89 protein-coding genes (1 of these 89 only partly in view) are annotated in these 104468 nt (G+C 73.7%); 43 read left to right on the top strand and 46 right to left on the bottom strand.

Annotated features, from left to right (window positions below; all coding sequences use genetic code 11):
• Positions 1–208: 208 nt before the first annotated feature.
• Both BMY88_RS17985 and BMY88_RS17980 read right to left on the bottom strand, forming a co-directional pair.
• Positions 209–2506: a SpoIIE family protein phosphatase gene (locus BMY88_RS17985; RefSeq protein ID WP_244524775.1), complete on the bottom strand. Its 2298-nt coding sequence runs from the start codon at positions 2504–2506 to the stop codon at positions 209–211.
• Complete coding sequence (locus BMY88_RS17980) at positions 2476–3288, bottom strand: alpha/beta fold hydrolase (protein WP_244524774.1); 813 nt, start codon at positions 3286–3288, stop codon at positions 2476–2478. Before BMY88_RS17980 ends, BMY88_RS17985 begins: the two co-directional genes overlap by 31 nt.
• A 155-nt stretch (positions 3289–3443) precedes the next feature.
• On the opposite strand from BMY88_RS17980, the gene BMY88_RS17975 reads away from it, so the two are divergent.
• A complete protein-coding gene (locus BMY88_RS17975; protein WP_091946700.1) occupies positions 3444–4208 on the top strand; it encodes a hemerythrin domain-containing protein in 765 nt (254 codons plus the stop codon).
• Between the two features lie 12 nt (positions 4209–4220).
• On the opposite strand, the gene BMY88_RS24500 is transcribed toward BMY88_RS17975, so the two are convergent.
• A complete protein-coding gene (locus BMY88_RS24500; RefSeq protein WP_244524773.1) occupies positions 4221–4331 on the bottom strand; it encodes a DUF2089 domain-containing protein in 111 nt (36 codons plus the stop codon).
• 211 nt (positions 4332–4542) lie between these two features.
• Here BMY88_RS24500 and BMY88_RS17970 point away from each other — a divergent pair, with 211 nt between their 5' ends.
• On the top strand, positions 4543–5241 hold the full coding sequence (locus BMY88_RS17970; protein ID WP_091946696.1) for a hypothetical protein: 699 nt from the start codon (positions 4543–4545) through the stop codon (positions 5239–5241).
• A 16-nt stretch (positions 5242–5257) separates the two neighbouring features.
• Here BMY88_RS17970 and BMY88_RS17965 read toward each other — a convergent pair whose 3' ends face one another.
• Positions 5258–6655, bottom strand: a complete 1398-nt coding sequence (locus BMY88_RS17965; RefSeq protein WP_170861165.1) for an AfsR/SARP family transcriptional regulator — start codon at positions 6653–6655, stop codon at positions 5258–5260.
• A 68-nt stretch (positions 6656–6723) separates the two neighbouring features.
• On the opposite strand from BMY88_RS17965, the gene BMY88_RS17960 reads away from it, so the two are divergent.
• Both BMY88_RS17960 and BMY88_RS17955 read left to right on the top strand, forming a co-directional pair.
• Positions 6724–7356 carry an alpha/beta fold hydrolase gene (locus BMY88_RS17960; RefSeq protein WP_211435705.1) on the top strand — a complete coding sequence of 211 codons (633 nt, stop codon included), beginning with the start codon at positions 6724–6726 and terminating at the stop codon, positions 7354–7356.
• Positions 7357–7428: 72 nt separating this feature from the next.
• Positions 7429–9747 (top strand): HelD family protein, encoded by a 2319-nt coding sequence (locus BMY88_RS17955; protein ID WP_244524772.1) that lies wholly within the window; start codon positions 7429–7431, stop codon positions 9745–9747.
• Between the two features lie 76 nt (positions 9748–9823).
• Here the strand turns inward: BMY88_RS17955 and BMY88_RS17950 are convergent, their stop codons facing one another.
• Both BMY88_RS17950 and BMY88_RS17945 read right to left on the bottom strand, forming a co-directional pair.
• Entirely contained in the window at positions 9824–10543 is a 720-nt protein-coding gene (locus BMY88_RS17950; protein WP_091946686.1) for a hypothetical protein, read from the bottom strand.
• Between the two features lie 35 nt (positions 10544–10578).
• Positions 10579–11250 (bottom strand): hypothetical protein, encoded by a 672-nt coding sequence (locus tag BMY88_RS17945; protein WP_091946684.1) that lies wholly within the window; start codon positions 11248–11250, stop codon positions 10579–10581.
• 205 nt (positions 11251–11455) lie between these two features.
• Between BMY88_RS17945 and BMY88_RS17940 the strand changes: the two genes are divergently transcribed.
• Together BMY88_RS17940 and BMY88_RS17935 are read left to right on the top strand one after the other, a co-directional pair.
• Positions 11456–13561: a sensor histidine kinase gene (locus tag BMY88_RS17940; RefSeq protein ID WP_091946681.1), complete on the top strand. Its 2106-nt coding sequence runs from the start codon at positions 11456–11458 to the stop codon at positions 13559–13561.
• On the top strand, positions 13558–14247 hold the full coding sequence (locus tag BMY88_RS17935; protein ID WP_091946678.1) for a response regulator: 690 nt from the start codon (positions 13558–13560) through the stop codon (positions 14245–14247). Before BMY88_RS17940 ends, BMY88_RS17935 begins: the two co-directional genes overlap by 4 nt.
• A 104-nt stretch (positions 14248–14351) precedes the next feature.
• Here BMY88_RS17935 and BMY88_RS17930 read toward each other — a convergent pair whose 3' ends face one another.
• Positions 14352–14603, bottom strand: a complete 252-nt coding sequence (locus BMY88_RS17930; protein ID WP_091946675.1) for a hypothetical protein — start codon at positions 14601–14603, stop codon at positions 14352–14354.
• Positions 14604–14894: 291 nt separating this feature from the next.
• Here BMY88_RS17930 and BMY88_RS17925 point away from each other — a divergent pair, with 291 nt between their 5' ends.
• The 3 genes from BMY88_RS17925 (at position 14895) to BMY88_RS17910 (ending at position 18528) form a co-directional block, all read left to right on the top strand.
• A complete protein-coding gene (locus BMY88_RS17925; protein WP_091946672.1) occupies positions 14895–16115 on the top strand; it encodes an HNH endonuclease signature motif containing protein in 1221 nt (406 codons plus the stop codon).
• 86 nt (positions 16116–16201) lie between these two features.
• Positions 16202–17422, top strand: a complete 1221-nt coding sequence (locus BMY88_RS17915; protein WP_139220511.1) for a hypothetical protein — start codon at positions 16202–16204, stop codon at positions 17420–17422.
• Positions 17422–18528, top strand: coding sequence for a hypothetical protein (locus tag BMY88_RS17910; RefSeq protein ID WP_091946664.1), 1107 nt, complete (start codon positions 17422–17424; stop codon positions 18526–18528). The genes BMY88_RS17915 and BMY88_RS17910 overlap by 1 nt, the downstream gene beginning before the upstream one ends.
• Before the next feature lie 201 nt (positions 18529–18729).
• On the opposite strand, the gene BMY88_RS17905 is transcribed toward BMY88_RS17910, so the two are convergent.
• Entirely contained in the window at positions 18730–19374 is a 645-nt protein-coding gene (locus tag BMY88_RS17905) for a hypothetical protein (RefSeq protein ID WP_091946661.1), read from the bottom strand.
• 106 nt (positions 19375–19480) lie between these two features.
• Between BMY88_RS17905 and BMY88_RS17900 the strand changes: the two genes are divergently transcribed.
• Entirely contained in the window at positions 19481–20323 is an 843-nt protein-coding gene (locus tag BMY88_RS17900) for a DUF1206 domain-containing protein (protein WP_091946658.1), read from the top strand.
• A 6-nt stretch (positions 20324–20329) separates the two neighbouring features.
• Positions 20330–21196, top strand: a complete 867-nt coding sequence (locus BMY88_RS17895; protein WP_091946655.1) for a DUF1206 domain-containing protein — start codon at positions 20330–20332, stop codon at positions 21194–21196.
• On the opposite strand, the gene BMY88_RS17890 is transcribed toward BMY88_RS17895, so the two are convergent.
• The 3 genes from BMY88_RS17890 to BMY88_RS17880 form a co-directional block, all read right to left on the bottom strand.
• Positions 21193–21951 carry an SDR family oxidoreductase gene (locus BMY88_RS17890; protein ID WP_244524771.1) on the bottom strand — a complete coding sequence of 253 codons (759 nt, stop codon included), beginning with the start codon at positions 21949–21951 and terminating at the stop codon, positions 21193–21195. The two genes, BMY88_RS17895 and BMY88_RS17890, sit on opposite strands and share 4 nt — an antisense overlap.
• Before the next feature lie 115 nt (positions 21952–22066).
• Entirely contained in the window at positions 22067–23278 is a 1212-nt protein-coding gene (locus tag BMY88_RS17885) for an acetyl-CoA C-acetyltransferase (RefSeq protein WP_091946650.1), read from the bottom strand.
• Between the two features lie 125 nt (positions 23279–23403).
• Positions 23404–23730 carry an STAS domain-containing protein gene (locus BMY88_RS17880; protein ID WP_244524770.1) on the bottom strand — a complete coding sequence of 109 codons (327 nt, stop codon included), beginning with the start codon at positions 23728–23730 and terminating at the stop codon, positions 23404–23406.
• Positions 23731–23978: 248 nt separating this feature from the next.
• On the opposite strand from BMY88_RS17880, the gene BMY88_RS17875 reads away from it, so the two are divergent.
• The gene (locus BMY88_RS17875) at positions 23979–24287 is read left to right on the top strand and encodes a hypothetical protein (protein WP_139220510.1); all 309 of its coding nucleotides are present in this window, start codon (positions 23979–23981) and stop codon (positions 24285–24287) included.
• A 211-nt stretch (positions 24288–24498) separates the two neighbouring features.
• A complete protein-coding gene (locus BMY88_RS17870; RefSeq protein WP_091946644.1) occupies positions 24499–24864 on the top strand; it encodes a hypothetical protein in 366 nt (121 codons plus the stop codon).
• A 15-nt stretch (positions 24865–24879) separates the two neighbouring features.
• On the opposite strand, the gene BMY88_RS17865 is transcribed toward BMY88_RS17870, so the two are convergent.
• A complete protein-coding gene (locus BMY88_RS17865) occupies positions 24880–27945 on the bottom strand; it encodes a sacsin N-terminal ATP-binding-like domain-containing protein (RefSeq protein ID WP_244524769.1) in 3066 nt (1021 codons plus the stop codon).
• Positions 27946–28063: 118 nt separating this feature from the next.
• Between BMY88_RS17865 and ppk2 the strand changes: the two genes are divergently transcribed.
• On the top strand, positions 28064–29032 hold the full coding sequence (gene ppk2, locus BMY88_RS17860; protein WP_244524768.1) for a polyphosphate kinase 2: 969 nt from the start codon (positions 28064–28066) through the stop codon (positions 29030–29032).
• Here the strand turns inward: ppk2 and BMY88_RS17855 are convergent, their stop codons facing one another.
• Positions 29033–29893 carry a mycofactocin-coupled SDR family oxidoreductase gene (locus BMY88_RS17855; RefSeq protein ID WP_091946642.1) on the bottom strand — a complete coding sequence of 287 codons (861 nt, stop codon included), beginning with the start codon at positions 29891–29893 and terminating at the stop codon, positions 29033–29035.
• 119 nt (positions 29894–30012) lie between these two features.
• On the opposite strand from BMY88_RS17855, the gene BMY88_RS17850 reads away from it, so the two are divergent.
• From BMY88_RS17850 to BMY88_RS17835, 4 genes are all read left to right on the top strand, one after another.
• Positions 30013–31551, top strand: a complete 1539-nt coding sequence (locus BMY88_RS17850) for an aldehyde dehydrogenase family protein (protein WP_091946640.1) — start codon at positions 30013–30015, stop codon at positions 31549–31551.
• A complete protein-coding gene (locus tag BMY88_RS17845; RefSeq protein WP_091946638.1) occupies positions 31551–33176 on the top strand; it encodes a GMC family oxidoreductase in 1626 nt (541 codons plus the stop codon). The genes BMY88_RS17850 and BMY88_RS17845 overlap by 1 nt, the downstream gene beginning before the upstream one ends.
• Positions 33177–33280: 104 nt before the next feature.
• Complete coding sequence (locus BMY88_RS17840; RefSeq protein ID WP_091946636.1) at positions 33281–34264, top strand: ATP-binding cassette domain-containing protein; 984 nt, start codon at positions 33281–33283, stop codon at positions 34262–34264.
• A complete protein-coding gene (locus BMY88_RS17835) occupies positions 34261–35106 on the top strand; it encodes an ABC transporter permease (protein WP_091946634.1) in 846 nt (281 codons plus the stop codon). The genes BMY88_RS17840 and BMY88_RS17835 overlap by 4 nt, the downstream gene beginning before the upstream one ends.
• Before the next feature lie 6 nt (positions 35107–35112).
• Here the strand turns inward: BMY88_RS17835 and BMY88_RS17830 are convergent, their stop codons facing one another.
• On the bottom strand, positions 35113–36420 hold the full coding sequence (locus BMY88_RS17830) for an MFS transporter (RefSeq protein WP_170861164.1): 1308 nt from the start codon (positions 36418–36420) through the stop codon (positions 35113–35115).
• A gap of 71 nt (positions 36421–36491) precedes the next feature.
• On the opposite strand from BMY88_RS17830, the gene BMY88_RS17825 reads away from it, so the two are divergent.
• The 8 genes from BMY88_RS17825 (at position 36492) to BMY88_RS17790 (ending at position 44815) form a co-directional block, all read left to right on the top strand.
• The gene (locus BMY88_RS17825) at positions 36492–37562 is read left to right on the top strand and encodes a GlxA family transcriptional regulator (protein ID WP_091946630.1); all 1071 of its coding nucleotides are present in this window, start codon (positions 36492–36494) and stop codon (positions 37560–37562) included.
• Positions 37563–37668: 106 nt separating this feature from the next.
• On the top strand, positions 37669–39366 hold the full coding sequence (locus tag BMY88_RS17820) for a DEAD/DEAH box helicase (protein ID WP_244524767.1): 1698 nt from the start codon (positions 37669–37671) through the stop codon (positions 39364–39366).
• 116 nt (positions 39367–39482) lie between these two features.
• Entirely contained in the window at positions 39483–39995 is a 513-nt protein-coding gene (locus BMY88_RS17815; protein WP_091946628.1) for a hypothetical protein, read from the top strand.
• Positions 39996–40129: 134 nt separating this feature from the next.
• Positions 40130–40633 carry a cupredoxin domain-containing protein gene (locus BMY88_RS17810; protein ID WP_170861162.1) on the top strand — a complete coding sequence of 168 codons (504 nt, stop codon included), beginning with the start codon at positions 40130–40132 and terminating at the stop codon, positions 40631–40633.
• A complete protein-coding gene (locus tag BMY88_RS17805; RefSeq protein ID WP_091946626.1) occupies positions 40630–41064 on the top strand; it encodes a hypothetical protein in 435 nt (144 codons plus the stop codon). The genes BMY88_RS17810 and BMY88_RS17805 overlap by 4 nt, the downstream gene beginning before the upstream one ends.
• Positions 41065–41294: 230 nt before the next feature.
• Positions 41295–42737, top strand: coding sequence for an NAD(P)/FAD-dependent oxidoreductase (locus tag BMY88_RS17800; protein ID WP_091946623.1), 1443 nt, complete (start codon positions 41295–41297; stop codon positions 42735–42737).
• A 111-nt stretch (positions 42738–42848) separates the two neighbouring features.
• On the top strand, positions 42849–43784 hold the full coding sequence (locus tag BMY88_RS17795) for a S1C family serine protease (protein ID WP_244524766.1): 936 nt from the start codon (positions 42849–42851) through the stop codon (positions 43782–43784).
• A 104-nt stretch (positions 43785–43888) separates the two neighbouring features.
• Positions 43889–44815 (top strand): GGDEF domain-containing protein, encoded by a 927-nt coding sequence (locus tag BMY88_RS17790; protein WP_091946618.1) that lies wholly within the window; start codon positions 43889–43891, stop codon positions 44813–44815.
• A 1348-nt stretch (positions 44816–46163) separates the two neighbouring features.
• Here the strand turns inward: BMY88_RS17790 and BMY88_RS17775 are convergent.
• On the bottom strand, positions 46164–47285 hold the full coding sequence (locus tag BMY88_RS17775) for a helix-turn-helix transcriptional regulator (protein WP_091946609.1): 1122 nt from the start codon (positions 47283–47285) through the stop codon (positions 46164–46166).
• Positions 47286–47375: 90 nt separating this feature from the next.
• On the opposite strand from BMY88_RS17775, the gene BMY88_RS17770 reads away from it, so the two are divergent.
• Positions 47376–47897, top strand: coding sequence for a DinB family protein (locus BMY88_RS17770; protein ID WP_091946605.1), 522 nt, complete (start codon positions 47376–47378; stop codon positions 47895–47897).
• Between the two features lie 79 nt (positions 47898–47976).
• On the opposite strand, the gene BMY88_RS17765 is transcribed toward BMY88_RS17770, so the two are convergent.
• Entirely contained in the window at positions 47977–48942 is a 966-nt protein-coding gene (locus tag BMY88_RS17765; protein ID WP_244524765.1) for a hypothetical protein, read from the bottom strand.
• A gap of 79 nt (positions 48943–49021) precedes the next feature.
• On the opposite strand from BMY88_RS17765, the gene BMY88_RS17760 reads away from it, so the two are divergent.
• Complete coding sequence (locus BMY88_RS17760) at positions 49022–49240, top strand: hypothetical protein (RefSeq protein WP_091946602.1); 219 nt, start codon at positions 49022–49024, stop codon at positions 49238–49240.
• Between the two features lie 133 nt (positions 49241–49373).
• Here BMY88_RS17760 and BMY88_RS17755 read toward each other — a convergent pair whose 3' ends face one another.
• Complete coding sequence (locus BMY88_RS17755; RefSeq protein WP_091946599.1) at positions 49374–51047, bottom strand: hypothetical protein; 1674 nt, start codon at positions 51045–51047, stop codon at positions 49374–49376.
• 258 nt (positions 51048–51305) lie between these two features.
• On the opposite strand from BMY88_RS17755, the gene BMY88_RS17750 reads away from it, so the two are divergent.
• On the top strand, positions 51306–52640 hold the full coding sequence (locus tag BMY88_RS17750) for an MFS transporter (protein ID WP_170861161.1): 1335 nt from the start codon (positions 51306–51308) through the stop codon (positions 52638–52640).
• A 15-nt stretch (positions 52641–52655) separates the two neighbouring features.
• Here the strand turns inward: BMY88_RS17750 and BMY88_RS17745 are convergent, their stop codons facing one another.
• Positions 52656–54359, bottom strand: a complete 1704-nt coding sequence (locus tag BMY88_RS17745; RefSeq protein ID WP_091946592.1) for a PucR family transcriptional regulator — start codon at positions 54357–54359, stop codon at positions 52656–52658.
• A 161-nt stretch (positions 54360–54520) separates the two neighbouring features.
• Between BMY88_RS17745 and BMY88_RS17740 the strand changes: the two genes are divergently transcribed.
• Positions 54521–54982, top strand: coding sequence for a GlcG/HbpS family heme-binding protein (locus BMY88_RS17740; RefSeq protein ID WP_091946590.1), 462 nt, complete (start codon positions 54521–54523; stop codon positions 54980–54982).
• A gap of 111 nt (positions 54983–55093) precedes the next feature.
• On the opposite strand, the gene BMY88_RS17735 is transcribed toward BMY88_RS17740, so the two are convergent.
• From BMY88_RS17735 to BMY88_RS17705, 7 genes are all read right to left on the bottom strand, one after another.
• Positions 55094–55531, bottom strand: coding sequence for a RidA family protein (locus BMY88_RS17735; RefSeq protein ID WP_091946732.1), 438 nt, complete (start codon positions 55529–55531; stop codon positions 55094–55096).
• Positions 55524–57152, bottom strand: coding sequence for a gamma-glutamyltransferase family protein (locus tag BMY88_RS17730; protein ID WP_211435704.1), 1629 nt, complete (start codon positions 57150–57152; stop codon positions 55524–55526). Before BMY88_RS17730 ends, BMY88_RS17735 begins: the two co-directional genes overlap by 8 nt.
• Positions 57152–57595: a Rieske (2Fe-2S) protein gene (locus tag BMY88_RS17725; protein ID WP_091946587.1), complete on the bottom strand. Its 444-nt coding sequence runs from the start codon at positions 57593–57595 to the stop codon at positions 57152–57154. Before BMY88_RS17725 ends, BMY88_RS17730 begins: the two co-directional genes overlap by 1 nt.
• The gene (locus tag BMY88_RS17720; RefSeq protein WP_091946584.1) at positions 57592–59058 is read right to left on the bottom strand and encodes an aldehyde dehydrogenase family protein; all 1467 of its coding nucleotides are present in this window, start codon (positions 59056–59058) and stop codon (positions 57592–57594) included. The genes BMY88_RS17725 and BMY88_RS17720 overlap by 4 nt, the downstream gene beginning before the upstream one ends.
• The gene (locus tag BMY88_RS17715; protein WP_091946579.1) at positions 59058–60290 is read right to left on the bottom strand and encodes an NAD(P)/FAD-dependent oxidoreductase; all 1233 of its coding nucleotides are present in this window, start codon (positions 60288–60290) and stop codon (positions 59058–59060) included. Before BMY88_RS17715 ends, BMY88_RS17720 begins: the two co-directional genes overlap by 1 nt.
• Positions 60287–60667 (bottom strand): Rieske (2Fe-2S) protein, encoded by a 381-nt coding sequence (locus tag BMY88_RS17710; RefSeq protein WP_091946577.1) that lies wholly within the window; start codon positions 60665–60667, stop codon positions 60287–60289. Before BMY88_RS17710 ends, BMY88_RS17715 begins: the two co-directional genes overlap by 4 nt.
• A 110-nt stretch (positions 60668–60777) precedes the next feature.
• Positions 60778–61518, bottom strand: a complete 741-nt coding sequence (locus BMY88_RS17705) for an iron-containing redox enzyme family protein (protein WP_091946574.1) — start codon at positions 61516–61518, stop codon at positions 60778–60780.
• 161 nt (positions 61519–61679) lie between these two features.
• Between BMY88_RS17705 and BMY88_RS17700 the strand changes: the two genes are divergently transcribed.
• Positions 61680–62414: a YoaK family protein gene (locus BMY88_RS17700; RefSeq protein ID WP_170861160.1), complete on the top strand. Its 735-nt coding sequence runs from the start codon at positions 61680–61682 to the stop codon at positions 62412–62414.
• 12 nt (positions 62415–62426) lie between these two features.
• Here the strand turns inward: BMY88_RS17700 and BMY88_RS17695 are convergent, their stop codons facing one another.
• The 4 genes from BMY88_RS17695 to BMY88_RS17680 all read right to left on the bottom strand — a co-directional run bounded on the left by BMY88_RS17695 (position 62427) and on the right by BMY88_RS17680 (position 67631).
• Positions 62427–64025 (bottom strand): hypothetical protein, encoded by a 1599-nt coding sequence (locus tag BMY88_RS17695; RefSeq protein WP_211435703.1) that lies wholly within the window; start codon positions 64023–64025, stop codon positions 62427–62429.
• Complete coding sequence (locus tag BMY88_RS17690) at positions 64022–64867, bottom strand: phosphatase PAP2 family protein (protein WP_170861159.1); 846 nt, start codon at positions 64865–64867, stop codon at positions 64022–64024. The genes BMY88_RS17695 and BMY88_RS17690 overlap by 4 nt, the downstream gene beginning before the upstream one ends.
• A gap of 308 nt (positions 64868–65175) precedes the next feature.
• Positions 65176–66777 (bottom strand): hypothetical protein, encoded by a 1602-nt coding sequence (locus tag BMY88_RS17685; protein ID WP_091946564.1) that lies wholly within the window; start codon positions 66775–66777, stop codon positions 65176–65178.
• Positions 66774–67631, bottom strand: a complete 858-nt coding sequence (locus BMY88_RS17680; RefSeq protein ID WP_211435702.1) for a phosphatase PAP2 family protein — start codon at positions 67629–67631, stop codon at positions 66774–66776. The genes BMY88_RS17685 and BMY88_RS17680 overlap by 4 nt, the downstream gene beginning before the upstream one ends.
• 160 nt (positions 67632–67791) lie before the next feature.
• Between BMY88_RS17680 and BMY88_RS23920 the strand changes: the two genes are divergently transcribed.
• Complete coding sequence (locus BMY88_RS23920; protein WP_170861155.1) at positions 67792–67953, top strand: hypothetical protein; 162 nt, start codon at positions 67792–67794, stop codon at positions 67951–67953.
• A 535-nt stretch (positions 67954–68488) separates the two neighbouring features.
• Here the strand turns inward: BMY88_RS23920 and BMY88_RS17675 are convergent.
• Both BMY88_RS17675 and BMY88_RS17670 read right to left on the bottom strand, forming a co-directional pair.
• Positions 68489–69385, bottom strand: a complete 897-nt coding sequence (locus BMY88_RS17675; protein ID WP_091946729.1) for an NAD(P)H-hydrate dehydratase — start codon at positions 69383–69385, stop codon at positions 68489–68491.
• Complete coding sequence (locus BMY88_RS17670) at positions 69378–70136, bottom strand: histidine phosphatase family protein (RefSeq protein WP_091946556.1); 759 nt, start codon at positions 70134–70136, stop codon at positions 69378–69380. Before BMY88_RS17670 ends, BMY88_RS17675 begins: the two co-directional genes overlap by 8 nt.
• Positions 70137–70382: 246 nt before the next feature.
• Here BMY88_RS17670 and BMY88_RS17665 point away from each other — a divergent pair, with 246 nt between their 5' ends.
• Positions 70383–70670, top strand: a complete 288-nt coding sequence (locus BMY88_RS17665) for a hypothetical protein (protein WP_139220509.1) — start codon at positions 70383–70385, stop codon at positions 70668–70670.
• A gap of 22 nt (positions 70671–70692) precedes the next feature.
• Here the strand turns inward: BMY88_RS17665 and BMY88_RS17660 are convergent, their stop codons facing one another.
• On the bottom strand, positions 70693–71754 hold the full coding sequence (locus BMY88_RS17660; protein WP_091946549.1) for an alpha/beta fold hydrolase: 1062 nt from the start codon (positions 71752–71754) through the stop codon (positions 70693–70695).
• A gap of 145 nt (positions 71755–71899) precedes the next feature.
• On the opposite strand from BMY88_RS17660, the gene BMY88_RS17655 reads away from it, so the two are divergent.
• The 3 genes from BMY88_RS17655 to BMY88_RS17645 all read left to right on the top strand — a co-directional run bounded on the left by BMY88_RS17655 (position 71900) and on the right by BMY88_RS17645 (position 75790).
• Positions 71900–73681 carry a sigma-54-dependent Fis family transcriptional regulator gene (locus tag BMY88_RS17655; protein WP_091946544.1) on the top strand — a complete coding sequence of 594 codons (1782 nt, stop codon included), beginning with the start codon at positions 71900–71902 and terminating at the stop codon, positions 73679–73681.
• Positions 73682–73801: 120 nt separating this feature from the next.
• Positions 73802–75445, top strand: a complete 1644-nt coding sequence (locus tag BMY88_RS17650) for a flavin-containing monooxygenase (protein WP_091946541.1) — start codon at positions 73802–73804, stop codon at positions 75443–75445.
• A 33-nt stretch (positions 75446–75478) separates the two neighbouring features.
• Positions 75479–75790 carry an EthD family reductase gene (locus tag BMY88_RS17645; RefSeq protein WP_091946537.1) on the top strand — a complete coding sequence of 104 codons (312 nt, stop codon included), beginning with the start codon at positions 75479–75481 and terminating at the stop codon, positions 75788–75790.
• Positions 75791–75802: 12 nt separating this feature from the next.
• On the opposite strand, the gene BMY88_RS17640 is transcribed toward BMY88_RS17645, so the two are convergent.
• The 4 genes from BMY88_RS17640 to hppD are packed head-to-tail and all read right to left on the bottom strand — an operon-like array spanning position 75803 to position 80355.
• Positions 75803–76696, bottom strand: a complete 894-nt coding sequence (locus tag BMY88_RS17640; protein ID WP_091946532.1) for a phenylalanine 4-monooxygenase — start codon at positions 76694–76696, stop codon at positions 75803–75805.
• Between the two features lie 59 nt (positions 76697–76755).
• Complete coding sequence (gene fahA / locus BMY88_RS17635; RefSeq protein ID WP_091946727.1) at positions 76756–77952, bottom strand: fumarylacetoacetase; 1197 nt, start codon at positions 77950–77952, stop codon at positions 76756–76758.
• Positions 77949–79148 carry a homogentisate 1,2-dioxygenase gene (locus tag BMY88_RS17630; RefSeq protein ID WP_091946529.1) on the bottom strand — a complete coding sequence of 400 codons (1200 nt, stop codon included), beginning with the start codon at positions 79146–79148 and terminating at the stop codon, positions 77949–77951. The genes fahA and BMY88_RS17630 overlap by 4 nt, the downstream gene beginning before the upstream one ends.
• 10 nt (positions 79149–79158) lie before the next feature.
• Entirely contained in the window at positions 79159–80355 is a 1197-nt protein-coding gene (hppD, locus tag BMY88_RS17625) for a 4-hydroxyphenylpyruvate dioxygenase (protein ID WP_091946526.1), read from the bottom strand.
• A 168-nt stretch (positions 80356–80523) separates the two neighbouring features.
• On the opposite strand from hppD, the gene BMY88_RS17620 reads away from it, so the two are divergent.
• Positions 80524–81051 (top strand): Lrp/AsnC family transcriptional regulator, encoded by a 528-nt coding sequence (locus BMY88_RS17620; protein WP_244524764.1) that lies wholly within the window; start codon positions 80524–80526, stop codon positions 81049–81051.
• A gap of 56 nt (positions 81052–81107) precedes the next feature.
• Positions 81108–82136 carry a hypothetical protein gene (locus tag BMY88_RS17615; RefSeq protein ID WP_091946523.1) on the top strand — a complete coding sequence of 343 codons (1029 nt, stop codon included), beginning with the start codon at positions 81108–81110 and terminating at the stop codon, positions 82134–82136.
• Positions 82137–82552: 416 nt separating this feature from the next.
• Here the strand turns inward: BMY88_RS17615 and BMY88_RS17610 are convergent, their stop codons facing one another.
• The 8 genes from BMY88_RS17610 to BMY88_RS23480 all read right to left on the bottom strand — a co-directional run bounded on the left by BMY88_RS17610 (position 82553) and on the right by BMY88_RS23480 (position 95133).
• Positions 82553–84298 (bottom strand): ThiF family adenylyltransferase, encoded by a 1746-nt coding sequence (locus BMY88_RS17610; protein ID WP_091946520.1) that lies wholly within the window; start codon positions 84296–84298, stop codon positions 82553–82555.
• 27 nt (positions 84299–84325) lie between these two features.
• Complete coding sequence (locus tag BMY88_RS17605) at positions 84326–85354, bottom strand: SMODS domain-containing nucleotidyltransferase (RefSeq protein ID WP_170861158.1); 1029 nt, start codon at positions 85352–85354, stop codon at positions 84326–84328.
• An 88-nt stretch (positions 85355–85442) separates the two neighbouring features.
• Positions 85443–86609, bottom strand: a complete 1167-nt coding sequence (locus BMY88_RS17600; protein WP_091946518.1) for an SAVED domain-containing protein — start codon at positions 86607–86609, stop codon at positions 85443–85445.
• A gap of 55 nt (positions 86610–86664) precedes the next feature.
• Positions 86665–88032, bottom strand: a complete 1368-nt coding sequence (locus BMY88_RS17595) for a hypothetical protein (protein WP_091946515.1) — start codon at positions 88030–88032, stop codon at positions 86665–86667.
• Complete coding sequence (locus BMY88_RS17590) at positions 88029–91229, bottom strand: type I restriction endonuclease subunit R (protein ID WP_091946510.1); 3201 nt, start codon at positions 91227–91229, stop codon at positions 88029–88031. The genes BMY88_RS17595 and BMY88_RS17590 overlap by 4 nt, the downstream gene beginning before the upstream one ends.
• Positions 91229–92488, bottom strand: coding sequence for a restriction endonuclease subunit S (locus tag BMY88_RS17585; RefSeq protein WP_091946505.1), 1260 nt, complete (start codon positions 92486–92488; stop codon positions 91229–91231). The genes BMY88_RS17590 and BMY88_RS17585 overlap by 1 nt, the downstream gene beginning before the upstream one ends.
• Positions 92485–94230 (bottom strand): type I restriction-modification system subunit M, encoded by a 1746-nt coding sequence (locus BMY88_RS17580; protein WP_091946502.1) that lies wholly within the window; start codon positions 94228–94230, stop codon positions 92485–92487. The genes BMY88_RS17585 and BMY88_RS17580 overlap by 4 nt, the downstream gene beginning before the upstream one ends.
• 285 nt (positions 94231–94515) lie before the next feature.
• The gene (locus BMY88_RS23480) at positions 94516–95133 is read right to left on the bottom strand and encodes a hypothetical protein (RefSeq protein WP_139220508.1); all 618 of its coding nucleotides are present in this window, start codon (positions 95131–95133) and stop codon (positions 94516–94518) included.
• 829 nt (positions 95134–95962) lie between these two features.
• On the opposite strand from BMY88_RS23480, the gene BMY88_RS17570 reads away from it, so the two are divergent.
• The 5 genes from BMY88_RS17570 (at position 95963) to BMY88_RS17550 (ending at position 100868) form a co-directional block, all read left to right on the top strand.
• Positions 95963–96496: a PD-(D/E)XK nuclease family protein gene (locus BMY88_RS17570; RefSeq protein ID WP_091946497.1), complete on the top strand. Its 534-nt coding sequence runs from the start codon at positions 95963–95965 to the stop codon at positions 96494–96496.
• On the top strand, positions 96493–98226 hold the full coding sequence (locus BMY88_RS17565; protein WP_091946493.1) for a Mu transposase C-terminal domain-containing protein: 1734 nt from the start codon (positions 96493–96495) through the stop codon (positions 98224–98226). Before BMY88_RS17570 ends, BMY88_RS17565 begins: the two co-directional genes overlap by 4 nt.
• 136 nt (positions 98227–98362) lie before the next feature.
• Entirely contained in the window at positions 98363–99016 is a 654-nt protein-coding gene (locus tag BMY88_RS17560) for an AAA family ATPase (protein WP_170861157.1), read from the top strand.
• Entirely contained in the window at positions 99013–100179 is a 1167-nt protein-coding gene (locus BMY88_RS17555) for a hypothetical protein (RefSeq protein WP_091946487.1), read from the top strand. Before BMY88_RS17560 ends, BMY88_RS17555 begins: the two co-directional genes overlap by 4 nt.
• The gene (locus BMY88_RS17550; protein ID WP_091946484.1) at positions 100176–100868 is read left to right on the top strand and encodes a hypothetical protein; all 693 of its coding nucleotides are present in this window, start codon (positions 100176–100178) and stop codon (positions 100866–100868) included. Before BMY88_RS17555 ends, BMY88_RS17550 begins: the two co-directional genes overlap by 4 nt.
• A 161-nt stretch (positions 100869–101029) precedes the next feature.
• On the opposite strand, the gene BMY88_RS17545 is transcribed toward BMY88_RS17550, so the two are convergent.
• Both BMY88_RS17545 and nrdR read right to left on the bottom strand, forming a co-directional pair.
• Positions 101030–103900: a vitamin B12-dependent ribonucleotide reductase gene (locus BMY88_RS17545; protein ID WP_091946479.1), complete on the bottom strand. Its 2871-nt coding sequence runs from the start codon at positions 103898–103900 to the stop codon at positions 101030–101032.
• A 107-nt stretch (positions 103901–104007) separates the two neighbouring features.
• Positions 104008–104468, bottom strand: the 3' portion of a protein-coding gene (gene nrdR / locus BMY88_RS17540; protein ID WP_091946476.1) for a transcriptional regulator NrdR. The gene runs 94 nt beyond the window's last position; 461 of the gene's 555 nt are visible here — the last part of the coding sequence; its start codon lies off the right edge, out of view; its stop codon occupies positions 104008–104010.

Genomic DNA, 104468 nt, shown 5'->3' with positions numbered 1-104468 from the left:
TGCGGCACGAACGACCCCGCCGCCACCTCCGCCGCCAGGAACTCCCGCACCTCCACCCGCACCCGCTCGGCCGCCTCCGACCGCGGCGCCGGCGCCAGGGTCAGTGCTTCGCTGCTCATCGTCGCCGGGTCTCCCCACGTCGGTGTGGTGTCCGTCCGCCACCGGTTGTACCTGGCTCCGGCCACCCGCACCCGCCGGGAGCCCGACCTCACACGCGGGCGATGGCCAGCAGCGCGACGTCGTCGGCCCGGTGGTCGCCGATCAGCTCGGCCAGCAGCCGGTCGCAGAGCTGATCGGGGCCGTCCCCGTGGGCCGCCTCCGCGGCGCGCAGCAGGAGCGCCAGCCCCTCGTCGATGTCGGCGGTCCGGCTCTCGACCAGGCCGTCGGTGAACAGCACCAGCGTCGCCCCGACCGGCAGCACGCCCGCCCACTCCACCGCCGGCGACGCGGAGGGCGGGGCGCCGAGCATCCGGCTGGGCCGGACCTCGAGGAACTCCGCGCCCGACGCGCTGACGATCAACGGGCTCAGGTGCCCGGCCGAGGCCAGCCGCAGCTGCCCGGTCGCCGGGTCCAGCGAGCCGAACATCGCCGTCGCCATCCGCTGGAGCCCCAGCAGCCCCCAGCCGGCCTGGAACCGGTCGATGATCGCGCTCGGGCCGGGCCGGTCGGCCAGGAGCACCCGGTGGACGCTGCGGAGCTGGCCCATGACCGCCGCCGCCGTGATGTCGTGCCCGACCACGTCGCCCACAGCGAGCGCCACGCCCCCGCCGGCGGGGAGGGGCACCACGTCGTAGAAGTCGCCGCCGACGTCCGCACCGCGGCTCGCCGCCACGTAGCGGACGGCGACCTCGAGTCCCGGCACCGGCGGCGGCGCGGGCGGCAGCAGGTTGGCCTGCAGCGTGTGCGAGGTCTGCGTCTCCAGCTCCAGCCGCTGCGCCTTGTCCACCACCTGCGACACCTGCAGCGCCAGCTGCTCGGCCACCTCGACGTCGGCCGCGGTCAGCGCGGCCCGCCGGCGGTCCACGCCCAGCGTCAGGACCCCGAGCGCCCGCCCGTCGGCCATCAGCGGCACCGCGACGATGCCGGTGAGCTCCAGCCCGCGGACCAGCTCCAGGTGCCGCTCGTCCTGGGTCATCTCGCCCAGGACGGCGTCGGTGATCTCGCTGATCCACACCGTCCGGCCCGACTCGACGGCCTGCGCCCCCGGGTGCGCGCCGCCGCGCGAGGGCAGGTGCAGGTCGCGGAGCCGGTCGACCAGGGGCTGGCGTGACCGGTCGGCGTGCCGCGCGGCAGGCCGGACCGGGCCGTGCTCGGTGAGCAGGTCGATCACGCAGACGTCGGCCAGCCGCGGCACCGCCAGCTCCGCCAGCCGCTCCACGGTCTCGGTCACCCCGGCCGCCGCCGACATCAGGCGCGCGGCGTCGAGCAGGAAGGCCGAGCGCGCCGCCTGCCGCGCCGTCTCCTCGTACAGCCAGACCCGTTCCAGCGCCTGTCCCGCCTGCCGGCCCATGGTCGCCAGCAGGTCCGCGTCGGCCGGGGACAGGTCACCGCCGTTTCCCGGTTCGGTGAGGCTGATCAGCTCGCCCTTCCCGGAGGCGCCGAGGACGAGCACCAGCCCGCCCCGGTGCCGGCCGTCGGCCGTGACCGGGACGAGGACCAGCGCGTCGATCCGCTCGTCGTGCATCGCGGCCGCCAGGCCGGGCCAGGAGCGCTCCACCTCCGCACCCGAGGAGACGACGCGGACCCCGCCGGGGCGCAGCAGCCGGGAACCACCGGCCGCCTCCAACTCGTCCCGCAGCCGGGTGGAGATCCCCGCCGCCGCCACGAGGCGCAGGTCCGGCCGGCCGCGCTGCGGATCCCCCGGGGCAGCCGCCGGAAGCAGCCACAGCGCCCCGCCACCGGCGTCGACGGCCGCGCGGCCGCGCTCGACCAGCGCCTCCGCCACGTCGTGCACCGAGACTGCCGCGGCCAGCTGCGACACCATCTGGTGCAGCGTCCGCGACCGGTTCTCGGACTCCGCGGCCGTGCGCTGGGCGGCCAGCAGCGCCCGCTCGTAGCGGCGCCGGGAGGAGACCTCGAACAGGGTCACCCGGATCAGCGCCGGGGCGCCGACGGCGTCGCGGACCTCGACGGCGTTCAGCAGGCAGGGCAGGACCGCGCCGTCGCCGAGCGCGAGGTCCAGGGCCACCTCGCGGGCCGCGCCCTGCATGCGCAGCAGCGGCGCCAGGTGGGTCTCGTTGTAGACGCGCCCGCCCACGGTGAGCAGGTCGGCGAAGTGGGTTCCGACCAGTTCGCCGGCGTCGCGGCCGAGCCACGTCGTGAGCGTGCGGTTGACCTTGACGATCTCGCCGCCCGGCAGCATCGAGAGATAGCCGCAGGGCGCGTTCTCGTAGAGGTCGGCGGGATCGTCCTCCAGCAGCCGAGCCAGCTCGGCGCCGGCGATCGAGGGGGTCGAGTCGTCCACGGCTGCCGCGGTCACGCCCTCCGGGTCGGCGCGGGCAGCCACGCGCGGATCGCCGCGACGGTCTCCTCGGGCGCGCTCAGATTGGGGCAGTGTCCCGTCGCAGCCAGCTGGATGAACGAGCTGTCAGGGACGTGGGCGTGCACGTACCGGCCCACCGCCTCGGGGGCGATCGCGTCGTCCGAGCACTGCAGCACGAGCGTGGGCACCGCGACGGCGGGCAGGTCGGCCCGGTTGTCGGACAGGAACGTGACCCGCGCGAACCGGCGGGCGATGTCGGGGTCGGTGCGGCAGAAACTGTTCGTCAGCTCCGCGGACAGCTCCGGCCGGTCGGGGTTGCCCATGATCACCGGGGCCATCGCCTCGGACCAGCCCAGGTGGTTGCTGTCCAGGGAGTCGAGCAGGCCGGCGATGTCGGCCCGGCTGAAGCCGCCGGAGTAGTCGCCGTCGTCGACGTAGCGCGGGTTCGGGCCGATCATCACCAGCGCCCCGAACAGCTCCGGCGCCGCCCGCACCGCGAGGACGCCGATCATCGAGCTGACCGAGTGCCCGACCAGGACCGCGTCGCGGAGCCCCAGCTCGCGGCAGACCTCCACGACGTCCTCCGCGTAACCGCGCAGCGAGCCGTACCGGTCGGGGTCGTAGGCGGACAGGTCCGACCCCCCGCAGCCGACGTGGTCGAACAGCACCACGCGGTGGTCACGCTCGAAGTCGGGCGCGACGAAGCGCCACATCTCCTGGTCGCAGCCGAAGCCGTGGGCGAACACGATCGGCCGCCCGTCGGGGACACCGCTCACCCGGACCCGGTTGCGGGAGATCACCGACACGGCTCGAAACCTACGTGACGCAGAGCCGATGGTGCCCGTGCGACCCCCCTCCTGCCGCCCGGTCGGGAGGGGACGGAGAGCCCTGGCGCCCGGGACACCGGCGGTCCTACCGTCCCGGCGTACCGAGCAGTTCCCCGACCGCATCGAGGTGCGCCATGACCGGCCCCGCGGTCCTTCCCCGCTCCGACTCCCCCGCCGTCCCGATCGTCTCCACCGGGAACCCGGCAGCGGCTCCGGCAGCGGCTCCGGCACCGGCCCCGGCACCGGCCCGCCCCGCCGCCTACGAGCACGTCCTGCACCGGCTGGTCCGCCGCGAGGTCCACCTTCTCGGCGAGCTGTCGACCTGGGCCGCGCCCGACGACGCGCCGCGAGCGGCCGCGCTCGCCGCGCACGCCCACCTCGTCGGCCGGCTGCTCCTGCAGCACCACGCCACGGAGCGCGACCTGATCTGGCCGGCCCTGCTCCGCTCCCTGCCCGACGGGCCCGGACGGGCCCGCGTGGCGGAGGAGACCGCCCGCTGCGCGCGCCTCGACGACCTGGCGCGCGGCCTGTCCACCGCCGCCCGGCAGTGGACCGTCACCGGCACCGCCGCTGCCCGCGATGCCTTCACCCTGGCCTGCCGGGCGCTCGCCGACGCCGTCGACGACCAGACCGCGACCGAGGAGCACGACCTGCTCCCGCTGCTGGCGGCGCTGCCCGCCGCCGAGTGGACCGCGATCACCGCGGCCGCCCCGTGCTCGCTGTCGGGCCGCGAGCGGCTGTTCGTGCTCGGCCTCGCCCTCGAGGACGCCTGCGCCGACGAGCGGGCGCGGCTGCTGGCGGCCCTCCCCCCGGCCACCCGGCTCGCCTGGCGGCTGGCCGGCCGGCGTCGCTACCGCGCCGCGGTGGTCCGGCTGCGCGGAGCCCCGCCCGCCGGGTGACGGGCCCGTCCTCTAGTGCCGCGACGTGCCGCAGTGGGCGCAGCGCTTGCGCCGGGCGCGTGACTCGCCCGAGCAGTTCGGGCAGATCCAGGTGATCCGTTGGATGGTGCTGGTGGCGCTCATGACCTCCCCCTTCCCGTGTCGTCGTCCGGCCGCGGCTCGCACGACCGTCGCGTCCGACGCTAGGCAGGGCTCGTGACGGCGCGGTGTCGCCGGGGTTGCCGTCGGCCTCGGGCGGAGTGAGACGGCTCTCAGCGGCCTTCAGCGGTCCTTCAGCGCCCCCCGCGAACGTCCTCGCATCGGAGCCGACCGGCTCCCCGATCGAGGAGGACCCATGACCCGCACCCGCCTGCCCCGCACCCTGCTCCGCTGCGCCGTCCCGGCCGCGGCCGTCGTCGCGCTGGCGCTGACCGGCGCCGGCACGGCCTCGGCCGACACCGTCTCCTTCACCGCCTACGACACGGACGCCAACGGCTACTACGACACCTACGGCTTCGACGGCGACTCCGACGGCTGGGAGGACACCTTCGGCTACGACTACGACGAGAACGGCTACCTCGAGCAGGTCGGCGTCGACACCGACGCCGACGGCTGGGAGGACACCTGGGCCTTCGACGAGGACGAGGACGGCTACGTCGAGGCCGTCGGCGTCGACACCACCGGCAACGGCGCGCCCGACGTCTGGGGCGCCGACACCGACGACGACGGGTACGTCGACACGCTCTTCTACGACGCCGACGACGACGGGTACGCCGACTGGTCCGAGGCCGCCACCGACTACTCCTACGCGTACGAGACGGTGACCTACGTCTTCGTCGAGTCCGACGGGTGGATCTACTGGGAGGCCACCTACGAGTACGGGTACGGCTACGACTACGCGACCGCCGGGGACGACGCGGTGACCGTCGGCGACGCCGCCGACGCCGGGACCGCGGCTCCCTCCCTGCACGACGCCGGCGTGGACGACACCACCGGCGCACCGGACACCCTGCAGGAGGTGCTCGACGACGTGCTCGGCTCGTTCTTCGGGTGACGCAGGACGGCCGGGATCACGCCGATGCGAGCCCCAGCACCCGGGCCCGCTCGGCGAGGGCCGGCACCCGGCCCGGCCCGGCGTCCGGCGCCCCGAACCGCCGGCACAGCGCCCCGACGGCCTCGTCGATCCGCTCCACCGGCAGCGCGAGCACCTCGGCGAGCAGGTCCTCGGGCCGGGCGCCGGTGAAGCCGCCCGCGGGCACGGCGAGCACCGTCGCCAGGACGTCGTGCTCGCCGCCCGAGAGCCCCGCGAGCAGCGAGACCGGCGCCTCGGCGGTGGCCGGCCCCGTCTCCCGCGGGACCGGCCGCGCCGGCGAGGCGGACCGGAAGAGCAGCACCGTGTCCCCGATCCGGAGCACCGCGCCGTCGCGCAGCAGCCGCCGGCCCCCGCGCACCAGCACGCCGTCGACCAGGGAGCCGTTGCGCGAGACGTCGACGAGCACCCACCCCAGCCGGGTGCACTCGAGCCGGGCGTGCAGCCGGGAGACCTCCCGGTCCCAGGGGAGCGCGACCGCGTTCCCCGGCGACCGGCCGATCGTCACCGGGCTGCGCGCCGGGTCGAGGGGGTCCGCCCGCTGTTCGCCGGACGCGTCCCGGTGCAGCAGGAAGGGCTGGGCCTCGCGCTCCAGCCCGCGCAGGTCCTCGGCGTCCAGGAGGGCCCGTTCCAGGTCGCGCAGCTCGGCTCCGGGATCGGCGCCCAGTTCCTCGGCCAGCACGCGGCGGCCGGCCCGCAGCACACCGAGCGCGTCCGCGGGCCGGCCGGCCCGGGACAGGCCCCGCACCAGCAGGGCCCGCAGGTGCTCGTCGAGCGGATGGACGGCGGTGAGCTCGGTGAGCTCGGCGATCAGCGCCGCGGAGGAGCCCGACGCCAGGCGCGCCTCCGCCCGGCCGGCCACCGCCGCCAGCCGGTCCTCCTCCAGCGCGCGGAGCTCCGCGGCCAGCCCGGGCTCGCTGGCCAGGTCGGCCAGCGGCGGGCCCGACCAGAGGGCGAGGGAGGAGTCGAACGCGGGCACCGCCGCGTCCGGCCGGCCGTCGGCCAGGGCGGCCCGCCCCTCGTCGACCGCGGCCCGGAAGCGGGCGAGGTCGAGGTCGACGCCGGCGAGGTCCACGGCGTAGCCCGGATCGCGGCGCACCACGGCGGGCGCCCCGACCGGGCCCAGCACCCGGCGCAGGCCCGACACGTGCGCCTGCAGCGTGTTGCGCGCCGTCGGGGGCGCGTCCTCGCCCCACAGCACGTCGACCAGCCGCTCGGCCGACACCGCCCGGCCGCCGGCGAGCAGGAGGGTGGCGAGCACCAGGCGCTGCTTGCGCCCGCCCAGCGCGAGCGGCCAGCCCCCGACGCGCACCTCCAGCGGCCCGAGCATGCGGCACTCGACGCGGCCCGGGGTCAGCAGGTCGGGTGCGGCCGGCACCCGCCGCATGCTGCCACCGGAGGAGGTCCCTGCCGATGAGTTCCCGCGCGCGGGCCGGTCGAACTCCCGTGCCCCCCACCTTCGTGCTCGTCCCGGGTGCCGGCGGTTCCGCCTGGTACTGGAGCCGCCTGGTCCCCGAGCTGGAGCGGCGCGGCGTCCCCGCGGTCGCCGTCGACCTCCCGGCCGACGACGACGCGGCCGGCCTGACCGCCTACGCCGACGCCGTCGTCGCCGCGGCGGGCGACGCGCCCGACGTCGTGCTGGTGGCCCAGTCGATGGGCGGGCTGACCGCGCCGCTGGTCTGCGATCGGCTGCCGGTGCGGCTGCTCGTGCTGCTCAACGCGATGGTCCCGCTCCCCGGCGAGACCGGCGGGGACTGGTGGACGGCGACCGGCCACGACGTCGAGGCGTCCGGCGAGGTCTTCGTGCACGACGTGCCGGCCGAGGTGCTCGCCACGGCGCCGCCGCAGCGCGTTCAGTCCGGCACTCCCTTCGCGGAGCCGTGGCCGCTGCCCGCCTGGCCGGACGTCCCGACCGTCGTGCTGGCCGGGCGCGACGACCGGTTCTTCCCCGTCGACTTCCAGCGGCGCGTGGCCGCCGAACGGCTGGGCCTCCCGGTCACGGAGGTGCCGGGAGGGCACCTGGCGGCGCTGGCCCGTCCGGTCGAGCTCGCCGAGCAGCTCGTCGCCCTCCTCGGGTGAGTCTCCTGGCGGACCGTCCGCCGACGAGCACAATGGCGGGTCCGTCCCGAGCGCCCGACAGAGAGAAGTGCCTTGCCGACCACGCGGTCCGAACGTGCCGTCGCCCCTCCGGCCGCCGACACCCAGCTGGCCCTCGAGCAGGAGTACGTCACCGACCTGTACGCGCGGTTGGACGCTGCCCGCGACCTCGCCGCGCGCCGGCTGCGGCAGGCCATCACCTCCCCGGCGGTCTCGCCGCAGGACCTGCAGGAGCGCGACGCCACTGTGCGGTTCCAGTCCGAGCGGGTCACCGCGCTGGACGCCGCCGAGGCCGGGCTGGTCGTCGGCCGGATCGACCGGGTCACCGACGGCGCGCTCTACGTCGGGCGGATCGGGCTGGCCGCCGACGACGCGCGGACCGATCCCGCCCTCGTCGACTGGCGCGCCCCCGCGGCGCGGCCGTTCTACACCGCCACCCCCATGCACCCGCTGGGCGTCGTCCGGCGGCGGCACATCCGCACCCGGGGGCGCACCGTCGTCCGGCTCGACGACGAGGTGATCGACGCCCTCACCGCCGCCGACGCCGACGGCCTGCAGATCACCGGCGAGGCGGCGCTGCTGGCCGCGCTCGGGGCCTCGCGCACCGGCCGGATGACCGACATCGTCCGCACCATCCAGGCCGAGCAGGACCGGATCATCCGCGCGGACGCCGGTGGCGTGCTCGTCGTCCAGGGCGGCCCGGGCACCGGCAAGACCGCGGTGGCCCTGCACCGCGCGGCGTACCTGCTCTACACCCATCGCGAGCGGCTGGCCCGCCGCGGCCTGCTCGTGGTCGGGCCGACGCCGACCTTCCTGCGCTACATCGCCGACGTCCTGCCCTCCCTCGGCGAGACCGGCGTCCTCCTCTCCGGGCTGGGCCAGCTGCGGCCGGGCGTCGACGCCCGCGCGGAGGAGGCGCCCGAGGCCGCGGCCCTGAAGGGCCGGCTGGAGATGGCCGAGGTGCTGGAGCGGGCCGTCGCCGCGCGGCAGGTGGTGCCGGACGCGCCGGTGACGGTCCTCGTCGACGGGACGCCGGTGCGGCTGCGGCCGGTCGACGTCGCCCGGGTCCGCACCTCCGCGCGGAAGGCCGCGCGGCTGCACAACCCGGGCCGGCCGGAGTTCGCCCGCCGCCTGGTCGACCTGCTCGCCAAGCGGTACGCCGACGCCCTCGGCGCGGGCATCGACGGCGGCCGGGACCTGTTCGGCCGCGACGACGTCGCCGCGCTGCGCCGCGAGGTCGGCGGGGAACCGGAGGTGCGGGCGCTGGTGCAGCGGCTGTGGCCGCGGCTGACCGCCGAGCGCTTCCTGCGGGAGTTCCTCGCCGACCCGGCCGCGATCGCCGAGGCCACGCCCGGCTGGAGCGCGGCCGACCGCGCGCGGCTGCACCGCCCCGACGGCGCGTGGACCGTGGCCGACGTCCCGCTGCTCGAGGAGGCCGACGAGCTGCTGGGCAGCGACGACTCCGCCGAGCGCGGCCGCGCCGGGCGCGACCACCGCCGCCGGCTGGCCGAGGCGCAGGCCACCCTCGACCTGCTCCACGGCTCCCGCTCCACCGACCTGGAGGACGGCGAGGACGGCGAGGTGCTCAGCGCCGGCGACCTGCTCACCGCCGAGCGGCTGGCCGACCGGCAGCGCGAGCTGGACCTGCGCACGACCGCCGAGCGGGCCGCCGCCGACCGCACCTGGACCTTCGGCCACGTCGTCGTCGACGAGGCGCAGGAGTTGTCGCCGATGGCGTGGCGCCTGCTGGCGCGCCGCTGCCCGACCCGCTCGATGACCGTCGTCGGGGACGTCGCCCAGACCGGCACCCTCGCCGGCGCCGACCGCTGGGCCGAGGTGCTCGACCCGCACGCCGCCGGGCTGTGGCGGCTGGAGGAGCTGACGGTCAACTACCGGACGCCGGCCGAGATCATGGCCGTCGCGGCGGACGTCCTGGCCGCCGGCGGTACCGGCCTGACCCCGCCGCGGTCGGTGCGCGAGGGCGGGGAGCCGCCGGAGGCCGAGACCACCGGCGAGGAGCACCTCGTCGGGCGGGTGGTCGAGCGGGTCGTGGACTGGACGGCGCACGAGGGCACGCTCGCCGTCGTCGTCCCGCCGAGCCGGGCCGCGGCGGTCGCGGACGCCCTGTCGGCGAAGCTGGCCGGGATCACCTCCGGGCCCGAGGCCGACTCCGCCCGGGGGCCGGTGGTGCTCACGCCGACCGAGGCCAAGGGGCTGGAGTTCGACTCGGTGCTCGTCGTCGACCCGCAGGGGGTGCTCGACGAGGGGGTGCGCGGCCGCAACGACCTCTACGTCGCGCTCACCCGCGCCACCCAGCGGCTCGCCGTCCTCGCGCCCGGGGCCCTGCCGGCGGAGCTGTCCCGGCTCGCCTGAAGCCGCGCCGAGGGCCCGGAGGCGACGCCCCCCGGGCCCCCGCTGCCGTGGCACCGAGCCTCTCAGGCGGCGGCCCTCAGGCGGCGGCCCAGGTCTCGTCGCGCATCCGCAGCACGACGACGCCGCACCACGCCAGCGCGACCGCGACCAGCGCCGTCGTCGCCGTCGGCAGCCAGGTGCCGCCGGCGAACCCGGCGAAGCCCACCCAGCCCGCGATGCCCAGGACCATCGGCGCCACCGGGATCGCCCTCGCCCGCCACGCGACGAACAGCGCGACGCAGGTGCCGAGCACCACGCCGAGCACGGCCGGCAGCGTGATCAGCGAGGACTGCACGTAGCCCTCGCTGACCTCGTACAGCCGCAACGCCTCGTCGCGAGGCAGTTCGGTGGCGAGGGCGACGGCGTAGAAGTCGATCGCGACGATGCCGGAGAGCCCGGCGCCGAGCCCGGCCAGCACCATCGCCGTGGTCGCCGTCCGCGGCATCCGGCGGCGGCCCAGGCGGATCAGGGTGAGCGCCGCCGGCAGGAGCAGCAGGTAGCCGTAGTGCAGCACCACGGCCGCCCACAGCACGTTGCCGGTGTGGTCGATGCCGGTCTGCAGGTACGCCTCGTCGGTCGAACTCTCGTACGGGATCATCGCCAGGCTCGCGCACACCAGGGTGCCGGACGCCAGCAGCGACAGGCCGCCGCCGATGCGACGGAACCGGTTGCCGGACGGCAGGTCGCGGGGCGGGGCGCCTGCGGTGGGCAGGCCTCCGGCGGGGTGGACGGCGGGGTGGTCGACGGGTGCGGACATGCGGGTTCCTCTCGGGGTGGGGGTGGGGCGGTTCTTCACATGCGGTCCCAGACGTCGTCGCGCATGCGGAGCACGATCGCGCCGGCCCAGGCCAGGGCGACGGCGACGAGGGCCGTGCCGATCGAGGGCAGCCAGGCGTCGCCGTCGACGACGAGGACGACGCCCCAGCCCACGGCGCCGAGCACCACCGGGTACACCGGGACGGCCCGGGCCCACCAGGCGGCGGCCAGCGCCAGGGTGGTCCCGAGCGCCAGGCCGAGGATCGACGGCACGGCGATCAGCGCGGCCTGCCCGTGGCCGCCGGCGACCTCGAACACGTGCAGCGCCCGGTCGGGGGGCAGTTCGGTGGCCAGCGCCACGTCGTAGAGGTCGACGGCGGCCAGGCCGGAGAGCCCGGCGCCCAGCCCGGTCAGCACCATCGCGGCCAGCGCGATCCGCCGGGCGCGGCGGCGGGCGAGGTGCACGAGCGTGAGCGCCGCCGGCAGGAGCAGCAGGTAGCCGTAGTGCGCCACCACGGCGGCCCACAGGACGTCCGCGGTGTGGTCGGCGCCTGTCTGCAGGTACTCGGCGTCGGTCCGGTTCCCGTACGGGATCATCGCCAGGCTCGCACAGACCAGCGCGCCCGAGGCGATGAGCGACACCGCGCCCCCGATCCGGCGGAAGCGCGTGCCGGGAGCGGGCGCGCGGGCCGGTGCCGGGACGGTCATGACGGTCTCCTGGGGGAGGGATCGGGCGATCCGGGGACGGCGGAACCCTCGGGCGCCCCGTGTCCCGGCTCCCAGGGCCGCGCGTCCCGAGGTCCCGGGCGCGGCCACGGCGGGTCCCCGGCCCCGGTCCGGCGGCGCCGGATCCCCACCCGGAGGGGTGCGAGTCCCTGCCGTCCGGGACACCCCGCCCGGCAGGATGTCGCCCGTGCCGGGACCGTCCGCCGTCCGCACCCCCGCCGTCGGCGTCCGCGCCTGGCTGCCGGGGGTCCTCGCGCTGACCGGGGTCGCCTGCACCGCGGTCGCGGTGGCGCTGGGCACCTGGTTCGACGGCACCCCGGTCTACGGCTCCGACGCCGTGATGGGCCTGCTGTACCCGCCGGTGGCCGCCCTGGTGCTGCGCCGCGAGCCCGGCACCCGGATCGGCCGGCTGCTGCTGACGACGGCGGTCTTCGGCCCCTACCTGCTGGCCGGGCAGTACGTGCAGGGCCCGGTGCTGGAGCACGGCTGGTCCGGACCGCTGGGCGGCTTCGCCGTCTGGCTCACCGCGTGGGGGTTCACGCCCTACTTCGTCGTCCTCGCCCTGGTCCCGCTGTTCTTCCCCACCGGCACGCTGCCCTCGCCCCGGTGGCGGCCGTTCGCGCGCGTGCTCGTCGCGGCGGTCGCCGTCACCGTGCTGGCCACGATGGTCCGCCGCTACTCCGACTTCACCGACGCCGTGACCAACCCGCTGTCGGTCACCTCGGGCGACCTGCCCGAGCACGTGCTGCGGCTGGGTTCCCAGCTGACGTTCCTCGTCGGGGCGCCGGCCGGGGTGGCGGCGCTCGTGCTGCGCATGCGCCGCGCGCGCGGCATGGAGCGCACCCAGCTGCAGTGGCTGACCCTCGGCGTGACCGTCCTCGTGCTGTGCACGCTGGGCTCCTTCGCGCTGGACGCCACCCCGGCCTCCGACGCGGTCTTCGCGCTCGGCTTCGCCGCGGTCCCGGTGAGCGTCGCGATCGCCGTCCTGCGGCACGGGCTGTTCGACGTCGGGCTCGTGGTCAGCCGGGCGCTGGTGTTCACGGTCCTGTCGGTGCTGCTGCTGGTGGCCTACGTCGGCTTCGTCGCGCTGGTCGGCGAGATCAGCGCCGGCGAGCGGCGGATCGCCGTCGCCGCCGCCGCGATCGCCGCCCTCGCGGCGGCCGCCGGCTGGGAGCGGGCCCAGCGCGGGGTCGACCGGCTGCTGTACGGCGAGCGCCGCGATCCGCTGGCCGTCGCCACGCGCGTCGGCAGCTCGCTGGACCTGGCCGGCGGCCCGGTCGACGCCCTGCAGGCGCTGGTCGACGAGGTGGCCCGGGCGCTGCGGCTGCCGCGGGTGTCCGTCGTCCCGGCCGATCCCCGGCTGGCGGCGGTCACCTCGGCGGGCGCGGCGCCCGAGATGGACGTCGAGGTGTTCGGCCTGACCGCGCTCGGCACCCGCGTCGGCGAGCTGCGGATCTGCCACCGGTCCCCCGGCGAGCGCTGGCGGCGCACCGAGCGGGCCGCGTTCGACGACGTCGCCCGCCGCGCCGCCGTCCTCGTGTGGGCCGCGGAGCTGGTCGACGACCTGCAGGTCAGCCGCGAGCGGATCGTCGCCGGCCGCGAGGAGGAGCGCCGCCGGCTGCGGCACGACCTGCACGACGGGGTCGGCCCGGAGCTCGCCGGCATGGCGCTGCAGCTGGAGCGGCTGGCGGGCAAGCTCGCCGGCGGGAGCGCCGGCGGGCCCGCCGACTCCGCCGTCCATGGCGACCGCCGCGACCACGGCGACCTCGGCGACCTCGCGGCCCTGGCCGGCCGGCTGCGCGACCAGATGCGGCGCACCGTCGCCGCCGTCCGCCGCGCCGTCGACGACCTGCGGCCGCCCGCGCTGGACGAACTGGGCCTGGTCGGCGCGCTGCGCGAGCACGTGGCCGCCTACCGGATGACGGTCGCGGCCGGCGGGCCCGGGCGCCCGGGGGACGACGGCGGTGCCACCGTCACCGTGGTCGCCCCGGACCTCCCGCCGCTGCGGGCCGCCGTCGAGGTGGCCGCCTACCGGATCGCCACCGAGGCGGTCGCCAACGCCGTCCGCCACGCGGGGGCCACGACCTGCTGGGTGCGCCTGGCCGTCACCGGCGACGCGCTGCTCGTCGAGATCACCGACGACGGCCTCGGCATCGACCCGGGCGCGGTGTCCGGCGTCGGCTCCACCAGCATGCGCGAGCGGGCCGCCGAGCTGGGCGGTTCCCTCGAGATCGACTCCGCACCCGGCGAAGGGACCACCGTGCGCACCCGACTCCCCCTGGCCACCTCGTGACCGCCGCCCCGCAGCCCGGGGTCGAGGTCGAGGTCGTCCGGGTCGTCGTCGTCGACGACCACCCCGTCTACCGGGACGGCGTCGCGGACGCCCTCGGCGACGAGGCGGACCTGGAGGTGGTCGGGACCGCCGCCGACGGCGAGGCCGCCGTCGGCGCGGTCGACGCGCTGCGCCCCGACGTCGTCCTCATGGACCTGCGGATGCCGGGCACCGGCGGCGTCCCGGCGACCGCGCGGATCGCGGCGGCCCACCCCGGGACGGCGGTGGTCGTGCTGACCATGAGCGACGACGACGACTCGGTGTTCGCCGCCCTCCGCGCCGGGGCGCGCGGATACCTGCTCAAGGAGTCCGAGGCCGCCGACATCGCCCGGGCGGTGCGCGCGGCTGCTCGGTCGGAGGCGGTGTTCGGCCCGCGGATCGCCGACCGGGTGCTGGCCTTCTTCGCGTCCTCGCGGGCCCGCTCGACCGCGGTGCCCTTTCCGGAGCTCACCGACCGCGAGCGCGAGGTGCTCGACCTGGTCGCGCACGGGCTGCCGAACGCCGCGATCGCCGCCCGGCTGTTCCTGTCGGAGAAGACGGTGCGCAACCGGGTCTCCGACGTCCTCGCCAAGCTGCACGCGGCCAGCCGCGCGGAGGCCGTGGCTTTGGCCCGGGACGCCGGGCTGGGACCCACTCCCGGCGGCTGAGACCGGGGGCGGTCTCGGCTGCTCGGTCGGCCGAGCCGCGACTGGTAGGTCGGCCGAGTCGCGGCTGCCCCGTCAGCCGAGCCGGGGCCGGCGTGGCGGCTCGGTCAGCCGAGCCGCGGCGGGCGCTGCTGGGCGGCTGCAGGCCGCGCGGCGGGTCGGCGCGCGGCGGGCCTGCGGTGGCCGGCGTTCCACTCGACGACGCCGACCGCGGCGACGACGAGCAGCAGCCCGGCCGCGCCCCAGAAGGTCAGCGAGACGCCGGCGGTCGTCGCCTGCTCGGTCTCCGCCCGCACCAGGCCGGCGAAGAGCACGAGCAGCGATACCAGTGCGCCCATCGGTGCGAGCCACCGTGCCATCCCGTCACCTCCAGCGTCGGACTCCGCCCACGGTCCCCCACGCCGGCCGCCGCGCCAAACCGATCTCGCGCCTCCCGGCGTCGCCCTTGCTGACGGTGAGCGGGCGGGTACGCAGGGGCGGACGCTCGCAGGCGGCTCCCCCGATTTGATACGCCTGGTGGATCGGCCATCGCGTCCTGACAAGGGGTTCGCCGAATCTGTGGATAGCGGGCCTGACCTGCATATTCGCGTTGATCCTGGGCTTTCCAACCGCTAGAATCGAACACACATTCGAAGCAGTGGGGAGGTGTCGTGGGCGAGCTGCGGTCGGCGCTGGACGCCCTCGCTGCCCTGGACCTGGACGAGCTGCCCGACGGCGTGCTGCTGGAGCACACCCGTGAGCTGGTGACGGCTTCGCATCGGATCGCCGCCGCGCTGACCCGGGTGGCGCGGCGGGTGGACGTCCGGGGTGCGGCGGAGGTCGACGGAGCGAAGAACGCCACGCTGTGGCTGCGCGGGCACGCCCGCGTCTCCGGCGCCTCCGCGTCCCGGGTCGTGGCCCAGGGCCGGGTGCTGGAACTACTGCCGGCCACCGCCCGGGCGTTCACCGACGGCGTGCTAGGCGCCGACCAGGTCACGGTGATCGCGAAGATCGCCACCCCGGTCCACCTCGACCTGGCCGCGACCCAGGGCATCGACGTCGCCGCCGTCGAGGCCGCACTCGTACAGCTGGCCGGCCGCGGCACCCACCGCGACCTGGAACTCGCGGTCGCCGACTACCTGGCCAAGCTCGACCCCGACGGACCCGAACCCGACCCCACCGAAGAACGCTCGGTGACCCTGGTCCAGCATCCCGACGGAACCTGGACCATCCGCGGCGAACTGGATGCCGTCGGCGGGCAGAAGGTCGCCACCGCCCTGGAAGCCATCGCCGCCGCGAGCCGCTGCGCCGACGACCAGCGCACCCGGTCCCAGCGCACCGGCGACGCCCTCGTCCAACTCGCCGATCTCGCCCTCGCCTCCGGCCGGCTGCCCGTGCTGCGCACCGTCAAGCCGCACGTCATCGCCACCATCGGTGTCGAGGACCTGATCGACCCCGCCACCGGCCCGGGCGCGGCGACCACCGGCACCGGCACCCGCCTGTCCGCCGCCCGGGCCCGCTGGCTGGCCTGCGACGCCACCCTCACCCGGCTCCTGCTCGACCCCGACGGACTACCGCTGAACGTCGGCCGCGAGCAGCGCGTCGTCCCACCGCACATCCGCAAGGCCGTCGAACACCGCGACCAGCACTGCGTGTTCGCCGGCTGCGAAGCACCCCGCTGGTTCTGCGATGTCCACCACCTCGAAGAGTGGACGATCCACCAGGGCGACACCTCGGTCGAGAACTCCGCGCTGCTGTGCGAGCGGCACCACGCCAAGGTGCATCACGGCTTCCGCGTCGACCGCGACGACACCGCACCACCCGGAGCCCGATGGCGCACCTACCGCCCCGACGGCACCCAGATCCTCACCCGCGCCCCCGCCCACGCCTGATCTCCCACAGACCCCACCCCGGACGGGTGAACGGGCCGCAAGTGCCCCGCCAGCACGCCCCAAGCGCCGCCGCCGAGGGTGGTGGCATGAGATCGAGTCCCCTGGCCGCGGGAGGCGCGCTGGCCGCCGCACTCGTGCTGGCCGCCTGCACGTCGAGCGTGAGCGGCACCGCCTCCGCCCCGAGCACCTCCTCCCCGGGCACCTCGGCGTCCACCCCCACCGACCCACCCGCTCCCCCGGACGGCGGCGGGGTCCCGGACGTGCGCGTCGGCGCCGTCCCCCTGCCCGGGAACGGCACGGACGACGGCGGCGCGGCGCTGCTGGCCGCGGACGGCGACGGCGACGTCGTGGCCTTCCTGCGTGAGCTCTCCGCCGAGGGCGGCGACCTGTCCACCGTGCTCACCCTCGGCCGGCTCACCCCCGACGGCCCGGGCAGCGATCCGGACGAGGCCTCCGTGCTCACCGAGGACGAGGTGCCGGCGGTCGACGACCCTGTCCTGGTCGCCGTCGACCCGCGGACCGGCGGCATCCTCGTCGCCGGCCTGATCGGCGAACCCGGCGACGACGTCCGGTTCGGGGTCCTGTCCCTGACCGACCGCGCCACCGGCGTGCTCATCGACGCACCGGCGCTGACCGCGTCCGAGACCGTGGCCGCCGCCCTCTCCCCGGACGGCGGCACGCTGTACCTGCTGACCGGCGCCCCGGACGCGGCGCCCGTGCTGCTCGCCGTCGACCCGACCGACGGCGCCGTGCTCGCCTCGGTCGAGGTGGCCGCGCCCGGCACGAGCACCCCGCAGGCCCTGGCCGCCGCCGGCGACGAGGTGGTCGCCGTCCTCGACGCCGGCAACGGCACCCCCTCCGCGGTCCTCGCCCGCTGGGACGCGGACCTCAGCCCCCTCGGCACCGTGGCGCTCGCCTCGGACGCCGCCACCAGCAGCGCCGTCGACGTGACCCTCCGCCCCGACGGCACCGCGGTCGCGGTCCTCACCACGGGCACCGGCGCCGAGCCGGCGCTGCGCCTGGTCACCGTCGACGGCGACGACGTCACCGCGCTGGAACTCCCCGGCACCTCGCCCACCGCCTTGGCGGCCTCCGGCGACCTCGCCGCCGTCGCCGTCCTCGACGGCCCGGCCGGCGCACCCACCCTGCTGGTGGTCGACCTGGCCTCCGGCGCCAGCACCGCCGTCGAGCTGTGCGGGGGCGGGACCACCGACGACGTCGTCCTCTCCGACGACGGCGCCACCGCGTGGGTGAGCGGCGTCTGCCACAACGAGGACCGCGACCCGACCGTCTGGGCGGTGGCCTGATGCGCGCCCGCCTGCTCGGCGTCCTGGCCGCCGCGACCGCCCTCGCGACGGCCGCCTGCACCACGTCGACCGGCGGCCAGGGCGGACCCGGCGGCCCCGCGACGCTCGAGCGCGCCGTCGCGCTCGCGGACGACGTCGAGGACGCGGACCTGGTGGCCGGGGTGACCGTGACCGCCGACGGCACCGCGCTGGTCTGGACCCTCGGCGCGGCCGGCCGCGCCGGAGTCACCGTGGTGGACCTCCCGGAGAACGGGAGCCCGGCCGTCGCCGGCGACACCGTCCGGCTGCAGGACGTCGAGCTCGACCTCGCCCTGACCGCGGGCGGGGAGACGCTCCTCGTCGGCCGGGTCGGCTCCCCCTACGACGGCCGGTACGCGGTGCTCGCCGTCGACCCCGCGAGCGGGGACGTCCTCGACACCCGCCCGGTCGCCGGCACGGAGGACGCCGGGCAGGTCGAGGCCGCGGCGCTGCCGGACGGGACGGTCGTCGTCGCCGGGGACCGCCCCGGCGGGCTGCCGTTCGTCCTGCTGGTCGCCCCGCTGGAGGGCCGCGTGATCTCCGCGGCGGCGATCGACGTGTCGGACGTGGCCGACGCGGCGGACCGCGTCCGGGTCGACGCCCTCACGGTCAGCCCCGACGGCACGACGATCGCGGTGACCCTCGCCGTCCGGGGGGAGGACGGGTCCGCGTGGACGCCCGCCGTGGCCGTGCTGGAGACCGACCCCTTCTCACCCGGGGACGTCGTCGCCCTCGACGGAGACGGGGTGTCCGCGCTGGCCGTCTCCGACGACGGGATCGCCTACGTCGCCACGGAGGGGACGACGGGGCTCGCGGCCGTGGACGCCGCCACCGGAACCGTCCGCGAGGTGCCGGGGGAACCCGGGCTCGGCGAGGTCACCGGGCTGGCCGTCGTGGGCGACGACGTCGTCGCCGTCGACCGCCGGCTCCGGGTCGTCCGGCTGGACCCCGCCGACGGCAGCGCCACCGCGGTCGCCGACCTGTGCGACGACACGGGCGCCGCCGCCGGCGTCGCCGTCGCACCGGACGGCTCCCTCGTCGTGGCCGCCAACTGCGCCGGCGCCGGGCTGTGGGTGCTGCCCGCCTGACGCCCCCGCCGGGTCAGGACGGCGCCCCGCGTCGGTGGCGCGCACCGCGACCCCTGGCCTCCGCGTCCTGCGGGTGGAGCCGCCCGTCCGCTCCCGCATCGAGCCGGCCTGGCGCGCGCGGGACACCGTCCCCGGCCGGCCGCGCGCCGGTGTCGGTCGCCCGCGCGCACGTCGACCGGGCGACCCGGGGCTGATCCGGCGTCAGCCCAGCGCGCCGCACCCGCCGCCTGAGCAGGCGCAGCCCGCACATCCGGCGGCTTGTGCCGGCGGCGCGGGTCGCGCCGCGGCGACGCGGAGGCCGGCCGACCCGGTCATCAGCACGATGCCGAGGACCCCGACGCCCAGCGCGGCCACCAGGGTGGCGCCGTCGCGCGCCCGGTCCCAGTCGGTGGCCAGCCCGGTGACGACCAGCAGCGCCGTCACCAGCACCGACCACACCAGCGCGACCAGCCCGCCGCGGCGGGCGACCCCGTCGCGGGAGACCAGGCGGAGGGAGGCGGCCAGCAGACCCAGCGGGGTGCCCACGAGCAGGACCCAGCCCGCGAGGGTGCCCGGGACGGCGGCCGCGGCGAGGGCGACGACGCCCGCGGCGGCCGTGCCCGCGCCGAGACCCCGCACCCGGCGGTCCAGCCCGTCGCTCCCCGCGCCCGCCACCAGCACCGCGCCGCGGACCGCGCCGAACAGGCCCAGCGCGCCGAGCAGCAGGCGGGCGCCACCGGCGTCCCAGAACGCCGAGACGACTGCGACGACCAGCAAGGCTCCACCCAGGGCCAGCCAGCGGGGCCACGCCCGCCGGGCCACCTCCGGGTCCGCCTGCACCGTCGTCGTCGCCGCTGTGCCCACCACGAGGCCAGTGTCCCTCACCCGGACGGGCGATCCGCCGCCGGGCGAGGTGATCTCCGTTGTGTCAGATTCGATCCGCACGGGGTCTGAGAACAGGAGTGTCGGAAAAATGGGCGTCGGGTCACCGATGAGCGCGGCCGACCGCGCGGGATCCAGCGACGGCCTGGAGAACCTGGCGCGGGTGGGCCTGCTCGCCTACGGCGTCGTCCACCTCGTCCTCGCCTGGCTGGCGCTGCAGCTGGCCTGGGGCGGCGGAGGGAGCTCGGAGTCACCGGACCAGTCCGGAGCACTGGCCACCCTCGCGGACTCACCCGTCGGCAAGCCGCTGCTGTGGGTGGTCGCGATCGGGATGATCGCACTGGCGGTGTGGCAGCTCGCCGAGGTGCTGCGCTGGCGATCGGGCTGGTCGGCCTCCGGCGACCGGCGGAAGAAGGCGGTGACCAAGTCGGTCAAGGCCGTCGTCAAGGCGGTCGTCTACGCGGCGCTCGCCGTCCTCGCGATCCGGACCGTCACCGGGTCGGGCGGCTCGGGCGGCCAGCAGGAGCAGCAGGCCACCGAGGGCGTCTTCGGCCTGCCGGCCGGGCGCTGGCTGGTCGGCCTGGCCGGTCTCGTACTGATCGGCGTCGGGCTCTACTACGTGCACAAGGGGGTCACGAAGCGCTTCCTCGAGCAGCTCGACCTCTCCTCGGCGGCGCCCGGCACGCGACGGCTGGTGGAGCGCGTGGGGCTCGTCGGCTTCCCGGCCAAGGGCATCGCCTTCACCGTGCTCGGCGGCATGCTCGTCTACGCGGCGGTGACCTTCGACCCGAACAAGGCGGCGGGGCTCGACGGCGCCATGCGCACCATCCTCGACGCCCCGTTCGGGCAGTTCCTGCTGACGCTGGTGGCCCTCGGCATCGCGGCGTACGGCGTGTTCTGCCTCATCCGGGCCCGCTACCCCGAGCGCACCTGAGCCCGGGTGACCGTCGCCCGCGCCCTCCTCGACCGCGTCGGCGGGATCGTCGAGCGCGCCCGCGAGGTCACCGACCACCCCGTGCTGCGCGCGCTGGCCCGCGCCGGCCTGGTCGCCTACGGGCTGCTGCACCTGCTCATCGCCTGGCTCGCGGTCCAGTTGGCCCGCGGGGTGGGCGCCGCCGACGCCGACCAGACCGGCGCGCTGCAGACGGTGGCCGACGGTCCCGGCGGCCGGCTCCTGCTCTGGGCGATCGGCCTGGGCCTGCTCTGCCTGGCCCTGTGGCAGGCCGGGGAGGTGCTGCTGTGGTGGCGCGGGCTGCTCGACGACCGGCACCGGCTGCGCACGGCGCTGGTCTGCGCCCGCTGCCTGGCCAAGGCCGTCGTCTACGCGGCGCTCGGCGTCACGGGCCTGCTCTTCGCCGCCGGCGCCGGGTACCAGGCCGACGAGCGCCTGCGCGAGCTCACCGACGACACGCTGGAGGTGCCCGGCGGCACCCTCGCCGTCCAGGCGGTGGCCGTCGCCGTCGTCGCGCTGGGCCTCTACACGCTGGCCCGCGGGGTGACCGGCGGGTTCATGCGCGACATCGACCTGCCGGCCGCGCCGGACCGGTGGGAGCCGGCCATCGAGGTGGCCGGCCGGGTCGGCTACCTCGCCAAGGGCGTGGCGTTCGCGCTGGTCGGCGTCCTGCTGTGGCGGGCGGCGCGCTCGGCGGACGTCTCGACCGCCACCGGCCTGGACGGCGCGATGACGGCGATGGCGCACACCGGCGCGGGCCCCTGGCTCCTCGCCGCGGTCGCGGCCGGGTTCGCGGCGTTCGGGCTGTACGCCCTGGCCCGCGCGCGCTATCCCGACCGCGACCCGTCGACCTAGGTCTTCGGGCCGCCGGCCACGTAGAGGACCTGGCCGGAGACGAAGCCCGCGCCCTCGCTCACGAAGAAGGAGACGGCGTGGGCGATGTCCTCGCCCCGCCCGACCCGCGCGACCGGGATCTGGGTCGCCCGCTCGGCGGCGTAGTCGTCCCAGCTGCGCCCGAGGCGCTCCGCGGTCGCCCGCGTCATCTCCGTCTCGATGAGGCCCGGGGCGATCGAGTTGGCGGTGACGCCGAACTTGCCGAGCTCGATGGCGATGGTCTTGGTGAAGCCCTGCAGCCCGGCCTTGGCCGCCGCGTAGTTGGCCTGCCCGCGGTTGCCCAGCGCCGAGGTCGACGACAGGTTCACGATCCGGCCCCACTTGGCGTCGATCATGTGCTTCTGCGCCGCCCGGGTCATGAGGAACGACCCCCGCAGGTGCACCGCCATGACGACGTCCCAGTCGGACTCGGTCATCTTGAACAGCAGGTTGTCGCGGGTGACACCGGCGTTGTTGACCAGCACCAGCGGCGGGCCGAGCTCGGCGGCGATCCGGTCGACGGCGGCGGCCACCTGGTCGGCGTCGCTCACGTCGGCGCCCACGGCCAGCGCCCGGCCACCGGCGGCCTCGATCGCCTCGACGGTGCTCTTGCCCGCCGCCTCCTCGAGGTCGACGACCGCGACGGCGAACCCGTCGGCGGCCAGGCGGACGGCGGTGGCGGCACCGATGCCGCGGGCGGCGCCGGTGACGATGGCGACGCGCGGGGACTCGCTCATGCGTGCTCCTTCTTCTGACATGGACGTCAGTTTCACATTGTGGGGACCGTGGGTCGACCCCGCTGCCGGGGCCCGCCCCGAGCGTGCCCGATGCGGGGGGCAGCGGGGCCCTGCGTCAGACGCGCTCGAACAGCGCGGCCAGGCCCTGGCCGCCGCCGATGCACATGGTCTCCAGGCCGTAGCGGGCCTCGCGGCGGGCCATCTCCCGGGTCAGCGTGGCCAGGATCCGGCCGCCGGTCGCGCCGACCGGGTGGCCCAGCGAGATGCCCGAGCCGTGCACGTTCATCCGGTCGAAGTCGCTCGGTGTGAAGCCCCACTCCCGGGTGCAGGCCAGCACCTGGCTGGCGAACGCCTCGTTGAGCTCGATCAGGTCGACGTCTGCCAGCTTCAGGTCGGCCTTGGCCAGCGCCTTCGCCGTGGCCGGGACCGGGCCGATGCCCATGGTCCGGGGAGGCACGCCGGCGACGGCCCAGGAGACCAGCCGGGCCAGCGGCCGCAGCCCCAGCTCGGCGGCCTTCTCCGGCGAGGTCACGATGCAGACGGCGGCGCCGTCGTTCTGCCCGCTGGCGTTGCCTGCGGTGACGGTGGCGTCCTCGTCGGACTTCCCCAGGATCGGGCGCAGCTTCGCCAGGGTCTCGACGCTGGCGTCGGGCCGGATGTGCTCGTCGCGGTCGACGACGGTGTCGCCCTTCCGGCCCTTCACCGTGACCGGCACGATCTCGTCGGCGAAGATCCCGGCCTCGACGGCGGCGGCGGCCTTCTGGTGGCTGCGGACGGCGAACTCGTCCTGCTCCTCGCGCGAGATCCTGTACTCGGCACGGAGGTTCTCCGCCGTCTCGATCATCCCGCCGGGCACGGGGAAGTTGTGGCCGCCCGCGGTGACCCGACCGCGCGCGAGCGCGTCCTGCAGCACGACGCCCGGGCCGGCCTTGACGCCCCAGCGCATGGCGGTGGAGTAGAAAGCCGCGTTGCTCATCGACTCCACGCCACCGGCGAGGACGACGTCCGCCGCGCCGGTCTGCACCGACATCGCCGCGTTGATCACCGCCTGCAGGCCCGAGCCGCAGCGCCGGTCGATCTGCAGGCCGCCGACGGTCACCGGCAGGCCGGCGTCCAGCGCCGCCACCCGGCCGACCGCGGGCGTGTCCATCGTCGGGTAGCAGTTGCCGAGCAGGACGTCGTCCACCGACTCCGGCGGAAGGCCGGTGCGCTCCATCAGGGCCCGGATCACCGTGCTGGCGAGGTCGGCCACACCGACGTCGCGCAAGGACCCGCCGAACCCTCCGACCGGGGTCCGCAGGGGCTCACAGATGACGGCTTCACGCACGGGGACCTCCTCGACGGCGGCGACGCGACCGTCGCCTGGACGGGCCGAGTGTCCTCCGGTCGCCTCCGGCGCGGCGAGGCGGGGCGGCGGGGAAGGGTGGCGGGGAGGGGCGGCGCCGGCCGGGGTCAGGCGGGAGAGCCGGCGCCGGGCTCGACGTACTCGACGCCCAGGACCGCCTCGAGGCCGGTGACCTGGATGGGGCGGAGCACGGCGCGGGTGCCCACGAGCACGCGCATCCGGATGCCCTGCTGCTCGGCCCGGCCGTGCGCGGTGACGAGGGCGTGCAGGCCCGCGGAGTCGAGGAAGGAGACCCCGGCGAGGTCGACGACCAGCTCGGCCGGACCGGTCGCGAGGACGGCGTCGATGCTCTCGGTCAGCCGGGGAGCGGTCGAGCAGTCGACCTCCCCGACGACGGAGACCCGACACCCGGCGGCGGCGCGCTCGGTGGTCACGAAGATGAGTTCGGGGGGCGGCGGGCCCGTCCAGGTTGCTGTCACGAGAGGCCTCTCGGGGGGCCCGTACGGAGGGCGACGCTGGGAGCGCAGCACGGCGAGGAGCACGGCGGAAGAACAGCGGCTGACTGTTGAACCGCGCGCGTCGCACGCTACGGACCCCGGGAAGCGCTGACAAGGGCCGCACCCCGTCGTTCACCCGACGGCGCCCCTCCGTTCGCCGTCGGGGCCGAGGGATACTGGTCGTCGTGCGCAGGAGACTGGCCCTCGGGGCCGTGGTGTGGGCCGTCGCCACGGCGGCGGCGTTCCTGCTCCTCGATCCGGTCGTCGGCGCCGCCGTCGCGATCTTCGGGGCCGCCTTCGTCGCCCTCGCCGTCGCCGCCACCGACTGGGACTCGCACTCCAGCTACGAGGAGCGGGAGATGCAGCGGGCGCAACGCCGCAAGGAGAAGTGGGCCGGCCGCGCCGACGAGCGCGCCCGCGACCGCGCCAAGTGGGAGGCCCACCAGGCGCGCCAGGCCCGGAAGGCCGGCAGCGCCGGCAGCGCCGGCGACTGAGGCTCCGGGCAGGGCCGCGGGCCCGGCCCGGTGATTCACTGGCGACGTCGCGCCGGGATCCCTACCGTCCTCGTCATGCGCCTCTGACGTCCCCAGCAGAGCCCCGCGGGTCGAGCCGAGCTCCCCGCCGTCGCGCCCCGGCGCGTCTCCCCCCTCCCCCTGTACGGCTGCCGGCTGCCCGGCGCACCGGCCCACCTCCCCGGAGGCCTCCTTGTCACGCCCACTCCACCCCCGCACCCCCGCGGCCGACGCCGCCCGCGACGCCCTCCCCGCCGCCGAGATCGCCGACTTCGACCGGCTCGCGCACGCGGTGCTGTCGGCGCCGTCGTCCGCCCTGGGACCGGTGCTCCGCGCGCAGCTCCCCGGCGGCGCCGGCGTCCGCTGGCTCGCCTCGGCCGGCCTGTCCCCCACCACCCGCGTCGGCGCGCTCGCCGCGGAGCAGTGGCTGTCGCTGTTCCGCTGCTGGCAGGCCACCGGGCGCGTGCCCTCCGGCGGGCCCGGCAGCACGCGTGGCGGCGGCCGGCCCTCGACGCACGGGCACGCGCCCGGCGCGCAGGCCATCCCCCGCTGGCAGTAGCAGCCCCGAGACCCGCTACTCCGACCTGCCCCACCCGCCCGTCGCCCCGTCGCCCCCTCCGGGGGGCGGCGGGGCGCTCGGGTCTCGGACCCCGTCCTCGGCGGCCAGTTCGTCGACGCGGTCGGGATGCGCGAACGCCTCGGCGAGCGCCTGCCGCAGCGGCCACGCGCCGGCGCGCCAGGCCAGGGTCCGGCCGAGGGCGCGCGGGCTGCCGTCGACCGCGTCGCGCTCCCCCGGCCACCACGCCACCGCCCGGCCGCCGGCGGTGAGCCGGTCGTGCACCGCCACCTCGCCGGTCAGCTCCGGCGCGCCGAGCCGCGCCGCCGCCTGCGCCGCCCCGGGCAGGTCGGCCCAGCGCACGACCCGGTCCGGGTGGCCGTCGACGGTCGCGACGACCTCCTCACCGGCCAGCGGCACGTCCAGCAGCTCCGCCACCGCGCCGGGCGCGCCCCCGCCCGGCACGACGGGGCCGTCGACCAGGGGGTACAGCCACGGCAGGTCGAGCACCACGACCCGCTCGCGCTCCGGGTCGACCACGCGGTCCGGCGCCACGCGCACCCGGGCCGGCGGCGGCACGTCGACCCCGTCCAGCGCCGCGGCCAGCCGGGCGTAGACGGTGCGGAGGACGTCAGGCCGCGCGCTGCGGGCGGGGTCCCCCAGGCGTTCCAGCAGGTCGATCGCGGCGTCGGGGTCGGCGAGCACGTCGGCGACCGTGGCCGGCAGGGCGAGGAGGTCCAGCACCTCGGGCGACGCCTGCGCCGGTTCGTACAGTCCCTGTAACTCGTGGCCGCCGGGTGCGCGCAGGCCGTCGGGGCGCCGGCCGTCCAGCACCGGATGGCTGCGCAGCCACCAGCGCAGGTACCCGGGGACGGCGGCGCTCCCCAGCTGCACGTCCGCCCGGGCGCGCGCCGGCAGGGCGGCCAGCAGGGGCAGCGCGCGGGGCCAGTCGGTGACCAGCTCGAGATCCCGGACGGCGGTCACGGCCGGCCACACCGGCGGCGGCGCCCCCGGCGGCAGCCGGTCCAGGACGGCGTCCGTCCAGGCGTCCGCCCCGTCGACGTCGAGGTCGTCGGGGTCCTCGGCCGTCACGACCGCGAAGGTGTCGAGCACGCCGACCGCGCGCAGGACGGCGGGGTCGTGCGCCGCCGCCGTCGCGGGGTCCAGCACGCCGAGGGCGCCGTCGGCGACGACCGCGGCCAGCGGCGAGCCCGGCAGCAGCAGCTCCCCGGCGGGGGCCCAGCCCCCCGCGGCGTCGGGGAGCGCGAGCTCGGCCAGCCACGGCAGGTCCCCCGGCGCCGGCGCCGCGGCGGCGACCAGCGCGAGCACCGCACGGGCCAGGGCCGCCACCTCCCCGCCCATCCGGGGGTCGTCCTCGAGATCGTCCACCGACGCCTCGACCGCGGCACGGACGGCGGGGTCGGCCAGCACCGAGGCGGCGGTGGCCGGCCGGGCACCCAGCCGCTCGAGCAGCCGCCGCGCCGCGGGCGGGGCGGTGACGTCGGGATCGGCCAGCCGCAACCGCAGCGGGCCGAGATCGGCAACGGGCAGCCCGGGCTCGGGCAGCAGCACCCCGGCCGGCCCCGGCGCGGTGCGGCCGCCGGCGAGCGGCACGGGCAGGGCGCCGAGCTCCTCCGCCGGGGAGCCCTCCAGCGCCGCGTACAGCCCGGCCCACCAGGACCCCGGCCGGTCGATCCCCGTCACCGCCTCGACCACCTCGGCCGTGCCCACCCGCCGGACCCCGAGCGCGGTCAGCGCCGGCGCCTGCGACCGGCGGGACCAGTCGTCGGGCAGCAGCCCGGGCACGACGTCGACCAGGGCGGCGACCCGCTCCGGGCTCGGCTCGGCGAGGACCGCGGCCCGGCCGGGGAACTGCCGCGTGCCGGGGCGTCCGGCGACCGGCAGCCATGCGGTGGCGCGCAGGCGGTCGAGCGCGGCGGTACCCAGGGCGGCGTCGAGCGCGGCGGCCGCGACCCCGACCCGGGGCACGAGGGCGAGCACGGCGGGGTCGTCGGCCGGCCCGGCCACCAGGTCGGCGATCAGGTCGGCGTACGCGACGGCCGCGACGTCCACGAGCGCGTCGGTGACCGGGCCGGGGAGCACGTGCCGCCGGTCGGGACCGAGCGGGAAGGGCGCCAGCAGGCGGGCCGGCAGGGACAGCGGCTCGTCACTCGGCGTCGGCGCGTGGACCGCCTGCGGCAGGGGCAGCGGCAGGGGGCGGCCGCCGTCGTCGTCCAGCGGAACGGCCCAGGTGACCGTGTAGGCGCGACGGGCCCGCTCCTCGACCGGCCGGTCGGTCACGAGGTGTTCGGGGAGCTCGCCCGACCGCTGCGCCAGTCGCCAGGTCGTCGTCCGGTCGCCGTCGGTGAGCCGGGCGGTCTCCCCCTCGCGGACGGCGCGCAGCACGCGAGCCGCACCGTCGACGACCACCTCGATCTCCGCGAGCCCGGGCAGCGCGAGCAGCAGGTCCGCGGTCAGCGCGCCCAGCGCGGCCCGCACCCCCGGCTCGGCGCCGGAGCGCAGCGGCAGCACCACCTCCGTCGCGTAGCCCTCCGGCGGCGTCCCGGTCGCGGGTTCGGGCAGCCGCAGCACCGGGACCCCGCCGTCGCGCCGGGCGAGCTCGCCGGCCAGCGCCGGGACGGCGGCGACCGCCGCGCGGGTGCGGGCGGCGGCGAACCGGACCCCGCCGGAGGTGGAGACGACGGCCGGCTCGTCGGACACCGCGAGCACCGCCGCGAAGCCGACCCCGAACCGGCCGACCCCGCCCGGCTCGTCGCGCTTGGCCGAGGCGCGGAGGGTCGCCAGGCCCTCGACCCCGTCGGCGTCCAGCGGCCGTCCGGTGTTGGCCGCGCGCAGGACCCCGGCGGCCAGCTCGAGGCGCAGCCGGCCGGGGGCGCCGGCCCGGAGCGCGGCGTCGGCGGCGTTCTGCGCCAGCTCGACCAGCACCCGGTCGCGGTAGCCCCCGCGGACCAGGTCCTCCTCCGCGTTGGCGTCCTCGCGGAACCGCGCCGGCGAACCCGTCCAGGCGGCGAGCACCCGCGCCCGCAGCGCGGCCGTGCCGAAGGGGTCGTCGACGGCAGGCACGGCGCCAGCATGTCAGCGCGCCCCGCCGCCGATCATCGGCGAGCGGCGCCCCCGACCGGCGTGTCCGGCAGCCACCTGCCGATGATCGACGGGGCCGGGACCGGGGTACGGGGCCGCCGTGACCGACGCCCTCGCCCCCGTCCCGCCGCTCAGCTCCGCCATCGACCTGTCGCAGTACCGGCTGCAGGCCCTGCCCGACGTCGACTCCGACGAGGACTGGGACGACGACGGCGAGCTCTACGGACCCGACGGGCGGCGGGTGGAGACCTGGCGGGAGAACTACCCCTACGACGAGCGGCTACCGCGCCCGGCGTACGAGCAGCAGAAGCGCCGGCTGCAGATCCAGCTGCTGCGCTTCCAGAACTGGGTGAAGGAGACCGGGCAGCAGGTCGTCGTCGTCTTCGAGGGCCGCGACGCCGCGGGCAAGGGCGGCACGATCAAGCGCTTCACCGAGCACCTCAACCCCCGCGGCGCCCGGGTGGTGGCCCTGGACAAGCCGTCGGAGCGCGAGCAGACGCAGTGGTACTTCCAGCGCTACGTCCAGCACCTGCCCGCCGCCGGCGAGATCGTGCTGTTCGACCGGTCCTGGTACAACCGCGCCGGCGTCGAGCGGGTCATGGGCTACGCCACCGAGGAGCAGTACCAGCGGTTCATGCGCCAGGCCCCGGACTTCGAGAAGATGCTCGTCGACAGCGGCATCTCCCTGGTGAAGTTCTGGTTCTCCGTCTCCCGGCGCGAGCAGCGCACCCGCTTCGTCGTCCGGCAACTGGACCCGGTGCGGCAGTGGAAGCTCTCCCCCACCGACCTGGCCTCGCTGGACCGCTGGGACGACTACACCGCCGCCAAGGAGGCCATGTTCGCCGCCACCGACACCCCGTGGGCGCCGTGGACGGTGATCAAGAGCAACGACAAGAAGCGGGCCCGGCTGGAGGCCATGCGGTACCTGCTGTGCCGCTCGCAGTACGACGACAAGGACCCCGAGGTCGTCGGCCGCCCGGACCCGGCCATCGTGGTCGCCGCCGCCGACGTCCTGGAGTCCGACCGGGAGTCGCTGGACCCCGAGCCGGCGGCGGCGAGCACGCGGTGATCAGCCGGGGGCGCCCGCCGTCGACATCCCCAGCAGCGCGCCGGCCTCGACCTTGAGCTGCAGGCCGGTGACGTAGCGGGAGGCGTCGGAGGCGAGGAACAGCACGGCCTCGCTGATGTCGTTCGCGTCCAGCGTGGTCACCGGCATGCGGTGCATCGACGCGAACCCGGGCTCGGCGTCGGCCCGCGTGGGGTTCTCCAGGTCGGGCCGGAACATCCGGTACATCATGTCGTTCTGCAGCATCGGGGTGTCGATGTTGCCCGGGTGGACGGCGTTCACCCGGATCGACTGGCCGGCGAGTTCCCCGGCCAGGTCGTGGACGAACCGGGCGACCTCGCGCTTGGCGAACGAGTAGCCCGCGCCGCCACCCCCGCCGGCGCCCACGCCCCCGGGCATCATCGCGGCCATCGAGCCGGTGCAGATGATCGAGGCGCCGGCCGAGAGGTGGCCGAACGCCGCCTCCACCGTGTTGATCACCCCGACCAGGTCCACCGAGACGGCGTCGAACCACGCGCGCGAACCGTGCTGGGCACCCAGGGGGCTGATCCCCGCGTTGGCGACCACGATGTCGAGCCGGCCGAGCTCGGCGACCCCGGCGTCGACCGCCTCGATCATCCGGCCGCGGTCCCGGACGTCGGCGATCCGGGTGACCACCCGCCGGTCGAGGGCCTCGACCTGCCGCGCGGTCTCGGCCAGGTCCTCCTCGGTGGCCATCGGGTAGTCGGTGGACCCGATCTGCGCGCAGATGTCGACGGCGATCACGTCGGCGCCCTCGCGCGCCAGCCGCAGCGCGTGGCTGCGGCCCTGCCCCCGCGCCGCCCCCGTGATGAACGCGACCTTGCCCTGCAGGCTGCCCGCCATGACCACTCCGCTCCGTTGCGATTTTCGAGACGGACCGGAGTGTTGTTGCCCCACCCCCGGGCTGTCCACCCGCCGGGCTCGGGCTACGCGCCGGTAACTTCGGCGGTAGCGTGCGAGCCATGTCGCTCGCCGAGCAGCTGGACACCGTCACCGCGTCCACCGCGGGCACGGTCGACCGGCACGCCACCGCCCAGACGTTCGAGTCCACGAACCCCGCCACCGGCGCGGTGGTCGGGGTCTTCCCCGTCCACGACGCCGCCGCGGTCGCGGAGACGGTCGAGCAGGCCCGCGCCGCGGCCCTCGCCTGGGCCGACCTCGGACACGACGGCCGCCGGGCCCGGCTGACCGCGTTCCGCGGCTACCTGGCCCGGCGCATGCACGAGCTGGCCGACCTCGTGCACCGGGAGAACGGCAAGCCCCACGCGGACGCGATCCTCGAGATCACGCTGGCGATCGACCACCTCGCCTGGGCCGGCAGCCACGCCCGCAAGGTGCTGGGTCCGCGCCGGGTCCCGGCCGGGCTGCTGGCCGCCAACCACACCGCCCACCTGGAGTACCGGCCCCTCGGCGTGGTCGGCGTCATCGGGCCGTGGAACTACCCCGTGTTCACGCCGATGGGCTCGATCGCCTACGCGCTCGCCGCCGGCAACGCCGTCGTCTTCAAGCCGTCGGAGCACACGCCGGCCGTCGGCGCGTGGCTCGCCGCCGCCTGGCGCGCCGCCGTCCCGGATGCGGCCGACGCCTTCCAGGTCGTCACCGGCGACGGCTCGACCGGCGCCGCGCTGTGCCGCGCCGGCGTCGGGAAGCTGGCCTTCACCGGCTCCGCGCCCACCGGCCGGAAGGTCATGGCCGCCTGCGCCGAGACCCTCACGCCGGTGCTGATGGAGCTCGGCGGCAAGGACGCGATGATCGTCGACGACGACGCCGACGTGGCGGCCGCGGCCGACGCCGCCGTCTGGGGCGCGATGAGCAACGCGGGGCAGACCTGCATCGGCATCGAGCGGGTCTACGCGACCGAGGCCGTCTACGACCGCTTCGTCGCCGAGGTCACCGCGAAGGCCCGCGACCTGCGCCCGGGCTCCGACGACGACGCCGCCTACGGGCCGATGACGATGGCCTCGCAGGCCGACGTCGTCCGCCGGCACCTGGACGACGCCACGGCCGCCGGGGGGCGGGTCCTGGTCGGCGGCACCGTGGACGGCCGCTACGTCTCCCCCACCGTGATCGTCGACGCCCCCGAGACCTCCGCCGCGGTGTGCGAGGAGACCTTCGGGCCGACGATCACCATCGCGAAGGTGCGCGACGCCGAGGAGGCCCTGGAGCGCACCAACGCCAACGCGCACGGGCTGGCCGGCGCGGTCTACTCGGGGTCGCGGGCCCGCGCGATGGACCTGGCCCGCCGGATGCGCAGCGGCATGACCTCGATCAACTCGGTCCTCACCTTCGCGTCGGTGCCCGCGCTGCCGTTCGGCGGCGTCGGCGAGAGCGGGTTCGGCCGCATCCACGGCGAGGACGGGCTCAAGGAGTTCACCCGCGCCAAGGCGATCACCCGCAAGCGGTTCTCCCTGCCGGTGGACCTGATGAGCTTCGGCCGCCCCGCGCAGGCCACCGACGCGCTCGCCCGGGTGATGGGGATCGTCCACGGGCGGCACCGCTGATGGGGGCGGTCGACGAGGTGCAGGAGTACGACGTCGTCGTCGTCGGGGCCGGCTCCGCGGGCTGCGCGCTCGCCGGGCGGCTGACCGAGGACCCCTCGCTGCGGGTGCTGCTGCTGGAGGCCGGCGGGTCCGACGACGTCCTCGAGGTGCAGATCCCGGCGGCGCTGTACAAGGTCTGGCGCACCCGGCGGGACTGGAACTACACGACCGAGCCGCAGCCGGGCCTCGGCGGGCGGCGGCTGTTCTGGCCGCGCGGCAAGCTGCTGGGCGGGTCCTCGTCGATCAACGCGATGATCTACATCCGCGGCGCCGCCGCCGACTACGACGAGTGGGCGCAGCTGACCGGCGACCCCTCCTGGTCGTTCGAGTCCGTGCTGCCGCTGTTCCGGCGGATGGAGGACAACGCCCGCGGAGCGGACCGCTTCCACGGCACCGGCGGCCCGCTGCGCGTGGAGGACCCGCGGTCGCCGCACGTGTGGTCCCGGGCGGCCGTCGAGTCCGCGGTCGCCGCCGGCCATCCGCGCAACTCCGACTTCAACGGCGCCCGGCAGGAGGGCGCGGGCCTCTACCAGCTCACCCAGCGGCGGGGGCGGCGCTGGTCGGCGGCCGACGCCTACCTGCACCCGGTCGTGGACCGGCCCAACCTCACCGTCGTGACCGGCGCGCCGACCACCCGCGTGCTGGTCTCCGGCGGCCGGGCGACCGGCGTCGAGTACCGCCGCGGCGGCCGGCTGCACACCGCGCACGCCGCGGCCGAGGTGGTGCTGGCCGGTGGCGCGGTGAACTCCCCGCAGCTGCTCCTGCTGTCGGGCATCGGGCCGGCCGACCACCTGCGCGAGGTCGGCGTCGACGTCGTGCACGACCTGCCCGGCGTGGGCGGCGGGCTGCAGGACCACCCGCTCGTGCCGGTCATCTGGCACACCCGCGGCGGGAAGTCGCTGTTCCGCGCGGAGTCGCCGTCGGGCTACGCGAAGTGGTTCGGCGCCCGCCGCGGGCCGCTGACCTCGAACCTCGCCGAGGCCGGCCTGTTCGCGCGCTCCCGGCCCGAGCTGGACGAACCCGACCTGCAGTACCACTTCCTCCCGGTCAAGTTCTGGCGGCAGGCGGAGGTCGACCCCGATGTCGACGCGTTCACCGCCGCCTCCGTGCTGGTGCGGGTGCACTCGCGGGGCTCGGTGCGGCTGCGTTCGGCGGACCCGGCGTGGGCCCCGGCCATCGACGCGGGCTACCTCACCGACCCCCGCGACCTGGACGCGCTCGTGAGCGGCGTCGAGCAGGCGCGCGAGATCGCCGCGACCGGGCCACTCGCCGACGTCCTGGGCGAGGAGTGGTCCCCCGGCCCGGCGGCGCGCACCCCCGAGCAGCTGCGGCAGTCGGTGCGCGACACCCTCGAGTCGCTCTACCACCCGGTGTCCTCCTGCCGGATGGGCACCGACGACCGGGCCGTCGTCGACCCGCAGCTGCGCGTGCACGGCATCGACGGGCTGCGCGTGGTCGACGCCTCGGTGATGCCGACGCTGGTCCGGGGCAACACCAACGCACCGACGATCATGATCGCCGAGCGGGCCGCGGACCTCATCGCCGGCCGCACCGCCGACCCCGCCCCGGCGGCCGCGGTCGGGTGACCTGAAATCGCTTGCCCTCGGGTGCACTCGAGGGCGCATCCTGGGCGCATGCCCCCGCTGACCGACCCCGTGGCCCCACCGGCCGGCCTCCGGCAGGCGGCGACGTGACCGTCGCCCCGGCGGTCGAGGCCGTCGAGCTGGCCAAGCACTTCGGAGCCAACCGCGCGGTCGACGGCGTGAGCTTCGTCGTCCCCAGCGGCACGGTCCTCGGCCTGCTGGGCCCCAACGGTGCCGGCAAGACGACGCTCGTCCGGATGCTGACCACCCTCAGCGTGCCGACCAGCGGAACGGGCCGGGTCGCCGGCTTCGACATCCGCGAGCAACCCAACGACGTCCGTCGCAGCATGGGCCTCACGGGGCAGGCGGCCACGGTCGACGAGATCCTCACCGGTCGCGAGAACCTCAAGCTGATCGGCGGCCTCTACGGGCTGTCCCGGAAGTACGTCCGCGAGACCACGGAGTACCTCTTCGACCGCTTCGACCTCACCGCCGCCGCCGACCGCGCGGCGAAGACGTACTCCGGGGGCATGCGGCGCCGCCTCGACCTCGCGGTGAGCCTGCTGGCCGCGCCGCCCATCCTGTTCCTGGACGAGCCCACCACCGGGCTGGACCCGCACAGCCGCTCGGGCCTGTGGGAGGTGCTGCGCGACCTCGTGCGCGAGGGCACCACGCTGGTGCTCACGACGCAGTACCTGGAGGAGGCCGACCACCTCGCCGACGAGATCGTCGTCGTGGACAAGGGGCGGGTGATCGCCGCCGGTACGCCCACGCAGCTCAAGGACCGGGCCGGCCAGGCCAGCGTCGTCGTGACCCTGACCTCGGCGGCGGACCTCGACGACGCCGCGGAGCTCATGCGGTCGCAGTCGCCGGAGGTGCACGTCGAGCCGGGCAGTCGGAGGCTGACGGCCAAGGCCGACGGGCTGGGGGACATGACCCGGATCGCCGCCGTCTTCGAGTCCAGCGGCATCGCCATCGACGACCTGGGGCTGGCCCGGCCGAGCCTGGACGACGTGTTCCTGCACCTGACCGGCCACCGGGCCGAGGTGCTGCCCGGAGCTGACCCGACGACGCAGGGAGTTCCCCAGTGACCGCCACCGAGATCGCCCCGGCGCCCCGGAGGATCCGGCCCGAGATCTCCCCGCCGACGCTGCTGCGGGCCTCGGCGACGATCGTCTGGCGCAATCTCGTGCACATCCGGCGGATGCCGGAGATGCTGCTCGACGTCACCGTGCAGTCGGTGATGTTCGTGCTGCTGTTCGCCTACGTCTTCGGCGGGGCGATCGCGGTGGCGGGCACCGACTACAAGGAGTTCCTGCTCCCCGGGATCATGGTGCAGACCATGGTCTTCTCCGCCGCGATCGTGGCCATGGGACTCACCAGTGACCTCCAGAAGGGGATCGTCGACCGGTTCAAGTCCCTGCCCATCCCCCGCTCGGCGGTCCTGGTCGGGCGGAGCATCTCCAGCCTGATCCACTCCAGCATCGGCGTGGCCGTGATGGCGGTGACCGGCCTGCTCATCGGCTGGCGGATGCGCAACGGCCTGCTCGACGCCGCGCTGGCCTTCCTCCTGCTGCTCCTCTTCGGGTTCGCCGTCATCTGGCTGGGCATCTGGGTCGGCTCGCTGATGCGGACGGTCGAGGCCGTGCAGGGCTTCATGTTCACCGTGATGTTCCCGCTGACCTTCGTGGCCAACACGTTCGCGCCCCCGGAGAGCATGCCGTCCTGGCTGCGCGCCATCGCCGAGTGGAATCCGGTCTCGGCCGTGACCCAGGCCTGCCGCGAGCTCTGGGGCAACGGCCTGCCCGCGTCGGCGGACGCCGCCTGGCCGCTGCAGCATCCCGTCCTCATGTCGATCGCGTGGTCGCTGGTGCTGACGGCGGTCTTCGCGCCGCTCGCCGTCTCGGCCTTCCGCCGCCGCTCCCGGGACTGATCCGGGCTAGGCACCCGGCGGGGTGCCGCGGGCGATCGACACCGACATCAGGGCCGCGGCCAGGCACAGCCCGCCGGCCAGGACCCACGCGAGGTCGTAGGAACCGGTCACGTCGCGGATCACGCCCCCGCCGAAGGCCGCGAACGCCGCGCCGAGCTGGTGGGACGCGAACACCCAGCCGAAGACGACGGGGGCGCGGCCGCCGAAGTGCTCCCGGCACAGCGCGAGCGTCGGCGGCACCGTGGCCACCCAGTCCAGGCCGTAGAAGACGATGAACACGACCATGCTGGCCTGCAGGTCCGGCCCGAACAGCGCCGGCAGCAGGAACAGCGAGGCCCCGCGCAGCCCGTAGTAGGCCAGCAGCAGCAGGCGCGGGTCCATCCGGTCGGTGAGCCAGCCGGAGAAGATCGTCCCGGCGATGTCGAAGATCCCCACGACGGCGAGCAGCCCGGCCGCGGTCGTCACCGGCATGCCGTGGTCGTGCGCGGCCGGGATGAAGTGCGGCTGCACCAGCCCGTTGGTCGACAGGCCGCAGATGAAGAACCCGCCGGCGAGCAGCCAGAAGGCCCGCGACCGCGCCGCCACCTGCAGCCCCAGGACGGCGGTGCGCGCGGCGCCGGCGCGGACCGGGTCCACGTCGTCGGCCGCCGTGCCGCCGTACGGCACGGCCCCGACGTCGCGCGGGCGGTCCCGCAGCAGCCACGCCACCAGGGGGACGACGGCCAGCGCGGCGGCCGTGGTGCCCAGCGACGCCGCCCGCCACCCCCAGTTCGCGTCGATCCAGGCCACCAGCGGCAGGAAGACCAGCTGACCGGCGGCGCCGCCGGCGGTGAGGACGCCGGACACCAGCCCGCGGCGGGCGACGAACCAGCGCCCGGTCACGGTCGCGACCAGCGACAGCGCCATCGACCCGGTGCCCAGCCCGACCAGCACGCCCCACAGGAGCACCAGCTGCCAGCTCGCCGTCATGAACACGGTCAGGCCGCTGCCGAGCGCGACGACCAGCAGCGCGAGCACGACCACCCGGCGGATGCCGAACCGCTCCATGAGCGCGGCGGCGAACGGCGCGGTGAGCCCGTAGAGCGCCATGTTCACCGCGACGGCGGCCGAGATGGTCGACACCGACCAGCCGAACTCGTCGCGCAGCGGGTCGATGAGCACGCCCGGCACCGCGCGGAAGGCCGCCGCGCCCACCAGCGCCAGGAAGGTCACCGCGGCGACCCACCACGCCGGGTGGATGCGCCGGGCCGCCGCGGCCCGGACGGTCGGCGGCGTGGAGGGCGGGCCGGAGGACGGCGCCGCGGTGGTCGTCACGGCGGACAGCCTCCCCGACGCCCGGCCCCGGCACGAGTGGCCCGACGGCCAACATGTGTCAGGATCCGGCCATGCCCCGATCCCGTGCCGAGGACCCCGAGCGGCACGAGGTCGTCGTCCTCGCCCTGCCGAACTGCATCGCCTTCGAGCTCGGGCTCCCCCACCGACTGCTGGGGTCGGCGGTCGACGCGGCCGAGCGCCCGCTGTACCGGGTCCGGGTCGCCACGCTCGACGGCGGCCCCGTGCGCACCTCGGCCGGCTTCCGCGTGCTGCCCGAGCACGACGCCTCGGTGCTGGAGACCGCGCGCACCGTCGTCGTCCCCGGGGTGTTCGGCGGCCCGGCCATGACCGAGGGCCGGGTGCCCCCCGAGCTCGCCGAGGCCCTGCGCGGCGCCGCGGCCGGGGGCGCCCGCCTGGTCTCCATCTGCACCGGCGCCTTCGTGCTGGCCGCGGCCGGGCTGCTGGACGGCCGGCCGGCCACCACGCACTGGATGCACGCCGAGGCCTTCCGCCGGAACTTCCCGACCGTGCGGTTGGACGCCGGCGTGCTGTTCGTCGACGACGGCGACGTGCTCACCTCCGCCGGCAACGCCGCCGGCATCGACCTGCTGCTGCACCTGGTCCGCCGCGACCACGGTGGCGAGGTGGCCAACCGGGCGGCGCGGCGCAACGTCGTCGCGCCGTGGCGGGAGGGTGGCCAGGCGCAGTTCGTCGAGCGCCCGCTGCCCGAGTCCGGCGGGGCGGGCACGGCCGCGACCCGCGCGTGGGCGGGTGAGCGCCTGGGCGAGCCGCTCACCCTGGCCGACCTCGCCGCGCACGCCCGGATGAGCGTGCGGACCTTCACCCGCCGCTTCCGGGAGGAGACCGGCATCTCGCCGCTGCGCTGGCTGGCCGCCCAGCGCCTGGCCCTGGCCCGGCAGCTGCTGGAGTCCACCGACGCCTCCGTCGACCGGGTCGCCGCCGACGCCGGCTTCGGCACCCCCGCCTCGCTGCGCCAGCACCTGCGGGCGGCGATCGGCGTCGCCCCCGGGGCCTACCGGCGCAGCTACCGCGGCACCGGCCGGGGCGGGCCCTCCTCACCCGATGTGACCGGACACTCCCCCCTCGGTGGGCAGTCCGCGGCCCTGCGTCTGGTTGAGTAAGGAGACCGGCGCCGATCCGCTGCCCATCCGGGGTAGTGCGGATGCGACGTCGGGCTGAGGCTGCGCCACCGAGGTGCGCCCGGCTGTCCGACGTCCCGCTGACGACGTGCGCGCTGCCCTGCTCCCCGAGCAGACGAGCCGGCACGCGCCGATCGCCGGGTGCTCGTGCGGCCACTCGATCGTCGAGGAAGTCGTCCTGATGAGCTCCGCCCAGAACACCCCTGCCCCCGCCGGTCCCACCGGCGACGGCCGCCCCCGCCGTTCCCGCGGCGGCCGCGGCCGCGGCACCCGCCCCGCCGGCGACCAGGCGCAGACCGCGCAGACCGCGCAGTCCGCGCCGGCCGCCCGCCCGGCCGCGCCCGTCGTCGTCCCCGTCGGGGCCGACGCCACCGTGCTGCCCACCGACACCACGTTCGCCGCCCTCGGCGTGCCCGCCCCGATGGTCGAGGTGCTCACCGCCAGCGGCATCACCGCGCCGTTCCCGATCCAGGTCGCCACGCTGCCCGACAGCCTCGCCGGCCGGGACGTGCTCGGCCGCGGCCGCACGGGCTCGGGCAAGACCCTGGCCTTCAGCATCCCGCTGGTGGCCCGGCTCGCGGCGTCGGACAGCCGGCGGCAGCCCAAGCGCCCCCGCTCGCTGATCCTCGTGCCGACCCGTGAGCTGGCCAACCAGGTCGCCGCCGTCGTCGACCCGATGGCCCGCGCGCTCGGCATGAAGACCACCACGATCTTCGGCGGCGTCGGCCAGAACCCGCAGGTGCAGGCGCTGGCCGGCGGGCTCGACGTCGTCATCGCCTGCCCGGGCCGGCTCGAGGACCTGATCCAGCAGGGCCACTGCGACCTCGGCGCGATCGAGGTCACGATCCTCGACGAGGCCGACCACATGGCCGACCTCGGCTTCCTGCCCGGCGTCAAGAGGATCATGGACCGCACCCCGAAGGTCGGCCAGCGGATGCTCTTCTCCGCGACGCTGGACAACGGTGTCGACGTCCTGGTCCGGCGCTACCTGAGCAACCCGACGACGCACTCGGTCGACCCGGCCGTCGCGCCGGTGTCGACGATGACCCACCACGTCTTCCGCGTGGACGCCGCCGACAAGGCGCGGATCGTCCAGGAGCTGGCCTCCGGCCTCGGCCGGACCGTCCTGTTCACCCGCACCAAGCACCAGGCCAAGAAGCTGGCCAAGCAGCTCACCGCCGCCGGCGTGCCCGCCGTCGACCTGCACGGCAACCTGAGCCAGAACGCCCGCGAGCGCAACCTCGAGGCGTTCAGCACCGGCGAGACCCGGGTGCTGTGCGCGACCGACATCGCCGCCCGCGGCATCCACGTCGACGACGTGGCGATCGTCGTGCACGTGGACCCGCCGGCCGAGCACAAGGCCTACCTGCACCGCTCGGGCCGCACCGCGCGGGCCGGGGCCGAGGGCGCGGTCGTCACCATCGCCACCCCGGACCAGGCCGGCGAGGTGCGCACGCTCGCCCGCCAGGCCGGGATCACCCCCGAGGTCTCGGCGATCAAGCCCGGCGCGCGGGAGATCACCGCGCTCACCGGCCCGGCCGCGCCCTACGTCGAGCCGGCCCCCGCGCCGGCACCGCAGCCGCAGGGCAGCGGGACCGGCCGTCGTCGTCGCTCCGGTGGCGGCGGCGCGACCGCCGGCAGCGGCTCGGCCGCACCGGCGTCCGGGAGCCGCGGCGGCGGCAGCCGCACCGCCGGCCCCGCGCGGACCCGCGCCGAGCTCGCCGCGCGCGCCGGCACCCACTCGCCGTCGTCGTTCAGCGGTCGCTCCCGCCGCGGCTCCCGCTGACCGATCGGGTCGACCCTCCGGCGCCCGGCGCCGGAGGGTTGACCCGCGCCGGGGAGGGCACTGGACCGGGCGACCGGGGCCGGCCGGCCCTCCCCTGCGACGAACGAGGTGTCCCCATGGGTCTGCCCATCACCCTGGCCGAGATCGGCCCGCGGCTGTCCGCCGGCGCGTTCATCCTCAACAGCGGCCTCGGCAAGCGCGGGGCCGACGCGGAGGCCGCGGCCGGGCTGCACGGCTTCGCGTCGGGCACCTACCCCTTCCTGAAGGGGATCGCCCCGGAGCAGTTCGCCAAGGGCCTGGCGGCCACCGAGATCGGCATCGGCGCCGCGCTGCTCACCCCCTTCGTGCCCACGTTCGTCGCGGGCGCGCTGCTCACCGGCTTCTCCGGCGGCCTGCTCGGCCTCTACCTGAAGACGCCGGGCATGCGGAAGGAGGGCAGCCTCGCGCCGACCCCGGAGGGGCTGGCCGTCGCCAAGGACGTCTGGCTGCTCGGCATCGGCGTCGGGCTGATGACCCGCGGCGTGGTCGACCGCACCCCGCGGGTGACGGTGAAGAAGGCCCGCCGGTACGCGGACAGGCAGGCCAAGCAGGCCGCCCGCGAGGCGCGCCGGGCCGCCCGCGCGGCCTGACCCGCCCCCGGCCTCCCCGAGGTCACGGTTGCCTGGGAGATCCCTGGACGAGGGTTCCGGGAACTGCTTCAAGGTTGCAGGATCGCGGTGGAGGGGCGCTGCCCGGCGCCGCTCTGGCACGCGAGGAGGCCCCCGTGACCCGTCCGACCGGTTCCACCCCTCGAGTCCGCCGCGTGCGGGCCGGCATCCTCGCCGCCGCCCTCGGCCTGCTGGCCGCCTGCGGCGGCGGGGACGACGACGACGACGGCGGCTCCGCCGCGTCCGAGAGCAGCACCTCCGCCGCGTCGACGAGCGCGAGCGAGACCGCGAGCGGTGCACCCGGCGGCGGCGCGACGCAGAGCGGCTCGGAGGAGCAGCCCGCGGGCACCCTCGCCGTCACCTCCGTCGACTTCGACTTCGAGCTGCCGTCCACCGAGATCGCGGCCGGCGACTACACGATCGAGCTGACCAACGAGGGCAGCGGCACCCACGACCTCGTGGTGGAGCGCGACGGTGCCGACGTCGGCGGCACCGACACGATCGGCCCCGGCCAGACGACCTCGCTCACCGTCACGCTGGAGCCCGGCGAGTACGTCTTCTACTGCTCGGTCGGCAACCACCGCGCCATGGGCATGGAGGTGACGGTGACCGTCACATGACCGAGACCCTCGCGCAGAAGCGGGGCGGCGGCACCGCGACCGCGCTGCTGCGGCTGGCCGGCGCCGCGCTGCTGGCCGCGATCGCCGGCATCCACCTGTACCTCTGGCAGGACGGCTACGACTCCATCGACGTGATCGGCCCGGCGTTCCTGCTCCAGGCCGTCGTCGGCTTCGCCGGCGCGCTGCTCCTCGTGGTCGCCCCGCCGCGGATCCTGCCCGCCGCGGCGGTCCTGGGCGCGCTGTTCGCGGCCGGGTCGCTGGCGGCGATCCTGCTGTCCAGCGTGGAGCTGTTCGGCCGGGCCCCCGGCCTGTTCGACTTCGTCGAGTCCCCCGCGGCGGACCTGTGGGGCGAGACGGTCGTCGTCGAGGTGGCCGCGCTGGTGGTGCTCACCGTGCTCGCCGTCCTGACCCTCTCCCGCCGCCGGGCCTGACCTCCGCTGCCGTCCGCTGGGTCCGCGAGCCACGTCCGCCAGCACGACGGGGACCACTCGGGGAGCACACATCCCGCCGGTCCACCGGGGGCCCTGGCCGGGCGCGATCCGGCGAGATCCCGGACACACCCGCGTGAGGGACCGCGGGCGGGGTAGGAGTCCACCGTGACCCGAGTCGCCCCGGTCGGTGGCGGACGTCGCCCCAGTTCGAGTGGGAGGATGGAGTCGCCATGACGACATCACCAGAGGCCAGCTCCGCGGACCACACCGCCGCGGCGACCAGCACGTCCGGCCGACCCCGCGTCGTCATCGTCGGCTCGGGGTTCGGCGGCCTGTTCGCCGCCAAGGCGCTCAAGCGCGCTCCGGTCGACGTGACCGTCGTCGCCAAGACCAGCCACCACCTCTTCCAGCCGCTGCTGTACCAGGTGGCCACCGGGATCCTGTCGGAGGGCGAGATCGCCCCGGCCACGCGCGAGATCCTGCGCGGGCAGCGCAACGCCCGCGTGGTGCTCGGCGAGGTCACCGGGATCGACCTGGCGGCCCGGACGGTGACCTCCACGGTGCTGGGCCGCACCACCGTGCACCCCTACGACGAGCTGATCGTCGCCGCCGGCGCCGGCCAGTCCTACTTCGGCAACGACCACTTCGCCGAGTTCGCCCCCGGCATGAAGAGCATCGACGACGCGCTCGAGCTGCGCGGCCGGATCTTCGGCGCCTTCGAGCTGGCCGAGATCGCCACCTCGCAGCGGGAGATCGACCGGCTGATGACCTTCGTCGTCGTCGGCGCGGGCCCCACCGGCGTGGAGATGGCCGGCCAGATCGCCGAGCTCGCCCGCCGCACGCTGCGCAAGGACTTCCGCAACATCGACACCTCGCAGGCGCGGATCGTCCTGCTGGACGCCGCGCCCCAGGTGCTGCCCTCCTTCGGCGAGAAGCTGGGCGACCGCGCCCGCCGCCAGCTCAACGGCATGGGCGTGGAGGTGCAGCTGGGCGCCATGGTCACCGACGTCGACGCCGACGGCCTCGAGGTGAAGGACCCCGACGGCGTGATCCGCCGGATCCCCGCCGCCACGAAGATCTGGGCCGCGGGCGTGCAGGCCTCCGAGCTGGGCCGGGTGCTCGGCGAGCAGTCCGGGGCCGAGGTCGACCGCGCCGGCCGCATCGCGGTGCTGCCCGACCTCACGCTGCCCGGCCACCCCGAGGTCCACGTCGTCGGCGACATGATGGCGCTGGACAAGCTGCCCGGCGTCGCGCAGGTCGCCATCCAGGGCGGCCGGTACGCGGCGAAGTCCATCGTCGGCCGCCTCTCGGGCAAGCCGGCGCAGCCGCCGTTCCGCTACTTCGACAAGGGCTCGATGGCGACGATCTCCCGGTTCTCCGCGGTCGCCGACATCGGCCGGTTCAAGTTCGAGGGCTTCATCGCCTGGGTGCTGTGGCTCGTCGTGCACCTCATGTACATCGTCGGCTTCAAGAGCCGCATCACGACGGTCTTCCACTGGCTGATCAGCTTCCTGGGGCGCGGACGCTCGCAGCGGGTGGCCACGCAGCAGCAGGTCTACGGCCGGCTGGCACTGGAGCAGCTGGGGCCGGACTTCTCGGTCGCCAAGACCGGTGGCAGCAAGAAGCCGGCCGCAGCCGGCCCGGACGACGCCACGGCGCGCCGGTCCGCCTGAGCGGTCCCCCGCCCCGAGACCTCGTGTTCGCCCTCGGCGGAGCGGCGGCGCGAAAGCTCGGAAGCGGCGTTCACTGGAGGTCGTAAGCACGTAATCGACCCGGAGGCCGCCGTGGACCCGGACACCACCGCACTCGACGCGTACTCGGCCACGGTCACCGCCGTCGCCGCCGAGCTGGCCCCGCACGTCGCCGCCCTGCTGGTCCCCGGACCCCGCGGTCGCGGCGGCGCGGGCTCGGCGGTGGTGGTCCCGGGCGATCGGCTGCTCGTCACCAACGCCCACGTGGTGGGGCAGGGGCGCACGGCCCTCGCGCTGTTCTCCGACGGCTCGGAGAGCGAGGTGGACGTCGTCGGCGTCGACCCGCTGTCCGACCTCGCCGTGGTCCGCGCCCGCGCCGCGGTGCCCGCCCCCGCCGAGCTCGGCGACGCGGCCGGCCTGCGGGTGGGCCAGCTCGTCGTCGCGGTCGGCAACCCGCTCGGCCTCGCCGGCTCGGTGACCGCGGGGGTGGTCAGCGGCCTGGGTCGCTCGCTGCCCACCCGGGACGGCCGGGCGGCGCGGGTGGTGGAGGACGTCATCCAGACCGACGCCGCGCTCAACCCCGGCAACTCCGGGGGCGCCCTGGCCGACTCCGCCGGCCGGGTGGTCGGCATCAACACCGCGGTCGCCGGGTGGGGGCTGGGCCTCGCCGTGCCGGTCAACGAGACGACGCGGCGGATCGTCGCGACCCTGGTCGCCGACGGGCGTGTGCGGCGGGCCTACCTGGGCCTCGTCAGCAGCCCGGCACCGCTGCCGGCGGAGCTCGCCGCCCGGACCGGCCGCCGCCGGGGGCTGCGCGTGCTCGACGTCGTCCCGGGCTCCCCCGCGGACCGGGCCGGGCTGCACGCCGGCGATCTCGTGCTCGAGGCCGGCCGCGCGCCGGTGGCCGAGGCGCAGAGTCTGCAGCGCCTGCTGTTCGCCGAGGCCGTCGGCGTCCCCCTGCCCGTCACCGTGCACCGCAACGGCGCCATGGTCGACGTCGTCGCCGTCCCCACGGAGCTCACCGGCTGAACCGGGGATCGGTCCCGGCTCACCCCGTGGGGGTTGGTCGGGCCGCTCGTGGTGCAGCACCTCCCCGTCCCGGCCGATGCTGTCCGGGACGACAGGAGAAGGACGTGCACGGAGACCGGGCCACGGGCGTGGGCCTGCTCGCGCTGCTCTACGGCGTGAGCGGTCTGCTGTGCGCCGTCGGCGCGCTCTGGCCGATGCACCCGCACTCCCCCGTCGCCCTGCTCGCGGTCCTCGCCGTCGTCGGCGTCGGCGCCTCGGCGCTGCTGTGGCTCCGCCGGGCGGACCTCCCCGACCCGGGCGTGCACCTCGCGCTGGGCACCGTGAGCGCGCTCGTCGGCGCGCTCGCCTGGCAGTCCGTCACCGCCGCGGGCGTCGTCGGCCTCGGCCCGGCCATGGTCGCCGTCGGCGTCTTCACCGGCCACTTCCTGCCCCCGCGGGCGGCCCGCACCCACGTCGCGCTCCTGCTCACCTGGGCGACCGCGGGCGCCGTCGCCTCCGTGCCGGCCGGGCTCGCCGCGCCCTGGCTGACCACGGTGACCACGGTGGTCGTGCTGAGCGAGGCGCAGCTGCGCATGTCCGCCCAGCTGCGGCACGCCGCCGGCACCGATCCCCTGACGGGCGTCGCCAACCGCCGCAGCTGGGGCGCGGAGGCGGCGCGCGACCTGGCGCACGCGCAGCGCAGCGGTGAGCCGCTCACCGTCGCCGTCCTGGACCTGGACCACTTCAAGGCCGTCAACGACGAGGACGGCCACTCCGCCGGCGACGACCTGCTGCGCTCGCTGGCGCTGGCCTGGAGCCGGGAGCTGCGCGGCGCCGACCTGCTCGGCCGGCACGGCGGTGACGAGTTCGTGCTCTGCCTGCCCGGCACCGACGCCGCCGCCGGCCGCGAGCTGCTCGCCCGGCTGCACGCCGTCCACCCCGCGTCCTGGTCGGTGGGCACCGCCACCGTCCGCCCCGGCGACACCGTCGACGACCTGCTCCGGCGTGCCGACGCGGAGCTCTACCGGGCCAAGCGCGCCCGCACGGCCTGATCGCCGGACAGAGCCGAAGGGCCCTGTCCGGCCCCGTCGGGAGCCCGGCACCGTGGCAGCACGCCACGGGGTCCGGGGAGGTCGGACATGGCCGGGATCGTGATCTGCGGGGGCAGCGTCATCGGGCTGTGCGCGGGGATGATGCTCGCCCGCGACGGCCATGAGGTGACCGTCCTGGAGGGCGACCCCGACGGCGCGCCCGTGACCCCGGACGAGGCGTGGGCGGCGTGGCGGCGGCGCGGCGTGGCCCAGTTCCGCCAGCCGCACAACCTCTTCGCCCGCTTCCGCGAGGTCGCCGACCGGGAGCTGCCCGGCCTCACCGACCGGCTGCTCGCCGCGGGGTGCGTGTGGGTGGACTTCCTGGACCCGCTGCCCCCGTCGATCGCCGACCGCGCGCCCCGCCCCGGCGACGAACGGCTGCGTTTCATCACCGGCCGCCGTCCGGTGGTCGAGTCCGTGGTGGCGACGGCCGCGGCGGAGCAACCCGGCCTCACCGTGCGCCGCGGGGTGCGCGTGGCCGGCCTGGTCGCGGGCCCGTCCGCCGTCGCCGGGGTGCCGCACGTGACCGGCGTGCGGACGACGACCGGCGACGAGCTGCCCGCCGACCTCGTGGTCGACGCGACCGGCCGGCGCACGCCCGCCGCAGACTGGCTGACGGGCATCGGCGCGCGGCCACCGGAGGTGGAGGCCGAGGACCGCGGCTTCGTCTACTACACCCGGTATTTCACCGGCCCGCGGCGGCCGCCGCGGATGGGCCCGACGCTCATGCCGGCGGGCAGCATCTCCGTGCTCACCCTCGACGGCGACAACGACACCTGGTCGGTGACGCTGTTCGGGCTCTCCGGCGACGCCCCGCTCAAGCAGTTGCGCTCGCCCGACGCCTTCACCCGCGTCGTCTCCGCCCTCCCGCTGCAGGCCCACTGGCTGGACGGGGCCCCGCTGGACGGCGTCCTGGCGATGGCCGGGATCCTCGACTGCCACCGGAGCCTGGTCGTGGACGGCGACCCGATCGTCACCGGCTACCTCGCCGTCGGCGACGCCTGGGCGTGCACGAACCCCTCCGCCGGGCGCGGCCTGAGCGTGGGGCTCGTGCAGGCCCAGCTGCTGAGAACCGTGGTCGCGGCCCACCTCGGCGACCCGGCCACGCTTGCCACGGCCTTCGACGAGGGCATCCGGGCCGGGGTCGAGTACCTCTACCGGTCGCAGGTGGCCAACGACCGGTTCCGCGTCGCCGAGATGCGGGCGTGCGCCGAGGGGACGCCGCCGCCGCAGGCCGACCCGGTCTGGAGCACCGTGCAGGCCGTCGGGATGCAGGACGCCGACGTCTTCCGGGCGATGGTCGAGGTCATCAACTGCCTGGCCCCGGCGCGGGACGTGCTGGGCCGGCCGGAGATCGCCGAGAAGCTGGCCGGACCTCCGCCGGCGCCACCACCTCCGCCCCCGGGTCCCGACCGGAACCGGCTCCTGCAGCTGCTCGCGGACTGACCGCGGGGGACGGGTGCTCCGGCAGGACCGGCCGGCCCGCGGCGCGGACGAACCGCTCGCCCCAGGCGCGCGCCCGCTCCACCAGCTCCGGCGGTTCGACGACGGTGAAGTCCGCCTCCGCCGCCCCCAGCGCGAACAGGGCCCACTCCAGGGCGTCGGACTCCATCGACACCCGGCTGCCGCCCGCGCCGTCGTCGGTCACGGTCGCCCACCGGCCGATCCGCCGGCGGACGTCCTCCGCCGGCGCCGCCACCAGCGCGGTCACCGGCGTCCCCGGGCGCGCACCCAGACCGGCCTGCACGAACGCGACGGCGTCACCGGCCGGCAGCCGGCGGGGGGCGAACCGGGCGCCGGTCGCGTGCGGGCCGGTCAGCCGGTCCAGCCGGAAGCTGCGCCAGTCCCCGCGGCCGGTGTCGTAGGCGACGAGGTACCAGCGACGGCGCAGCGGGACCAGCCGGAACGGCTCGACCAGCCGCTCGCTGCGCTCGCCGCTCGCCGCGGTGTAGTCGAACGAGAGCCGGACGGTGTCCCGGCAGGCCTGCGCGACCGTCGTGAGGACGGCGGGGTCGACGGCGGTCTCTCCCCCGTGCCAGGGGACCGGAGCCGTGGCGGCGGCCAGCGCGTCGACGCGACGGCGCAGTCGCGGCGGCAGCACCGGCACGATCTTGGCCAGCGCCCGCACCGACGACTCCGCCATGCCCGCGACGGCTGCCTGCGCCGCGGCCTGCAGGCCGACGGTCAGCGCGACCGCCTCCTCGTCGTCGAGCACCAGGGGAGGCAGCGACGCCCCGGGCGCCAGCCGGTAGCCGCCGCCGACCCCCGGGCCTGCCTCCACCGGATAGCCGAGGTCGCGCAGCCGCTCGACGTCGCGGCGCAGGGTGCGCAACGAGACGCCCAGCCGGTCGGCGAGGTCCGAGCCGGCCCAGTGCCGGCGGTCCTGCATCAGGGAGAGCAGGCGCAGCGTGCGGTTCCCGGTGTCGGCCACGATTCCAGATTCTCCGCCATTGCGGTCAGCAACTGGCACCGATGATCGCGAGGCTGGTCCCATCGACCCCGACCGCGGAAGGCACCGACCATGACGACCACCAGCACCCTGACCCGCGAGCGCGCCGACCTGCTCGAGACGCTGCGCGCCCACCGCTGGTTCCTGCGCTACACCGTGCAGGGGCTCACCGAGGAGCAGGCCCGGCAGCGCACCACCGCCAGCGAGCTGACCCTCGGCGCCCTGATCAAGCACGTGGCGCACACCGAGCGCAGCTGGGCCGACTTCATCGAGCACGGCCCGTCGGTGATGGGCGGGCCCGACGACCCGGAGCAAATGGCCCGCTGGGAGGCCGAGTGGCGGATGGAGCCCGGCGAGACCCTTGCCGACGTCCTGGCCGGCTACGACGCCGTGGCCGCCCGCACGGACGAGCTCGTCGCCACCCTCCCCGACCTCGACGCCGACCACCCGCTGCCGGAGGCGCCGTGGTTCGAGCCGGGTGCGCGCCGCTCGGCCCGCCGGGTGTTCCTCCACATCGTGGCCGAGACCGCCCAGCACGCCGGGCACGCGGACATCCTGCGGGAGTCCCTGGACGGCCAGAAGACGATGGGCTGACGCCCCTGCCCGGGGCAATTCCGCGCTCCTGCCCCGGGGCAATTGTGCGCTCCTGCCCCGGGTCGGGCCGGGCCGCGGGTCAGCCCTCCTCGAGCTCCCGCAGGCGGGCCAGGGCGCGGTCCCGGGCGGCGGCGGCGTCACGGGCCTGCCGCTCCGCCGTCGTCCGGTGCCGCTCGGCCCGGCGGAGTTCGGCGGCGGCCTCCCCGGCCTCCTCCTCGGCCCGGGCCAGCTCGACGCTCAGCTCCTCGACGCGGGCCCGGAGGCGCTCGTGCCGCTCGTCGAGCTCGCCCGCGCGGTCCCGCTCCTCCTCGGCGCGGACGGCGGTCTCCTCCGCCAGCTCCGCGGCGGCGGTCGCCTCCTCCCGCGCCTGCGCGACCTCGCGCCGGTGCTGCTCCTCGGCCGCGCGCCGGGCCGCCTCCTCCCGCTCCCGCAGGCGCTCCTCCTCGCGGGCCCGCCGGTCGCCGTCCCCACGGTCCTCGCCCGCCCGGCTGCGCCTCGGCGGCGCGGGCGCCGGCTCGCGCACCACCCTCAGCTGCGGCCGCACGCCGGTCACCCCGCCCATGCCGCTGTAGCTCAGCGGTGAGCTGAGCCGGCCGCCCAGCACGGCCTCCCCCGCCCCGGGATCGGCCATCGCGGCCCGGAGGGTCTCCTCGACCTGCCCGGCGACGGCGGTGCTCACCGGGCGTCCGCGCTCGCGGGCGCGGGCGGCGGCCTGGCGGGTCAGCGCCGACAGCAGCTGCCCCCGCTGTGCGTTGAGCGCCCGCAGCTGGTCGCCGGCGAGGGACTCCTGCGCCTCCCGCAGCAGCCCGCCCAGCTCGACGAGCGCTTCGATCTCGTCACGGTGCGCCCGCACCAGCACGTTCACCACCCACGCCGCGGTCGACGGTTTGGGCAGGGCGGCGATCTCCTTGGCCAGGACGCGGTCCCCGTCGGCCCTCGCCTCGGCCGCCCGCGCGTTGCGGTCCGCCACGAACTCGTCCGGGTCCCCCGCGTACAGCTCGTCGGCGACGTCGTCCAGCGGCACGATCGCCAGCCTGCCCCCCATGCATGACCCTGCGCACACCCGACCCCCAGTGAGACTCAGGTCACAGACCGATGCGGAACCCATCGGTAACACTCGATCCATGGACGACGGGGCGCCCCGCGCGGACGTGGTGCGGACGATCGGGAGCGCGGTCGTGGTCGCCCTGGTGCTGGGCGTACTGCCCGTCGCGCTGGACGCCCCCGCCGTCTGGCGCGTCCTCGGGCCGGTGGTGGGCGTGGTCTTCGCGGCGCACGCCATCCGCGTCCTCTGGCGGCACGCGTTCAGCACCGCGCCGCCGCACCGGCCCCGCCGCTCCTGAGCCGCCGCGCCTCAGCCACCGCGACTCCGCCGGCCGGGCCCGTCCCACCCCGGACAGGCAGCAGCCCCGGCCCGCCGATCGCGGCCCGGGGCTGCTGCGTCCCAGGGGGTGCCCGGCGCGATGCCGGGCGGGGTCAGCCGAAGACCACCACCGCCACCACGGTGGAGACGACCAGCCCGGCCATGACCGGCAGGAAGCACCGCCGGGCCAGTTCGACCGCGGGCACCCGGCAGAAGCCGGCGACCGCCAGCAGCGAGGACCACGCGACCAGCGTGCCGCCGCCGGACCAGATGTTGCCCATCTGGCCGATGGCCGCCAGCGTCGGGCTGCTGACCCCGGCGCCCTCGGAGAGGGAGCCGGCCAGGGAGCCGGTGAGCGGCAGACCCGAGAAGCCGGAGCCCTCCAGGCCGGCGATCAGGCCGACGAGCAGGATGCCGAAGGCGGTGATCATGCCGCTGGACGGCAGCTGGTCCTGCCCCTTGACGACCAGGTCGTACAGGAACGCCGGCCCGGTCTCCTCGCCCAGGCCCATGATCTGGGCGGAGAACTCGCCATTGCCGAGGAAGAAGAATCCGGCGATCGGGAGCACGACGCCCATCGCCTTGAAGGCGAAGACGAGGCCGTCGACGATGTGCTCGGCGGAGGTTTCCATGAACGTGTGGCGGTTGCGGGCGAACGCGGCGCCGAACATCGTCAGCAGCGCGATCCCGCCGACGAGGGCCGCGGCGTCACCGCCCTGCAGGTCCGGCACGGAGTCCGAGACGCTGGCGACGATCAGGTAGACGATCAGGGCCGCGTAGGCCAGCGGCACGAAGAGCGCGAAGAACTTCGACGCCGCGGGCTTGTCCACCGGGTGCACGGTGTGTGCCTCCGCCGGGACCGGCTCCCCCGCCGGGGTGCCGCGCAGCGAGAGGCCGTGCCCGACCAGTCGCGGCTCGCCGGCCTCGTTCAGCGGCACCGCCGTGCCGACGAGCTCGCGCTCCTCGACGGCCGTGCCGCCGCCGGGGCCGCCCGGACGACCGGCCGTACCGCCTCCGCCGACGGCCCCGCCGCCCCCGGCGGTCACGCCGCCACCCGGGCCCTCGGGCACGTCGGCGCCGGACTCGGCGTCCGCGGACCGCAGACCCCGCTCGGCGGCGGTCTCCCAGTCGTCCAGCCACTGGTCGGCCGGCCGCCGCATCTTGCGGACCTCCATCGCGTACCCGATGGCCAGCGCGATCCCGCCCACGATCAGCGACATCACGAAGGCCCGGTCGGCGACGACGTTCGGGTCGGCGTTGGCCGCGGTGGCCGACAGGCCGGGCGCGACGCGGATGACGTAGTCCGACGACAGCGCCATGCCCTGGCCGGCGATCGCGATCGTGAAGCCGGCGGCAAGCGGCCGCAGCCCGGCGCGGATCGCCACCGGGACCAGCACCGCACCGATGAGCGGCACCGCGGGCGTCGGCCAGAAGAACAGCGAGATGAAGTACGTGACGATCACCAGCGTCCAGAACGCCAGGTGGCCGTTGCGCATGAGGGGCCGGAACGGCGCCACCATGCGCCGGTCGGCCCCCAGCCCCTCCAGCGACCGGAGCATCGCCGTCACCATGGCGATGATCAGGAAGATGTTGAAGAGGCTGGTCGCCGCCACGAGGCTGGCGTTGAAGACCGCCGACAGCCCCGTGGCCAGGCTGCCGGAGTACACCAGCGCCGTGAGGAAGGTGGCCACGACTGCCGGGACCACGATGTTCTTGCGCATGATCATCGTGGCGAGGATGACGACGACCCCGGCCAGGAAGACCCAGTGCGCTGCTTCGAGTTGCATCGACGCCCCTACGGGTGTGAGCCCAATGTGATGGAGAGCAACGTCCCCGAACGGGCGGGGACCGTCCATGAACGATGTGCACATCTCACCCACCGTGGAATGTGCAGCGTGCCGTAGGAACGTTTCCGGTCTGTTGACACGCTGGGGGCCGGCACGACACGGGGAGGACGTTCGGTGACCTCGATGCGACAGGCGCGGATCCCCCGTCCCGCGGTACCCAGCGGGGGCGGCGCGCTACCGCCGCGGGCGGGTTGGCTGTTGGCCGCACTGCTCGGCGCGACCTTCCTCGGGACCGTCAGCAACAACGTCGTCAACGTTCCGCTGCGCCAGATCACCGACGGCTTCACCGCCCCCGTGAGCCAGGGCGTGCTGGTCGCCTCGGCGACGGTCCTCGTCCTGGCCGTGGCCATGCCGGTCACCGGCTGGATCAGCGACCGCCTGGGCCGGCGGCGCACGCTCGTGCTCGCCATGTCGGTGCTCCTGGTCGGCACCCTGGGCGCCGCCCTCTCCCCCACGCTGCCCGTCCTGGTCGCCTTCCGCGCCGTCCAGGGGCTGGGCTGCGCCCTGGTTCCCGTCGCGGTCATGGGCACCCTGGCCCGCACCTGGCCCGACGACCGGCGCAGCCGCGTCATGGGCGCATGGGGTGCGGCCAACGGCATCGGCCAGGCGGTGGGACCGCCGGTCGGCGGCCTGCTCGCCGACGCACTGGGCTGGCGCGCCATCTTCTGGGTGCTGCTGCCGGTCACCGTGGGGGTCCTGGTCCTGGCCGCGACGATGATGCCGCGCGAGCGCGGCGAGCGGGTGCCGATCGACGTCCGCGGGGTCGGCTCCCTCACCCTCGGCGTGGCGGCCCTGATGACGGCGGTGACGATCGCGCCGCAGGACGTGCCGGGGTGGGCGCCGCTCGCGGCCGTCGCCCTCGGCGTCCTCGCTCTCGTCGGCTTCGTCGTCTCCGGGCTGCGGCGCCCCGACGGCTTCATCGACCCGCGGCTGCTGGTCGAGATGCGCTGGCTGCGCAGCGCCACCGGGGTGTTCGTGCAGCAGGTGACGCTGTTCTCGTTGCTGGTCGCCGTGCCGCTGCACCTGACCGGCGTCGTGGACCTGTCCGGCACGGCCACCGGGCTGCTGGTCTTCCTGCTGCCGGTGGTGTGGGCGGTCTCCGCCCCGCTGGTCGGGCGGCTGTCGGACCGCATCGGCCCGCGCCCGGTGCTGCGCACCGGCCTGCTGGTCCTGCTCGGCGTCTCCGTGCTGCTCGCGGTGCTCCTCGGCAACCGGTCGACCTCGGTGCCGGCCTTCGGCGTGCTGCTCGTCGTCGCCGGCCTGGGCGTGGCCCTGGTGCAGACCCCGTCGCTCACCGGCGCCACCCGCTCGCCGGCCGGCCAGAAGGGCGCGGGGCTGGGCCTGTTCAACATGATGCGGTTCGTCGGCGCCTCCGTCGGCGCCGCCGGCGTGGCCGCGGCCTACCCCGGCCACCTGTCCTGGTTGTTCGGCGGCTGCGCCGCGATCGCGCTCGGCGGCCTCGCGCTCAGCTTCGCCGGGCGCGAGGTGCCCGACGCCGCGCCGGCACCGGCGACGGCGCCCGTGGCCGGCTGACCCCCGGGCGAGGGCTCACGCCGGGCGGACCACCCGGTCCACCTCCGCGCCGGTCTCGGCGAGCAGGTCGAGGGTGTGCGCCAGCCAGACGGCGAACTGGTTCTCCGCCTGCCGCAGGTCCATGCCGAGCAGGCGCGAGGCCCGGTCCAGCTTGTAGAGCATCGTGTTGCGGTGGATGTGCAGGTCGCGGGCGGCGGCGTTGACGTTGCCCCCCGCGGACACGTAGGCGAGCACGGTCGCCTCCAGCTCCCCCGCCGACGGGTCGCGCAGCGGCGCCAGGACGTCGGTGGCGTAGGAGCGGCCGGTGCGGCTGGCGGCCACCTCCTCCAGCACCGCGTGCACCCGCAGCTCCTGGTAGCCGCAGACCGGCGCCAGCTCGAGCCGGCCCTGCAGCCCGTGGGCCAACCGCGCCTCGCGGTAGCTGTCGGGGATGGCGAGGGCTCCCACCGCGGGGCGGCCGTACGCCACCCGCACGGGCCGGCCCCCCTGGTCCTTGCGGCGGGACAGGTAGCGGTGCAGAGCGGTGGCGTACTCGCCGATCGTCGCCACGGCCATGTCCGGCGTCCCCATGGTCCCGCGGCGGGCGGCCTCCCGGACGACGACGAGCACGTCCCCGACCATCGCGGCCTGGGTGTGCCGGTCCTGCTCGGGCAGCAGCCGGGCCGCCTGCAACGCGATCCCCTGCAGGCGGGTGGGCGAGTCGACGTCCGCGGCCGTGGTCACCCCCGAGGCGACGACCACGCCGAACCACGACCGCACGGGGAACTCGTAGTGCGCCGCGCGGGCGCTGATGTCCTCGAGCGTGGCGAACCGGCCGTGCAGCAGGCCGTGCACGAAGTCCCCCCGTGCCTGCTCCTTGGCCCGTTGCACGCTGCGCAGCCGGAGCATCTCGGTGCCCACGATCGGTGCGGCCTGCTCCACGAGGACCCGGTGCTGTGCCAGGTCGTGCGGATGCGGGTCGTCGCTCTCCTCGAGCAGCACGATCCAGCCGTCGTGCCGGCCGCCGAGCACGATCGGGGTCAGCACGCACGCCAGCTCCCGCTCGGCGAGGACGAGCCCCGCCAGCCGCGGGTGCAGCTCGCGGGGCTCCCCCACCGTGCCGAGCGCCTCGGCCTGGGCGCCGAACGCCGCGACCAGCGCGTCGGGGTCGACCAGCCGCGGCTGCGGCTGCTCGAGCGCGGCCAGCGCCCCCGAGCTGTCGAAGACCGCGACCGGACGCTGGGACATCCGCGACATCTGGCTGCACAGCGCCGCCAGCTCGGCACCCCGGTAGAGCAGCTCGGCCAGGGCCCGGTGGACGGTGAGCCCGTAGCGGAGGTCGTGGGTCTCGCGGGCGAGGGTGAGATCGGCGACCAGCCGGCTGACGGTGGCGAAGGCGACGGTGTCCGACATCGTGGCCAGCGGGAGCCGGCAGGCGGCCGCGGCGTCGTCGGGCCCGGCCTCGTGCCCGTCCAGGAGCAGCGCGGCGGCACCCCGCGCGGCCAGGCGGGCGGCGGCCTCGGCCAGCGGCGTGCCGTCCGCGGCGAGGTCGGCGGCGTGCGCGTGCACGAGGACGCCGGCCAGCGGCTCCTCCTCCGCCAGCGCCGCACCCCACGGGGTGGCCCACTCCAGGCGGGTCACCGCGCCCGCGCGGCCGGCATGGATCCGTGCCCGGCGCAGCGCTGGTTCCTGCAGCAGGCGGGCCAGGGTGAGCGCGGCGTCGGAGTGGGCGTGCGGCATGGCGCGCTCCTTCGGTCAGAGTGCACAACTGCATACCCGGCGCGGGGGGCAGTGTCACCATTGCTGGCGGGATTTCGGCGCAGGAGTGTGGGGGTACGCCGTCCTCGCCCGTCCTGGGGACGGCAGTCGACCCGGCCCCAGGTCGGAGGAGGAGAACCCCCGTGCACCAGGTCTTCCGGATCACCCTCGACGACGCGCTGCCCGTGCTGCAGGCCGCCCGTGCCAAGGCCGAGGAGATCGGCGTCAAGCAGACCATCTGCGTGGTGGACGACGGCGGCAACGTCGTGGCCCTGCACCGGCTGCCCGGCGCCCGGCTGACCGGCGTGGAGATCTCGATCGCCAAGGCGTTCACCGCTGCCGGTCACGAGCGCGCCACGCACCTGTTCAACGAGCCGCCCAACGGCCCCGCCCTGCCGGGCAACGAGGCCTTCGGGATCAACCAGATGCTGCCGGGCAAGTTCGCGATCTTCGTCGGCGGCTTCCCGATCCTGCACGACGGCCAGGTCGTCGGCGGCGTCGGCATCAGCGGTGGCAACGGCGAGCAGGACAAGGCCGTCGGCGCCGCGGCGCTGCAGGGCTTCGCCGACCACATCGCGACGGTGGGCGTCGGCGAGCGCCCCTGAGCCCCCCGGGGCAATTCCGCGCTTCTGCTCCGTGCAGAAGCGCGGAATTGCTCCGTGCAGAAGCGCGGAATTGCCCCGGGCAGAAGCGCGGAATTGCCCGTCCAGAACGGATCAGCGGCGGACGGCGGCCAGCAGCTCGACCTCGACCGGCGCCCCGGAGGGCAGCGTGGCCACCCCGATCGCGGCGCGGGCCACGACACCGCGGTCACCCAGCCGCTCGAGCAGCACCGCCGAGGCGCCGTCGGCCACCGCCGCGTGCTCGGTGAAGCCGTCGACGGCGGCGATGAACACCGTCAGCTTCACGGCCCGCTCCACCGCGTCGAGCGAGCCGAGGGCCTCGGCGACGGCGGTCAGCGTGTTGCCGGCCGCGATCCCGGCCGCCTCTCGCGCGGTGGCGACGTCGACCTCCCGGCCCACCGTGCCGCGCACGAGCAGCTGCCCGTTGCGGCGCGGCGTCATCCCCGCCGTCCACACCATGCCGCCGTGGACCACCGCGGGGACGTAGGCCCCCTGCGGCGGGACGGCGCTGGTCGCGCGGTCCTCAGACACCGAGCGCCACCCCGTCCTGCCGCGGGTCGGCGCCGCCGAGCAGCACACCGCGCCGGTCGTCGACCGACACCACGAGACCGCTGCCGCCGGCACCCCAGCCGCCCATGTCCTGGACGACGTGGCCGCGGTCGGTGAGGCCGGCGATCGTGTCAGCCCCCAGCCGGCTCTCCACCTGCAGCGTCTCCGGGCTGCCCACCGCGTCGGCGTCGCTGCCGGGGTGGACGGTGAACCGGGGCGCGCCGACGGCGGCCTGCGGGTCGAGCCCGCCGTCGACCAGGTGCGAGATCAGCTGCATGTTCCACTGCACCTGGCCGTCGCCGCCGGGGGTGTTGCCCACGTGCCGCAGCCCGCCGGCGCGGTCGGTGACCAGCCAGGCGTTGAGCGTGTGCAGGGGCTTGCGCCGGGGCGCCAGCGCGTTGGGGTGCCCCGCCACCAGGTAGGCGCCGCGGCCGAGCCGGTTGTTCAGCGCGATCTGCGTGCCGGGGATCGAGATGCGGGCACCGTAGGTGAACGCCAGCGACGAGATGGCGCTGACCGCGCGGCCGTCGGCGTCGACGGCGACGCAACTCGTGGTGTCACCGGCCATGCCCACGCCCATCCCGGCCACCGCGGGCTCTCGGCTGAGCTCCGCCCGGGTCCGGGCGAGGTGTGCGGGGTCCAGCAGCGTGCGCCACTGATCGGTGTCGGAGCCGCAGCGCTCGTAGCGGTCGCGGAAGGCGCGGCGGGCGGCCAGCGCCATCCGGTGCACCGCCTCCGCGCCGAGGGTCGGCGGCCCGGCCAGGTCGCCGTCGAGCAGCCCGGCCTGCTGGAGCACCATCCAGCCGGGGGTGGGCGGCGGCGTCTGGTGGACCAGCAGGTCCCCGTAGGGCGCGACGATCGGGTCGAGCACCGGGACGGCGGCCGCGTCGGCCCACTCGTCCCCGGAGAACGGCGCCCCGCCGGCCCGCAGCAGGGCGACGGCGCGCTCGGCCAGCTCCCCGCGGTACAGCGCCAGGGGGTCGCCGGCGAGCATCTCGATGCAGTCCGCCAGCTCCGGCGCCGGGAGCAGGTCGCCGACGGCGGGCACCCGGCCGCCCGGCATCAGCCAGCGGCTGAGCCCCTCGTCGCGGACGATCGACCCGGCGTGCTCCGTGACGTCGGCGCGGTTCTTGACCGAGCAGGGCACCCCGGCGCGGGCGGCGGCGACCACCGGCGCCCACAGCTCGGCGAGGGAGCGGGTGGCACCGGTGGCGTGCAGCGTGGCGAGCGCGCCCATCGCCCCCGGGACGGCGACCGACCGGGCCCCGCCCAGCGGCAGCGCCGTCAGCCCCTCGTCGAGGTAGGCCTCGGCCGACGCGCCGTCGGGGCCGTAGCCGCTGCCGTTGACCGTCCAGACCCGCCCGTCGGGCTCGCGGACGACGGCGAAGGCGTCCCCGCCGATGCCGCACTGGCCGGGCAGGGTCAGCCAGGCCATGGCCGTCATCGCGAGGGCGGCGTCCACGGCGTTGCCCCCGCGTGCGAGCACGTCCGCACCGAGCCGGCTCACCGCCGGCGAGCTGCTGGTGACCATCCCGCCGGTCGCGACGGTCGGCCCGCGTCCGGCTTCCTCCGCCGGCGACCAGGTGCCGCTGCCGACCGCCATCAGCCGGCCGCCGGCGGCTTCCGCCGGCGGGGCCCGCCCTCGAGCACGTCGCGCTCGGAGACGCCGACCAGGACCTGGCCGTCCTCCTCGCGCACCGGGTAGGTGCGGATCGGCTCGGTCGCCGGCGGCTGGATCGGCGCGCCGGTCTCCAGGTCGAAGACGCTGTTGTGGCACGAGCAGCGGATGCCGTCGTCCTGCAGCTTCCCGGAGCTCAGCAGGCAGTCCAGGTGGGTGCAGTAGTTGGAGGTCGCGTACGCCTTGCCGTCGAGGCGGGCCACCGCGATCTCGAGCTGGCCCTTGTCGGTCTCGGCGTAGAAGCGGCGCACGTACCCCTCGGGGACCTGCCCCTTGCGGCAGATCCGCACGAACTGGCACTCGGTGCTGGCCGCGGCGAGTTCCTCGTCGGTGGCCGGCGTGGGCTTGGTGTTCTCCGGAGTGCTCATGCGCTCAGGTACACCGTCTTGTCGGCCGTGTAGAAGGTCATCATCGCTTCTCCCGCCTGCTCCTTGGACGTCTGCGTGCTGCTGTCCTTCAGCCCCCCGAAGGGCGCGTTCATCGACTGCCCGGTGGTGGTCTGGTTGATCTTCACCAGGCCGGCGGGCACCTCGCGAGCGAAGCGCATCGCCCGGGCCAGGTCGTTGGTCACGATGCCGGCCGACAGGCCGTACCGCGTGGCGCCCGCGACCTGGATCGCCTCGTCGAACGACCCCACGCGCAGCACCGCGAGCACCGGGCCGAAGACCTCCTCGGTCGCCAGCGCGGAGCCCGGGTCGACGTCGGTGAAGACGGTCGGGCGGACGAAGTGGCCGTGCGCGAGGTCCGCGCCCTCGGGGGCCTCGGGGCCGCCCGTGACCAGGCGGGAGCCGGCGTCGAGCGCGCGCCGGATGTGCCCGACGACGTTGTCCCGCTGCCGGGCGGTGGCCTGCGGGCCGGCGTCGACGCCGTCGGTCAGGCCGTTGCCCACGCGCAGCTTCTCCGCCTTCGCGGCCACCCGCTCCACCAGGGCGTCGTGCACGTCGGCGTGGACCAGGACGCGGCTGGTGCCCGTGCACGCCTGGCCGGCGAGGCCGAAGGCACCCTTGGCGATGAGGGTGGCAGCCCGGTCGAGATCGGCGTCCTCGAGCACGATCATGGGGTTCTTGCCGCCCATCTCCAGCTGCGTGCGCTGGCTGGCGCGCACCACGGAGTGGATCGACTCCCCCACCGCGGTGGAGCCGGTGAAGGTGATCGCGTCGAGTCCGTCGTCGGCGACCAGCGCCTTCGACACCTCGGCGCCGCCGTGCAGGACGGCGAGGGCGCCCGCCGGCACGCCCCCCTCGAGCAGGGCCTCGACCAGCCGGGTGCCCAGCAGCGGGGTGACCTCGCTGGGCTTGAACACCACGCCGTTGCCGGCGGCCAGCGCCGGGCCGAGCTTGCGGGAGGGGATGTTCAGCGGGAAGTTCCACGGGGTGATCGCCGCGACGACGCCGACCGGCCCCCGCCAGGTGAACAGCAGGCTGCCGTCGCTGCTGGGGATGGTCGACCCGGTGGTCCGCAGCGCCTCGCCCGCGTAGAAGCGCAGGTTCATCGGCGTGCGCGAGACCTCCATGGTCGCCTCGGCGCGCGTCTTGCCCTCCTCGCGGACGAGCTCCTCGACCAGGCTCGCGCGCCGGCCCTCGAGCACCGTGGCGGCCTTCTCCAGGACCGCGCCGCGCTGCTCCGGGGTCTTCGCGGCCCACTCGTGCCAGCCGGCGCGCACGCCGGCGACGGCGGCCTCGGCGTCCTTCGCGTCGGACTCGGGATAGGTGCTGACCAGGTCGCGCTCGTCGGCCGGGTTGCGCCGCTCGGCCGTGCGGCCGGTGACCGAGTCGGTCCACTGGCCGTCGACCAGGTTGCGCACGGCGACCGTCGGGGTGGTGGTGCTCATCAGGCGTTGACCTCCTCGGAGTCGAGCAGCTCGTCGAGCTCGACCCCCTCGTCGGCGAGCTGCTCGGCTCGCACGGGGATCTCCAGGTCGATCAGCTCGCGGGCCACCGAGACGTCCTCGCCGCGCTCGACCGTGGCCGCGGCGACCAGCAGGCCCCCGCGCAGCCAGAACACGGTCCCGTCCAGCGCGGACAGGTCGCCGCGGGCGACCATCCGGTCGTCGGGGCGGATGCCCCCCAGGCCGAGGCCCTGGATGTTGATGTCGTACTGATCGGTCCAGAACCAGTGGGGGTCGGCGAACGTCGTCGGCCTGCCGGCGATCGTCTTCCCGATCGCGGCGGCCTGCTGCTGGGCGACGTCGACGTGCTCGACGCGCAGCCGGCCGTACCGGGGGTGGTCGTGGGCGGCGACGTCGCCGGCGGCGAACACCGTGGGGACCGAGGTGCGGCACTCCGCGTCGACCTCGACGCCGTTGCCGACGACGAGGCCGGACCGGACGGCGACCTCGGTGTTCGGCTCGATGCCGATGCAGACCACCAGGTCGTCGACGGTCTCGGCGCCGGCCGCGGTCGTCACGGTGACGCCGTCGGCCGTGGCCCGGACCGACTCGATGCCCTGCCCGAGCCGGAACTGCACGCCCTTGCCGGCGTGCAGCGCCTGGACGGCGGTGCCGATGTCGGCGCCGACGCCGCGGGCCAGGATCACCGGGGCGACGTCGAACACGACGACCTCGGCCCCGCGACCGACCGCCGCGGCCGCGACCTCGGTGCCGAGGAAGCCCGCGCCCAGGACGCCGATGCGCCGGCCGGGCGCGAGCCGCTCGCGCAGGCGGTCGCTGTCGGCGAGCGTGCGGATGGTGTGGATGCGGTCGCCCTCGACGCCGGGCAGCTGCCGGGGGCGGCCACCCGTGGCGAGGACGACGAGGTCGGCGGGGATGCTGCCGCCGTCGGCGAGGAGCACCGAGGAGGTGGCGGCGTCGACCCGCTCGACCGGGGAGCCGGTCCGCAGGGTGACGTCGTTGGCCGCGCACCACTGGGGGTCCAGCAGCCACAGGCCGCTCTCCCCGGCGCCGGCCAGGCGCTCCTTGGACAGCATGGGCCGCTGGTAGGGGCCGGTCGGCTCGTCGCCGAGGATCACCAGCGGGCCGGCGAAACCCCGCCGGCGGGCGGCCTTGACGAGGGCGGCGGCCACGTGGCCGGCGCCGACGACGACGACGGTCTGCTCGGCGGTCACGGCCGCTCGCTCCCGGCCGCGGCGACGTCGGGGGTGTCCTCCAGGCCGCTGCTCTCGCGCGGCGTGGCGGGGACGGTGCCCACCAGGACGGCGCCGGAGTCCGAGACCTGCACCGGCCAGGTCGCCTGGCACCCGGGCTGGTCCTCGGGACGGCCGCTGCGCGGGTCGAACTTCCACTGGTGCCCGGGGCAGATCACCTGGCCGTCGAGGATCGTGCCCTTGGTCAGGAACCGCTCCTTGTGCACGCACACGTCGTCCAGCGCGAACACCTCCCCGTCGATGAGGAACAGCGCCACGGGCCTGCCGTCGACGATCACCTGCTTCTTCTTGCGCCGGGTGAGCTCCTTGAGCTCGGCGACGTGCACCCACTCGCTCATGGGTTCCTCCGGGGGTCTCGGGACGGCGGTCGGGCGAGGTCGGTCAACGCCGAGCGGGGTGCCGGGGACGGGTGCGTCCCCGGCACCCCGCTCGTGGCCGGCCGGTGGGGTCAGGCCTTGGCCGCGGCCTCGAGGTCGGGCGCGACATAGGAGTCGAAGAGCGACTTGGTGTAGCTGAAGCGCATCTCCGCGCCCCAGCGGATGAACTGCAGGCAGCGCTGCTGCAGCTCGACGGTGGTGGCGTTCTCCAGCACGATCTGGAACCCGCGCTCGCCGTGGACGACGTCCGAGGTGATGTGCAGGTCGAAGAACTCGATCTCGTCCTCGGTGAAGCCGTAGGTCTCGCGCAGCGGGACGATCTGCTTCTTGTAGATGTCGGGGACCTGCGACTCCAGGCCGACGACCAGGGCCGCGGTGGCCACCACGAAGTGCTCGCGGTAGGCGGTGGCGTAGCACCACGCCTGCAGGCCGCGGGTCACGGCGTTGGCGTTGTTCGGGTCCTCGATGCGCTCCTTGGTGGTGCCGCAGGCCTCACCGAAGCGGATGAGCAGGTCGGTGTGGCGGATGTCGGCCAGCTCCTCCTCGTACATGTTCTGGAGGAGGAAGTCCTTCGCCTCGGTGCAGGTGTCCGGGGTGTTGGCGTACACGATGCCGAGGTAGTCGGCGAAGGGGCCGACGTACTGGTAGTGGTTCTCGGCCCAGCGGGCGAAGTGGTGGCGCTCGAGCTTGCCGTCTGCCCACGCCTTGCTGAACGACGCGTTGCTGGCCTCGCGGCCCTTGATCGCGTCCAGCATCGCGGCGCGGAACTCCTCGGGGCCGAGCAGCTGGGTGGGAGCGAGAGTCTGGGTCATGGATTCGCCTTCTCTTCCGTCGGCTCCACGTGGGTGGCTGATGCAGCAAGTCTGACCCCGGCGCGGGACCCGCATCACGGTCAAGGTGCACAGGGATGCGCTCCGTTCGTGGGCACTTCGTCCAAGCCGACGTGCTTGCGCGGTCAGGGAGACTGCTCCCCGTGCCCGGACCCGCCACCGCCCCTCCCCCGCCGGCCGCCGTCGCCGAGGCCCCCGGCCCGGTCGACCGCATGACCACGGGCCTGCGCCAGTGGCTCGTCGTCGTCCTCGCGATCGTCAGCGGCGCCACCGACGCGATCGGCCTGCTCGCCCTCGGCGGGGCCTTCACCAGCGTCATGACCGGCAACCTGGTGATCCTCGGTGCCTCGGCCAGCACGACCGACGGCGCGCTCGCGATCGCCAGCGGCGGCGCGATCGTCGCCTTCTGCATCGGGGTGTGGCTGGGGGCCCGGCTGGCCGGCGGAGCCCGGCCGGGCGACGCGGTGTGGCCCCGCCCGGTGACCGTGGGGCTGGCCGTGGAGCTGGGGATGCTGTCGGTCTACGCGATCGGCTGGTGGATCAGCGGCGGGGAGCCCGGTCCGGTCCTCACCCAGGTCCTGCTGTTCGTCATGGCCGCCGCGCTCGGGGTGCAGAGCAGCACGGTGCAGCGCTTCGGCGTCAACGGGCTGTCGACCACCTACCTGACCGGCACGCTCACGACCGTCGTCATGAAGCTGGCCTCGGGCAAGGGGCTGCGCGAGATCCGGGGCAGCCTGGAGATCCTCTCCGGCCTGGTCGTCGGCGCCGCCGCCGGCGCGCTGCTGATCGAGGTGGCCCCGCTGACCGCGCCGGTGCTGCAGCTCGGCTGCCTGGCCGCCGTGCTCGTCACCGCGCTCGTGGTCACCCGGCGCCGCTGACCGCCCGGTCGGCTAGCCGCAGCTGTCCGAGTCGCGGCCCACGACGCCGGTCAGGGACAGGTCGCCGGCGAGGACGTAGGTGCCCGGCACCGGCGCCTGCAGCGTGATCCAGCCGTCCTCGGTCGGCAGCAGGCACGCCGTGACGTCCGGATCGGCGACGCTGCGGGCCACCAGGTACCGGTTGGGCCGCACCTGCACGGGGTGTGCCGCGACGTCGGGGACCTCGACGACCAGCTCCGCGGGCGAGGCCGAGAGCAGCACGAGGGGGGCCGGCACGATGGGGCGAGCGTTTTGGACCCGGTAGAGGCTCCAGTTCTCGTCGTGCCAGACCCGGGTCAGGTAGGGCAGGCCGGACTCCACCAGCTCCGCCTCCTGCTCCGCCCGGGCGAGCGGGTCGGCGGCGACCGCCACGTAGGCGACCGCGTTGTCGTCCAGCCACCCCCGGTAGCCCGCCGCGTCCAGCGCCCCCGGCTCGAAGAGGACGGCGTTGTGGAAGTTGTCGGTCTGGTCCTCCCAGCCGCGGGCCAGCGCGATGTCCGGGCCGAGGGAGTGCGAGCCGGCGCGCGACCAGTTGTCGACCACCTCGACCCGGTACCCGGTGAGGTCGGGGCGGCCCAGCAGCTCGGCGCGCAGCGGCTCGTAGTCCTCGGCGCCGTAGCCGTCGTCCAGGGCGGCGACCTCGTCCCGGCCCGCCGCGAACACCGACCAGCACAGCACCGGGACCAGGAGCAGCAGCAGCGGCCGGGGCCGCCAGCGCGACCAGGCGAGCACCGCGCACGGCAACACGAGGTAGGTGAACCGGCCCATGTTGGCGCCGACGCCGGTGGGGACGACGAACAGCACGAGCGCGGCGGCCACCGTGAGCGGGACCAGCCAGTGCTGCCCGGTGCGCCACAGCGCCGGCCAGACCACGAGCGCGAGACCCGCCGTGAGGGCCAGCGTCGTCCACGGGAACTGGTAGGCGCCGGGCGCGCCGAACAGCGCGAACGGCACGAGCACCCCGAGCCCCGCGCCGGCCAGCGAGGCCACCACCGGCCGCGACCGGCGGCCGCCGTCGGCGAGGAGGGGGAGCGTCAGCAGGCCGGCGAACGCCGGCACCAGCGGGCTGGCCAGGCCGGCGACGACCAGGAGGGCGGCCCCGAGGACGGCGCGCCGCTCCCGCAGGGCCAGCACGGCCGCCAGGCCGACCGCCGCACCCACGGCGAACGCCACCCGGCCGGCCAGCAGGTTGCTCATCGCCGCGGCGGCGACGGCCCAGCGGAAGAGGGCCGGGTGCGCGGTGCCGCGCGACAGCGGCAGGGCCAGGGCGACGACGGCCAGCGGCGCGACCAGCGCCAGCGTCCGCGAGCCGACCAGCTGGGACAGGAACGGCACCACCGAGGAGTAGCTCCCGGGCGAGATGCCGCCGTACCAGTTGAACCAGTAGGTGAGGCCGGCACCGGCGTCCGCCGCCTGCTCGCGCGCCAGCGCGGCCTGCAGGTCGGCGACGGGCGGGTCGAGCAGCCACATGACGGTGGCCGCCACGGCGACGGCCACCAGCGGCCCCAGCGCCGCCGCGGCCGGCCCGAGCGGCCGCCGGACGCCGGCGGACGGCCCGGCGAGCGCGGTCACGCCGGCGCCGCCTGCTCCCGCCTGGCCCGCAGTTGCCGGTCGACGAGCACGACGAGCCCGGCGACGAGCACGAGCAGGGCCACCCCGGCGACGATGTCGAGCAGGTAGTGGTTGGCGGTCGCCATCACCACGACGAACGTGCTCAGCGGGTACCCCACCGCCAGGACGCGCACCCACGTGCGGCGCACCAGGAGGTAGACCACGGCGCCGCACCAGGCCGCCCAGGCGCAGTGCAGCGACGGCATCGCGGCGAACTGGTTGCTGATCATCTCCGGCCCCGGCGCGCCGGAGGTCGCCCACCAGCCCCACGTCGAGGTCTCGCGCATGACGTCGACGAAACCCTCCCCGGCCATCAGCCGCGGCGGCGCGGTCGGCAGCAGGTAGAAGCCGATCAGCGCGAGGAAGGTCGTCCCCATCCAGATGGCGCTGGCCACCCGGTAGTGGGCACGGCGGCGCCGGTAGAGCCAGATGAGCACCAGCGGCGTCAGCCAGAAGTGGAAGCTCTGGTAGTGCACCGCCACCACGGCGGACAGGACGTCGGAGCTCGCCACCCAGTGGTTGAGCGGCCGCTCCCACGACAGGAACAGGGCGTCCTGGACGCGCAGGATCGCCGCCCCGGTCTCGTAGGCGGTCGCGCGGTCCTCCCAGCCGACCCCGTTGCGGATCGACGAGTAGAACTTGTACAGCCCGTAGAGCAGCACGAACTCGAACAGTCCGACGAGCGTGGGCAGCCCCGGCAGGAAGCGGGCGAGGCGCGCCGGTTCGGGGGCGCCGACGACGTGCGAGGAGTCGGAGCGGTCCAGGCGAACCTCGGTCCCGCCGACGGCCACGGTGTCGGTCACGCCCACTCCCTCTCCGTTTCCCGCGCCCCCGCGGGGCGCCCGGGGCGCCGCTCGCGTCCGTCCGGGGACGGTTCCCGAGGTGCACCCGGCGGGGGTCCGCACCGGCGCGGCCCCTGCCGCGGGAGCACGTGGCGCGCGCCCGGCCGGCAGACCGGGTCCCCGCTCGCGGGCAGCGGACCGGCCGCCGCACCGCACACCACGCCGGGCGGACCCGTCGGGGACCGTCGGCGCGGTGGAGGGTCACCCTATGCGAGGACCACCCGTGTCGGTGTGCTCGTCGCCCCCGGCGCGCCCCCCGCCGGCCCCGGTCAGCACTCGTCCGGCGCACCGCCCAGGGCGGCGTCGAGCGAGAACTCCCCCTCCAGCACGTACCGGCCCGGCACCGGCGCCCGGAGGGTGACCCAGTCGTCGGGGGTCGGCGTGAAGCAGGCCGTGACCCCGGGATCGGCCTCGCTCCGCGCGACCAGGTACCGGTTGGGGCGGATCTGCAGGTGGTGCTCGGCGGTGTCGGGGACGTCGACGACCATCCGCGACGGCGCCGCCTCCACCAGCGTCAGCGGCGGCGGCACGATGGGCGCCGGGTCCTCGACGCGGTAGAGGGTCCACCGCTCGTCGGCCCACACGCGGGTCAGGTAGGGCAGGTCGGCGTCGATGAGCCCCAGCACCGCCCGGGTGCGGAAGTTCGTCAGCGGGTCGGCCGCGACCGCGATGTAGGCGACGGCGTTGTCCGCCAGCCAGCGGCGGTAGTCGGCCGCCGACGGCATCTCCTCGTCGAACAGCGAGTCGTGGTAGCGCGACTCCGTCTGGTTCTCCCAGCCCCGCGCCAGCCACACCGACGACCCGAGCTCGTGGGACCCGACGTGGCTGCTGCTGTCCAGCAGTTCGACCCGGTGCCCCTCGAGGTCCCCGCGCGCGAGCAGGGCGTCGCGCAGCGAGGTGTAGTCCTCGGCCGCGTAGCCGCCCTCGACGGCGACGAGCTGGTCGTGCACCGGGTTCTGCACCAGCCAGACCAGCGCGGGGAGGAGGGCGGCCAGCAGGCGCACGCCACCCCAGCGCGACCAGACGATCAGCACGCACGGCAGCACGAGCGAGAAGAACCGGCCGAGGTTGGAGCCCACGCCGTTCGGGACGACGGCGAGGACGACGGTGACCGGGGCGACCAGCGGCAGCAGCCACCGCTGCTCCGTCGTCCGCAGCGCGGGGTAGGCGGCGAGCCCCGCGAGGATCCCCCAGACGAACGTGACGCCGCCGAAGGGCTGCGACCCCCCGGTGCCGAACAGGACGACGGGGAGGGCGACGCCGGCCCCGGCGCCCAGCAGCAGGCTGCGCACCGGGGGCGACCGGTGGCCCCCGGCGAGCAGGAGGGGGACCGTGACCAGCCCCGCGAAGGCCGGCGCGAGCGGGCTCGCCAGCCCGGAGACGGCCATCAGCAGTCCGCCGAGGACCACCCGGCCCCGCGTGAGCGCCAGCACCGCGGCGAGGGCGACCGCCGCGGCGACCCCGAAGGCCACCCGCCCGGCGAACATGTTGCTCACGGCCGCGGCGCAGATGCACCACCGGAGCAGGGCGGGGCGCGCGGTGTCCCGGGCGAGCGGACCACCCAGCGCCGTGACCGCGAGCGTGGCGAGCACGAGGAGGCCGAACGAGCCGATGCCCCGGGAGAGGGCGGGCACGAGCGAGGAGTAGCTGCCCGGGGACAGCCCGCCGTACCAGCTGAACCAGTACGTGACGCCGACGCCGGACTCCGCGGCCTGCTCGCGGGCGATCGCCGCCTGCAGGTCGCCGACGGGCGTGTCGAACAGGCCCATCGCCGCCGCCGCCGCGGCGGCGGCGGGCACGGGGGCGTAGGTCGCGAGGAGTCGCGCGGCCCGGGAGCGAGCGGTCGCGGGGAGCGCCGCGACCGCGGTCACGCCGTGGCGGCCGTCGTCCGCCGGTTCTGCACCTGCCGGGCCCCGAGCACGACCACCCCACCGACGACGAGCAGGAGCACCGCGCCGGCGAGCACGTCGAGGAGGAAGTGGTTGCCCGAGCCCATGACGACGAAGAAGGTGCTCAGCGGGTAGAGCACCCCGACCACGCGGACCCAGGTACGGCGCACCATCACGGCCAACACGATGCCGCACCACAGCGCCCACGCGCAGTGCAGCGAGGGCATCGCGGCGAACTGGTTGCTGATCGCGTCGCTGGCCGGCGCGCCGGAGGCCGGCCACCACCCCCAGCTCGCGGTCTGGCTCATCACGTCGACGAAGTCCTCGCCGCTCATCAGCCGCGGCGGGGCGGTCGGCATGAAGTAGAAGCCGAGCAGCGCCACGGCCGTGGTGGCCATGAGCGCCCCGCTGACGACCCGGTACTCCGCGCGCCTCCGGCGGTACAGCCAGACCAGGACGGCGGGGGTCACGAGGAAGTGCAGCGTGGCGTAGTGGACGGCGACCAGGGCGGCGAGCACGCCGGAGCCCTGGACCCAGTCGTTGAGGCCCCGCTCGAACGCCAGGTTCCAGGCGTCCTCGAGGTGCAGGATCGCGGTCGCGTTCTCGAAGGCGATCGTGCTGACGTCACCCACGCTGTTGCGGACCAGGGAGTAGAGCGCATAGAGCACGGCGAGCAGCAGGATCTCCGACCACCAGGTCAGGCCCACCGGGCCGCGCAGCCGGGATCGGCCTCCGTACCCCGGGACGGCGTCGCCGTCGAGGCCGAGGGCCAGGTCGCCGAACCGGTCCCTGGAGCCGAACGTCCGCGATCCGCGGACGGCGGCGATCTCGGTCACGCCTGCTCCTCCTTCTCGTCGTCCCAGCGCTCTCTCCGTCCCCATCGGCCGATCGGTGTCCGACCTTGACCGTACGAGACGTCGCGGAGCCGCATCCGTGCCCCGCTCCCCCGGCCGCCCCTAGGGTCGGGGGCGTTCCCGCTCGTCCTCGGAGGTGCCCGTGCCCCTGCTCGCCGTCATCGGCGTCCTGATCGTCGTCTGGCTCGTGGTCGCGATCATCGGAGCCGTCGTCAAAGGTCTCTTCCTGCTGCTCATGGTGGGGCTCGTCCTCCTCCTGCTGACCGCGGCCTGGGGGTGGGTGCGGAAGGACTCGCGGCGGTGAGGCCGGCGCCCCGCCGGGGCCGTCCCGACCCCCGCCGCCAGGACCCCGGCCGCGGTCGAGGGCGGGCTGCCGCTCGTCCGTGCCGCGCCGCAGCGGCCGGCGGTGCCGGGTGTCCGAGCCCGTCGACGCTGCGGTCGGTCACCATACGCACTCCCCCCCGAGCAGGTGAACAGGTTCTTCCCGCCGGCGAGCCGCCACGCCGGGTCCGGATGTCACGCAGAGTCACCGACCGCGCTGACGGCCGCCACCCTCCGCGCAGACGCTTGGACGGGATGTGGGCGTCGGCCCTGGGCGGCGCCCGGCGCCTCGTGGAGGCCGACCGTGCCGCCCGCGAGCGCTGCGGGGGAGGGCAGGTGACGACGGCCCTTCGCCGAGCGGGGGCAGCGGTACTCGCCTGCGCCGTCCGCCGATCCGCCAGGCCGCGACGGTCGCGAGCGACCGGCAGCACACCGTCGACGTCCACGAGGGCTGACGGCGGAGGTGCACCCGATGATCTCGGCGTCCGCCCGGCCGTTCGGCGGCGCGTAGCGGCCGGTCAGATCTCGAGCTCGGCCAGGACGCGCGGGATCTCCGCGGGGAGCTCGCGGGCGAGGAAGCCCAGGCCACCGACCGCCGCGGCCAGCCGCTCCCCCGCCCGGCCGTGCAGGTGGGCGGCCCACACGGCGGCCTGCTCGGGCTCGGCGCCGCGGGCCAGCAGGCCGGCGGTGACCCCGGCGCGGACGTCGCCGGAGCCGGACACGCCGAGCCCGGCGCCGCCGCTCTCGTCGCGCCAGAGGGAGCCCCCGGGCGAGGCGACCCACGAGGTCACGCCGCCCACCGCGACGGGAACGCCGGTCCGCCGCGCCAGCTCCAGCGCCGCGCCGGCGAGGTCGTCGTCCACCTCCGCCTGGTCCCGGTGCAGGGTCAGCGCCAGCTCGCTGGGGTTGGGGGTGAGCACGGCCCGGCCCGCCAGCCGCTGCAGGCAGCCCGGGTCGGCGGTCACGCTGGCGATGCCGAGGGCGTCGAGGACGACGGGGCAGTCCAGGGAGGGCAGCAGCCGGTCGGTGAGCCGCCGGGCCTCCTCGACGTCGGTCATGCCCGGCCCGACGAGCACGGCGGAGGCGCCCTCCACGAGGTCCTCGAGCCGGTCGACGCCGTCCGCGGCGAGCGCCCCGCTCGACGTCTCCGGCAGCCCGCGGACCAGCGCCTCGGGCAGGGCGACCGACAGGATGCTGGCAACGCTGGCCGCGGTCGCGACCTGGAGCTTGCCGGCGCCGGCGCGCATCGCCGCCTCGGCCGCCAGCAGCACCGCGCCCGGGACCTCCGCGCTGCCGCCCACGATCAGGATCCGGCCGCGTGACTCCTTCCCGCCGGTGGGCGCCGGCAGCCGCCAGCCGCGCAGCAGCTGCGGGGTGACGAGGTCGTGCTCGTGGTCGTCCGCGCGGTCAGGCACGGGCGACACCGGGCTCTCCGGGCACGGGCTCCTCCTCGGTGACGGGTTCCTCGGCGCGGGCGAGGTGGCCCACGGCGCCCGACTCGGCGAGCCGGAGCACGCCGTCGGCGTCGGCCTCGTAGCTGGTCACCGAGCAGTTGGCGACCGGTTCGCGCCGGGCGAGCTCCAGCAGCTCGGGCTCGGTCAGCTCCTGAAGGACGTAGCGGAAGACCATGACGACCGCCTGGTGCGAGCCGACCAGCAGCCGCTCGCCGGGCGAGTCCAGGCGCGCGCCCAGCAGCACGCTGCGGACCCGTAGCGCGACGTCGGCCCAGCTCTCGCCGCCCGGGGGGCGGTAGTAGAACTTGCCGAGCAGGTCGCGCCGCTGCGCCTCCTCGGGGTACTCGGCGCGGATGCCGGCGCCGGTCATGCCGTCGAAGGCGCCGAAGTCCCGCTCCCGGAGCCGCTCGTCGTAGCGGATCGGCAGGTCGAGGCCGGCGGTGTCCGCCGCGATCCGCAGCGTGTCGGCGGCGCGGGTGAACGGGGAGCTGAGCAGGACGGTGGGGCGCCGGTCGGCCGGCAGGTCGCGCAGCCAGGTGCCCAGCGCCTCGGCCTGGCGGCGGCCGGCGTCCGACAGCGGCACGTCGGGGTCACGGACGTCGAGCTCGAGCCGCGCGGCGCCGGCCTGGCCGGCGCGGGCGTCGGCGACGTTGCCCTGGCTCTCCCCGTGCCGCACCAGCCACAGCGCGGTCGGTCCCGGGATCGCGGCCATGCGGCTCCTCGTGGCGCTCGGTGCGCGGGGGCGTTCCCCGCCGCCGTGCGCCTCTAGCCGATCCGCCGTCCGCTGAAACGACGGGCGCGGAGCGGTTGCCGACCGGTGCACATCCCGCGGCGGCGCACCGGCGGGAGCGGCCGGGAGCCTTGCCGACGACCGGCAGTCCGGGGCGCCGCGGCTGACCGGCGTCGGCCCTGGTCGGCGTCGCGGTGCGCGGGCAGGGTGGAGCCCAGGAGGTACACCGTGCTCAGCAGCTTCGAACGGCGTATGTGGGACGAGATCCAGCAACAACACCCCGCCGGCGCCGAGGACCCCGCGTACACCCGCCCGCCCCCGGAGGAGCGAGCGGTCGAGCAGCTGCCGGCCGTGCTGGTCGGCGGCATGTGGGCCGCGATCCTGCTGGTCCTGTTCGGCGCCGTCGTCGCGGGCCTCGCCGTCGCCACGGCCACGGCCGCGGGCCTCGTGCTCTGGCGCGCCCGGTCCCGGCGCCGACGTGCGGCACCGCGCGACGACCGGCTGCCCGGCGGCTGAAGCCGGGACCGGGCCCGGGCGCTCAGACGCGGGTGGCGAGGAGCTCGCCGAGGTGCCGGTCGATCTGCGGCATGTAGCTCGGCGCGACGCCGAACAGGCCGAGGTGGCCGAGGACCTCCTCGATCACCCGCAGCTCGGCGCCCGGCACCAGCTCCTGCTCGGCCCGGCAGTCCCGGGGCGGGAAGAACATGTCCTCGTCGATCGGCATGACGTAGGTCTTCGCCGTGATCCGCCCCAGGGCGGCCGCGAGGTCGCCGCCGGTGTGGCGGGCGACGTCCCCGTGCTGCCACTTCCAGGCCATGCACAGCAGGTCGTTCGGGTCCATGGCGGTGAAGTACGGACGCAGGAACCCGTCGAGGAAGGCCTCCTTGGAGTCGAACTCCATCGCCCGCCAGAACTCCAGCTTCCAGGCCTCGGTGGAGAACCCCATGACCCCCCAGATGTCGGCGTGGCGGGTCAGCCCCGCCACCACGTCGGCGTTCGACTTGTACTCGCCGTCGGCGAAGCCCGGGTCGGAGGTGATCGCCGCCATCAGCACGTCGGCGAAGATCTGGTCGTGCGGGGTGTTCTGCGCCGTGCCGGCGATCGGCGCCGCGCGCAGCACCTTCTCCGGGAAGCGGACCGCCCACTCGTAGGTCTGCTGGGCGCCCATCGACCCGCCGACCACCAGCTGCAGGCGCTCGATGCCGAACCGCTCGCGCAGCAGCCGCTCCTGGGCCACCACGTCGTCGCCGATGCGCACCCGCGGGAAGTTCGACATCGCGATCGACGCGTTGTCGCCGTCGGCGTTGTGCGGCGACACCGACAGCCCGCTGCCGATCTGGTCGATCGCGACGATGAACCACCGCGAGGGGTCCAGGGCGTGCCCCTCCCCCACGTAGGCGTCGCGCCAGATCTGGTGGGTGCCGGAGTACCAGGTGGTGATGAGGACGGCGTTGTCCTTCTCCGGTGACAGCTCGCCCCAGGTGGTGAAGGCCAGCCGGCAGTCGGGGATCGTCCCGCCCTCCTCGAGGTCGAGGCGGCCGACGCTCGCCACCTCGTACTCGCCGTGGAACTCGGGGCCGTAGAACGGGTTCTCGATCATCGGTTCTCCTCCGGAGCTCGCCGGGCCGGCGGGGTGCGCCGGCCCGACTGTGTCGGGGGCGCCGACCGCCGAGGTGTCCGGAAGTAGGACATCTGCAGCCCTTGACCCCTGCTCCACGATGTGACGTGAGACACAGGGAGCCGCCATGCCCGAGCGCTCGGACCGGACGCCGTCACTGACCGGCGCACGCGTGCACCTGATCGAGGACGCGGACCCGGCCCTGCGCGGCGTCCCCGACCACGTGGCGGCGTCGTGGCGGCGCAGCCTCTCCTGCGGCGTCGACCCCCGCGCGGTCGCGCACTCCTACTCCACGGACCTCGATCTGGGCTCCCGGCTCATCCGCTGCGCGCAGCCGGTGATCGAGCAGCTCGCCGAGGAGATCGCCGGCGCCCCGATGTGCGTCGCCCTGACCGACGACCGCGCCCGGCTGCTGATCCGGCGGGACAGCGACTCCTGCATCGGCCGGGCCCTCGACCGCGTGTACTTCGCCCGCGGCTTCGGCTACGCCGAGGACACGGTCGGGACCAACGGCGTCGGCACGGTCCTGGAGTCCGGCACGTCCGTGCAGATCGTCGGCGCCGAGCACTTCGTCGAGCCGCTGCAGGTGTTCGCCTGCGCGGGCGCACCGATCCGCGACCCGTTCACCGGCCGCATCGACGGCGTGCTGGACATCAGCTGCCGCAGCGAGGACTCGACGCCGCTGATGCTCTCGCTGGTCCGCTCCGCGGCCGCGCGCATCGAGCGCAACCTGCTCCTGGACCGGGACCGGGTCCAGCAGGCGCTGTTCGAGCTGTACTCGCGGGTCGACGCGCGGGGTCACGACGCGGTCCTCGCCGTCGGCCGGCGGGTCGTGCTGGCCAACACGGCGATGCAGACCCTGCTCGGCCCCGCGGACCGCGGGGCCCTCGAGGACCACCTGCGGTTCGCGATGAGCGGGCCGGCCGGGCTCGACGACCGGCTGGTCCTGCCGTCCGGGACGCCGGTGCGCGTCCGCCGGTCCACGGTCTCGGCCGGCGGCGACGTCGCCGGCGTCGTCGGCGTGGTCAGGGTCCTCGACGACGACCACCCGCCGGCGGGTTCGGCGACGCGGACTTCCCGGCCGCTCGCGTCCGGGAGCGGGCCGGCCCCCGACGAGGCCGGCACCAGCCCAGCGTGGCGGGCGGCCGCGGCCATCGTCGAGGAGGCGCTGCGGGCGGACGTGCCCGTCGTCGTCCTCGGCGAGCCGGGCTCGGGGCGGGCCACCCTGCTCGCCGGCATCCACCGGCGGGTGCACCCGGCGGGCCGGGTCGTCCTCGTCGCGGCGGAGGAGGTGGAGGCCGCGCCCGCCGCGGTCGCCGAGCGCCTGCTCCGGGCCGGGCGCGGCGCCGAGCTGCACGTGCTCCGCGACGTCGACCGGCTGTCCCCGCCGGCCGCGCAGACCCTCCTCGACCGGCTGGGCGGCGGCGCGCGGCCGGTCGAGGGCCTGGCCGCCACGGCCGCTCCCGGCGGCGCGGCGCCGTCCCCGCTGCTGGCCGTGTTCGCCGCGTCGGCGTCGGTCCCGCCCCTGCGGCACCGGTCCGCCGACGCCCCGGCGCTCGTCCGGAGCCTGCTGGGCGAGCTCGCCCCGCAGCGCCGGATCCGGCTGGACGACGAGGCGATGCGGCTGGTGCTCCGCTACCGCTGGCCGGGCAACGTGCGGCAGCTGCGGGAGGCCCTGGCCGCGGCGCTGCGGGTGCGCCCGGTCGGCTGCATCCGGGCGCAGGACCTGCCCACCTACTGCTCGAGCGTGCCGCGCACCGCGCTGCGCCCCGTCGACGAGGCCGAGCGCGACGCGATCGTGACCGCCCTGCGCGCCACGGGCGGCAACCGGGTCGCGGCGGCGGCCGAGCTGGGGCTGGCGCGGTCGACCCTCTACCGCAAGATCCGGCACTACGGCATCAGCGTCTGAGCCCCGCCGGCGGTGTCCGGGTCGGCGGCGGTGTCCGGTTTTGGGACACCGCCGGGACACCGGCCCGGGCCGACGATGGCCGGGCCCCCGAGCGGTAGTCCACAGAGAGGCGCTCCCGCGATGACCTCAGCACTCGAGACCCCGTCCCCGGCCGCCACGCCCCGAGCCGACCTCGAGGTCGACGCGCTGGTCCTCGGCGCCGGCGTGGCCGGGCTGTACCAGTTGCACCAGCTCCGCGAGCAGGGCCTGCGGGTCCGCGCGATCGAGGCCGGGGACGACGTCGGCGGGACCTGGTTCTGGAACCGCTACCCCGGCTCCCGCTTCGACAGCGAGGGCTACATCTACCAGTACCTGTTCTCCGAGGAGCTGTACAAGGACTGGAGCTGGAGCGAGAAGTTCCCCGGTCAGCCGGAGATCGAGCGCTGGATGCACTACGTCGCCGACCGCCTCGACCTCCGTCGCGACATCCAGTTCGGCACCACCGTCACCAGCGCCACCTACGACGAGGACCGCGGCCGGTGGACCGTCCGCACCGACCGGGGCGACACCGTCGACACCCAGTTCCTCATCACCTGCGGCGGGATGCTCTCGGCCCCGATGGCGGACCTGTTCGAGGGCCAGGACACCTTCCGCGGCACCGTCGTCCACACCTCCCGGTGGCCGGCCGAGGGCGTCGAGCTGGCCGGCAAGCGGGTCGGCGTCGTGGGCATCGGGGCGACCGGCATCCAGGTCATCCAGACCATCGCCGCCCAGGTCGGCCACCTGACGGTGTTCGCGCGCACCCCCCAGTACGTGCTGCCGATGAAGAGCCCGGCCTACGGCGAGACCGAGCAGGCCTGGTACAAGGGCCGCTTCGAGGAGCTGCGGGAGACCATTCCCAACACCTTCACCGGGTTCGAGTACGACTTCGAGCACGTCTGGGCCGAGTGCACCCCCGAGCAGCGGCGGGAGATCCTCGAGGAGATCTACGAGGACGGCTCGCTGAAGCTGTGGCTGGCGAGCTTCGGGGAGATCTTCTTCTCCGAGGAGGTCTCCGAGGAGGTGTCGGAGTTCGTCCGGGAGAAGATGCGGGCCCGGCTGAAGGACCAGCGGCTGATCGACGTCCTGGTCCCCACCGACTACGGCTTCGGCACCCACCGGGTGCCGCTGGAGCGGAACTACCTCGAGGTCTACCACCGGGACAACGTGGAACTGGTCGGGATCCGGCACAACCCGGTCGCGCGGGTCCGCCCGGAGGGGATCGAGCTCGCGGACGGCAGCGTGCACGAACTCGACGTGCTCATCCTGGCGACCGGCTTCGACGCCGGGACCGGCGCCCTGACCCGCGTCGACATCCGCGGTCGCGGCGGGCGGTCCCTGGCCGACGACTGGCACCGCGACATCCGCACCACGATGGGCCTGATGATCGAGGGCTACCCGAACATGCTGACCACCGCGGTCCCGCTCGCGCCGTCGGCCGCACTGTGCAACATGACCACCTGCCTGCAGCAGCAGACCGAGTGGATCAACGACACGATCCGCACCATGCGCGAGCAGGGGAAGTCGGTCATCGAGCCGACGCGGGAGGGCCAGGACGCCTGGGTCGCGCACCACGACGAGATCGCCGCCGCCACCCTCGTGACGAAGACGGACTCCTGGTACATGGGGTCCAACGTGCCCGGCAAGCCCCGGCGGCTGCTCTCCTACATCGGTGGCGTCGGCACCTACCGGCAGAAGTGCGCGGACGAGGCCGCCGCCGGCTACCCCGCCTTCCGCATGAGCTGACCCCGTTCCGTCGACACCGCCCAGGAGACCCTCGTGACGCACCGACTGCTCGTCCAGTACGGCCGCCCGACCGACCCCGCCGCGTTCGACCGGCACTACCGCGACGTCCACGTCCCCCTGGCCCGCAAGATCCCGGGGATCGTCCGCTTCGAGACCGGGCACGCCGAGGCCCTGGGCGACGAGGCGGCGCCCTACCTGGTGGCGACGCTCGACTTCGAGTCGGCCGAGGCGTTCGCCGCGGGGATGGGGTCGCCGGACGGCGCGGCCGCAGCCGGTGACGTGCCGAACTTCGCCACGGGCGGCGCGACCATGAGCCACTTCGACGTCGACGACGTCACGCGCTGACCGGCCCGCGGGTCAGGGCGCGGCCCGGGCGCCACGGAGCCGGGCCGGCGTCTCGTCGTCCATGGTGGCGAAGAAGCCGCCGACGACGTCCATGAGGTGGGCCAGCGAGTCGGCCCGGTACAGCACCGGCTGGAAGTGGGTGATGTCGTAGTCGGCCGTGCCCATCTCGAGGAGATCCAGGGGGCGGACGTCGGCCCGGCGGAACTCCTCGATCTCGCCGTAGGACGACAGCAGCCCGGCCCCGTAGCACCGGAGCTCGCCGCCCTCGGCGATGACGCCGAACTCGCAGGTGAACCAGAAGACCTTCGCGAGGAAGCGCAGGGCGTCCTCGTCGTGCAGACGCCGGGCGGCCTCGCCGGTGAGCCGGTGCAGCTCGGCGATCGGCGGCGCGGCCAGCGAGACGCCGTGCCCGATCACCTCGTGCACGAGGTCCGGCTCGGGGGTGTACAGCGGCTGGGAGGGGTGGCGCAGGTACTGCGTGGAGTGGAACGTGCGGTCGGCCAGCGCCCCGTAGAACTGCCGGAGCGGGACCAGGCCCGGCGCGGGGTCGAAGGTGAACCCGGTGCGTGCACCCACGCGCTCGGACACCTCGGCCAGCTGGGGGACGCGGTCGGTCGGCAGGTCGACCGCCGCCCAGGCCTCCAGGTACGCCGAGTGCGCCAGCCGCCGGTGCTTGGCGGTGAGCTCTCGGCAGACCGCCCGCCAGACCTCGTGCTCCGCGTCGGTGTAGTCGACGACCGGCACCGGCTCGCCCGGCCGCCAGGTCAGCGCGAGCCGGGCGATCTGCGCGCGGCGTGCGAGGTACGCGGCGTCGGCCACGCCGGGGTGGTTCGGCGCCAGGTGGACCGTGACGGTCCCGTCGTCGTGCTCCTCGACCGGGGAGTACAGCTGCCCCTCCTCGAGCATGGCCCGACCCTCCTCCCGCTCGCCGGGACCGGCCAGGGTCGCCGGTCCCCTCCGGACGCTCATCGCGCCGGCACGACCCGTCCGGTCACCTCCCCGAGGGAGATGCGGCCGCCGTCCGTCCCCGGGGCCGTGGCGCCGACGGTGACCTCGTCGCCGTCCTCGAGGAACGTGCGGGTCGTGCCGTCGGCGAGCCGCAGCGGCACCGCGCCGCCCTCCGACAGCTCCATGAACGAGCCGAGCTGGTCGCGCCGCGGCCCGCTCACGGTGCCGGAGGCGTACAGGTCCCCGGTCCGCAGCGCCGCCCCGTTGACCGTCAGGTGCGCGAGCTGCTGCGCCGGCGTCCAGTACAGCTGCGCGGCCGGCGGGCAGCTCACCAGCTCCCCGTTGAGCCGCACCTCCAGCGTCAGGTCCAGTCCCCAGGGGTCCCGGCCGTCGTCGAGGTACGGGAGCAGCGGCACCTCGCGCGCCGGGGCGGGCACGCGCGCGGCCTCAAGCGCCGCCAGCGGCACCACCCACGGGGAGACCGAGGTCAGGAACGACTTGCCGAGGAACGGCCCGAGGGGCACGTACTCCCAGGCCTGCAGGTCGCGCGCCGACCAGTCGTCGACCAGGCAGACGCCGAACACGTGGTCGGCGAAGGCCCCCAGCGGCACCGGGGTGCCCAGCTCGGACGGCACCCCGACGACGAAGCCGACCTCGGCCTCCATGTCCAGCCGCCGCGTCGGCCCGACGGTGGGCCCGGCGCCGCCCGCGTCCCGGCGCTGACCGCTCGGCCGGACGACGGGCGTGCCCGAGACGCGCACGGTGCCGGCGCGGCCGTGGTAGCCGACGGGCAGGTGGCACCAGTTCGGCGCCAGCGGCTCCGTGCCCGGCCGCAGGATCCGCCCGAGGTTCTCCGCGTGGTGCCGGGAGCTGTAGAAGTCGACGTAGTCGGCGACCGCCACCGGCAGGTGCAGGGTGACGGCGTCGCGGGGCACGAGGGCGGGTTCCACCCGGGCTCGGTGGGCCTCGTCGGTGAGCCAGTCGGTGACCGCGGCGCGGAGGTCCCGCCACGCCGCCGGGCCGCGGGCCAGGAAGGCGTTGAGCGAGCCCGTGGCGTGGACCGGGTCGCCGGTCGCCGCCGCCAGGTCCAGGACACGGTCGCCGATGGCGATCCCCGTGCGCGGTGCCGTGCCGGCCGTGGCGAAGACGCCGTAGGGCAGGTTCGCCGGGCCGAAGCCGGTGCCGGGGGGCAGGTCGAGCCAGGTGGCGGTCACGGCGGGCCCCCGCGCCCCGCCCAGGTCCACGCGTACCGGCCGTCGTCGGCGGCGACCCCGCCCTCCCCGAGCTCCAGCGGCCGGAAGGTGTCGACCATGACGGCGAGTTCGTCGGAGCGCTCGGTCCCGAGCGCGGCCTCGACGGCGCCGGGCTGCGGCCCGTGGGTGTGGCCGCCGGGGTGCAGCGACACCGACCCCCGGCCGATGCCCGAGCCCCTGCGGGCGGCGTAGTCGCCGTCGACGTAGAACATGACCTCGTCGCTGTCGACGTTGGCGTGGTAGTAGGGCACGGGGATCGCCAGCGGGTGGTAGTCGAGCTTCCGCGGGACGAACGCGCAGATCACGAAGCCGCTGCCCTCGAACACCTGGTGCACCGGCGGGGGCTGGTGGATGCGCCCGGTGATCGGCTCGAAGTCGGCGACGGCGAACGCGTAGGGGTACAGGCAGCCGTCCCAGCCGACGACGTCGAACGGGTGCTGCGGGATCACGTGCACGGTGCCGGCCGGACCGCCGGGACCGCGGTGCTTCACGTGCACCTCGACGTCGCTCCCCTCGGCCAGCAGGGGCTGTGCCGGGGCGCGCAGGTCGCGCTCGCAGTACGGCGCGGACTCGAGGAACTGCCCGTACCGCGACAGGTACCGCCGCGGCGGCGCGACGTGCGAGGCCGCCTCGATCACGTAGGTGCGCAGCGGCTCGTCGCCGGTGGGCACCCAGCGGTGCGTGATGCCGCGGGGGACGACGACGAAGTCGCCGGCGCCGACGTCCAGCGCGCCGAACGTCGTCTCCAGGGTGGCCGCGCCGCGCTCGACGAAGACGCACTCGTCGCCGACCGCGTTGCGGTAGTACGGGCCGGTCAGCGAGCTGACGGCGTAGGAGATGGCGACGTCGGCGTTGCCCAGCAGCAGCCGCCGGCCGGTGACCGGGTCGGCCGCCTTGTGCTCCTCGCCGGGGAAGACGTCGTGCAGGCGCAGGTGCCGGGGCAGCAGGGGGGCGTTCGGGGTCAGGGTCTGGTCGGGCAACTCCCAGGGGCGGGCGTCGACCAGCGCCGAGGGCAGGTGCCGGTGGTACAGCAGCGCGGAGTCGGCGGAGAACCCCTCCTCGCCGACCAGTTCCTCGGCGTACAGGCCGCCGTCGGGACGGCGGAACTGCGTGTGCCGCTTGGGCGGGACGTCGCCCACCCGCCGGTAGTAGGCCACCTCGACCCCTTCAGAAGTTGCCGCGCCGGGCCTGCTCCCGCTCGATCGCCTGGAACAGCGCCTTGAAGTTGCCCTTGCCGAAGCCCAGGGACCCGTGCCGCTCGATGAGCTCGAGGAACACGGTGGGCCGGTCGCCGATCGGCCGGGTGAAGATCTGCAGCAGGTAGCCGTCCTCGTCGCGGTCCACGAGGATCCCCCGCGCCTGTAGCTCCTCGACGGGGGTGCGCACCGCGCCGATCCGCGCCCGCAGCTCGGGGTCCTCGTAGTACGAGGCGGGGGTGGGGAGGAACTCGACGCCCTCGTCGCGCAGCGCGTCGACCGCCGCCAGGATGTCGCCGGTGGCCAGGGCGACGTGCTGGACGCCCGGGCCGCGGTGGTAGTCCAGGTACTCGTCGATCTGGGACCGCTTCCGGCCCGGCGCCGGCTCGTTGAGCGGGAACTTGACCCGGTGGTCGCCGCTGGCGACCACCTTGCTCATCAGCGCCGAGTACTCGGTGGCGATGTCGGCCCCGACGAACTCGGCGAGGTCGGTGAAGCCCATGACCCGGTGGTAGAAGGACACCCACTCGTCCATCGCGCCGAGCTCGACGTTGCCCACGACGTGGTCGACCGCCTGGAACAGCCGCCTCGGGGCGCCCGGTCGCCGGACGTGCGTCGACGTCCGCGCGACGAAGCCGGGCAGGTAGGGGCCGGCGTACCGGGACCGGTCGACGAGGGTGTGCCGGGTGTCGCCGTAGGTGGCGAGGGCCGCCACGCGGACGGTGCCGTGGGAGTCGGTGAGGTCGTGCGGCGGCTCGAGCACGGTGGCACCGGCGGCCGCGGCGTGAGCGGTGCAGCGGTCCACGTCGGGGACCGCCAGCGCGATGTCGGCGATGCCGTCGCCGTGCCGGCGGTGGCGGTCGGCCAGGGGGCTGGCCGGGTCGTACGCGCCCGTGACCACGAAGCGGGCGGCGCCGGACCGGAGCACGTAGCCGAGGTGGTCGCGGTTGCCCGTCTCCGGACCGGAGTAGGCGACGAGGTCCATGCCGAGCGCCGAGACGAAGAAGTGCGCCGCCTGCGTCGCGTTGCCCACCACCCACACCAGCGCGTCCCAGCCGAGCACGGGGAACGGGTCGCCCGCGGGGTCGTGGTCGACGAGGCCGACCAGCTGCCGCAGCTCTCTGGGGTCCGGCTCGGCCGCGCGCTGGTCGTCGAGCATCCGGGTCATGCCGCTCCCTCCGCCGTGGCACGGAACACGTGGCTTGTGGCGCAGGACACACCGCGGCACGCTGCTGGGCAACCGCCCGGTCCGGAGCTGGTCGGGCCGACCAGTCGGCGCAGCTCCCGGGCGGCTCCGCTGGTCAGCTCGCCCAGTTCGGAGGCGCAGGGAGGAGGCATGCAGATGGCGGACGGCGCCGCGCTGGACGCGCTGGACCTGGCCCTGCTCGCGGCCCTTCGGGAGCACCGCCGGGCCGGCGTGCTGGAGCTGTCCCGGATCACGGGGGTCGCGCGGGGGACGGTGTCGGCGCGGCTGCAGCGGCTGGAGGACACCGGCGTCGTCACCGGGTACGGGCCGGAGATCGACGTGCGGGCGGCAGGCTTCGGCGTGGAGGCGTTCGTGACGCTGGAGATCGCGCAAGGGGCGATCGACGCCGTGCAGCGCGACCTCGAGGCCATCCCGGAGGTGCTCGAGGCGCACGCCACCACCGGCCGTGGCGACGTGCTGTGCCGGGTGGCCGCGAGCTCGCACGAGGCGCTGCAGCGGACGCTGGTGCAGCTCGACCGGTCGGCGAGCGTCGTCCGGTCCACCAGCGTCATCGCCCTGTCGCGGCTGGTGCCGCTGCGGGCGCTGCCGCTGCTGCGCACCGAGGCGGCACCGGACGCCGGCCGGTCCGGCATGCCACCCGAGCCGGGCGCGCGGTAGCGAGGGCCGCGCGCCTGTCCACGGTGGCCGGCCTGCTCGTGCGCCATGCTCGCGCGATGCGGAAGGCCTGGGGCGTGGCGCTCGCAGCGGTGCTGGCCGGCGCCGTGGCCTGCGGGAGCGACTCCGGGGAGGCGACGGGCCCCGGCGCTGCCTCGGTGGGCCTCTCCCCGCCCGGGACACCGCTGGCGGCCGGACTGGTCGTCCCGGTGGGGACCCAGCTGGTCGGCCCGGTCTTCCCGCGAGCGCCCCACGTGACCGTGACGCTGCACGCCGCCTTCGAGGTGACCAGCCATGCCGCCGTCCTCCAGGTCGACGGCGATCCCTTCGCGGCCTGGGACGACCTCGCGGGTCAGGCCCGGGCCATCGGCGTACCCGTCCCGGGGAGCGGCGTCTGCCTGTGGCGGATCACCTCCGCCGAGGTCATGCGGGCCAATCCCGGGACGAGCCCGGAGACGCCGGTGTCGGCAGCACGCCCCGACGTCGCCGATGCGGTGGACTGTTTCGCGGCGGCGAGAGGGCCACTGTCGGACGGCACGCAGGTCATCGTCGAGATGGGCCTGTGGTGGTGGCCCGCCGGCGCGGAACTCCATGTCGAGGTCTCCGAGGGCGCACTGTCCGAGGGAGACGTGGACGTGTACCCGTCCTCCTACCCGGAGACCGATCCCGGCCCCGCGCCGGCGACCGCGGCGGACCAGCTGCCCGAGCGCAACCCCACCGTCTCCGTCGGAACCGGAGACCCGTTCGGCGAGCAGAACAACTGCTTCGAGTTGGGCTACGACCGGCTGACCGTGCCTGCCGGGGCCCGCCTCATCGGCGGCGGCACCACGCCCGGTCTCGTCGGCTTCGCCCGCGACTTCGCCGCGGTGCTCGCCGTCGACGACCCCGAGGCCGTGCTCGGAGAGCTCAGGGACCAGCTCGACGAGCCGGACAGCACCGACGGGGACTACCGCCTCGGCGAGGAACGGATTGCCGACGGCACCTCGGTCTGGAGCCTCTCCGGCGGCGTCAGCGCCGGGGGCGGCGGCTGCTACATGTGGGGCACCCCCGACGGCACGGCCGTGCTCGTCACGACCTCCAGCGACTGAGCTGCTGCACCACAGCCAACGCCGACCCTGCGGGTGTTCTTCCCACATTGCGGGCGCTGCAGGACCCGCAACGCCGGGAAACCACCGGCACAGTCCGGTCGCCGGGGACCCACCGGTCCCGGGGACCCATCGATGCCGGGGACCCACCGGTTCCGGAGTCCTACCGGTCCCGAGGACCCACCGGTCGCCGGGGACCCACCGGTCCCGGGGACCCACTCTGTGGCCGGGGAGCCACCGGTTCCGGAGTCCCACTCTGTGGCCGGGAGCCACCCTGTGCCGGAGCGGTCCGGAGACGCCACCGGCCCGGCACCGCGGATGCGGTGCCGGGCCGGTGGGCGGGGACTACGTCAGCTGTCGAATCTCATTCGAGTGTCACTCCGAATCTCACCACTGTGCGACGACGACCCCACGGCTGACTACGCCGCCGGGATGAACCGGCGGAAGGGGCCTGCGGGTGAGTGCGGCAATGCGATGAGGTGACTGCCCGACACTGGCTCGGTGCTCGCCAGGTGGTTCCCGAGCATGGAGGTCAGGGTGGCTGCGACGGCGGCGAGGTCGGCGGCTGATCCGTGAAAGGTCGGGATCGAGCAGCCTCGGGTTGGGATGAGTTCGTCTCGCGGTGAGACGTCCTTCCAGAAGGTGTGGAACGGCTCCAGGTCCCCGGCTGCCCTGACGGCGTCGCCGATCTGCTGGTCGATGGCGTTCGGCCCCTTCGGGTTGGTCCGATCGCTGACAGTAAGTAGACCGAGGGTGCTGGTCCCGGCGTCTGTGGCGACCTGCGCGAACATCGGTCGGTCCTCAGCAGGTGCCAGTTCGTCGAGCCCTTGTCCGATGGCGCGGGAGATCGTCGCGTCGATGACCAGGTCAGCGGTGAGCAGAAGCGTGGCGAGGTCATCGGGGATCGGGCCGACGTGTGCTTCGACCTCGATGTCGTCGCGGATCGCTAGGAGGCGCTGTCGGAGGGCTTCTGCTTTCGAGGCTCCGACGTTGTCTTCGGTGAAGTTCTGCCGGACCAGTAGTCCTCCGCTGATGCTTCCTGGGTCGCACAGGATGAGGCGCTTGGCGCCTGCGCGGGCGATGAACTCGGCGATCCAGGATCCCAGCCCGCCGCAGCCCCAGATGTGGACGGTCTTGCCGAGGAAAGCGCCGGTTGGGCGGTTGGTGTCGCGTCGGGTAGTGACGCTGTCGCGCTCGTCGGACACGGTGCACCACTCCACAGGGGTTTTCTCGTCGAGCATGTCAGCGCTGATGTCGATTGTTGGGTGGCGCCGCTCTCGGACGAGGCGGCGAAGTTCGTCAGCGGCGGAGCCCGGAATCCGGCCAGCAAGGAGATGCGGCGGTCCGCCGGTGGGGTGCGGGATCGTGAGAACGAAGGTCTGCGGTGTGCCCTCTGGATTCCGGGTGGCGGCAGCCGCGAGTGCGATGAGGAAGGCGGGTGACTGGGGGTCGGCGCGCGGCACGAAGAAGGTGTCGCGTGTTGGGGCCGTGTCTAGGACGAGGAGGAGTTCTTGCAGCAGGGAGCCCGCGCCGAGGGGTAGGGGCTCGCCTACGTCGAAGACGATGGACTGCTGTTGATCCGGGCTGCTGCGTTCGTAGTGGAGGTCGTGCCGGTGCGACGAGCGAAGGGTGAGGTAGGCCCGCCGCGCCTTTAGGGGGCTGCCCGCGCTTCGGACGACGATGGTTGGCGTCCCTGGGGTGCGGTGGAGCACCCCTCCGACCGCGTGGAACAGGGCTGAGTCGGAGTTGAACTCGCCTGCTGCCGCCTCGCGCAGCCACTTGTGAAGCCTGTCGATTGCGCTGGCGAATCCCTTCTGTGGGTTCCACTCGCGCGACGGGTCGAGGTAGGTGCATAGCCGCCGACCGAGGAGGACATGGGCGTGCCCTAGAAATCGGCCGTGGTCCACCTCGATCAGGGGTGGGGAGAGGCGGTTCGGGCCGATTCCGAGGAGGAACTCCTCGTGTTGCCGCAGCGGGAGGCCGAGTGGGGCGCGGGGCAGGTCGCCGGTTCGCAGGCGGACGCGCGTTACGACGAGCCCGAGGCCGTTGGGCTTGGGGTCGCCGATGAGCCGGAAGTCGTCGGGAAAGGCTGCGGCGACGCGGCGCAGTTCACGGACGGCAGACTTCTGCCAGTCCGTGAACTGCGCACGCTTCTTCTGGCCCACTGGTCCCCTGCTCGTTCGGCTCCTCGACTATCCGGCTCGGCCGGAGCGCCCGGATGAGGACGTGCCGGGCGGTTCCGTGGTGCCGCTGGCTCCACCGGCGGCCCCTGCGTCACCGAACTTGGTGCTTTCCGCTGAGGTCGCTGGGGGCTGGAACCCGTCGCCGAAGAGGTCCTGCCACTTCTTGATGCTGGTCTCTTCGTCGGTCTCGTCGCAGGCGTCCTGGATCTCAGCGGCGTGCACGTTGATGCGGTCGCGGAAGTAGGAGTAGGTCTCCTGGGACCACCGGTGGTCGAAGGTGACGAGCGGGTTGGAGGGGTCGGCGATGGAGGGCTTGGTCGGGCGCTCTTGGAGCCAGGCGTCGAGGTCGCTGACCATGTGGAGCAGGGCGGTGGGTAGGTCGCTGTAGTAGCCGGGGTCGGCGATCTTCTTCCAGTCCGCGACCTGCTCACCCAGGAGCGTGGTGATGAGGATCGACCTGGTCCCTGTGAAGGAGTTCTTGTGGTCTCGCAGGAACTTCAGGAGCCGGATCACCTTGCGCAGGTTACGGTCGGCGATCTTGTCCTTGTCTTTCATCCACTGCGTGAAGCCGGTCGGGTTCGTCGTCTCGAACTCGTTGTCGTCGCGGTTGATGATGACCTGGCGGCCGTCGGCCAGAGTCAGGTACGGGACGATGTCGACGTGCATCTTGTTGTTGGCGTACTCGACGTAGACGCAGCGACACTTCCGGTTGTGCGGCATGTCGCCGTAGGTCGAGTGGTTGTCGATGACCTTGTAGACGGCGTTGATGTACTGCGCGACGTCGTCTGACCAGTCGTCTTCTTCGCGCATCTGGAGCATGAAGTCCGCGTCGAACGGCTTGCCGTTCTGGGGGCTGATGATGGTCTCCTGCGCCCAGGATCCCTGTGGGATCTTCTTGATGATCCGGGGTCCGAGGTCTGGATCCGCCTTGAGGGCGTCGTAGATGGCGTCCACTCGGTCAGCCAGTTTGTCGAGGTTGAACTGGCTGAGGTTGACGGTGTTCTTCAGGAAGTTGTCGAAGTAGTCGGTGTGCTTCATCGGATTCCCCCCGTTGTAGTGGTTGGCGTAGCGATGACCGGTGTCCCCGTCCGGTGATGGACGTTTAGGCTCGGCCCGTGCCTTGCGCTCATTCGTTGACCTGCACGACGGCCGTGTAGGTCTCGTTCTGCCGCTCGTAGACATCGATCGGCGGCTGCGCTCCGCGCATGAAGGCCCGGCCCATCTCGATAGCCGAAGTCAGCGGCGCAGCGGCGACCAGATGCCACCTCGTTGCGCCGGGGCAGGCGGCCTCCACCTCGGCGAGCAGGCTCCGCCACCGGTCGGCGAAGTTCCGCAGCGTGTCCGGGTGCGAGAAGAGGCCGGGGCCGAACCGATCTGCCTCGGGACGGATCTCGAAGTGGGGCAGCCCCTGGAGTCGTTCCGGGAGGTTGGTTTTCTGGACCTCGGCCGTTAGGGACGCGGCGAGGACGACCTCCTTGACCGGAGTCGAACCGATGTTGCCGCTGGTCGTGAAGTCGTAGACGGGGGCGGATCCGTCCCAGCGCCACCCTTGATCGCCGTCACGGTGTTTCTGGTAGAGCCGGGTGTCGGTCTTGTCGTCGAGCCGGGAGCCCAGGTGCACGAGCAGCGGGATCGGAGCGATCGCGAAGATAGAGAGGTGCTCGACCTCGCCGGTGGCAACTGACTGCTCGATGAGCCGGACGGTGTCGTCGATCTCTTCCTGAGCCGCCTTCCAGTAGGTCGAACGGCTCGGGTCGCCGCGAACCTCGCACAGGAAGTCGCCTCGCCAGCGACTGTCTACGAGGCCGAGGTATCCGTCGACCAGGAGCGCGTCAGCCGTCTGCCTCTGCGAGGCGAGGGCAGTCGCACCGCGCACACGGCCTCCGACGCGCAGCGCTGCGGTACGGCGCATTCCGCCGTTCGTGGCTGCCATCCGGACGCGGTCCTCATGCGTCTTCTTCAGCGAGCGGAGCCGCTCGGGCGTGAAGTACGGGACGTGGTCTTCGTCATCGATCAGGCGGTGACAGCCATGGCAGAGCAGGAGGAGGTTGTCTTCCGCCTCCCGGTCAGGGATGTCTTCCGTGAGGCCACGCGGTGAGCCGGGGGTGGCGGTGGCGCCGACGTTGTGCGCCAGTTCGCCGACCAGGACGCTGTGCAGGTATCCGCGACTGCCGAGCAGGCTGGCGGAGCACATGACGCAGCACCCGGCGGCCCGCGCCCAGACGGCGAGGCGTACCGGATCCTTGATGTCGCCCCGTCTTACCGAGGTGTCTCGCGCCTTCGATGTCGCCACACTCCGACGGTATGGGGAGGGTCTGACAGAACAGGGTCGGCGACCTCTGCCCCTGCTACGCCTCCTGCTTGTCGTATACCAGTTTCAGCAGGTTGAGAACCGGCGCGATGTCCGCGTGCGTCTTGATCTGCGCGTGGATGTAGCGAGGTGTACCGCCGACGACGACGCCATGTCCGATGGGGTGCTGCGCCGCGCTGAGCCCCCGGATATAGACGCTGAGATGGTCGCCATGGACGAGAAGGTCGCAGAGTTTCTTCTTGCGGTAATACTTGATCGACTTCACTCGGGATTGGCGTGAGATGTCCGACGCGGAATGCATCAGGTCGGTGTCGAAAGACTCCCAGATCGGCTTGAGAGCCACGCTCAGTTTGCTGGTGTGCACCTCAATAGGCACGTCTGCGGCCGGAGGCAAGGACGCGGCGAGGTCCACGAGGCTCTGAACGGACTCGTTCACCCAGTACAGCGGACCTTGCACCTGGGATGTCTTGCCTGCGGCCTCCTCCAAGATGAGCCGGGCCAGCCCGGTCGGCGAGTACGACTTGCCGTCTGCTTCCCAGACGAGGGGTGCGGCGGCGTCGTCCTGCCAGGTGGCGTGGCGGCGGCCGGGTTCTGCGTCGAGCCAGTCCGCCATCTGTTCCTGAAGGTCGGTCGACGGGGCGCGGAATGTGAGGCGTTCGTCGGGGCTGAGCACGTCGGCGGCGATGAGCCGCGCGACGGTGGAAATCTCGCGTTGCTTGTTCTGCTTGGTGCTCTTGGCCTTCTGCTGTTCGTTGACCTCCGGGGAGAGCACGAACTCCTCGATGCCGGGCGGCGGATAGTGCTGGGACACGGTGACGAGGACGTCGTTGGCGGTCTGATACGCCTGGAAGGCCAGCAGCCTGATGTCAAGGCCAAGTTGCTGGTGCAGGAACACCACCGTGGCGGTGACGGTCGGCGGGAAGTCTGAGGCCATTAGAACGACGCTCGGCAGGCGCAGGGACTCCTCGGTGATGGTCGCCCAGGCATCGAGTTCTTCGGCTGCCTGCTCCACGCTGACGTCGGTGCCCGTCTGCTTGGACAGGTAGCGGGCGTGGACCTTGTCGAGGTCGTCGCGAGTGAACCGGGACACGAGCGCGGCGTACTTCAGCGCCTGCATCTCGACGGTGTCTGGGGCCTTGTCGCGCTTGAGTTCGACGACGATCAGGTGCCCGTCACTGTCCAGGGCGAGGACGTCGAGGCGGTCCTTCTCCTTCTCCCCCGTGTAGCCGGTCCAACTGCCGAACTCGAACGCGACGATCTTCACTGAGGGGCCGAGCACCTGCGGGTGCGCGATCACCCACTCCTGAAGGTGCTGCCGCTCCTTCAGCCCGGCGTCCGCCAGGCCGATCGGTGTCGCCGCGATCGCGGACGCCCCGGTAACGGTGAAGACCAACTCGCCATTCATGCGGCGCCACCCAGGTCGTCCTGAATGCGCCGGTAGACCTCGCGGCGCGCCCAGGTGGTGAGGGCTTCCTGGAACTCCGGCTTGTCGAAGAACATGCGGAACAAGTCGTCGTTGAGGCTGTGCCGCTCTTCCAAGAGGTCGGCGAAGCGCCGGTCGAACTCAAAGGCGAAGTTCTCTTCCGTGTTGGCGGCGGCAACCTCACGCAAGTCGTGGTCGGCGATGGAGACCTCGATCTGCTGGTCGACCCAAATCTGATCGATGGGTCCTAGGTTGAGCCCGAACTTGTCGTTGAGCACGTCGATCAGGGAGGAGAACCGGACCTTCTCAGGCAGGTGTTGGGCTCCCCTGCCGCCGCCGTGCATGCCCTGCACGGGCACGCCATCGCCTTCAGCAAGGCTGACGTTCTGCTCGGCTTCCAGTTCGGTGCGGATGTGGGTGAGGATGGCGGCGCTGCCGAGGTCGATGTCGCCGCCTTCGTCGGTGTCGTCCTTCGGCAGTCGGGTGCTCAGGATCCGGCCGTAGTAGTACAACTCCTCCAACTCGGCGCTGTTGAACGGCACGACCTGGCCGAGGAAGGCGTAGAGCCGGACGAAGTCGCGGAGGGCGGTGCGGAAGTCCTCGCGGGCGTCGCCGTCTTCGATGGCGTCGTAGCGGACGACCGCGTTGTCGGTCTGCTCGTACAGCGTCTCGTGGTGCTTGGGGTCGGTCGTAAGCAGCGCGGCGACGAGGGTCCGCATCTCGGTCGGGTCGATGACTCCGGCGGCGAGGATCCGGGTGCGCAGGTTGAACAGCAGGTTCGGGTCGGTCGGCTCGGTCCAGGACTGCTCGTAGAACTCCTTAAACGCCTCCGCGATCACCTCGGCTTCGTTGGCGAAGTCGAGGACGAACGTGCCGTTCTTGCCGGGCATGATCCTGTTGAGCCGGGACAGGGTCTGGACTGCCTTGACGCCGTCCAACTTCTTGTCCACGTACATCGTGTGGAGGCGCGGCTCGTCGAAGCCGGTCTGGTACTTCTCCGCGACGATGAGGACCTGGTAGTCCCCGACGGGGAAGCCGTTCTCGGGGTCGCCCTGGAACCGCTTGGCGGTCTCTGTCTCGGGGATCGTCTTGCCGTCGGGCGCCTTGTTCATGTTCGACTCGGTGTACTCGATGCCGCTGCCCTCGGGGTCGACGACCTTGCCGGAGAACGCGACGAGGGCGCGCATGTCGGTGTAGCGCTTCTCGGCGATGTAGTTCTCGATGGACTGCTTGTAGCGGACCGCGTGCAGCCGGGACCGGGTCACGACCATGGCCTTCGCCTCGCCGTTGATGGCGTGCCGGGTGATCTTGCGGAAGTGCTCGACGATGATCTCGGCCTTCTGCGACAGGTTCGAGGGGTGCAGCGCGACGAACCGGGCGAGCGCGGCGTTGGCCTTGCCCTTCTCGACTTCCGGGTCGTCGGTGCCGAGACCGTTGGCCAGCCTGAAGTAGGTCTTGTAGGTGACGTAGTTGGCGAGAACGTCGAGGATGAAGCCCTCTTCGATCGCCTGGCGCATCGAGTAGAGGTGGAACGGCTCCAGCCGGACTCCGCCTTCGACGCTCGGGTCCTCGATCCGCTCCCCGAACAGTTCCAGCGTCTTGTACTTGGGGGTCGCGGTGAAGGCGAAGAACGACAGGTTGTCGTGCTTCCCTCGCATCGCAGCGGACTCCCGCAGTGACTCGACGCTGGCCGCGAGCGCGTCCTGACCGTCTCCGGCCTGCTCCAAGGCGCGATCGAACTCCTCGGCGGCATCCCACAGGGCGTCGGTGACCTCGCCGCCGGACAACTCGTCGGCCAGCCGGTCCGCCACGTCCGAGCGGGACCCGAGCACGGCCTTTAGGTCTTTCGCCGACTCCCCCGACTGGGACGAGTGCGCCTCATCGACGATGACCGCGAACCGCTTCCCGTTCAGGTCGGTCGCGGCCTTCGCGATCACCGGGAACTTTTGAAGCGTCGTGATGATGATCTGCGCGCGTGACCCGGCCAGCGCGTCGGCCAACTGCTGGCTGTTTTTGTCGACCCGCTCGACGAGGCCGGGCGTGTGATCGAACTGGAAGATCGTGTCCTGCAACTGCCGGTCGAGGACAACACGGTCGGTCACAACGACGATCTTGTGGAAGACGCGCTCGTTCGGACCTAGCCCGATCTGGCGGGCGTGGTCGGTCAGTTCGGCGGCGTTGGCAGGGGTGTGCAGCGTGGACAGCCGGTGCGCGAGCCAGGCGATGGTGTTGCTCTTACCGGATCCGGCGGAGTGCTGCGGTAGGTAGTTGCGTCCCGGCCCGTAGGTGGAGGCGTGCTCGACGAGGCTCAACACCGCGTCCCACTGGTGGTAGCGCGGGAAGATGATCTTTCCGCGCTGCGCGGCCTTGCTGCCCTTCTTGGCGACCGGCTTCTCCTCGTGGATGAACCGGGCGAACAGGTCGAGCCAGTTGTCGCGCTGCCAGACCTCGTCCCACAGGTACTTGGTGCGGTAGCCGGTGCTCGTCGCGGGGTTGCCCTTGCCGCCCGGCTTGCCGGGACCACCGGAGCCCTGGTTGAACGGCAGGAAAAAGGAGTCCTCGCCCTCCAGTCGGGTTGTCAGGAAGACCAGGTCCGGGTCGACGGCGAAGTGCACGACGGTCCGCTTCGCGAAGACCAGGTCGTGCGGGTTGCGGTCAGTCCGGTACTGCTTCTTGGCGTGCTCGACCGTTTGGCCGGTGATGTGGTTCTTCAACTCGGCCGTCGCGACCGGCAGACCGTTGATCGATAGCAGCAGGTCCAGGCTGTCCTGTGGGTTCGACTCCATGGCGTGGGCCTGCCGCGTCACCACGAGGAGGTTCGCGTCGTACAGCGCCATCAGGTTCGGAGTAAGCGCGTGCCCCGGCTTGAAGAACGCCAGACGCACCTTGACGCCCGTGTCTTCCACCCCACGGCGCAGCACGTCCAGCGTGCCCCGCGAGTCGATCTCCGCCGCCAGTCGCTTCTGAAACTTCGCCTCGGCGAGCGCATCAGACCCGTGAATCCGCACGAGGGAGGCCCACGCCTTCGGCTGCGATGCCCGGACGAAGTCGAACAAGACCGATGGGTCCAGGCCGAGATCGCGACGGTAGTTGCCGGGCACGCCGGAGACCCAGCCGTTGGCCACGAGGTGGGCCTCTATCGCTGCCTCAAACGCGCCTTCGCTGTGAACGGCCGTCATCAGGCCGCACTCCTTGCCGTCGTCACGTCGAACTCACCCATCACAGCAGCACTGATCAGCGCGCGCTTACGCTCGCGCAACAGAGTTACAGACTCACTAATGAGCCGGTCCAGTCGCACCAAGTCGTCCTGCTTCTCTTGCAGTTCGCGCATGAACAGTCGCTGCTCATCCCGTGATGGGACTGGCAGCACGAACTCAACCACATCGCCGAGATTGATCTGTTCCTGCGCCGCGCCGTACTGAACCAGTCGCACCTGCGAACGACCCTGTTCACTGTTGAAGAAAGTCTCCAACCACTTTGGCTCGACAGCGTCGTTGGGGGTGAAGAGAAGCACAGAGGCACAGTTGCTGCCGCTGAGGTGCTCCGGCACCACAGCGGCCCTGCCGGGGTAGCCAGCGCGAACGACGACGACATCGCCGGGCGCAAGGCGCGAGCGATGCAACGCATCGCTATCCTCAGCGGAGATGCGCTTGACGTTGGTCAGGTCGAAAGCCCCTTCACGCACGTTTCCGCCATGGATGAACGGAACCCCCCCGTCCTCTACAAAGTACGAGGACGGGTTAACAACTACGCCAACGCCAGCGCGTTGAACAGTGCGCTTCAGGCGCAGGATCGGCCACGCCGCATTCACTGGACCCAGAACTGGATGGATGACCGTCTGCGACGCGGTACTCGTACCGCTGAGCAGAAGGGCAACTCCGGCCCGCTGGCGTTCACGAAGCAGGGCAGCCTGTTCCATGCGCAACTCAACCGCTCGGTCAAGGAGGGGGATCTGCTGATCGAGAAAGTCAGCGATACGTCGCTGCTCGCCGAGAGCATGGTCCGGCACCGAGAAGTCGCGAATGAACAACTCAGGGACTCGCTGCAACCCCGCGACGCCTTGGAACCGCGAGACCCCTTCCGTGAGGAACCGAGAGGTTTGCGTTGCGTAGCAAATAAACCGCGCGTCAGCCCCCTCCCGGGCGCGCAGGACATGAAGTTCTGTGGAACCAGCACCAACGCCGTTTGCCAAGCGAGGGACGATTGCTGACCGGCCCGCCTGAAACGTGGGGGTCACCTTGGGGACAAGAATGTCCCCCTCCTGGAAGCGCACGTAGCCGGTAGCGGTCTCCGACTTCCTGCGAGTCCTCGTCAGATCAAGGCGTTCATCCGCCCACACCGACTCCAACGGCATGAAGGTAACTTGCTCATCCGTTCCTAGAGTCTCGAAGGCCGGGCAAGAGGGATTGACATCGGCCAGGTAGCGGAGGCGGATCACCGAGCCACCTGTCCGAGGACCTTCTGGATCTCAGCCTCGACCCGCTCAACGTCATCAGCGATCAGCGAGATCGACCGCGGAGCCTCGTAGCGATAGAAGTGTCGCGAGAATGGGATTTCGTAGCCCATCTTCGTCTTCGCCTCGTCCACCCAAGCGTCAGGAGCGTACGGGAGGACTTCGCGCTTCAGATAGTCGTCGACAGTGTCGGTTAGAGGGACGACCTCGCTGTCCCGCAGATCCGGGTTCGGGACGACGCCCTTACGGTTACGGATGGGCTGGCCGTTCTCATCGGTCATCGGCCGCTCGACGACAATGCGCTGGTAGCCGAACCCCTCATTCGGAAGAACCCGCACACGGTCGTCGCCAGCCGCTTCGTCGAGCGCGGTGTGGTACAGGCGCGTGAGTTCGACGATCTGCGCATCGGTGATGTACTTGCGCTTGTCGCCGAGACTCTTGCGCATCTTGGCAAAGTCCTGGCGGGCGTCGAGAAGGACGACCTTACCCTTGCGGTGATCGGCCTTGCGATTGGTGACGACCCAGAAGTAGGTGTTGATGCCGGTGTTGTAGAACAACTGGTCCGGAAGTGCGACGACGGCTTCGAGCCAGTCGTTCTCGATGATCCAGCGCCGAATCTCGCTTTCCCCGCTGCCTGCTCCGCCAGAGAAGAGGGGGCTGCCGGAGAAGACGATGGAGATGCGGCTTCCTCCCGAACCGTCTGCCTCGACGGGCTTCATCTTGCTGATGAGGTGCTGGAGGAACAGGAGGCTGCCGTCGCTGACGCGAGGAAGTCCTGCGCCGAAGCGGCCTCGCTCACCCAACTGATCACGCTCGGCCTTCAGTTGCTTCTCAGAGCGCTTCCAGTCCACGCCGAAGGGCGGGTTCGCGAGCATGTAGTCGAAACGCTGGCCGATGAACTGGTCGTCGGAGAGGCTGTTGCCGAGCCGGATGCGGGTCGGGTCCTGGCCCTTGATCATGAGGTCGGAGCGGGCGATGGCCCAGGTTTCCGGGTTGAGTTCCTGACCGAAGACCTCCAGGCGAGCCTTCGCGTTCTGTTCCGCCAGGTGCTCCTGTCCCCCGGTCAGCATGCCGCCGGTTCCGGCAGCGCAGTCGAACATCGTCCGCACCGGCGCACTGCCGCGCAACGCCTGGTCGTCCTCGCTGAAGAGGATGTTGACCATGAGCCGGATGACTTCGCGCGGGGTGAAGTGCTCACCAGCGGTTTCGTTGCTCATCTCGGAGAACTTGCGGAGCAGTTCTTCGAAGATGTAGCCCATCGCCTCGTTCGGAACGGCGTCTGGGTGGAGGTCGATTTCGGCGAACCGGCTGATCACGTGCAAGAGCAGTCCGGCGTTGTCGAGGCGGGTGATGTGGTTGTCGAACCCGTACTTGTCGAGGACCTCCACGGCACCGGTGCTGAACCCACGGATGTAGGTCCGGAGGTTCTCCGCGATGTTCGGGGCGTCTTCGAGGAGGCGGTCGAAGTTCAGCGGGCTGACGTTGTAGAACGACTGCCCGGCCGCACGCAGGAGCAACTGCTCCGGGTTCTCGATCTTGCCTTCGAGTTCGGCGGCGCGCTTGATCACCGCTTCCTTGGTGGGCTCCAAGACGCAGTCGAGCCGTCGTAGGACGGTCAGCGGCAGAATCACCTGGCCGTACTCGTGGGCCTTGTAGTCGCCCCGAAGCAGGTCAGCGACCGACCAGATGAAGCCGACCTTGTCCCCGAACCCTGCTACCTGCGTCACTCCGCCACCACTCCCCTGCCGTTGTTACCTACCGTGCTGGTATCGGCACGTGGAGACGGTAACTGCGCTCCCCGACAGGTGGTGTCAGTGGCGAGGACGCGGCGGGCCCGTTTAGCGGTCAGGCCGAGTGCGGGAAGGCTCGGGCCGCCTGTCATGCAGCCCGAGCCCCCCGGGTTCCAGAGCGATCGATGCGCGCTGGGACCGCTGCCGCAGCCGTCGGTCATCCGGCTGCGACCGGCTGGACGGTACGACGAGGCACTGACACGGCGTGAGGCGCCGGATGAACTAGGCGCTGCGGCCGGTCGCCTGCTGGGGCCTGGCGTTGTGGGGTGGAAGAACGTCTCCGTTGAGGATTCCGCTGGCGATGGCGGCGTCGAGTTCCTTGGCGCTCCACATGAGGTTGTCCAGCCACACGGGATCGCGGCCTTCCTGCTGAAGGGCGTGGTAGTGGCGGGAGGCGCGGGCGATGTGGGTGGCCATCGCAGCGGCTCGGACACCGATCTGCCGTAGCGCCTCTCGGGAAACGAGCACCATGCCGTGCGGGACGACCGGGGTAATCGGTGCTGCCGCTGCTGCTGCGGCGCGGGCTGCCTCAGCGGCTTCGCGCTCGGCCTGTCGGCGGAGCCGCTTCAGCAGTGGGTTGCGCTGTCGGACGTGTCCCGGGCAGTAGGCGGAGGTCGGGCCGGGGGCTGCCGTGCTGTCACAGCACCGGCACCAGCGAGTGCCGTCGGCGGCGACGCGAGCGAGGACGGTGCGGCGCCCAATCTCCTCTAGCGAAAAGGACGGCTCGTCCTGTGGGGGCCGCGAGTCGAGCGGTATCGAGTCGTCGAGTGGCACACCGGCCTGTCTGATCATCACCGCGCGGTCCCTTCGTCGTTTCCGTTCGGCCTTGTCGAGTGCCACGAAGTGCCATGCGAGTGCCGTCACGTGCCACTTCGGCCGGTTGCTGGTCGGTCTGCAGCCCCACTCCCCCGAAATGGCCACTGGGCCTGCCGCTTCGTGAATCGCGACTGGTCGACCGTTCCCGACCGAGCCCGCGATCACAGCGATATGAGTGCCATCGAATGCCGCGCGGTCAGAGGCAGTCTGGCGGCGCACCGGCACCCGGCGGCACTTTCACCTCCACGTGTCCGATTCGGACGATTTCCTGTGGGCCGTCAGCAATCTCGCTGGCCTTTCGACGACGCAGGAGCACCACGATGGCGAATCAGTTCACAGTGGGCGACCGGAGCACCCAACCGGGGCCGGGTTGCGCCTCCGGCGACGGAGGAGTGTCGGGGGTCTACCTCCTCCGGGGCACATCCGCCTGTCCGGAGATTGCAGACCTCGCTTCGGATTCTTACCGTGCCTCTCAGTGTGCGGACCATATTGACAGCGAAGGGAGGCAAGGCGATGCGATCGACAGGTTTCCTGCGTTGGTTTCGCATTCGCATGGGCGGGCTCATACCCCTGCCCTGACGCCTTCCTATTTGCCTGACCAGTCAGGTCAGGGGCGCCCAACCGTCAATCTGAGCGGAGCGCCCATGACCACCCATAGGAACACCAACGCAACCTTTACCGCGCTGCGGCTGCCGGTGACCGGCACAGCCACCCAGCGTGTGCGCTGCCATGCGCAGTCCACGAAGGTCGGACCGTCCATCGCGCTGGGAGCCCGGGCATGACCGCCCGGCACGTGACTGCAGCGCGCCTGCACGGAACCTCTTTGAGGGCCCCTCGCGAGGTGCGGCCGGGGATGAGCGACTGGCACGTGGCGATCGGCTCGCTGGTCCACCAGTGCGCTGCCGCGATCGCTGAGCATCGCGGCGAGCAGCCCGGTGCCATCGCGCAGCGGGCAACCGAGTGGGTGAACGCGGCTGCCCGGGACACCAGGGTGTTCGGCAACCTGGCGAAGGCCCGCGCCCAGATCACGTCCCTTGCTTGCGCCTACCTGCACCGGTACGCACCGGATATGGACGCCGACTACCTCGGCGCCGAGATCCCGTTCGACGGCGGACGGGTGGACCTTGTCTGGTCGATTCCCGGACTCGGGATCGTCATTGACGAGTTGAAGACGACCGCGTGGGTGCGCCTGAACGTGGACGCGTCGATGCTCGCGCAGCCGCAGCGGTACCGGGAGTTCGGCGTTCAGAAGTGGGACTCCGGGTTCGCCGGAGTCCGATTCCTTCCCCTGCGGAACCCCGGCGAGGCCCGCTTCATCAGCGCCGACGGAGAAGTTCACCGGCTCACCGACTCCCCTGCCGCGACCCTGCGGAAGGACGCGGCATGACCCACACCGAGAAGGACGCGGTCGTGCGCGCTGCGCTGGCGTATCAGTCGACCTACGGCGGAGTGCTGCCGAACTTCGCCGTCGAGCAGATCGCCTCGCACGCCGGGATCGCGCCGCGGAGCCTGCGCCGCTGGATCGCTGACTACCAGGCGCGAGCCGCCGAGCCCGCCTCAGCGAGCATCCCGAAGACGCCATCGACAGACGAGGCGGGGCCGCATCGCAAGGGCAACCCGTTCGAGATCGATGAGGATCATCTGACGGCCGTCAGGTCTGTGCTGAACTTGAAGGCGGCTCACGCCCTCCTGTGGCCGGAAGAGCACTCCCCAGGTCGGGTGTCGTATCCGACGTTTGCCCGGGCCTTCAAGAACCTGCCGCCGAGCATCCGCGAAGGCATCCTGCACGGCTGGGACGCGATGGGGCGGCACCAGGTGTACCTGTCGATGACGGCTCCGCACCGCAACCACACCTGGCACCTGGACTGGACCCAGGCCGACGTCTGGGTGAGCCTTTCGCGCGCCCAGGTCGTGCGCCCCTGGATCGGCATCGTCCGGGACAACGCCACCTCCATGCGGCTCGCCGCAGTGGCGTACGCGGGCCGCCCGAATGAGGACGCGATGTGCGACTTGCTCGCCACCGCAGCCACTACACGCGAATACGTCATCGACGGCGAGACCATCCCGGTCGGCGGGCTGCCCGTGCAACTGGTGCTGGACAACGCCAGGGAGCACTTCGCCGAGGCGGTGACCCGCGGCGCGGTCATGCTCGGCGTCGTCATCGCCCCGACCAAGGCGTTCTACAAGCATCAGAACGGACCGGCGGAGTCCACCTTCAGCGGCCTGAACAAGCAACTGTTGGCTGCGCTGCCCGCCTACACCAAGGGCGGTAACGGCGACGACGGGCAACCGCTTCTCTGCCCGTCTACTCCAGATGAGATCGACCCGGACATGGTGCTGACGATGGAGTCGCTGCAGAAGCACCTTGACCAGTGGTTGGAGACCCAGAACGTCACCACCCGACTGGTGCGGTTGGGTGACCAGCCCCCGTTGGTCGCGTGGCGGGACGACCCCACTGAGGTGACTCCGATCGCGGAGGAGACGGTGCGGGCGATGATGATGCGCGCGTCCTTCGACCGGGCGATTAACGGTGAAGGCATCCGGTTCCGTGGCGTCGACTACCTCGCCCCGGAGTTGAACGCCTACCGGGAGACGGGCGCCAAGGTCACCGTCCGCTACTTGAGCCGGGAGACCCGGTTCATCGAGGTCTTCGACGGTGACACATGGATCTGCCGCGCCTTTGACCGCAGGCTGCTGACTGAGACGCAGCGCCAGGCGATCCTGCGCAACCGGGAGCGCGACCTCGACCTGCTCAAGCGGATCAACGCCGCCGCCGTTCAGGACCGGCGTCACCAGCACGCGACCGGCGACGAGGCCGCCTACGACGGTGACATGACGACCGAGCAGCAGGCGGCGGTCGACGACGCTGTCTCCAACGTCACCGCTCTCGATTTCCGTCGCGACCGCACTGAACCGCGCCTAGAGCAAAACGGGGAACCCGCGGAAGCAGTGGAGATCGACCGAGTCGATCCGACGACGCCGCAGCGACTCAAGCGCCAGGTGGCCCCCTCCCGGACGAAGGCGGAGGAGAAGCGCCGCATAAAGAAGATCCAGCACGCCAAGGAGCGCATCAGCAAGCGCCCTGGCTCGAACTTTGGTGGCATCAATGACGACTGAACTGAGTGACCTGGGTCGTAGGTCGACGCGGGACCGTAAGCAGCGGCCGGACATGTCCGCACTGGTCTTGCCACCTCGCCTTGAACTTGATCACCCACTTGTGCACACGCCCAGTTTCCGGTCTGCCGCGACTGCGATGACAGGCTTGCTCGGCAGGAACAAAATCGGGCTGATCGACGGGCCGCCCGGCACTGGCAAGACGACGTTCGCGCAGTGGGCCGCGGAGAAGTGCGACCGCCCCAGTGCCATCGCCGTCATGCCGGAGAATCCGGCGCCACTCGACATCCTCCGGATCAGCATCACGGCCGTCACCGGGCACAACCCGTCCGGCGACAACAAGACTGAGATGGAAGCGGAACTCGCTACCGCGCTCGGTGAATGGCGGGGCCTGCTGATCCTCGATGAGGTGCAGAACGTACGGATTAAGGGGCTGACCGAGGCCCGGTACATCCACGACATCACCCGTCCGCGCTTTCCGCTCCTCCTCGTCGGCTACGGCGCGATGGCAACAGTTCGGGAGAACACTCCGCTTGACTCCCGAATCCGGCTCCGGCGCACTTTTCATGAACTCGACGGACAAGACCTGTTCGACACCGTCCGCGCGCTCGACGACCGGCTGGCCGGGGTGTCCGACGACGTCATCCGCTACGCGGACGACAAGTTCGCCCGCGGCAACTTGCGCCGCTGGATCGACCTCCTCGAAACGCTGCAGGACTGGGACGTCACCGAAGCGACGCAGACGGATTTCGACGATGCCATCGTCTCCATCGATGAGCAGGTCGCCGCATGACCGGGCTGTTCCACTACGAAGCCCCGCGGGGCAAGGACTTGGATGGCCTCGTTGATGCCGTCAACCTTCCCCTGGCGATCCGTGCCATCGCACGCCCGAACTCGAAGTCGATCCACTCCCTCGCTGCCGACGTCTTGCGCAGCCTCGGGGCGACCCGTGACCTCTACAGCAAGGCGCAGGGTTCCAACACGCTGCTCAATGCCGCCAGCGCATGGTCATTGGCCCGAGGCATTACCGACGTGTACTTCGGCGAAGTCCAGGACATGGACCTCAACGGCATCCACGAAAGCCTCGACTTCGCCCAGCGGATCGGTGCGAACCTTCACCTGATCAGCGGGTACGGCGAGACGGCCGTTCACGCACCGACGATCGAGCAACTCGGCGGCAGGAACCGTCGCTTCACCGACCTCCCTGTCGAACTGCGCGCTCCCGCACCGGCCGCCGCGCCCAGCGACGAGGACGGGCGAGACGAGATCGAGATCCCCGACGATGACTGGATCTCCTACCGCCCCACCTACCGGGCCCTCTGGCCGACAGAGGTGGTGGCCACGGCCGACCGGGTGTACCTCGATTCCTACCGGACGGCTCGACACAGCGGAGCCTCAACCGCGGAGGACATCGCCCGCCTCATCGCCGGGCTGTGGCAGCGGCACGGCTCCTCCCCGCTACCTGCCACCACCACCGTCCGCGCTGTGCAGGCCGGACTTTTCCGCAACGGCCTCAACGTGCGCGTCAGTCTCGGGCACCTCGAACGATTCCTACACCTGCGCCTCGTCAACCCCCTCACAGCCGCGCACTACCAAGCGCTGTCGTCCTACGCCGACCCGTGGCGCGCTGCCGCCGCCGTCCTGCATGCCCACCACATCAGCACTGAGGACTCGCTCGCGATCCGGGCACTCGACGTCCAGCCCGACGGAACCATCCCCTCTCTGACCACGGCCATCGACTCCGGCGCGCGACCCATCCTCGCTGCGCAGCGATGGCTACGCCTCATTGCCGCCGATGAGAACCCACCGCTCATCGATAAGGACCTCAACGCCGCGCGTGCCGGGATTCGCCGGGTCACCAGGGAACTCGCGCTTCCTATCACCACCAACTGGGCGGCCTTGAGGAACGACCGGTGGCAGCACAACTACGGAGTGAAGGTCGCACCGGTCCAATGAAGTACCACCTGACACCCAACCTCATCACCGACCGCATGAACGCACTGAACCTGTCCGAACGAGCGATCGTGCGGAACACTCAGATTCCCCAGTTCCAGTTCCGGCAAGCGCGCCAATCTCACCAGTTGGACGGGCATGTCTCGCTGGCGCAGATCAACCGGTTGGCAACAGAACTTGGCATCAGCGTTCCAGAACTGTTGGCACCGCCGGACCCGGTGTCAACGCCGGTGCCCGCCGTCGACACCGAAGAAGACGTGCAGACTCTTGTCCCGATCCTCGTGTCCGCACCCAGCCTCGTGTCCGTCGCCCATGCAGCCCGCATCCTGAGATGGAAGCGCGAGCGCATCGAGGCGGCGCTCGCTGCGATCCCCGCCGCGCTCGAAGGCACCGGGCTTCGCCTTCAGGCCAGCAGCGGCAGGGTGAAGATCGCGGCGAGCGACTCCCCCGACAAGGCCGTCCTTCACGCCATAGGCCGCCTGCAGACCGTGACGGCTGGCCTGAACCGGAGCCAGGCCCGCACGCTCCTGCGGATCGTCAACGGCGAGGCCGTCTTCCACCGCAATATCGGCAATCAGGAGAAACTCAGCCTCGGGGCGTTGAAGAACATGGGCTGCATCGAAGTCGGCGAAAAGGCTCAGTACCAGCCCACCGTCGACCTTCGTCTCGTACTCCCGGACATCGAAGAGTAAGCCGACAGAGACGCAGGAGGGGCGGGCGACCAAGTGGTCGCCCGCCCCTCTTACTTGCACTCCCTCACTGGTGCCAGATTGCCGAGATCATCAGTGACAGGATGTCGAGAACACGGTGTCAGAATGCTGAGATTCTGGTGACAGCATTCTGAGATCCGCTATCAGCTGCAGCCGCTGGTGGAGCCGCAGCCCTCGCAGACGTAGCAGCTGCCGGCGGGGCGCATCTTCGTGCCGCAGGTCATGCACAGCGGCGCGTCGGTGGCGGTCCCGGTCACCAGCTCCAGCAGCTCGGCGGAGCTGTGGGCCTCCTTGAGGTCCTTCTTCCTGGCCTCCGGCTTGGCCGGCGCCTCGGTCGGCACCGAGCCGCGGAGGGCCTCGACGTCGACCTCCTCCTCCTCGACCACCGCGGCGGTCGAGGCGGGGGTGTCGTATCCCGACACCTGCGCCGCCCGCTCCTCGGCACTGAAGATGCCGAGGTTGGCCCGCTTGTCCACCGACAGGTGGTCCAGGGCCAGGCGACGGAAGATGTAGTCCATCACCGACTGGGCGATGCGGATGTCCGGGTCGTCGGTCATGCCGGCGGGCTCGAAGCGCATGTTGGTGAACTTCTGGATGTAGGTCTCCAGCGGCACACCGTGCTGCAGCGCGATCGAGATGCCGATCGAGAAGGCGTCCATGACACCGGCCAGGGTCGAGCCCTGCTTGCCCAGCTTGAGGAAGACCTCGCCGAGGCTGCCGTCCTCGTACATGCCGGCGGTCATGTAGCCCTCGGCGCCGGCCACGCTGAACGACGTGGTCATGCTCGTGCGCTTCTTCGGCAGGCGCTTGCGCACCGGGTGCGACATCGCGCCCGGCACGGCGGCGGCCTCGACCTTCGCCTCGGCCTGCTTCCCCTCGTTCTTGCCCTTGCCGTCGGACAGCGGCTGGCCGACCTTGCAGTTGTCGCGGTAGATCGCCAGCGCCTTGAGGCCGAGCTTCCAGCCCTGGAAGTAGATGTTCTCCACGTCCTCGACGGTCGCCGTCTCCGGCATGTTGACCGTCTTGCTGATGGCGCCGGAGATGAACGGCTGGACCGCGGCCATCATGCGCACGTGGCCCATCGGGCTGATGGCCCGCTCGCCCATCGCGCAGTCGAAGACCTCGTAGTGCTCCGGGCGCAGGCTCGGGGCGTTGACGACGTGGCCGTGCTCGGCGATGAACTCGACGATCGCCTCGACCTGCTCGTCCTGGTAGCCCAGGCTGCGCAGCGCCCGCGGCACCGTCTGGTTGACGATCTGCATGGAGCCGCCGCCGACCAGCTTCTTGAACTTGACCAGCGAGAAGTCCGGCTCGATGCCGGTCGTGTCGCAGTCCATCATGAAGCCGATGGTCCCGGTGGGGGCCAGCACGGAGGCCTGGGCGTTGCGCCAGCCGTTCTCGCCACCGATCTCCAGGCACTCCTGCCACTGCGCGGTCGCGGCCTTGAGCACGTCGGCGTCGTCGGCTCCGACCGGGCGGATCGCGTCGTTGGCCGACGAGTGCTTGCGCATCACCCGGGCGTGGGCGTCGGCGTTGCGGGCGTAGCCGTCGTAGGCGCCGACGATGCCGGCCAGCTCGGCCGAGCGGCGGTAGGCGGTGCCGGTCATCAGCGAGGTGATCGCCGCGGCCAGCGTCTGACCGCCGCGGGAGTCGTACGCGTGACCGGTGGCCATCAGCAGCGCGCCGAGGTTGGCGTAGCCGATGCCCAGCTGCCGGTAGGCGCGGGTGGTCTCCCCGATCGGGTCGGTCGGGAAGTCGGCGAAGCAGATGGAGATGTCCATCGCCGTGATGACCAGCTCGACGGACTTGATGAAGTTCCTGGAGTCGAACGTGCCGTCGTCCTTCAGGAACTTCATGAGGTTCAGCGACGCCAGGTTGCACGAGCTGTTGTCCAGGCTCATGTACTCCGAGCAGGGGTTGGACGCGTTGATCCGGCCCGTCTCGGGGTTGGTGTGCCAGTCGTTGATCGTGTCGTCGTACTGGATGCCCGGGTCGGCGCACTCCCAGGCGGCCTGGGTGACCTTGCGGAACAGCGTCTTCGCGTCGACGGTCTCGATCACCGAGCCGTCCATCCGACCGCGCAGGCCGAAGTCCGTGCCGTCCTCCACCGCGCGCATGAACTCGTCGGAGACCCGGACGGAGTTGTTGGCGTTCTGGTACTGGACGCTCGTGATGTCCTTGCCGCCGAGGTCCATGTCGTACCCGGCGTCGCGCAGCGCGCGGATCTTGTTCTCCTCGCGCGCCTTGGTCTCGACGAACTCCTCGATGTCGGGGTGGTCGATGTCGAGGACGACCATCTTGGCCGCGCGGCGGGTGGCCCCACCGGACTTGATCGTGCCGGCGGAGGCGTCGGCCCCGCGCATGAAGCTGACCGGTCCCGAGGCGGTGCCACCGGAGGAGAGCAGCTCCTTGGAGGAGCGGATGCGGGAGAGGTTCAGGCCGGCGCCGGAGCCGCCCTTGAAGATCAGCCCCTCCTCCCGGTACCAGTTCAGGATCGAGTCCATCGTGTCGTCGACGGCGAGGATGAAGCAGGCGCTGACCTGCTGCGGCGCACTCGTGCCCACGTTGAACCACACGGGGCTGTTGAAGCTGAAGTACTGGCGCAGCAGCATCCAGGTGAGCTCGTGCTCGAAGATCTCGGCGTCGCCCTCGGTCGCGAAGTAGCCGTGCTCCCGGCCGGCGGCGCCATAGGTGAGCACCACCCGGTCGATGAGCTGGCGCAGGCTGGTCTCGCGCTGCGCGGTGCCGACCGCACCCCGGAAGTACTTGGTCGTGACGATGTTGGTGGCGTTGATGCTCCACTCGGACGGGAACTCCACGCCGCGCTGCTCGAAGTTGATCGAGCCGTCCCGCCAGTTGGTCATGACGACGTCACGACGCTCCCAGGTCACCTCGTCGTACGGGTGCACACCGGCGGTGGTGAAGACCCGCTTGACCTTCAGGCCCTTCCCCCGGGTCGGCGCCTTGGCGGCGCGACGCGTGCGGCCCGACAGGCGGTCCTCGGTCTCGGTCACTGAGCTCTCCCTCTGTGTGTGGGCGCCGGCGGGGGAGCGCCGGGCCCGGTACTGCTGATTGGTTGTGTACCCGCTGGTGCTGACAGTTCTGGGGTGGACGGCAGGCGTCAGCCGTTCGTGCTGCCGTCCGGGGCGTTCGTGGCCCGCGTGCCCCCGCGGCGGCGGGCGGCGGGCAGGTCCGGCTGCATGCCGGGCAGCGGCAGCGTGCCGGCGATGAGGTGCCGGGACCGCAGCTCGGTGATCTCCTTCTCGAAGTCCTCGATCGAGGTGAAGGCCCGGTAGACGCTGGCGAAGCGGAGGTAGGCGACCTCGTCGAGCTCGCGCAGCGGCCGCAGGATCGCCAGCCCCACCTCGTGACTGGGGACCTCGGCCGCGCCGGTCGCCCGGATCGCGTCCTCGACCTGCTGCGCCAGCTTCTGCAGCTGGTCCTCGTCGACCGGCCGGCCCTGGCAGGCCCGGCGCACGCCGGCGACGACCTTGCTGCGGTTGAACGGCTCGCTCACCCCGCTGCGCTTGACGACGGCGAGCACCGGCTCCTCGACCGTCGTGAACCGGCGCGCACAGGCGG

The organism is Trujillonella endophytica, from assembly GCF_900110555.1.
Lineage (GTDB): Bacteria > Actinomycetota > Actinomycetes > Mycobacteriales > Geodermatophilaceae > Trujillonella > Trujillonella endophytica.
Note: the sequence above shows the minus strand (reverse complement) of the source record. Positions and strands in the feature narration are given on the sequence as shown.

Coding starts and splice junctions, on each gene's coding strand:
- hppD (WP_091946526.1), bottom strand. CDS start 80,355: ATGACCCGGATGCTCGACGACCAGCGCGCGGCCGAGCCGGACCCCAGA.
- BMY88_RS17660 (WP_091946549.1), bottom strand. CDS start 71,754: ATGATCGAGAACCCGTTCTACGGCCCCGAGTTCCACGGCGAGTACGAG.
- BMY88_RS17950 (WP_091946686.1), bottom strand. CDS start 10,543: ATGTCCGCACCCGTCGACCACCCCGCCGTCCACCCCGCCGGAGGCCTG.
- BMY88_RS17720 (WP_091946584.1), bottom strand. CDS start 59,058: ATGAGCACCACCACCCCGACGGTCGCCGTGCGCAACCTGGTCGACGGC.
- BMY88_RS17655 (WP_091946544.1), top strand. CDS start 71,900: ATGCCCGAGCGCTCGGACCGGACGCCGTCACTGACCGGCGCACGCGTG.
- BMY88_RS17945 (WP_091946684.1), bottom strand. CDS start 11,250: ATGACCGTCCCGGCACCGGCCCGCGCGCCCGCTCCCGGCACGCGCTTC.
- BMY88_RS17705 (WP_091946574.1), bottom strand. CDS start 61,518: ATGACCCAGACTCTCGCTCCCACCCAGCTGCTCGGCCCCGAGGAGTTC.
- BMY88_RS17770 (WP_091946605.1), top strand. CDS start 47,376: ATGACGACCACCAGCACCCTGACCCGCGAGCGCGCCGACCTGCTCGAG.
- BMY88_RS17890 (WP_244524771.1), bottom strand. CDS start 21,951: ATGAGCGAGTCCCCGCGCGTCGCCATCGTCACCGGCGCCGCCCGCGGC.
- BMY88_RS17845 (WP_091946638.1), top strand. CDS start 31,551: ATGGGGGCGGTCGACGAGGTGCAGGAGTACGACGTCGTCGTCGTCGGG.
- BMY88_RS17910 (WP_091946664.1), top strand. CDS start 17,422: ATGCGCGCCCGCCTGCTCGGCGTCCTGGCCGCCGCGACCGCCCTCGCG.
- BMY88_RS17560 (WP_170861157.1), top strand. CDS start 98,363: ATGACAGGCTTGCTCGGCAGGAACAAAATCGGGCTGATCGACGGGCCG.
- BMY88_RS17570 (WP_091946497.1), top strand. CDS start 95,963: ATGAGCGACTGGCACGTGGCGATCGGCTCGCTGGTCCACCAGTGCGCT.
- BMY88_RS17670 (WP_091946556.1), bottom strand. CDS start 70,136: ATGGCCGCGATCCCGGGACCGACCGCGCTGTGGCTGGTGCGGCACGGG.
- BMY88_RS17900 (WP_091946658.1), top strand. CDS start 19,481: ATGGGCGTCGGGTCACCGATGAGCGCGGCCGACCGCGCGGGATCCAGC.
- BMY88_RS17975 (WP_091946700.1), top strand. CDS start 3,444: ATGACCGGCCCCGCGGTCCTTCCCCGCTCCGACTCCCCCGCCGTCCCG.
- BMY88_RS17615 (WP_091946523.1), top strand. CDS start 81,108: ATGCGGAAGGCCTGGGGCGTGGCGCTCGCAGCGGTGCTGGCCGGCGCC.
- BMY88_RS17640 (WP_091946532.1), bottom strand. CDS start 76,696: ATGCTCGAGGAGGGGCAGCTGTACTCCCCGGTCGAGGAGCACGACGAC.
- BMY88_RS17565 (WP_091946493.1), top strand. CDS start 96,493: ATGACCCACACCGAGAAGGACGCGGTCGTGCGCGCTGCGCTGGCGTAT.
- BMY88_RS17605 (WP_170861158.1), bottom strand. CDS start 85,354: ATGAAGCACACCGACTACTTCGACAACTTCCTGAAGAACACCGTCAAC.
- BMY88_RS17650 (WP_091946541.1), top strand. CDS start 73,802: ATGACCTCAGCACTCGAGACCCCGTCCCCGGCCGCCACGCCCCGAGCC.
- BMY88_RS17765 (WP_244524765.1), bottom strand. CDS start 48,942: ATGGGGGGCAGGCTGGCGATCGTGCCGCTGGACGACGTCGCCGACGAG.
- BMY88_RS17550 (WP_091946484.1), top strand. CDS start 100,176: ATGAAGTACCACCTGACACCCAACCTCATCACCGACCGCATGAACGCA.
- BMY88_RS24500 (WP_244524773.1), bottom strand. CDS start 4,331: ATGAGCGCCACCAGCACCATCCAACGGATCACCTGGATCTGCCCGAAC.
- BMY88_RS17725 (WP_091946587.1), bottom strand. CDS start 57,595: ATGAGCACTCCGGAGAACACCAAGCCCACGCCGGCCACCGACGAGGAA.
- BMY88_RS17730 (WP_211435704.1), bottom strand. CDS start 57,152: ATGGCGGTCGGCAGCGGCACCTGGTCGCCGGCGGAGGAAGCCGGACGC.
- BMY88_RS17620 (WP_244524764.1), top strand. CDS start 80,524: ATGCAGATGGCGGACGGCGCCGCGCTGGACGCGCTGGACCTGGCCCTG.
- BMY88_RS17595 (WP_091946515.1), bottom strand. CDS start 88,032: ATGAATGGCGAGTTGGTCTTCACCGTTACCGGGGCGTCCGCGATCGCG.
- BMY88_RS17745 (WP_091946592.1), bottom strand. CDS start 54,359: ATGCCGCACGCCCACTCCGACGCCGCGCTCACCCTGGCCCGCCTGCTG.
- BMY88_RS17800 (WP_091946623.1), top strand. CDS start 41,295: ATGACGACATCACCAGAGGCCAGCTCCGCGGACCACACCGCCGCGGCG.
- BMY88_RS17760 (WP_091946602.1), top strand. CDS start 49,022: ATGGACGACGGGGCGCCCCGCGCGGACGTGGTGCGGACGATCGGGAGC.
- BMY88_RS17825 (WP_091946630.1), top strand. CDS start 36,492: ATGCCCCGATCCCGTGCCGAGGACCCCGAGCGGCACGAGGTCGTCGTC.
- BMY88_RS17805 (WP_091946626.1), top strand. CDS start 40,630: ATGACCGAGACCCTCGCGCAGAAGCGGGGCGGCGGCACCGCGACCGCG.
- BMY88_RS17755 (WP_091946599.1), bottom strand. CDS start 51,047: ATGCAACTCGAAGCAGCGCACTGGGTCTTCCTGGCCGGGGTCGTCGTC.
- BMY88_RS17815 (WP_091946628.1), top strand. CDS start 39,483: ATGGGTCTGCCCATCACCCTGGCCGAGATCGGCCCGCGGCTGTCCGCC.
- BMY88_RS17855 (WP_091946642.1), bottom strand. CDS start 29,893: ATGGCGGGCAGCCTGCAGGGCAAGGTCGCGTTCATCACGGGGGCGGCG.
- BMY88_RS17590 (WP_091946510.1), bottom strand. CDS start 91,229: ATGACGGCCGTTCACAGCGAAGGCGCGTTTGAGGCAGCGATAGAGGCC.
- BMY88_RS17915 (WP_139220511.1), top strand. CDS start 16,202: ATGAGATCGAGTCCCCTGGCCGCGGGAGGCGCGCTGGCCGCCGCACTC.
- BMY88_RS17710 (WP_091946577.1), bottom strand. CDS start 60,667: ATGAGCGAGTGGGTGCACGTCGCCGAGCTCAAGGAGCTCACCCGGCGC.
- BMY88_RS17850 (WP_091946640.1), top strand. CDS start 30,013: ATGTCGCTCGCCGAGCAGCTGGACACCGTCACCGCGTCCACCGCGGGC.
- BMY88_RS17970 (WP_091946696.1), top strand. CDS start 4,543: ATGACCCGCACCCGCCTGCCCCGCACCCTGCTCCGCTGCGCCGTCCCG.
- BMY88_RS17930 (WP_091946675.1), bottom strand. CDS start 14,603: ATGGCACGGTGGCTCGCACCGATGGGCGCACTGGTATCGCTGCTCGTG.
- BMY88_RS17555 (WP_091946487.1), top strand. CDS start 99,013: ATGACCGGGCTGTTCCACTACGAAGCCCCGCGGGGCAAGGACTTGGAT.